The organism is Enterococcus sp. 6D12_DIV0197 (genome assembly GCF_002174385.1).
Classification (GTDB): Bacteria; Bacillota; Bacilli; order Lactobacillales; family Enterococcaceae; genus Enterococcus_D; species Enterococcus_D casseliflavus.
Genome location: NZ_NIBN01000001.1, coordinates 3,420,711 through 3,513,125 on the forward strand (window position 1 = coordinate 3,420,711; position 92,415 = coordinate 3,513,125).

Genomic DNA, 92,415 nt, shown 5'->3' on the forward strand with positions numbered 1-92,415 from the left:
AAAAGGCTGAGACAAGAAATTGTCCCAGCCTTTTCTTCGGCATTTCAAGTCAACTACTCGTGATTATTCGATTGATGTCCACTTGTAGTCGTATTGTGCGCCCGCTGCGTGAGCAACAACACCTTTGACTTTTGTTGCACGTAAGTGTGCTTCCGCTTTTTGATAAACTGGAATGACACCTTGTTCATTCATAATGATTTTTTCTGCATTGACTAGGTCTTCCCAACGTTTGTCAGGGTCATTGGCATTGGTTGTACCCGCTGCTTCAACGGCTGCATCGTATTCTTCGTTGCTCCATTGCCCACGGTTGTATGAGTTGCCTGTCGTAAACAAGTCAGTAAAGCTACTTGCATCGGCATAGTCAGCACCCCAACCGCCCATTACTGTATCAAAATCACCAGCGTTTGAACGATCCAAACGAACAGAGAATGGTACTGGACTTAACGTGACTTTCACACCGTCCAATGTTTTTTCGATCGTATCTTGCAAGTACTCAATGATTTTCTTCGTTGAGTCTGTATCAGAAGCTAAGATATCAAATTCTAATGAATCGATCCCTAATTCTTCTTTGGCTTTTTCCCAATGTTCTTTGGCTTGCTCTTCATTGTATTCAATGACGCTGCCAGCTGCTTCCGTGAAGTCCGTATGATCGCCAGGGCTGAAGGTCATACCTTCTGGTACCAACCCAGTTGAAGCAATCGAACCATCCCCTAAGATCGATGTCACTAAGGCATCACGATCAATCGCATAAGAGATCGCTTTACGTAAGTTTTCGTTACGGAAAGGTGAATCTTCATCACGTTGGTTCAATTCTAGGTAAGAAGTCGTTGCTTCTGGTTGAGAAACGAAGGCTTCATCGTTAGCCATTTGTTGCGCTAATTCACCTGTTAGGATGACATCATCTGCTTGACCATCTTGGAAAAGGTTCAAGGCAGTTGAGGATTCCTTCACGACGCTTACATTGATCGTTTGTAATTTAACAGTATCTTTGTCCCAATATTGGTCGTTCTTTTCATAAGCCCATTCCGTATCCGTTCCTGGTCCATCAAACCCAGTCAAGACAAACGGTCCATTATAGACAGCATTGTCACTGGTTGACGCATATTGATCGCCATTTTCTTCGACCACTTTTTGATTTTGTGGGAAGAAGGATGGGAATGCTAATAAGTAATCAAAGTAAGGTGTTGCTTTTGCTAGGGTGATTTCTAATTCATAATCCCCCACTGCTTTGATGCCTAGCTCTGATGGATCCGTATCGCCTGCTGTGATGGCATCTGCGTTCTTAACTGGTGAAAATAGATACGCGTATTCTGATGCTGTTTCAGGTTTGACTGTCCGTTGCCAACCATAGACGTAATCTGCTGCTGTAACAGGGTCACCATTTGACCATTTCGCATCTTCACGTAATTTGATCTTGTAAGTCAGTCCATCCTCGCTGACTTCAGCTGCTTCAGCTGCACCAGCAGGTTGTGGTGTACTGTCAGCATCCAAACGATAAAGTCCTTCATATACATTGTTCAATGCACTGAAGCTGATCGTATCGGTTGCTAATGAGAGATCCGCACTTGGCATTTCTTGTGAAACCACTACGTTAAACACTTGTTCTGCACTGCTGTCGCCGCTTGCTGCTGTGTCATTGCTTGAACTATTTGTTCCGCCCGTTGTACAACCGGCTAACGCCACGCCACACACAGCCACTAAACCATAGGCCCATTTATTCTTCATCCTGTCCTACCCCTTAATTGAATTAATTTTCAGAATAATCATGCGATTTCTGAAGTTAGATAAGATTTTAATTAATAATTATTAAAAAAGCAATCCTTTTTTCGATAAAAAACACCTCAGACAGAAAGTTTTCTTGGTATTTACTTACCTTACTCTCATCAAACATTCGTTAAATGCTATTTTTCCTTTCTTTATTTATAAGAAATAAAGCAAAAAAAATAATAAAAAAACATGGTTAAATGTAACTTACATTCATTTTCCGTCTTTCTTTTTCATTTGATCCGTCAAAATGAGAAATGTCTGATAGAAGGGTAAACATACAGAAATCGCCAATGATTTTTATCAAAATAGTCCAAAAAAAGACCTGATCGCATGCTTGCTGATCAGGTCTTCTCGCCTTAAAGACATTTGTTTCATCCCCGAAAGGATGTACTCTTTAATGATTAATGGATCGCGCCGCCAATTGCTTTTAGATCTTCTTTGTCGGCATAATCAACGATGGCTTCCACCGCTGCAGTCAATCCTTTGGCAATGTCTTCGATGCTCATTGCAGGCTGTCCTGCTTTATCGACGACTTGCTGAGGAATAAACGGCACGTGGATAAAACCGCCCTTCATTTCAGGGTATTTTGTATCGATCATGTATTGTACTTGATACATGATGTGGTTGCAGACGAAGGTTCCAGCAGTATTAGAAACGGCTGCAGGTATTCCTGCTTTTTTCATGTTTTCTACCATTGCTTTGATCGGCAGTTGTGTGAAGTAAGCAGGCTTCCCTTCTGTTTGGATCGCTTCATCGACGGGTTGATTGCCTTCGTTATCAGGAATCCGGGCATCATCCACATTGATCGCCACTCGTTCTGGTGAGATGGCAAACCGTCCACCCGCTTGGCCAATGTTTAAAACGACATCTGGGTGGATCTCTTCAATTTTCTCTGCGACGATCGCTGCTGATTTCCCAAATACAGTGGGGATCTCTGCTTTCACGATCTGTGCACCATGAATTGTATCTGGCAACAATTTCACTGCTTCTAAGGCAGGATTGATTGCTTCTCCGCCAAATGGATCAAATCCGGTAATTAGTAGTTTCATTTCCATCATCCTTCCCTCTTTGTTTTACCACTAAAATGCCCAAAAGTACATTAAAGCGATGTGGATCACTAACAATAATAAAGCAATTGGGGCTTGTGCTTTAATGACGCCATTGGGGTCTTTCATCTCTAACAAGGCCACTGGCAATGCGTTGAAATTGGCTGCCATCGGAGTCAGCAATGTGCCACAAAAACCAGCGGTCATTGCCAACGCACCAGCAACGACTGGGTCGCCGCCTTGCGCCATCACAAAAGGTACACCGATGCCTGCGGTAATAACGGTAAATGCCGCAAAACCATTTCCCATGATCATAGTAAAGATCATCATTCCTAAACAGTAAGCCACGACACCGATAAAACGATTGCCTTCTGGCACGACACCAGAGATTCCTTGAGAAATCACATCACCGACACCAGCAGCGTTAAAAATGACACCTAGTGCTGCTAATAACTGCGGCAAGATACCGGCAGTTCCGACTTGACGAAGCATCCGATCGGAATCGTCCAGCACTGTTTTCGGTTTAGCGGAAGTCAACACGACTGCCAACAAGAGCGCTAAGATCGATGCGATCCCGATCCCCACTTGGCCCCCTAATGGTGTATAAGAAATCACCACAGCGATCAATGCTAAGCTGATACATGGCACGAAGATCGTACTACCGATCCGTTTAGCCGATGCTTCTGCTTTTTCATCATCCACGTCCACGATTTTACCAATCTGCACTTGTTTGAAGAAGGTCAAACAGCCCATCAAAACGATCAAAATCCCGTCCACAAGATACGGCAAGAAATTCCCGAAAGCAAAGACGATCCCTAGCAGTAACCAAAAAGCAGAGGTGCCTAATCGGGTGGGATGATCCGCTTCGCGAAAAACCCGTACAGCCGTCATGATCGACAGCAATCCGATCAAGATATAAAAGAATTCCAGTAATCCGTTAACGATTCCTTCCATCTATTTGTCCTCCTTCTTGCCATATTTTTTTGCTAATTTACGATCAAAGAGCAGGTTCGACAATGTAGCAATGACTAAGACGATCAATGCGATCGGCAATGAGGCTTGCGCGATCGAACTAGCTGCCACATCGTAGCCAAGAGATTGCAATGTTCCTACGATCAATAGCACACCAGAAGCAGCCACAAAGGTATTTTGGGCAAAGAAATTCCCGAAGTTTTCGTTAGCGGCAGCCCGAGCTTTGATTTTTTCCTGATCTTTTTCATCCAGTTCCCCAAATTTGTTTTCCCCAGCAGCTTGCGCCATCGGGTTAACGATCGGGCGGATAAATTGTGTATGTCCTTGGATCCGAATAGAGAAAAAGCCAGCAAGTTCTCGAATAAACAAGTACAAGCTCAAGAACTTCCCTGGTGTTAAGCCTTTGATCTTTTCAATCAATATGACTGCCTGCTGCTTCAAGCCAAAACGTTCTGACAAGCCGACCATCGGTAGTGTCAGTAAGAACAGTGTAACGAGTCGATTATTGACAAACGCTTCTCCTAACATTGTTAAAAAATCAACAACAGAAATCCCCGACACAAGCGCGGTGACAAAACCAGCAACGATTACGACAGCAATAGTATCTAGCTTCAGCAAAAAACCGACTAAAATAACTAGAATACCAATTAATTTAATCCATTCCATCAAATCATCCTTTCACGATAAGTTATTTTTAATGGATACCAGCTTTTAGTATAATCTATTTTTTTCTTGTAAAACAATGTTTTTTGAATTTTCTTTCGAGGAATACGCTTTCTTTAATGTGTTTTTTAATTACTTAGATAGTAAATAACAAAAAGAAGAACTGCGCTTGTGCAGTCCTTCTTTTGCTTTTTGCGTTTAAGAAGCGGAGGCTTCTTTTTTCATTTGTTTGCTTCGCAGCTGTCCGCAAGCTGCGTCGATATCTGTCCCGTGTTCTTTACGAATCACGCAATTGATACCGTTTTTCTTTAAAATGTCATAAAAGGCTAACACATCCGCTTTTTTACTTCGAGCGTATTGGTCATGCTCACTCACTGGGTTATATGGGATCAAGTTGACGTATGACAATTTCTTTTTATCCTTCAATAAAGCTGCCAACTGACGGGCATGTTCTGGCCGGTCATTGACATGATCCAGCATGATGTACTCAAATGTGATCCGACGATTGGTTTTTTCTAAATAATAGTCGACCGCTGCCATCAGCTTTTCAATCGGGAAACTCCGATTGATCCGCATCATGGAGGTTCTGACTTCGTTATTTGGGGCATGCAGCGAAATCGCTAGGTTCACTTGCAAGCCGTTCTCCGCAAACTCTCTAATTTTATGCGCTAAGCCGCTGGTTGACACAGTAATATGCCGCGCGCCGATCGCTAAGCCTTTCGGGTCATTGATGATCTGTAAGAAATGCATCACATTGTCATAGTTATCAAAGGGTTCGCCAATCCCCATGACCACCACGTGAGAGACTCGTTCCCCCTCATTGCGTTCATCAAAATAGTGTTGTACTAACATGATTTGAGCCACGATCTCGCCTGCCGTTAAGTCTCGTTGCTTCTTTAATAACCCACTGGCACAAAACGTACAGCCGATGTTGCAGCCGACTTGGGTCGTCACACAAACGGACATGCCATATTCTTGACGCATCAAGACCGTTTCAATCATGTGATTGTCTGGCAATTGGAATAAATACTTGACGGTTCCGTCACTGGCTTCTTGTACCACCATCTGTTTCAGGGGATTGATCACAAAGGCTGCCGACAGTTTCTCAATCAAAGGTTTCGGTAGATTGGTCATTTCTTCAAAGCTGGTTACTCGTTTTTCATAGAGCCACTCCCACACTTGGTTGGCACGGAATTTCTTTTCATTTTGTTCAGTTATCCACAAAGATAAATCTGATTTGGTAAGTCCATAAATCGATGGGTTCACTTTTTTCCCTCTTTTCAAACTAGTCGCTACATACTATAACTGAATTCTTTGTGAAAAGCAACCGTACATTGCCTGATCTTCAAAGCATTCTAGCCCCACGCTTTTGTGGTATTCCTCTTTTTTGAAGATGCTCTTTCTTCCATTCATTGAATCTTTGGCCATAGGAAACCTCTCACAAAGACCTGCATGAAAAAAACAAGCAGTGACAGAACCTGCTCCGATGTACGAAACAAAGCGGCTCTTTCCTGCTTGTTTTCATGAGGGGGCTGTTTCCTCGTGCGCGTTACTTTCATTACATGATCACATTTCAAAAGAAAGCACTCTGCCTTCTTTGGCGGTCAACATGCCCCGTTGCGGCGGCTGCAGTTGTAAATAAAGTTGTAGCGACATTTCTAGTATCAGCTCTTTGTCTCCCTGCTGAAAAACGCCGTAATAATGTGTCTGTTCCCGCTTTTCTTCATATGTATGACTCACAAGATAATATCCTTGTTCCATGGTTTCGTTGCGCTTTTTTGTTTCTGAAAGAAAACGGCGAATATGTTTATACGTAAAGAAACTCAATAAAATGACAACTGCTATTAATACTACATACCCCATTGACAGATTTACACCTCGATCGTTGATGTGGCAAAGGTCGGCTCAACACCAATACTGATCATCAAGGCAGCATCGACTTCACACATCACTTTATCGTCTAAGTGACAAACCTTTTCTTTCAAACGGCTTTTGTCGATCGTGCGAATCTGTTCCATCAAAATGACGGAGTCTTTGCCAATCCCTGTGCAAGAAGCGGAAATCCCAATATGCGTTGGTAATTTCGGCTTCGCCATTTTTGCCGTGATCGCCGCAATGATCACAGTGGGACTGAAGTGATTCCCCAAGTCATTTTGAATGATCAAGACTGGACGTATCCCGCCTTGCTCCGATCCAACCACTGGTGAAAGATCGGCAAAATAAATATCTCCCCTTTTTACCATAGGACCACCCTAACTTTTATATTCTCGCGGAACCCTTGCTGAAAGGGTACACGCTACTTCATAGTGAATCGTTTCTAACTGGTCTGCAACATCCTGCATCGTAATTTGTTCCCCATGATTCTCACCGATCAAGGTGACTGGTGTACCGACAGCAAATGCCCGCGGCAAACGAATCATCAATTGATCCATACACACTCGACCGACGATCTCACAACGCTCGCCTTCTACTAAGATCGAGAAGCCTTGCATTTTTCGTAACCAGCCGTCAGCATAACCGATAGGCACGGTGCCGATCCATTCCTGACGTGGAGTGATATATGTTTCACCATAGCCAATCCCCGCTCCTTTTTCAAGTAATTTCACTTGTATCAGTTCAGAAACGAGCGAAAGCGCAGGTTTTAAGGAAAATGGTTCGCTCAGCGCATGACCTGATGGGTTCAACCCATACATTGCGATCCCAAAACGGACCATATTTCCTACTGCTTCTTTGTGCCATAAAGAGGTTGCGCTATTGCCTGTATGTATATATGTCGGCAAATAGGGCAAAACAGTTAAGACTTCTTTAAAACGTTGGTGCTGGGTTTCCCAATAGCTCGTGTCTGCTTGATCCGCTGTGGAGAAATGGGTAAAGATCCCTTCCCACTCAAAAGAGGGGTGATCTTCTAACCAAAGAATGGCTTGGCGCACTTCTTCGACAGTCAAAAAGCCGATTCTCCCCATACCAGTATCCACCTTGATATGCACTTTAAGCGGCTTATTTAGAGGGTTCTCCTCTAAATAAGCGCCTGCTTCTATCAGCCAGTCCATCGAAGCGACTGGAAATGACAAATCATAGGTCGTCAGCAAGGTAATATCACACACATTCACGACACCTAAGATCAAAATCGGGTCAGTAATCCCTGCTTCTCTCAATTCGATCGCTTCATCGATCGTCGCAACGCAAAAACCATCTGCGCCGCCTTCTTTGGCTGCAAGAGCGGTTTGAACCGCTCCGTGTCCGTAACCATTCGCTTTGACCACCGCAAAAAGAAATGTCTCGCTTGGTAAGTGAGCAATCTCATGTTTGATATTTTCGGTAATCGCAGTTGTATCAATTATCGCTTTCGTTGGTCTATGGTAAGCAACCACCATTTCCAGTTCCTTCTTTCTACTAGTGCTTGATCAGACGAACAAATTAAGTTGGTTTTATGTAGTCGGCTGTTCGTCCATGAAGTATCAAAGTCTTCTTGACTGACAGACTACTTCAACTTGGTTTATTCACTATCTAGTACTTCTAAAATAATTTGTGCAAAAGCAGTATCATTTGTATGGGTGATACTGACAAACGTTTTTTCTAAAGGATGCGGTGCTTTAGTAACGATCGGGGCACCGAATTCATTGGTCAAGACTTCAATGTCATGAAAAGAAACTTTGCCGATCCCTGTCCCCCAAGCTTTCGAGAACGCTTCTTTGCAGGCATAGCGCCCGCCAAGGAACTCTACCTGACGTTTCAGCGGCAAGCGTGCAAATAATTTTGCTTCCCTCTCTGTTAAAATACGCGTTATAAACTGAGGTTTTTTTTCAATTAATTCTTTCATTCGAGGCAGCTCGACTGCATCGATCCCGATTCCTTTGATCATTCTTTTCTCTACCTTCACCTAAGATAGGGTTTTCCAAATTGGAAATACCCCTTGTTCAGCTAGTTACCATTCTACCAAAAAAATGGCGAATTACCATTCAAATCTGACGAGTTTATACGGAGATTAAGATTTTTAATCGTTCGTATTTGTTTTTTATATAAAAAAAGACCTTGCAAGTTTCCTTACAAGGTCCACAAACTTAATTAGTCTTGGTTGTTTCTGATTACGAAACCACGTTTTTTGTCGTTGCTGCGGCGATTGTTTTTACGGGCACCATCTTTTGAATAGTTGCCGCGGGCTTTATTGCCGTTGCCGCCGCCACGGTTCCCACCGTTTTCTTTGCGGTTACGATTGCCGTTGCTATTGTTGCTGCGACGACCATTTTTGTTGAATGATTTTTTCCCTTGAGGCAATGGACGCTCTGGTGTGATCTTCACTGGTGCTAAATCAGCAGGATCTTTTGCCATAGTTTTTAGAAGCAATGCTGCTAAATCTTGTGCAGAATAACGTTCTAATAGATCGTCGGCTGCTTGCAAGTATTTATCTAAGCCATTTTCATCCAATTTGGTTTCAACAGATTCGATTGCGGCACCTAATTGACCTTTGAACGCTTCTTTTTCGGTCGGTGGGCGCATTGGTGTCATCCGTTTTTTCGTTAAGTTTTCAATGACGTGCAGATAGCTCATTTCGTTTGGTGTAACGAAAGTCACAGACATTCCACCTTTTCCAGCACGGCCAGTACGTCCGATCCGGTGAACATAGCTTTCAGGGTCTTGAGGGATATCGTAGTTGTAAACGTGTGTAACACCAGAGATATCTAATCCACGAGCTGCAACGTCTGTGGCAACTAAGATATCTAGTTGACCACTCTTGAATGAACGCAAAACGCTCATTCGTTTTTGTTGAGAAAGGTCTCCATGAATGCCTTCTGCTTTATAGCCGCGGGCTTCTAAGCCGCGCGCCAATTCATCGACACGACGTTTCGTACGACCGAAAACGATGGTCAATTCTGGCGTTTGCACATCCAATAAACGAGTCATGATATCAAATTTTTCGTAGTCTTTTGAACGAACATAGTATTGATCGATCAAATCAGCGGTCATTTCTTTGGCTTTGATCTGTACATGTTCAGGCTCTTTCATGAATTTCACGCCGATGTTTTTGATTGCTGGCGGCATTGTTGCTGAAAATAGCAATGTTTGACGAACATCTGGTACTTGGCTGATGATTTTTTCAATATCTTCCAAGAAGCCCATGTTCAACATTTCATCCGCTTCATCTAATACAAGCGTTTCAACGGTGCCTAATTTCAAGGTGTGGCGGTTGATATGGTCTAACATACGACCTGGTGTACCAACTACGATGTGGGGACGATCTTTTAGTTGACGGATTTGACGGCCGATATCGGCTCCACCGTAAACTGCTTGTACACGAATTTTTTTGTCTTTACCAAGACGGTACAATTCTTCTTGGGTTTGGATCGCTAATTCACGGGTTGGGGCAATCACTAATCCTTGTAGTTGATGGTTCGTTGGGTCAATTTTTTCTAACATTGGCAAACCAAATGCGGCGGTTTTACCAGTACCGGTCTGTGCTTGACCGATCACGTCTTTGCCTGCTAAGGCTAATGGAATCGTTGCTTCTTGGATGGGTGTTGCTTCTTCAAAGCCGGCACGCTCAACAGAAGTCAATAATTCGTTGGATAATTCTAGATCTTTAAATTTCAAATGGATCCTCCTAGGCTGGTCATCTTTTCGATGCCTGTTTTTCTATCATCGAAGCGTAGGTTAGTTCTTCAGAAACACAAGAGTAGTCCCATTTACTCTTATCTTTCTCTCGGTACCGAAAAACCGCTTCACGAAGGCATTATAAAAGGCTAAAACAAGTGTTGTTTGTCTCAGCCATCATTTTATCTCAAAACGTCAATGTTTTTTACAGTAATCATTCTGTGCTTCATCTTTCGGCGTTAGATAAGTATAACACGCTTTGAAAGTTTCAGCAAGATTTCAACTCCCTTTTACATTCCTTTTAGTGCATCAACGACTTCACTCAGGCCCATGCCATTGCTGCCTTTGATCACTAGGCTATCGGAAGGTTCTAAAGTTTCTATTAAGGAGGCAATCAGCTGTGGTTTTTCATCAATCGCAAAATAGCGCACCTTGTCAGCAAGGGCAGTGTTCGCTAGTCGTTTTTGCAATGCCTGCATTTCTTTGCCATAAAGGAAAACTAGCTGGAACGAATCATCCAAGTGTGCGGCCATCTGCTCGTGCATTTGTGCAGAATCTGGTCCTAATTCAAGCATATCTGCCAATACGGCGATCCGTCGTCCTGCTAAAGGCAATTTGCGGAAGCTATCCAATACCAGACCCATGGCCGTCGGATTGGCATTGTAAATATCGCTCAAAATCGCTGCCCCATTACCAGCAGTCACCCATTGGGTCCGATTTTTCGTCAATTGAAAATGCGCCAAGCCTTCCTTGATCGCTTCATCTGCTACACCAAAATGACGTCCTATCCCAATCGCGATCAAGGCATTTTTGACATTATAGCCGCCTAAGACCGGTAAGGTAAAGGTCGTACCTGCTACCGTAAAAATCGTCTGATCTTGCGATTCCTCCACGATGTCTCCTTGTAGATCTCCCTCAGTTAAGCCAAAAGTTTCAATGGTCTGCGTTAAATTGGGAACAAAGGGCTCTAACAATGGTTCATCAGCTGGCATCATAAAGAAGCCGTCTTTTTTCAATCCTGCGGTGATCTCCATTTTGGCTTTGGCGATCCCTTCTCTGGACCCTAAGTTTTCAATGTGGGCTTCGCCTATCAACGTGATAGCAGCAGCGTCAGGTTCTGCTAAGCGCGAAAGGACTTCGATTTCACCTGCATGATCCATTCCCATTTCTAAAATCAACACTTGGGTATCTTCTGGCGCATGCAAGATAGTCAAAGGCACGCCTAGTTCATTGTTGTGGTTGCCTTGGGTTTTATAGGTCTGGTACTTTTGGGTCATGACCGCTTCCACCATATCTTTGGTGGTCGTTTTCCCGTTACTTCCAGTAATACCGATGATTTTCGGTGCAAGCTTTTCTTTATACGCTCGTGCCAATTGTTGAAACGCTTTGACGGTATCCGTGACAGGAATCACAAGGATGTCTTGCGGCGGTTCGATCGTAGGGTGGCTCCACAGTGTGGCGATCGCCCCATTGTCTTTGGCTTGTTGGGCAAATTCATGTCCGTCACGGGTCCCCGCTAAGGGAACAAAGAGACTGTTTTCTTTGATCAGACGGCTGTCGAATTCCACAGAGGCAAGTGGCGTTTCATTTTCAATTTGCTGACCAAATACGGCAGCGGCTTCTTTTACAGTAAAATTCATCAGGTTCGCTCCTTTTTCCTAAAAAAAGAAAGCACAAGATCGCTTCAAGTATTTTCCTTGAGTTGAGCTGGCTTTCTTCCTGCTATTTATTCTGCTTCGTTTTCTGTTGCTTCTACATTGGTCAAGAACGAACGTCTTTGATTGAAACGATTCATCCCTAATTGGATCAATTCTTCGATCAAATCCCCATAAGGCAAGCCGGTCTTCTCCCATAGCAGTGGGTACATGCTGAATTCAGTGAACCCTGGCATCGTGTTCAGCTCATTTAAAAAGAGCTCATTTTTATTGGTCAAAAAGAAATCACAACGGCTCAATCCGCTGCCGCCTAACATCGTATAGGCTTTTTTCGCAAACTCTTGAGCTTTGGCTTGTGTTTCTTCTGGAATTTGTGCAGGAATCTGCATCTCGATTCGGTTGTCAATGTATTTGGAATTGTAATCATAAAAGGCAACATCTTTTACGATTTCTCCCGGCATTGTGGTCCGAACGTCTTCGTTTCCAAGAACGGCTACTTCGATCTCACGGGCTTCGATTCCTTGTTCAACGATCGCTCGGGTATCGTAGCGATACGCTTCTTGTAGCGCATTTTGCAGTTCTTCACGGTTCTCGGCTTTCGAGATACCGACACTTGAGCCCATGTTGGCAGGTTTGACAAACATTGGATAAAGCAGACTGCCTTCACATTGATCGAAAATCTTTTTCGGATTTTCTTTCCACGCATTTTTCAAGACTGGTACATAGGGAACTTGCGGAATCCCCGCAGCTTGCAAGATATACTTGGTCATGATTTTGTCCATCCCACAGGCACTAGTCAAGACACCGGCTCCGACATAAGGCATTCCGATGGTTTCTAAAAACCCTTGGATCGTGCCGTCTTCGCCGTTTGGTCCGTGAAGTAAAGGAAAGACGATCGCGTCTTCTTCGTAGATTGCCCCAGGTGTAATTTCTTCCCCTTTGGTTTCTTCATTGGTCAATGCCAAAGTATCTGGAGACGTTGGCGCCTCAGTCAATAATGGGCCTTTTAACCAGCGTCCTTCTTTGGTGATCATTACTAATTGAACTTGGTAGTAATTATAATATACAGCATTAACAACTGAAAAAGCGGATAACAGTGATACCTCATGTTCTGCACTGCGTCCCCCGTATAATAAAATGATTTTCAAAAGAATTTCCTCCTGTATTCATTGATTCTACCAAACTAAGTCTTCCACATTTTAGCACAAAATCGACCAACCGGCATTAAATCTTGCAGAAATTTCTTTAAGCTTACACAGTCGTTAGTTGAATGTTTTTCATTTTGTCAGTACTATGAATATATCACGGCACGTTTAAAGAGGTGGGACCTATGACAGAACAAACCGCTCCTTCTAGAAAAGGACGATTAAAACAAATCGTTCAAGTCTTTTTGAAATATAAAGTCGTTCAAAATATCAGCAAACAGCAGCACCCCGAAATGGTGCGTCAAGCGTTTGAAGAATTAGGACCAACATTTATCAAAATCGGGCAGATGCTTTCGGTCCGCAATGATCTACTTTCCAGCACCTTTGTCGATGAATTCAAGCAGCTGCAGGACAATGTCAAAAGTGATCCATTTCCCAAGGTCAAAGCACTGCTGGAAGCAGAACTGCAGCAACCGCTAACGGAAGTTTTTTCCGCTTTTGATGAAATTCCAGTCGCCTCAGCTTCCATCGGACAAGCCCATCGAGCAAACTTGCTCAGCGGCAAAGAAGTGATCGTCAAAGTACAGCATCCAGGGATCATTGCGGCAATTCAAGTGGATCTCGATCTTTTTGAAAAAGCCCTGCCGTTGGTTCGCGCAATTCCAGAAGCCAATGTGGTGGATTTAAAAAGCGTGCTAAGCGAAGTCCGACGATCACTTGCCAATGAAACGAATTTTTTGCAAGAGATGAAAAACGCACAGGAATTCTACCGCAACAATCACCAAGATCCGCAGTTGGCATTGCCAAAAGTTTATCCCGAATGGTGTACCCAAAAAGTATTAGTCATGGATTACATGGCAGGTGAAAGCTTGAATTGCTTACTGACCCGCAAAAATCAAGACATCGTATATGACAATCAGTCCGTGAAAGCCGTGAAAAAACAAGTGGGGACGCTATTAGTCGAAAACTTTATGAAACAAGTCTTTGAAGATGGCTTCTTTCACGCTGATCCGCATCCTGGCAATCTTTTCTTGCATGTCTTCACGGATCAAGCCAACCGCCCACAACCATTTCAAGTCAAGCAGCGCGTCGGTGTCCTCGGCGGGGTCGATTATTCGTTGAAATGGCAAGAAGAAGCTGTCATGCCGCCTTACCAAGTGATTTTCTTGGACTTTGGGATGATGGGTCATTTGGATCAGTCTTTACGCAGCCGTTTAGCCGATGCGTTGATTGCTCTTTATACCCAAGACACCCAAGAAGTCGGTAAAGCCGTCTTGCGGTTGTGCAACAGCAGCGGCAGTTCCTTTGACGAAGTCGCCTTCTACCAAGACCTGCAAAAATTTGTTGAAAACTACTATAATATGCCGCTAAAGGATATCGACTTGCAAAAAGTGATGGCGGAAGTCATCACGATCTGCCATGATAACCAACTGCAGATGCATCGAGACATCACCTTGCTGATCAAGGCTTTTGGTACCTTGGAAGGTGTGATCAAAGCCTTAGATCCCGAATTATCAATGATGGAAGTCACTCAGCCTTTTGCACAAAAATATTTCCTGCAGCAGCTGAGTATTGAAGACGAGGTGAAAAAAAGCGCCTTGGCAACCGCAAAAAGCTTGCGGGCACTTAGCCATCTTCCCGATCGGACCTTGGCTGTCTTAGACACTTTTGCGACTGGTAAACACCGATTGAATCTAGAGATCCGCGAACAAAAACAGCTATTGGACCGCTTTGATCAGATGGTCAATCGACTGGTGATCGGTATTATTCTAGCTGCGGTCATCCTTGGCTCTTCCTTATTGGTGGTCGCCAGCCCGCAACAAGGAGCCTTCGTCCATCAGATGGGGATCTTCGGATATACCTTAGCATTTTTCGCGATCGTGGCTTTAGTCAGCAAATACTTCTATGATCGTTTTCGCAAGAAATAAATAAGCACCTTCAATTCCCGTGGTTCATGCAGAAGCTGGGTCTTGAGGGTGCTTATTTTGCAAGGGTCTGTCGCAATTCGTTTTCAAAGATTCGTTTGAAGGCTTCCCGATCCTCTTTCGTAAAGGGCTTCGGTCCTTTTGTACGCTTGCCTGCTTTACGCATCTGCGCACCTAAGTAGCGTTGTCCAAGTAAAAAATCGATCGTTTCTGGCAAATACTCTGTGCCATTATGGTGAAAAACCCGCGCTTTTTTCGGCAAGACCAAAGAGGCTAACCCATAATCTTGGGTAACGAGAAAATCACCGGGCTCTATTTCCTTCACGATTTCATAATCCGCACGATCCGAGCCTTTGTCGACATAGACAAAGTGAACATGGGCAGGATAATCTTTGGTCGTGTAATGATCGACACTGGTGACGATCACCACCGGCAGCTGATATTGCTGAGCCAGCTCAATCACTTCGTTTTTCACTGGCGATCCATCGCCGTCAATAAAAAGTCGCATCTCCACACTCCCCTCACAAGTTTCTTCGTTTACAATTACTTCTATTGTAAGAGGAGCAAGGCGAAGATGCAAGCAGACTTTACAGCCGTTTCCTTGAGGATGTATTTAAAGCCTCAGGAAGAGCAACTGCCTCCGCCCTAATAACTAGCAGCTACCCTAAGCAAAGCTTATCCTTCAACTTCAGAAAATGCTCGCTCTTTTAGCTCATAAACGACATCGCAAGCCTTGGCTACTTCTTGTTCATGGGTCACTAAGATAATACATTTTTTTTGCTCATGAGCAATTTCTTGAAATAGTTTGACGATCTCTTTGGACGTCGTTTCATCCAAGTTTCCAGTCGGTTCATCGGCTACGATCAGCTCATGCTCACAGCACAATGCGCGAACGATCGCCACCCGCTGCTGCTGCCCACCCGATAATTGGGTCACTTTTTTCAGTGCCAGCTCTTCCGTGATGCCAACTTTGGCTAAGTTTGCTAAAGCGTAGGCCTTTTTATCGGCTTGCTGCGACTTCGCGATCGCCATCGCTGTCACCACATTGTCCAATGCCGACAGATAAGGCAATAGATTATAGGCTTGGAACACGATGGACACATCTTTGCGGCGGTACTCCCGCAGCCCGATTTTTGCTAACGTTTCTTCGTTGTAGAAAATCTTTCCTTCTTTCGGGGTATCTAGGCCTGTGATCAGCGACAGGAAGGTCGTTTTCCCCGATCCGCTGGAACCTAAGATCGCATACATCTTGCCAGGCTCGAAGGTCAAGTCAACGCCACGAAACAGGGCTTCTGCTTCGCTTTGATACCAATAGCCTAATTGTTCTGTTCGTAATGTCATGTCGTTCCTCCTAAGAAACCAAGATTTTTTTCGGGTTCAGCCGCAAAATGCCCGCCGACGAGAGTAAGATCGAGCCAAAGCTGATCCCTAGACCGAGTAATGCCAATAGACCAATTTGTTGAGGGGAAACGGTAATTTCTAAGGACTCCACTTCTGCTGATTGGGTGAAGGATGGGAAAGAACCGCCACGGTTGCCGCCCATTTGCGGCATTTCTCCGCCTCCAGGTCCAGCGTTTTCAGCAGCTGCCTGATCCGTCGTCGTTTCGGTTTGCTGTGCCAATAATTGCTCTCCGACGGCATTACCGACTAGATTACCGCTAGCGGCCGCGATCCCTAAAGCAAATACCATGCAGACAAAAATTTCTGTGAAAAACTGTAGGATCACTTTGGCTCGTGATTCGCCTAAAGAGAGCAATACGCCAATCTCATAGCGACGTTCCCGAATCGACATCATCACGATCAACGTCAAAATAATGATACCGGCAGCAGCAACTAAGACAATAATATTTTTGGCAAAGCTCGCGACATTATTCAACGGTGTCAGCATCGATTGATACATCTGATCATTGGTTTGGATGCTGTAGGTTTCTGTATCGATCAATCCTTCTGCTTCTTCCACGAATGCCGTCATTTCAGACGGATCACTCAAGGTATAGGTTGCTGAATCAATGGTGTCCTCATTGCCGCTCAACGTATTGGCAAGGGTATAAGAGGCAATGATCGTGTTGGCCGGGTTGAGAAAGTTAAACATTTGGCTCATGCTGTTGCCAACTTCACTCGTTTCATAGATTCCTTTGACCGTCACTTCTACTTCATTGTCCTCTGCATCAGTGATTGAAAACGTATCTCCGACCGCTAAATCATTCGCTTCAGCTAGTGAGGATTCAATCAAGACTTGGTTTGTGCCTTCGTCCTCAGAAGTAATTCCTTCTCCATCCGTGATCGTCGCTGTTCCTTCCGAAAAAGTCGTATACGCCGCACTGGTTGATACACCAGTGATTTGGAAATCGCCTGTACTCATACTCCCACCAGGCATACCTCCTGGCATACCGCCCATTTGCCCCGACTCGCTGCTATCGGTTGCTTCTGACTCTGTCGAGGAGTCACTGCTAGAGATCGGTTCGATCCCGCTGACGGCATCAGCCGAGGTACTGACTTCAAAACTATATGAAGCAACCCCGTCTAAATCAGCGATTGCTTGGGCATCTGTGATCGCTACGGGTGTCGATTGAAAACTCCCTGGATCTGGACGTGTGCTCTGGTCATCGCTGTCAGATGAAGAACTTCTTTGCTGAAAAGCCTGCTCACGGTTGGCTTGCAACGTCACGGTTGCGCCGACACTTTTCTGAGCATTTTCAGTCGCTACTAGCGCTGCACTGCGAATCGTCAAACCCGCCAATACAAAAATCAAGATTGCAGAAAATACGGCGATCAGCAGCAGACTCCGGCCTTTTTTCGCCCATAAACTTTGGAGCCCTCGTTTCAAAAAATTCATCTTTGTTCCTCCTGAATGGCAAATTATTGTATTTCGACTATAAGAACCTTAGCTTAAATTGAACTTAAATCTTCCCCTAATTTTTCAAAACGTTGGAACAGACCGCAGCTGTCTTCTGCGATCTGCACGTTTTATTGATGACCCCAAGGGAATGATCGAGGAATCTTCAACTAACGGCCAAAGCCGCCGCCCATTTGATTGGTTGTCGCTGTCGCTCCTGATTGGGTCAAGTTGGCGATCGTTTCCGTGACGGGCAACGTTCCTAATTCCGTCCCATCACTAAGGGTCCCACCAGCATAATAACCAGAAACAGCTTGCGCATCATTCGTTCCCCCACTGACCAATGTATAGCTGCTATCCGTCAAATTTGGGCTAGAAAGAACCACATGTTGGTAGCTTTTACTTGGTGCATAGGACAAGATCGTCTGTCCTTGACTATCCTTTAAGGTCACAAGGGTCTCTGCTGCTTGGGTTTGATCGAAACTGATCCCGATCGACTGTTGACTTCCCCCACTGACATTCATGGCCATATCGGTCGTACCAGCAGCTAACAAGACACCGCCAGTGATTTCAAACGTCCCGTTATAATCCAAAGCGCCATTGCCACCGGTCGTTGGACCATTTACGATGACGACCCCATCACTCATAGTGACATTGCCGTTACTGTCCAGGCCATCCCCTTCGGCATCGACCACCAACGTCCCACCAGTGATTGTGATTTGTTTGCTGTCATCTGCGGTATCGCCACCGCCAGGACCGCCACCAAAGCTGTCTTGCCCAAATTGGCCAGTGGTTTCCTCTGTATCACTGCCGCCACCGGCATTGATCCCGTCATCGCTAGCCACGACGTGTGTCGTACCACCTGCAATCGTGATCACACTTGCTTCTAGTCCTTCATAGGATTCTTCGATAGCAATCGTCCCATCGGAGATCGTCAATTCATTGTCCGCATGTATGCCGTCGTCACCACTGTTGGCAGTGATCGTACCACCTGTGATGTTGATGGTATCGTTGGCATGCAGGCTATCATCTGCACTATCGATCGCAAAGGTACCGCTGCTGATGGTCATCACACCGCCAGCTTTCAATCCTTTGTAGCTTTCATCCGTCACTAGCGACTGACTTTGTGCCCCGTCAGCCGTTTTGATCGTGAGATCGGCTGATTGGATGCTTAAATTTGTTTCTGCTTGGATGCCATCACGCCCACTTTGGATCGTAAAGGTACCGCCATCGATCGCAACGTAGCCTTTTTCCGCATCTTCCGAATTATTCGCTTGGATGCCATCTCCTTCAGTGGTGTTCAGTGTGTAGTTCCCTGCCAAGATCGACACGGAATCTTTTCCTTTGATGGCATTGTTTTTCGCTGTGATCTCAATCGTGCCACCAGCTAAAACCAAATCATCTTTGCTGCGCAGCCCGTTGCTGTAATTTCCTGTGATCACCAACGTTCCATCACCGTTGATGGACAAATCTTCTTTACTATAAAAAGCGGCATCTGGTTCCGTCTCACCTTCCGCCAAGGTGTAGCTGCTGCCATCTATCAGAGTATTTGTCGTATCACTGGCTAAGGTCGTGATGACTTTTTCTGCTTGTTCGATGACGACTGCCGCCCCGTCTTCATTGGTGATCGTGACACCCGCAAAGATCAGATGGACTTTTTCTTCTTTATTGACGTTGACAACCAGTTGACCATTACTTAAGGAACCGCTGACGACATAGGTACCAGCTTGCGTGATCGTCACCGTTTGGTCTTCCACTGCAACGCCATCAACAGCCGTCGTATCGCCGTCATTCAATTCAAGTTGCGTGGCGGTCGCCTCATCGTAGGAGGCATCCACGTCTTCTTCTTCGTAACTGCCATAATAGTCCGTAGCATCATCAAGAGTCGTTGCAACGTTGGTCACTGCGGCAGAACCTGAAACAGCCGCTGCAGAACTGGAGCTGCTGCTCGTGCTACTACTATCGGTTTGCCCACAAGCGCCTAGGAGCAGCGATGAGAGTAAGAGCGGATAAATGAGTTTTTTCATAAGAGGTTCCTCCTTCTACAGCTCATCGCGGTTAGCGGTGAGCTTGCCTAAAACAACGGGTAAATTGCCATTACGAACCCGAACTTCATCAATGATTTGTTTTTCTTGCGCTTGGTCTTTTAACAGTAACTGATAACGCAACTCATATAAGCTCCCCATCGTGGTCGTTCGAACCGATGTCAGTTTGGCAGAATGCGTATATTTTTCAAAGAGATCATCGAATAGTTGCGGATAATCCAAATCTTCTGGAATCGTGACTTTCAGTTCTCGTTCACTCGTGGCTTGTCGATCGCCAAAGGGCACCGTGTATAAAAGGGTCAAGAAAAGCGCCACGATGATGGAAAAAATCACGACATAGCCGACATAGCCCATCCCAGTTGCTAGACCGATCCCCATCGACCAAAAGACGCTGGTGATCTCTCTAGACCCTCCTGGAACCGAGCGGAAACGAATCAAACTGAAGGCGCCTAAGATCGCCACACCTGTGCCAAGATTGCCGTTGACTAGCATGATCACGGATTGAACGAGGATCGGTAAAACAGCCAAGGTAATGACGAAGTTTTTTGTGTAGACATTGCGGATCATATGGATCGCAGCTACCAATATTCCTAAAAGCAATGAGGCGGCGATACAGATCAATAAGCTACGCCATTCAAGGGTGCTCGTATCGCCAGAAAACAGACTAGATAACATGTAACCATTCCTCCTTCTTGAACAAATGCCGTTGATACGTTTGGGCATATTTTGAAAAGCTACCTTTGCGCACGCTGTATTTGTTCAACAGCACCACAAACCATAACGGATAAGCACCGAGGGCTTTCACTTCCATCAACACCCCGATTTCAGGTGCTACCAGCGCCCCCTCACTGCCAGAACCGAACATAAGATCATAGGTGCGAAAGCGAATGTTTTGGTCGAATGTCACGCGAAATTCACTATCATCATCAATAAACAGCGACAAGCGATCATAGGCAATCAACACTTTCGGCAGCAAGTCTGGGTTTTGCTTAAATAGCCAGTGGATCTCTGCAGCGATTTGCGGTGCTTCTGCCATTGACGGCAAGACCCCTGTTTGCAACCAGCGACAATAGTCAGCATAGGGCAGCGGGATTCGGCGTTTGTAGACCACGCCATTGACTTTCTTTTTGATCTCTAAAAAAATCAACTGCTGCTCTGTCGGTATGCCATAGCTGCGGACCCGAAATTTTTCTTTGTATTTCGGTTTGTCCATCGAATGACGAATAAAGCGGTAATCGTGGGTATCGTAATACAAGGACATAATCGTGTGCTGCCCATATTCATCGATCGCCATTCTTTGCTGCAGCTCAGCAAGAAATGCAGGAAATTGCTCCTTGGCTATTAAATATTTTGTCTCTTTTCTTTGAAAGACTTTTTTCAATTTCATAAAAATGTTCCTCCCTTGAAATCCATGCACTGAATTTACGGCAGCTATCTTAAATGCAGCTTAAGGCAAAACAGTTTTTTTAAGCATTTTTTATGCTATTCGTGCTATTCTTATCCTTAAAGAGGTGGGAACATGATTAAACTATTAGTGATCGAAGATGACAAAACATTATCTGATAATATGAAAGAAATCGTCAGCGAGATCGGTGACGTCACACAAGCCTATGATGGCAGTGAAGGCTTATACGAGGCAGAAACGGGGATCTATGATTTGATTATTCTCGACTTAATGATGCCAGAGATGAACGGTTATGAGGTACTTTCTGCCCTAAGAAAAAAAGGACTCCAAACACCCGTCCTGATTTTAACAGCCAAAGACGGCTTAGAAGACAAAGTGACCGGTTTTCAAAAAGGGGCAGATGATTATTTGACCAAGCCTTTTTATCGGGAAGAATTATTGATGCGGATCAAAGCGTTGCTAAAACGCTCCTTAGGTTTGTTCAATGAAAATACCCTGGAATATAACGGATTGCTGTGCAACCTTGGCACCAATGAGGTCAGTTACCAAGGGCAGCTTTTGCCGATCCAAGGGAAAGAATTTGAGCTGCTGCTTTATTTTCTACAAAATAGAAACATTATTTTGACTAAGGAACAGATTTTTGATCGCATCTGGGGATTTGATTCAGAAACGACCTTGACTGTCGTCGAAGTCTATATGAGCAATCTGCGGAAACACTTGCGCCAGACAGGGATCGACAAAGAGATCCGTACGTTGCGAAATGTCGGCTATATTATGCAAGGAGCCTAGTCTATGAATAAAGAACGCTCTAAGAGACAACGGCTGCACTCCTTTCTCCTAAATGTCAGTGCCTTTGCGTTGGTTTTCTTACTTTTAGGAACCATCGTCCTCCAATTGTTCAACCAATCGGCTTATCGGCAAACCGACATTTCTTTGGAACAAGCAGTCAAAGATACCCGCTTGATCCAAGCAGAGATCAGCGCTTCGCAATCCAATCTAGAGGTATTGCCACCAGATAGTGCCATGCCAAAGATCCCTGGGACCAATCGCTTCAATACCCAGTTGATTCTCTGGTCTGAAGACGGTGAGATATTAAACAAGCAGACCTTGGGCGGCCGCTTTTCACAACTGGCAAGTTTATCTTTAGATACAAGCCACTTAGACAGTATCACATCTTTTTCAGTGGTGGATCAGTCCTTGTCAGAGGAAGAAGAGACCCTTTTGTTTCGTTCGATCACCACCAAAGCACCAACAAATGATGCTGGTGTCGGCTATATCCAAGTCTTGGCGAACACTAACCAAATCAAAAATGCGATGAACAATTTCCAAACGATTTTGATTTTATCGATGATCTTTTTCTGGATTCTTTCGATCGGGATCAGCTATTTGCTTTCCAGCTTGAACATGCGCCCCATTTTAGCCTCCTGGAAAAAACAGCAGGAATTTGTCGAAAATGCATCCCATGAGCTGCGCACACCATTGACGATCATTCAAAACAGTCTGGAACGCCTGTTTACCAAGCCCAATCATACGATCATTGAAGAATCTGAAAGCATCGCCCAAGCGTTAGCGGAAACTCGGCGGCTGACTGGATTAACGGCGGATTTGCTGACGATCGCCCGCAGTGATTCCAATCAATTGCTTTTGACAAAAGAAACCATCGAGCTAGCTCCTTTTATCGATGACTTAGTCAAACCTTTCAAAGAAATTGCCGAATTGGATCAAAAACACTTTGTTGTCGAAAACTTTGCCAAAACGACCGCTTGCTTTGACCAAAAGAAAATCCATCAAGTCCTCGTGATCCTCCTAGATAATGCCTTAAAATATACCAGCAGTGGTGATAAAATCACCCTCTTATCGGAGATTTCTAACAAGCAATGGCTGATCGAGGTCAAAAACACAGGACCAGCCATTTCCGATGAAGAAAAAGCCCGTATCTTTGACCGCTTCTACCGCGAGGATCGTTCCCGCTCCAAAGAGACCGGCGGCTATGGTTTAGGCTTAGCGATCGCCAAGCAAATCGTTGAAGAGCACAAGGGACAAATCCAGGTCAAAGATTTGCAGCCACGAGGGGTTATTTTTCAGATTCGTTTACCTAAAGAAGGATAAAGGAGAAAAACAAATGCAGGTCATCACCCTTAAAGAACACCCTGACTACTTAGCAGAAGCCATTCGTTACTTCCAAAAACAGTGGGCTGGTCCCGACTCCCTCATGGTTTATGAGGATAGCCTGACCCATAGTTTTTCAGCAAATCCTTTGCCGCAATGGCTGCTGCTGGTCAACGAAGAAATCGCAGCAGACGGACGTTATCAAATCATCGGCTGCGGTGGCTTGATCCCCAACGACTTCATCAGTCGGATGGATTTAACCCCTTGGCTTTGCGCCTTGTATGTGGACCCTTTGTGGCGTGGCCAAGGCGGTGCCCGCCTTTTGATCGAAACAGCCAAGCAACGTGCTGCTGGAGCTGGTTTTGATTCTCTGTATCTATGTACGGATCTTTCTACTTTTTATGAGAAATTTGCTTTTGAACCGATCGGAACGGGCTACCATCCTTGGGGAGAGTCTTCCACCATCTATCGCTGTTCTCTCACCTAAATGAACAAAAAAAAGCTGTGAACAAAAATGTTCACAGCTTTCTTTACTCACAGTACTATTGCTAGTAGAATACCCTATCTCCACAAAAGGAATATTCCGACACCCTACAAATCCGGTAGGTTGCTTACGCGGTGTGCCTCTGCTATCAATCTGGTCAGCTAATGCTAGACCTTCTCGACTCGTCGCATGAGGATTACTTTACCATAAATTTAGTCGGAATACTACTGTTTTTTATAAAATTAAAACTGCTGATAAGCATTTCTCAAGAAAGAGTGCCTATCAGCAGTTTTTCATGAATCAATTGTTACTTTTCAAATAGAAACATTCCAATTGATGGATAAAAAAACTTAGGATAAGAAGGTCGCTACTTTGGTCGTAATCAAATCGATGGCTACGTGGTTTTCGCCGCCTTCTGGTACGATGACATCGGCATACCGTTTGGTCGGTTCGATGAATTGATGATACATCGGTTTTACCACCGTCAAGTATTGTTCGATCACAGAATCCAATGTCCGGCCACGTTCTTCCATGTCACGTTTGATTCGGCGAATGATTCGAATATCATCGTCTGTATCAACATAAAGTTTAATATCCATTAAATTACGCAATCGCTCATCTTCTAGAATCAAGATCCCTTCCAAGATAATGACTTCTTTGGGTTCTTGAATGATCGTTGCTTCGCTGCGGGTATGCGCGACATAATCATAGACGGGTTTTTCGATCGTTTGATATGCAAGCAGCTGTTGCAAGTGATCGATCAACAAATCAGTATCAAATGCAAAAGGATGGTCATAGTTGGTGTTCAACCGTTCTTCAAAGCTCAGATCACTTTGGTCTTTATAGTAGGAGTCTTGCTCAAGCATCATAATAGAATGATTGGGGAAATGATTAAAGATCGCCCGACTCACGCTTGTTTTTCCACTACCTGATCCACCTGTCACACCAATAATAATGGGCTTGCCATTCGTCATTCAATTAACCTCTTTCATCTTAAAAAATTCACACTGGTTCTATTATAGCGAAAATTCGGCAAATTACTACTGTTTCTGTAGAATCAGTGCTGCAATAAAGGAAGTAATTGCTGCAAACGTTCGATCTCATAAGTAGGCTGAATCTCACCACTGTTTTTTTTCTTTGGATTGAACCAAATCGTATCGATCCCTGCCAGTTGTCCGCCTAAGATATCTGAAGTCAGTGAATCGCCAATGATGACTGTTTCTTGTTTTTTAACGTTTGGTATGCGAGCAAACACATAGTCAAAATATTCTTTCATTGGTTTTTGATACCCTGTATCTTCTGAAACAAAAATATCACGGAAATACGGCTTTAATTTGGCATCTTCCAAGCGGCGATATTGGGTTTCAGAAACCCCGTTCGTCACCACGTATAGGTCAAAATGCTGCGCCAACTCCGCTAAGATCTCATCACTGTTGTCTAACAGTTTATGTCCTTCATTTAGAAATTCCCGATAGGCCAATTCAACTGCTGGACTATCGACCTGAATGCCTTGCGTTTCAAAAAACAAACCGAAACGCTCATTGATGACTTGGTCTCTCGTGATTTTCCCTTGCTCAAACTGCTGCCACAAATCATGATTGATCGTTTGATAGCTTTGTTTGCGCTCTGGGGTCATTTCCAAGCCATGAGCTTCAAATAGTGCTTTTAAGGCTTGATCTTCGGTATCTTGAAAGTCGAGGATCGTGTCATCGACATCAAATAATAATGTTTTATACTTCATTTTCTCCCTCTTTCTCAGCGGAAATGCGCCGCCAGTCCTCTTAATTCTTCTTGCGTCAGCGAGCGATAACTGCCCACTGCTAAATCATCTGGTAGAACCAGCGAACCCATCGCTGTTCGTTTCAGCTGAATGACTTTTTTCCCTCGGGCTAAAAACATCTTTTTCACTTGATGAAACTTGCCTTCAGCAATTTCTAACGAAACAAAGGAACGATCCGCTCGGGCATCGATGATCGTTAGGGCAGCTGGTTTGCAAGTAACACCACCATGAAAGGTGATCCCTGTGGCAAATGCCGCCACATCTTCAGAAGTCACCAAGTCATTGACCACCACTTCATATCGCTTGGTCACCTTTTTCGTGGGATGCAGCAAGTCATAGCCTAACTGACCATTCGTCGTAACTAATACCAACCCTTCCGTGTCCCGATCCAATCGACCGACGGCATAAAGATCTGGGTGCTGGTCCTTTGGTGCAATCAAATCGATCACTGTCTGATGCTGTTGATCAACATTCGCTGTAACAACACCATTGGGCTTGTTGACGATATAATAGCGTTCCTGCGTCTCCAACTGACGTCCCGCAACCATGATTTGATGGATGGCGCTATCGACATTGCGCTCAGGTCGCCCTTCAATCCTTTGGTCCACGAGGACTTTTCCTTGCTGAAACAACCGTTTCATCTCTTTACGAGAAGTATTCAATTGTTGCTCGATCACTTTATCTAAACGCATAAATTTTTCTCCATAGTGGCTATTATAGCTCAGGATCTAGCGAAAGGAAACTGCCAGGATTTCAAATGATTTGACTTTCTTTGTCTTTTTGCGTAAGGTTAAAGAGTAAAGTAAATATAGTTTCTCATACACAGCGTTATGACCTGGTGGAGAAAAGTTGAACCAAAACTTTCTGGGGCAGTTGTGTACACAACTGCCCTTTTGCGTGTTTTCACTCACGTACCACTTAATGTGCAGAGTTAACAAAATTTGCTTAAAAAATCTCGTTATTAACGAGAAAATTTTAGGAGGAATTGAGTTATGTCAGTATCATTAGAAGTTACGAAAAGAGAAGTTCGCCCACGTTCTTTACGGAACAAGTTGCGCCACGAAGGAAAAGTACCTGCAATTGTCAATGGGTACAAAGTAGAAAGCACACCGATTGCTGTCAATGCAGCAGAATTAGAAAAAATCTTGCGTGAAAATGGATTGAATACCGTAATCACGATCAGTTTAGAAGGCAAAAAAGTCAATACACTGATCAAAGAGTATCAATCAGATACCTTCACACGCAATTTAACCCACGTTGAATTCCTATCTGTCGATATGAATGAAGAAACAGAAGTAGAAGCAGAAGTAACCTTAATTGGCGAATCTGCTGGTGTCAAAGCTGGTGGTGTTCTAGCACAAAACTTGTATACAGTCGTTGTATCAGCAACACCAGACAAATTGCCTGAACGTGTTGAGATCGATGTAACGTCATTAGAGATCGGCGATTCATTAACAGTGGCTGATCTGCCTAAGAACGACGAGTACACGATCGTGACCGATCCAGAAGAACAAATCGTTGCGGTCACTGAACCACAAGAAATCTCTGAAGATGAAGAAGCTGGCGAAGCTGCTGAACCAGCAGTTATCGGTGAAGACGAAGAATAATCATAGAACATCGTTCTTAAGATCGCGTCTTCAATCAACAGACACTTCTAAGAAATGCAAGACTCTTGAAGGGCTTTTCCTTTAAGAGTCTTTTTCATTCTTACGAAGAGCTGATGAGCTGCAACTGACTATTTTCCACTGAAAGACGTCATGGGAAAGCTTGATCCAGCCAACCCATCAAATTTTTAAGAAAATAGTTAAAATGCGTCGCTGGCCAAAAAGAAAAGCAGAAGTAGTTGCATTTTTGACGGTTCTTCATTATGATAAATAGACAAATTTGATGTTATTGGCAAGCCTACTTGAAGGAGGGTTTTTTATGTTTGAAACATTTGATGATCACCGCAGCCGCTACGCTTCTGGCGGGATTGTTCAAACACTGCCTGGCGAACTGATCGATAGTATTTGGTTAATCATCGATCTCGATTTAAAAGGGTTTATTCCGTTGACAAATCTGCTCACCTTTGAAGTCCAAAACAATCACGGTCGTGTCACACTGCTTTTTTCTCAAGCACAAAGTCAAATCGAACTCGGCGTTGATCTGCCTTACCGTTATTCCGACCTCTATCCCCAAAAAGTCTATGTGTATGACGATGGGCAGCGGCAAACGATTTTATTACCTAGCGAGACTCGTTAACAGCGCTTCGTGTTTCTCTTTTTATAACGTTACTTACATAAAAAACCACCCTTTTTATTTTAAAAGGTGGTTTTTTTTGATTCCTTCCTCTCATTTAATTCTATAATATACAGGATTCGAGGAAGCAACCAATGAATCCCCCGTTTTTTATTACGTTTTATTGACTATTTTTTGAGTGTTAAAATAACGTGTGAAGTTCCCTTATAATAAGGACAGTTGCAAAATTCAGCTGAAAGAGGTGCCTAGTTTTGAAAAATATCCTTGAAAAAGATATTATGCAAATGCTGCGTCTGTCCACGATGCTCTTGAGCGAAAATCCCCTTCCTTTGAATAAAGCTGCTGCCGACCAAAATCTTTCCGTCAAAACGATCCGTCGGCTACTGTCCAGTTGTTTAAACGAGGACCCTTCCTTCCATTATGATGTGCAGCAAGGACACATTCGTGCCTTTCATGATTTGCAGCAGCCCCTAAACTTCTCCCATACAGAAATGCTTGCTGCATTGTTTAATAAAAGTACAAACTATCAGTTGCTCTTGTTACTGTTAAAAATGCCGACCATTTCCTTTTCAGACCTCCACAAGCGGTATTACCTGAGCCCCTCCAGTTTGCATCGGCGCTTTTTGTCCTTTTCCTTTTTTTTGGCACCTTATCATCTAAGGATCGACCGTCGCAGTTTTCCTTTGATTACTGGCAATGAACGGCAACTGCGCTATGTGATTTTTCGACTCACCCTCTTAGCAAGCCCGACGCTTTCTTCTAATCAAGCGTTTCAAGAACTGAAGCAGATTCATCAGTTGCGGGCAAACGCTTTTTATCCCAACACCCCCGCCACGTTTACTCAGCAAGTTTATCCAACATGTTTTGTGCCGCGTTTTTATTTAGTTGGTGAACGCAGCTATTTATTTTTGTGGCAACAGCTGCTAACACTGGAGCCTTTTTATGTGCCAACAGAAGAAGCCTTCCTTTTGCGACGAATCATCACGCCGATTTTGTCGGAGCATCCGCTCCAGCAGCCATTAGAAGTGCTTTTGTCGAAAATTTTCCAAGCCCATCTTTTGGGCGCCTTACTGGAAGGCAATTTATTTGTCTATCCGCCACTAAATCCTTGCCTATCTGAACGTTCCCAACGCTTGGTCCAGGCTTTTTTGACTCAGCTTCCCCATTACGAAAAACTCTTAAAAAAGCATCCCGAGTTGCCCTTACTCTATGAATGCATTTGGCAAGAGCTCTCTTTTTTCCAACCGATCATTGCCTTTTCGCAAAAAAAAGAGCGTCCGCTTAAGTAGCGACACGCTCTTTTGAGGTTCATTTAGTTGGCAGTGAATTATTTTGCGTCAGCATCAACGATTTTCACTGAACCTTGCCATTGTTCTTCCACAAAGTCTTTGATTTCGTCTGAATGCAGCACTTCGATCAATTTCTTGATTTTGTCGCTATCTTCGTCACCACTGCGGACAGCGATCACGTTGACATAAGGCGAATTATCCGCTTCTAATAAAACAGAATCATCCGCTGGGTTCAAATCGATCCCGAATGCGAAGTTCGCATTGATGGCAATTAGGTCTGCTTCGTCGTTTTGATAAGCAGTCGCCAAAAGAGATGGATCGACGTCATGTTTAAATTCTAAGTTTTTCGGATTTTCAGCAATATCATCAAAGGTTGCCGTTTCTGTATCAACGCCGTCTTTTAAAGTGATCAAGTCAGCATCTTGTAAGATCGTTAGGATACGACCCCAGTCAGATTCAGAAGTGGAAGTAAGAACCGTTGCACCATCTTCTAGTTCTGAAATATCAGAGATTCGTTTTGAGTAAAGACCCATTGGCTCGATATGGATCGCACCAGCATTGACAAAATCATAGCCATTGTCTGCGATTTGTTTGTTCAAGTAAGGAATGTGTTGGAAGTAATTGGCATCGATATCGCCATTTTCCAATGCTTTGTTTGGCAACACATAATCATCGAAGGTTTTGATTTCAAGATCAATGCCTTCTTCTGCTAGTAAAGGTTTGGCTTGTTCTAAAATTTCCGCATGAGGCGTAACTGATGCACCGATCACTAATTTTGTTGATTCTCCCTCAGCCGCAGATGAGTCAGAGCTTCCTGAATTTGAGCCTGTGCCACAAGCTGCTAAAGCGGCAGTTAACAATAAGGTTGTTGCAATACCAAAAATCTTTTTCATATCCATTTCCTCCCATATTTTCCACTTTTTGTTCTTCGTTTCATTTACCGTTTATCGGTGGCTTTCGCAAGGAAATCGCCGATTCCTTGGATAATGAAAACGATAATTAAAATAATCACTGTTGCAACAAGCGTAACAGTGTAATTTCCACGTTGAAATCCTTCTTGCCAAGCCAAAGCGCCTAGCCCGCCGGCACCGATCGCGCCTGCCATGGCAGTATAACCAATCATTGAGATCGTTGTGACTGTCAGTCCTGAAATCAATGCTGGAACACTTTCGGGAATCACGATCTTGTAGATGATCTCCCAGTAACTAGCACCCATCGCTTCCGCTGCTTCAATCACACCAGGATTGACTTCACGAAAAGCAATTTCCACCATCCGAGCATAAAACGGTGCCGCCGATAAAACTAATGCTGGGATCGCTGCTTTTGCCCCTAGGAATGAACCGACTAATAATGTTGTAAACGGAATGATCAAGACCATCAAAATCATGAATGGCGTTGAACGAAAGGCGTTACTGATGATGGAAACCACGTTATAGAAAATGTTGGCTCCCGCTGTTTGTTTACGCCCTAGTGAATAAAGCGCCAATCCTAGAAGTAAACCGATCACAACCACTAAAACCATGGAGAAGAAAGTCATAAACAAGGTGTCTAGGGTTGCTTGCTGCATATTGGCCCAGTCGACCTTTTCAAAATTAAAATAGGTTTCTACAAATGACTTATCCACGTTCAATCACCTCCACGCCTACTTGCTGCTCTTTGAAAAAGGCGATCGCTTTTTCGATCTCACTTGCTTCACCTGTCAATAAAACCGTCAAGCCGCCAAAGGATCCCTCATTGGTTTGTTGGATCTTTCCGTAAACGACATTGACATCGATCTGGAAGCGACGGATCGCTTGTGAAATCACTGGTTCATTGGCGTTGTCTTGTGTGAATGTTAAAGTCACTAAATGCCCTTGCGGATTTTCTCGTAAGAAGGCTTGCCGTAATTCTTCAGCATCTTCTTCTGGCTCCAAATCTTGCTGAACAAAACGTTTGGTCACTTCCTGCTGTGGGTTACGGAAAACCGATTGCACTGACCCTTCTTCCACGATCTGCCCATGCTCCATCACCGCGACCTTATTGCAGATTTTGCGAATGACGTTCATTTCATGGGTAATCAGGACGATCGTCAAATGCAATTTTTTATTGATGGAAAGCAAGAGATCCAACACTTCTTCTGTTGTTTGTGGATCTAACGCACTCGTTGCTTCATCACACAGCAAAATTTCTGGTTCATTCGCTAGTGCACGAGCAATCCCGACTCTTTGCTTTTGTCCGCCAGACAATTGTGCCGGATAGGCATTCTCCCGTCCTTCCAACCCAACTAATTTAATCAGCTCTTGCGCTCGTTGACGGCGTTTTGCTTTTTCAACGCCAGCCAACTCCAATGGCAATTCAATGTTTTCCGCCACCGTTCGAGACCATAAAAGATTAAAGTGCTGAAAAATCATGCCGATTTTTTTGCGGAAGTTTCTCAATTCTTTGTTTTTCAATGCCAAAATGTTTTGACCGTTAATGACTACATCTCCTGCTGTCGGCAATTCTAAGCCGTTCAACAAACGTACTAATGTACTTTTCCCAGCACCAGAGTAACCGACGATTCCGTAGATATCGCCTTTTTCCACTTGCAGTGAAACATCATTGACGGCGTGGACAGCCGTTTGCTTTTTGCCGAATGACTTTTTTACATGCGACAATTCGATTAATGCCATGTTATTCCCATCTTTCCTCTTTGGTTGGTTAAACACAAAAAAAGCTTTCATCCTCTGTACATTATACTGTTACAAAGGACGAAAGCACAACTTCCGCGTTACCACCTTGATTTACTGTCGATTCGCATCAACAGCCTCGCTCAGTACTTGAATTGCTTCGCATACTGCTGCACTGTAACGGGTGCCTCCCGTGATAGGCTTGTTTCCACTCACCTATCATGCTCAAAGACCATCTTCCATCCTCTCTCCGTTGCCCATTTGCACCAAACAGGGCTCTCTGTGTACGTTAAGAACATGTACTCTTCTTTTCAAAGCATTCATTTATTGAGCAAATTATAGCAACGTCTTATCCGACTGTCAATTCTTTTTGAAAAAATAGTCGTTTTTACAGCTTTGACTTACAAGGCTTCAAATTGACTTGGGTCAACCTCTTTGAAGCTGACCAGCCAAGCGTTCATTTCGTCTTCATCATTTAAGGTATCAATCGATTGATCGATTTTTTCATTTACGGAAGAAATCACGCCCGTCAATGGACTTGGAAATTCACTGACTGCTTTTTCCGCTTCCAGCTCAACAAGGGTCTCTCCTTGTTTTAAAGCAGTTCCTGCTTTTTGAATCGAAGCAAACGTGACCGCACCAAGTTCTTCTTGCGCTTCTTTTGTTAAACCGACACAATATTCTTTCCCGTTAAACAAAACCCACAAATTATCTTTTTTTCTTAAGCATTTCTTTTCCATGATTCTAGTAAGACTCCTTCATATTCATTTTCTTTAAATCCATTAATCAAAAAGCGGTCGCCGCTAACCAGCAGTGGGCGCTTGATCAACATACCATCGGTTGCCAGCACATCGGCTGCGTCTTGGGCAGTCATGGTCGGCACTTTTTCTTTTAATTGCAATTCACGGTATTTCATGCCGCTTGTGTTAAAGAAACGGGTTAACGGTGCTTCGCTTGATTGGATCCAAGCCAGCAATTGTTCCGGTTGAGGCGGTGTAGCTACCATATCGATCGCTTCAAAGGGAATCTCGTGCTCTTCTAACCAACGCTTCGCATTTCGGCATGTACTGCATTTTGGGTACCAATAAAATGTAATCATGTGAACTCCTTAAAGTGTTTTTGGTGCGGTCTCAGCTTGATAGCGCATCGATAAAATCAAACCGATCCCAATCATATTGCTTAATAGGGCAGATCCTCCTTGGCTGATAAACGGCAGCGGAATCCCCGTCAACGGTAAGAGACCGATGTTTGCGCCAATGTTTTCAAACACATGGAAGAGAATCATCATAATGATCCCAGTTGCCAAGTAGGCATAAAATTCATTGTTGGTATCGAAACATACGCGGATCATTCGATAGATCAAAATAAAATACAATAAAATGACAAACGCGCTGCCAATAAACCCAAAATTCTCACCGATCACCGAAAAAATCATATCGGATTCTCGGACTGGTACATACACATCGCTGACATTAAATCCTTTCCCGAACATCCCGCCAGAGGCGATCGCCATCAGAGCATACGCCAATTGGAAGGATTGCCCTTGGGTATCATGAAAAGGATCTAGCCACGAATCGATACGGGCGAATTGGTATTCTTTAAAGATTCCTGTATTGTACAGAAACTCGCGACCAACATCGGTGGTCACTAAGAAAATCGTTCCACCGCCGAGAATCACAAATGCCGCAATCACTGGCACGATGATTCGCCATGAGATTCCTGACATCAAGAAGACCCCACCGAAAATCGCTAGAAAGACCAACATCGTACCAAAGTCATTTTGTAAGGTGATCAGGATCAGGACTGGGATCGTGACGGCTAACATTTTTGCAATCAGTAACCCATCTGTTTTCAGATCCCGTTCCCGATGCTTGACATTGTGCTGCGTGACGACCAACGCCAACATCATGATATAGGCGATCTTCATCAATTCTGAAGGTTGCAAGGTAAAGGGACCAAAACTAAACCAGTTTTTCGACCCTGTCGAGGCAGCCATCGTCCGGTTGTAAAATTTCAGCAGCGCCAACATAACGGCTAGCCCAGCTCCATAAATATAGGGCGTCAATTTCCAGAGCCATTTTGATTTGATCTGCATGATAATGATCACGGCAACAACGCCTAACACATACCATAAAGCTTGAAACCCTAACATTCGCAGCATATTCGGGTTATTCGGATCGTGTGTCAGCGCCACATACAGGGACGCCAAACCAATCAGACATAATAAAAATACGGGTAGAATCACACCGTAGTCAATTCGATTATCGTTCGTTTTTATTCGTGAATTTTCCATGTCCACACTCTCTTCTGTAGAATCTTTATCCATTATAGTGATAATTGAGGAGAAAAGAAAGGATTGTCCATGAGCATTCACAAAAAATTTAGAAACTTTAATGATTTTCGGGAAAAGAGGGTTAAAAATGAAGTGACCCAAGTATCTTTTTGAACTCTACGAATAAAGAAGCGGTCCTCGTTTCCTTTAATGAACCGCCCATTTTCACCAAAAACCGACGCCCAGAAGGTTAGATTGAAAACTAACCTTTTGGACGTCGGTTCAACATCCATCATTTGAATCAACTGAAGCTGATTGCTGAAAATAATACGTGCTCCTTGAATCCGCGCTTTGTTCCCCCTTACTCTCCTTCAAAGAAAAATGTCAGTTCATAATGATATTCTTCGAGCTTTAACTGATAGTTGTCCAATACATCGGGACCACAGCTTCTTGAGCCTACGCCATGCTGTTTATGATCCGTATAAAACCAGATACACTCTGAATCGACGAGTTCATGAATATGTTGTGCCGTATCGATCGTTGCTAACGCTTGTTGATGTTGACTAAAATGAAACGGTAGGTGACTTGCCCATCGAAGCTTTAACTGATTCTCAGCACTCACTTCTACCCAACTTGTCTGCATATGATTGCCGCTCTCTTGAGGAAAATGATAGAGGAAACTCATTTTATCACTTGCTTGTTCAAACACATCAACATAGGTGCCATTCTCAGCATCTGGATATGACTCGATCGGTCCTCTTCCTAACCATCGGGTTCTTACGAACTCCTTTGATAGCGCCCATTCTAACCCAATCCTCGGCAATGTTTCTGGATATTGGTGCTTCGGTAAACCACTAACTCGATACTCGATCCGACCGTCAGAATAAAACACCAATTCTTTTTTCTCGTGAATGTGCCAGTAATTCCCAGCAGAACCATGCTTCTCCTCGATCAAAAGCTTAAAATGATTTGAACTTTCTAAGAACCATTCTATAGCGACGAGGTTTGTTTGTATCCGATCGACACCGAATTTGCGCCAGTTTTTTGCGGATACAAAATCGTTGTCTGTCACCGGACGCCAAAACACACTTTTAGGACTTTTCACGAGTAATTTTCCTGCATGGTTTAGTGTCCATTGACCATTTATTCTATTCACTCGCAACGTATAGGCACCGAAGTTTACCAGGATCCTTTCGTCGTTTTCTTCAAAGTGATCAAATGGCAACGAATGATCAGCTTCGCTCACGACTGCTAAAGGTCTTTCTACCGATTGCACGAACAAGGGCAATGAATCCCCTTCATTTAAAGCATCGTCCGTGATCGTTGCTTTAAATAAATTGGCTTTTTGGCAAGCTGTGCGGTCAAAGGTTACACGGCTCACCACTGTTTCATTAGCGGGAACGGAAAGCACAAGTGTTCCTTTTTCTAAAACAGTCTCCATCACCTTATACGCCCATTCGATTGTAACCTTTTGATATGAGAGAAAACGATTCGTATTCGTGACTTTTATTTCTCCAGTAGTAAAGTCCAACGCCAACTGCAACGGTGCTTGCCATCGTTGAATATCAAAATAACTCGGGGATGGGGTTAAATCGGCTTGAACTAACCCATCTAAAACGAAATTATAGTCATTCGGTTGATCGCCAAAGTCCCCTCCATATAAATACGTCTCTCGTCCATCACGCTCTGCTTTGATCCCTTGGTCCTTCCATTCCCACAAAAATCCCCCTTGCAGCTTAGGGTATTTCTCAAAAAGTTCCCAATATTCTTTTAAAGAACCTGGACCATTCCCCATAGCATGCCCATACTCGCAAAGAATATATGGTTTCTTTATTTCCCTATTTGTTGCGACGTCGATCAATTCATCTAATGGTGCATACATACGTGAATTAAAATCAGCATAGACAACATCTTTTTCATAAGAACTTGCATCGGCGGATAAGCAATCTCTGGACTCCCCTTCATGGTGGATCAGACGGGTTTGATCTGCTTGGCGACACCATCGGATCATCGCTTGATGATTCAAGCCGTTCCCTGACTCGTTGCCGACAGACCAAAATAAGATTGAACAATGGTTTTTATTGCGGCTGACCATTTGCTCCATACGATCTAGATAGGCTTGCTGCCATTCTTTTGAATCACTTATATGATTTTTATTTTTTGCCTGTAGCATACCATGGCATTCCAAATCAGCTTCATCCATAACATACAAGCCATACGTATCACACAATTGATAGAACTCTGGGATATGCGGATAGTGGGCGGCTCGTATCGCATTAAAGTGCGCGTCCTTAATCATGCGTATTTCTGTTTCAAGGAATTCTGGTGTCACCGCACGTCCTTTTTCGGTATGAAACTCATGATGGTTGATTCCTTTAAGAAGGATCTGCGTACCATTCACACAAATCTCGCCGTTGATCACTTCAATTTCACGAAAGCCGACTGATTGATAAATCACTTCTTCAGCAGTTTTGATCGTTAACCTATAAAGATTCGGCGTCTCAGCAGTCCAATGATCCGGGTGAACGATCGTTTTCTTAAATACATCCCCTGATGTAAAACAGCCATGCTCTTCAAAAATTTTCATTCCATTGCGTTCTAAATGAATCTCACATGGTAAATCTTCCCCTTGAATAGCAAGAAAAGAAAGTTTTAGTTGTGCATCTTGATAATGCGAGTCAAAGTGCGTTTCAACTTTAAAATCCCAGATAGCTTTGTGCGGTCTATAAAGCAAGCTCACCTCGCGAAAAATACCACTCAACCACCACATATCCTGATCTTCGATATAAGAGCTATCCGACCATTGAAATACTTGCACGACTACTGTATTTTTTCCAACAAGTACCTGTTTTGTAATATCAAATTCAGAAGCATTCCGACTCCCTTTACTAAAACCGATGTATTCCCCATTAAGATAGACGACAAAACAATTGTCTACACCCTCAAAGCGCAAAAACTTACGCATGTTTATGGCATCTACCTCAAACGTCTTTTGGTAAACCGCAGACGGGATCTCAGAGAACGTATACGGAGGATCACAAATAAACGGATATTGGATATTCGTGTACCAAGGTCTTCCATACCCCTCCATCTGCCAGTTGCTTGGTACAGTTATCGTTTGCTGAAAATCCTTTGAGGAAAGCGCCGCCACTTCTTCCTTCGTAAACACATGTAATTTTTCGTTATAACGGAAGCCCCAAGAACCATTCAAGGAGATTTTACGGGATGAGGCGTTCAATTGATCGTCTAGTCCATAAGGGACATAATAAGCTCTGGCTGAGGCCTTCCCTTCAGAAAGCGCTTGAGGATTCCTTAAGAATTCTGCGTTAAACATGATTTTCTCCTTTACATTCTATTGCTCCCTTAGCCGGTACACGGATTCGCGCAAGCAAATCTCTGGTTGAAATTGATAAGGTGATTCTTTTAAAAGCATTTCTTTGTCGGTTCCATTCATCAAATCCAATAATAACTCAGCGCTTAACTCACCAATTTGACTAGCTGGTTGTTTGATGGTGGTAATCATTGGGTTGTGAAAAATCGCAAATGTTGCATCGTCGATTGAAACGATGGAGAGCTCTTCTGGAATCCTGGTCCCTTCTTTTTTAGCGAAGATCAAAAACGCTTCCAAGAGGACGTCACTCGTTAAAACTAACCCGGTAATTGATGGCTCCATCAGTATTTGTTTAAATGCTGACTCACTTTGATACTCCTCAATCTCAAATACATTCACTTGCGATTCATCGATCCCATTTTCTTTAAGCGTCTCGAGATAGCCGATTACCCGACCTTTTCGGTTTGATACCCCACTTTTGCTATAGGGATAAGTGACTAAAGCGATTGCTTGATGACCATTATCTATGAGATGTTGCGTGGCAAGACGAGTTGCACATTCATTATCTAAAGTTACAGATAAAACCTCTAGGTCTGGGATCGTTCGATCGACAAAAACTAAAGGAAAATCCGATTCGTTGAGTGCTTGGTAGTAACTCCTATTTTCGGAATTGGGAAATAAAATGACCCCGTCGACTTGGCGAGCGCTTAGTGAAGACAGATATTGCTGCTCTCGCTCAGGGTTATTATCCGTATTGCACAGAAGCAATTGAATATTCTCCTGTGCAAACTTCCTTTCAATTGCTCTTACAAGATCAATTGTAAATTGAGACGCAATATTCGAAACAATAACCCCTACTGTATTACTCTTTTTAAACGTAAGACTTCTAGCAATCTCATTTGGAATGTAATTGAGCTCCTCTATTGCCGCCTGGATTTTCTTTTGTGTCGCCTTACTCATAAAAGAGTAACGTCCATTTAAATATTGAGAAACAGTACTTTTAGACACTCCAGCAGATTTCGCCACGTCCATAATGGTCACTTTTCCCATCTTATGATCACCTACCGTTTTCTTTATTCATTTTGATATTTCATAGCCCAACCCGCATTTTGTGCAATTCTTTCCGCAACTCTATTCAATGCTTCTTCTGCCGAAAGTTCTCCACTAACAGCCTGTGACATCGCTTGACGATAGTCATCTTCCAAATACAAGCCCCATTGATTGGCTTCATCAACTAAGAACTCTTCTGGAATATTCGCTAACTCTTGTACGTACAATTGATAATCATCCGCTTGGAAAGTTGAAGTTGGCTCATACGTATAATTTTCCATAAACGGCAAGCCAAAATCTAAGTCTAAGAACTCCTGATACGTGGACTCAGAGTTATAAAACCACTTAACAAATTCGGTTGCTAATGCTGCATTTGGGCTATTTTTCGGAACGCCCCAGCCACGTCCACCATTTAATGCCGATTGTTGTTTGGTTCCAATTGGAGAAGGCATAACACCAAATTCGATTTTGGCATCTCTAGCAATATTCGCATAATTAAAGCTACCTGATAAATAGATCCCTACATCCCCATTTTCGAAATAATTCATTGGATTATCCGGCGAGCCCCCAGCCCAAATATTTTTAGGAGCAATCCCCTCATCGTTTGCTTCGATAAACTTTTGAAGCGTGGCGATATTTTCAGGTGAATTGACAGCAACTACAGGTTGACCATCAATTGTTTCAGTAATACTTCCACCATTAGAATACATTAAGTTATCGTATCTTGCACGAGAATAATCAACTGCTAATCCAAAGTTTACCGCGCCAGACTCAACAAGTTTTTCTGCGTTTTCATATAGTTCCTCAAGCGTCCATAGATTGTCTGGTGTCGGAGGTGTGATCCCTGCTTCTTCAAAAGCTTCCTTATTGTAAAAATAATTAGTGACCGTAATTTGCGTAGGTAAAATTTGGATACCTTCGTTGTAATTTCCTAATGCGACTCTCAAGAGATCTGGGTCAAAATAATCCATATCGACTTCTTGTGATAAATCAACAAAGTCTTCAGGATACTCTTTATGCAGCCGCGTCGTAATTAGTAAATCTGGCAGATCATCATTTTTGATCATTAGCGGAAATTTCGTTAATTGATCATCATATCCCACGACTAAAATTTCATAATCATTTCCTGTTTCTTGTTTCCACTTCTCCATTGTATGAACGACAGGATCGTCTTGACCAGGTTCTGAATCTAACATGACCGTAATCGTTCCCTCATTTGCCGAATCATCTGATTGGCTCCCACAAGCGGCGAGTCCTAATAAAGCACTAGTCAACATCAACATTGAAACAATTTTCTTCATCTTCATTCTCCTTTTGTCAAATAATCTTCCCTGATTGGGCTAAACGCATCGATCAAATGTCCTTTTCCTGAGATACACCGCGCACCATGTCTCGCATGAGGGCGCACATAAATACTTTCACCTGCATGAAGTATCTGGGTCGTTTCTTCAATCACATACTCAAAGCTCCCCTCCTGTACATAGGTGATCTGCTCATGAGGATGATCATGTAGTTCCAGTGTTTCAGGTGAACCGTTAAACGCAATAGCAACGACCATCAACTGTTCGCCGTAGGCAAGAACCTTTCTTGCTGTGTGTTCATCAATTTTTTCATAATCTTTGTCTGTCATAATCTCTTCCTTTTCTATTTATTACCTGATGAAACATTCGTTCCAACAATATATTTTTGTAAAAAAATGTATAAGATCGCTACAGGAATAATCGAAATCACTGAAGCGGCTAAAATGGATTGCCAATCCGTATTCCAAGCACCAATATAATTTCTGATAGCAATCTGGATCGTGTAGCGATTTTGCCGTGACAAAACGAGCAATGGCAAGATATAGTCATTCCAACGCCACATAAAGCTAAAAATAATCAAGGTGATCGTCGTAGGCTTAGCAAGTGGAATCATGATACTCATGAAAATGCGAAATTCAGATGCCCCGTCCATTCGTGCTGCCTCTAAAAAGGAATCTGGGATACCAATGAAGAATTGACGATACATAAAAATACCAGTTGTTGTGGTGACGACAGGTAAAATAACCCCTAACAAGCTATTGTATAGACCCAAAAAGGAAATAACGGTAAATTGAGAAATAATCAAAGCTTCGCTTGGAATTAAGGTTCCTAGTAAAAAAACACCAAATACGATTCCGGTATATCCCAACTGCTTACGATAGATCGCTAAGGCATACCCGCACATTGAATTAATCACAACAGTGATCAAGGTGCCGACTACCGCTATGAAGAAACTATTGTAGATATATTGAAAAAAACCATTTTCAATCACATTTTGGTAATTTTCTAACGAGAATTGTTCTGGGAAAAAGCTTAACGGATACGAAAACAATTCACCGGAAGACTTAAATGAGCTCATGATTAACCATAGTACTGGGAAAAAGATCAAGATCCCTGCAGCTAAACTGACAGTGGTCTGAAGGAAAGACCATTTTTGATGCTTCACTTGTTTATCCATTCACTTCTCCTCCTCGACTAAATCGAAATTGAACAAAGGCGATAGCTGCGAAAATAATCATGACGATCACAGAGGCAGCACTCGCATACCCATATCTTGCCTTGTCGAATCCTTCAGACAAAATGTACTGAACGATATACGTAGTCGAAGTCCCTGGTCCCCCTTGGGTGATCCCTTGAATTAGCGCATATTCCTTCAATAAACTAATGATACTTAAGAGTGAAACCAAAAATGTAGTAGGCTTAATCAATGGAACGGTGATATGGAAAAATTTCTTCCAGCCAGTCGCTCCATCCAACAAAGCTGCCTCATCGATTTCTTCATCGATCCCCGATAAAGCACCAATGTAAATCAGCATATAAAAACCGGTAGACGCCCAAGTACTGGCGATAATGATCAGCATTTTTGTAAAAAAAGGATTGGTCGCCCACTGTACACGAGCAAACCCCAATTGCTCCAATAAAAAGTTTACGAGTCCATATTGCTCGCCAAACATCCAATTCATTGTTAAACCGACAACGAGAGAAGATAGAAGTACAGGAAGATAAATCAATCCACGCGTCAATGTCTTGAAGCGGACTACCTTAGATACCATCAGTACCGCTAAACCAAGTGGTAAAATAACCTTAAAGGGTAATGAAATGAAGGTATAGATGAAGGTGCGTCTAAGTGTTTGATAAAACTCTCGGTCTTGAAACAGTTCTTGATAATTTGCAAAGCCAATCTGATTCATTTGCCGAAACCCATCATAGTCCGTAAATGAATAGAAGAAGTTTAAAGCCAATGGAACAATAAAAAACAATAGAAACAACAAGGCACAGGGGAGAATGAATAACCAAAACGAGTAATGAAATTTTTTACTTTGCTTGCGCTTCTTTTTGTTGACTTGCTTTTCTTGCACTTCTTTCACCTCTTTAATGTTATTGTTTGATTAAAAGTTTTTCATTGATCAAAGAGAATGCTACTTCTGCATCCTGTACCTGAAAACCATTCTCTTTGGTTATCTTGAGCTCCTTTAGTTGTTGATCGATATCAATCGGGTCATTGGGTTTACGTGCCATGCATTTTACAAAAACAAAATGATCTGTTCCAGAAACGATATATTCCCGATAAGCATTTGCTCCTTCTTTGGTTAACTTCGGTACCTCTGAAAAATAGATCAGACAAGCACTTGTTTGGTTCCCGAAGTACAGCCAATGGTCCTTTTGGATAGAAAAAGTAAACTCCCAATAAGGATAGTACAAGTGGATGAAGGGGATCTCTTCTTCTGGAATAGAATAGCGCATGACCATTCTATTCTTTTCTTGATAAATTCTAGGGAGGGACCCATTTCCTACCCAATAGCTCGGGCGATTTTCACCACTATACTTGTATTCTCCAGGATGATTGATCCAGATAGCGGATTGACAGGTATCTAATGTGATGTTCATCATATGTTGCTGATACCCCTGCTTTTGAAAATGATAATCTTGGCAACTCACCATCGAATACTGGGGGGTTTTGTATAAATAGGTTTCAGCTTCGTTAATGCCTTGTCTATATCTTGCGATCAAATGATTTTGGGGTGCGAAGTTTTCTTGTAAATTGGCAGGTGGCACATAGTCAGATAAGGAAAATAATGCTGCTGCTCGTAATGCATCACTAAAGTGGCCGATTCCATAAGCAATTTTTGTTAAAGCACCGATCTCATTCATCGCAATGGATTTTAGATTGTGTTCATAAACGCGCCCGTACGTTGAAGCATAAATTTGTTGGAAACTATTGATTGAAACCAATTCAAAGGTTGAATCTAATGCTTGTTTCGCTAAAGCTTTGATTTCTACATCAGGCGCCCCAATATATAATGCGAAAAAGCCAATGAAATCAATGGGGATATACGTTACAGAATTCCATTCCGCTAATCCATAACGAAAGAAGTGCTCAAACCATTGTTCGATCCGTTTTTTTCCTAATTCGGCTTGCTCTTCTCCTGTCCTACCGCTCACGACAAAAATGTCATTTGGAAACAAATTTCCAGCGAGATATTGAGCGATATGGAAAAGTAAGGCATGATTTTCACTGAAATACCACATTACGTCATTACCTGGCTCATCGATCCAATAACGAAAATTTAAGCTGAGTTCCTTGATTTTTTGTGCTAACAAGTCAGGAACCTTCTCTGGAAACCGTTGATAAAACATCAGTAGCGGGACAAAAACGAAGTCTGCACAATCCCCTTTATGTTCAATCAAACTAAGTCCGCTAGTAAATCCTGGTTGATCAAACAATTCATCCGCTGGCGAAATCTCGTCTAGAAGCAAGCGGCACAATCCAACATTGATATCATCTAACGACAATCCTGCATAATAAGTGAGCGCTTCCTTTTTTCGACCATCCAATGTATTTGAGGTGATCGTATTTTCATATTTTTCTTGATGATAGATAGCGATTGGAATGATTCTTGTCAAATATTGACCGTCAGATAACCTAACCCCAAATTCTACTTTTGTAGTACTAGCAAATTGATAATCAGATACATTTCCTATACTGTATTGTTCGTTTGTTGCTTGAATCTCGATGTATCTGTCTTGATTAGTAAATTCTGTGATATTGCCATCTTGCATCTTTGTTTTGGGCCGATTTACTAAAGGATTGAAGCGGACCCGTAATTGACTATCTCTCTGAGCTTTTGCATAAAACGCAATCTCACCCTCTGTGTAATAATCTTTGGCAAAGTATATGGAGTTCAACAATTGTTTGGCTTTTTGTGCTTCATCGCTCGGGAAAGGCAAAATACAAAAGCCATTGATCATTTGCTCGCTCGTGTTTTTCATTGAAAAACCGAAATTAACATCTCGTTCACCTAAATCATCCAACAAAACAACGATCTCATTTTCTCCTTCACCAAACGTTAGCTCTACCTCTTGCTTAATAGGCGTATTACGAAGATATGAAAGAAATGAAACTTGTTCATTGCCGTTTACCCAAATCTTCAAGCCTCCATACGTCTCTAATAAAAACGGAAGTGTAACTGCTGATCCTACAGTTACAAATACCCTCATCACAACTTTCATATACGTGGGATTCGTCATAAATGAGGAAAATGTCACTCTCGTATCTTCAAAAGTCTCCACTAATTGATCTGTGATTACATCTGGATAATCAGCCTCTCGAATCGGCTGCTCCTGAATAAATTTTTCCCGACATGGATAAGAAATATGATATTCATGCTCGTAGGGACTTGCTCTTAGCTTGTTAGAAAAAGTTTTTTTATCACTGCTGTACTCTTCAAATTGAATTTCCGAGCGCATGAATTCTGTGAAAAACTCAGTTGGAGCAACGCTAAATTCTTTTTTGTACACTACCGTACCTCCTATTTACTAAACCGGTTTATCAATTAATAAAAAAATTTAGGAAGGACTTCACCTTCAACTAAACCGGTTTATTCTTGATGGGTAAACTTTAACATCCTCTTGTAAGCGTTGTCAACGCATTTTTGAATTTTTGATCAATAAAAAACATGTCGCAAGATATTAATCATTCTTAAAGACAAAAATAAGCGTTATTGATTTGTTGCATCAAATATCCTAAAGGTGTAGACCTACTCGATCCTGATAAAACTTGATTGCATTTGTTATTTTAAGCTTCTTTACATAAGTTGCTGCTTTAGCAAATAAATAAAAGAACGTCTCTTTCTAGCCGACGAAACTAGAGTGAAACGTTCTTAAGGTTATAAGAAAAGATTTGTTGTCAAACACATACAATCTTATATTCTTTTGATCAGAAGCACCTATCACTACTATCTAATCAAGCAGGCTGTTTTTTAGACCCAGCATTCCCCATCACGCTATTTAATTACAAAATTTATATAACATAACTTTTTCCTAGAAAAAAATCTAAAATGCTAGTTCTTATCACTGACTGAATAATTCTTCGATCGCTTCTTGATAGTAGACATTCGCTTTCTCTGTTAATTCAGGCGCTACATCATGAGCATTGACAGTTCCCTCGATCACAGCTTGCTCTACATTTCCGAATTCACCATCAAAGTATACCTCGGAAATCCATGTTTCAAACCCTGGCAATACACGACCGCCTAACGGGATCGGTTCCCTAGCATGCTGCAAGAAGTCACTGTAATATTGATTTTGTGGCAGCAGGGCATAGATTGCATCCCAATATTTTTGCTCATTAGTCAGTGGAAGAATCGGTGGTAAATAGTTAGGGTTAGCTTCTGCTTCTTGATTATAGAATTCCATTCGAGCATCCCAGCCTTCACTTCCCCAACTCATGAATTTCAATAGCTCAAATGCTTCTCTCGGATATTCAGTTGCGGATGAAATTCCTCCAAAATCGACGTAGGCTGGCTTATGTTCCTTGTCGCCATCTCCTTTTGGAATCGTATAAGGAACATAGTTGATTCCTTTATCTTTATACTCTGCAGTTTCAAAAGAGTCCTTATCCCACCATGCGCCTAATTTAACAGCAACTTGTCCTGATAGTGGTGGCCACAACTCACGGTCTCCATATGCGGCTTCTGCTCGGTCGTCTCCAGCAGGCGCTTTGACTCCTGTTCGCTCGAATTCAGCCATTAGTTGTAATGCATCTGCCCAATCTTTCGTCAAGTCATATTCTGTCCCATCCCAGCCAAATTCTCCAATGGAGTCTTGATGAATAATTGGTGCCATTGTTAACCATTGGCTGCCACCTTCATAACCAAATAAATTTTTCTCAGGGACAGTCATACGTCTCACTAGTTCTACTAAATCGTTATACGTGTAATCCCCTGGCGGCATCTCAACGTTTTCTTTTTCTAATAAGTTTTCATCAATAAATACTGCATAAGGATAATAATTGATAGGTGAAGCCATCATCCGTTCTCCATCAAATCTTCCTTGATCTTTCAGTGTTTCTAACATAATGTCTTTATCTGGATCAGCTTCCCAATAATCAGTATAATCGTAAAACCAACCATTCATGATTGGCATATCAACATTTGAATTGTAACCAAATACGTCAGGCAACTGTCCATCTGCTGCTAAATTGTTTAAGCCATCATTATAATCTGTTTCCCGCAAATCAATAATATCTACTTTGATATTCGGATATAGCTCTGTAAATTTTTGAGCCATATGCTCCATCCACTCATACTCAAACCAAGCCGAAAAAGTCAACGTAATATCTTCGTCGGTTAATTCTTCAACGATATTTCCGCCGCCTCCACCTTCAGCTTCATCAACGTTGGGCTCTTCTGAATCTCCACACGCAGCCAGTAGCATCGTTGAAAGGGCAACTATTCCTACTTTGAAACATAACTTTTCAAACTTCATTCTATTCCCTCCATATTCCTTTATAGTTAATTTCTCTAACCCTTGATTTAAAAGATCGTTATTACTCACCGGTAATACCTGATCGATCAACACTTTCTACAAAATACTTTTGTAATACGAAATAGGTGATCAACAAAGGTACCAGTGTAATCATTGTTGCTGCCATCGTAATCCCTTCATTTAGCTTGTCAACAACACCTACACTAGCCGCCGAGCTGCTACTTGCCATTGAACTGTAACTATCTTTAAACCCTTGTAACTGGGTTAGTAACGTAATCCATCGTGTATTTCCCGGCTGACTTTGCAAATACAAATTCACTAAGTATGTTTCATTCCAGTACCAAACAAATGAGAATAAAAACACGATAATAATTGCAGGAATCGCCATTGGAATCCCAATTCGTGTAAAGCAGGTCCATTCGCTTGCGCCATCTACTTCTGCTGCTTCATACAAGGAATTTGGGGTTTGCTTAAAAAACGAATAGTAAATCAATATAAACAAGGTACTTTTTAAGCCATTTCCTAAAGCGGCTGGTACGATAAATACCGTTAATTTTCCTAAAAAATTCAATTCACTATATAAAACGTATGTCGGCATCATCAAGATTTGTGGTGGCACAATAAAACTAAATACCAGTAAAAAGAAAAGCGTTCGTTTAAAAGGAAAGTCAAAACGAGCAAAGCCATAGCCTACTAAGCCGCACACAGCTACCTGAAAGACGGTAGGAATCATAGAGATCAAAAGACTGCCTAATAAGGACTGTCGGATGTCCAACACATTGAAGGCTTGAATATAGTTTTGCCAATAAATCTGTGTTGGAAGCCACTTAACAGAAGTATTCAATAAATCTTCCAAAGACTTAAAGCTTGTAGCCAGCATATAGATAAGTGGATAAATGTAAACAAAGCCTAAAATGATCAATAATCCGTACTTGATCGTTTGCTGTATCCATCCAGGTTTGTCATTACGTCCAAGTAAACGCTTATGGATTTTCAATAAAAACCCTCTTACATCGATTTGCTTAGATTTCATTCTTGTTTCCATCATCATTCCCTCGCTTTCTTTGAAAGTTTCAGTCTACGGAAACTTTTTTTTGGCTTTCGCTTTTTCGTTCCCGAGGACCCTTCTTTAAACATCGAGAAAACAATGCCTACAATTATCAGCACAATGAGCGCATACATCCATGCTTGTGCAGAAGCAAAACCGTACCCTCGATTGGCTGAAAACATATTTCGATAAATCAAATTAATGATATTGTTTTGACTATTGTTGGATAACAATACGATCGTATAGATTGCATTTAATAAAATCATTGGCTTTAGCATTGGCAATGTAATCTTCCAAAAGCATTCCCAGCTGGAGCCCCCGTCAATTCTTGCAGCTTCATATAAGCTTTTATCGATCTTTTGAAGACCGGCAATAAAAATCAATATCTGGACGCCGGAATACCATAGTATGATAATCAGTTGCCCGAAAAGATCAACGATTGGTGATGCTAGCCATACAGGTAAGAAAGAGTTTAAAATGCCACTAATAGACCCTTGATCAAGAACTGGAACAGTCGCTGCTCCTTGATTGATCAATTCATTCATTACTGGCCCACTTGCGATGATCACTGGTAAGAAAAAGATCGTTCGAAAAAAACTCTTAAATTTCATACGACCATTCAAAAGCATGGCGATGATCATTGAAAAAATAATGATGATTGGCACTCTTAATAATGTACTAATCAAAAAAGCCCCTAGCTCTTGTACAAAAAGCATATCTTTAAAAAATATATCTTGATAGTTGGTTACACCAGCAAAGCGAAACGCTCTTCCAGTTGGCCTGACTCGGACAGTGTTTAAGCTATACCAGAAAGATTGTGCCATCGGCCAACATACAAATACCGCAAAGCCAATTAGCCAAGGAAAAATAAAGCTTATACCTGCCAATGTTTTACGATGCTTCGTACGCCCGGCTCTTTTTGTCGTTAGCCTCATTCCCTCACCACCTTATATGCGTATGCCTCCAAAGAATGTCCGTCATAAGAACTAGCGGCTTCTCCTTTGTTCAATAATAGCCTGATGCCATTCTCATACCTGATATCAACCACTGTTCCTTGAGTTGTATGTTGGCTAATCGAAGCTCCTGCGATTTGCTCTTGCACCTCAGCAAGCTTGGTATACATTTCTAGTATCTCACGCTCAAATACTGTATATTTCGACGAATAAATCTCCGCAGAACTCGTGTATTGTAAAGCTCTTGAATCTTCTTCTGTGATAAGAAATGATGGGCGAATACCAGATTCCAGTAGCTTTAAGAAATAAGCATCTCTATTTTCTTCAAAATTAAAATAAGGTGCATACAACGGAATGAGATTATTTAAAGCCAAACCAAAAAACGGGATCTCCTGACTTTCAAAAATATAATTGTTGGAACGAATCGGGAAATCTATCAGCGCCTCTGCATATTTCCAATATGCTTGAAAAGGATTATCCAAAAAGAGTCTACTTGTCTGCGACGCTTCTTCAAATATTTCTTCATACAAAGACAATGCATGGTGACGGTCAAAGTTTTCCCCCTTATATGAGTAAGAGAACAGTTTATTGGATATACCAGTAATCACCACGCCAGCAGGATGATTTTTTTCATCTTGGTTCGAAAAATCTCTTAGCATTTTTTGACTTTGTTCAGGTATCACATAATTCAACTCAGGGAAAACTGGACTGGCTATACTTTCCCGATACAGTTGCTTATTTAGTCTAGTAAATAAGTCATACCTCACCGAGTTTCTAGTACTGGGATTGAATAAGAGTAAATCGTTATATAAAAAGAGATCGAAGTGTTCTTGGCTTTTTTCTAGTAATTCATTTAACCCACGATTCCCCCCTAATTTATTTTCTGCTCGAAAACGATTCAACCCTAAGCTGCCATATTCGCCACCTGCTTGCCAGCCTCTGATCCCAACATCGATTCGTGTCACATCATTTTGATATAACCTTTCTAAAATCTCCCCCATTTCAGCAAAACTCGTCATTTCAACGATTTTATTTGAAACTAATGATTTTTCACTATCTGCACCAAATAAATCGATACGCATCAGGCGATCAGATGATGTCTCATTTATAAAGTGATTGTCTATTAAATACTGACGATACGTTTGGGAAAGTCCAAAATAATCTGCTTGATCCCCGCTTACAAATCGATAAGAAATTTTTGCATTCACTTCATTCCGATTTTGCTGCAAAATCATTACAGAACCTTCTGAACGACTCGTTGCCTGAGAATATACACTACGGTAACGGAATTTAGTGGTTATCCAATTGTATGGCAAGATGGCGCCATTCGGATAAGCTTGTAAAGTCCCATTCTCATCTCCACTTTCAATGGTCGCCAAGTAACCGATCTCATTTTCCGTATGGACCATTCCCCAGATAGGTGCATACATCGGTTTTGCGTTGTTGAGCATTGCCATGTCATTTACCATACTTTGGCTTTTGGGAATATCCACCCCCAAGTCAATATCATAAAATGGTTGCGAAAAAGGTTGACTATATTGTTCATTATTATCTTCCAAATAAATCAGCGAACCACTACCGTCGGGAATAAACATGTAACCAGCTTCATTGTCCATGAAGGTGTACCCCATAAACGGATACAAGAAAACTTCTCCGATCGTAAATCGACTGCTTTCTTCCCTAATAGTATGATCTGGCAATTCAACAACCACCCCATCGTTTGTCAAATCGACTTTTACCAGCATTCCGATTTCTTGCTCTGGAAAAAAGAGCTCTGCTTCAAACCCTGTCAGCGTTTCATTAACAGCTATTTCGGGATTTCCTGAATAGAGATCCAATTGATTAAACCCGGTGTTGTTTTCGGTGATATAATTGATCACGATCGGCGACCGCATAAAGTTTGACCAGCTTGCATTTCCACCTTGTGGTGTTTGAACCGTTGAGTACATGACCTTCCCATTCTTTTTTTCACGTATAATCATCGACAGTGTCTCTCTTTGGAAAAAGAGCTGTAAATCCTCATTTTCGGTCAACAACCGATGCCCGTCTATTTCTGTTGTTTCGTCTGGAAAATACGATAGTCGCTTCTCTGGTTCAAAATCATCCATATCAATCTGGGGGATTTCTTCAAGTTCTTCATTTTCCTCTACTTGTGTCTCTTCTTCCACTTCCTCCTCTTCGTCGCTTGGTTCTGTTACTGGATTTGGCTGAGAGATTGTCTTTTGTTCTTCTATTTGTGTTGTTGCAAGTAAAAAAATCGTGAGAACAAGCATGCCACCAAAGAAAGCAACTAAACGAAAATTTGTCTTCAAAAAATTAAAAATTTTCAATGCGTGCGACCACCTCTCCATAAAACGATACAATGAATGAGCCCACTTGAGCAGCTAGAGAATAGATAACAAATAACGTCAACCAACTTATAAAAATGGTAAACAAAGTTAAGAATAATAATTTGATCGTTACTCTAACGGTATAACTATTTAATTCCTTGATCATCACAACGATCAGCACAAAAACCCATAAATAGATGATCAAATTAGTGAATTGTAAAATGAACGCTTCATTCAATGTCAAAACATGACTAATTACGATCAAAAATGGTTTGATCAAAAGATACGGTCCCAAACAGTAAATAAAGCCCTGATACATTTGAAGGGAATTAATCTCCGCATCATTGATCGTTACAACCAAATACGTACAGATGATGACCGAACTAAAAAGTGCAAAGAACAGCATCAAATCCTGAGCAACCATAAATCGCCCATCTGCTACACGTTTAAAAATGAAGCCACTGAAGTACTTTTCACTTATATAAACAAGCAATGTCATGAATAGCAGAATAAGCGCAGCGAAGCCACTTGTTTTGTTTTCTTTTTTTAATCCATAAGCCCCATCGATGGGATGCTTCATAAAGTAAAAAATATAGACAACTTGTTTAACAAGCGTTAAACGCAAAACTTTTTCTTTTCCTTTTTTTATTGGCAAAAAGATAGCGCTCTTTTTATCCAGCCACTTGATACTTAATAGCACCAGACCAAAAATACCTACTCCGATCACCATTGTCACTATATTGTCTTTGATCCACAAATTTCGTACTTCCCAGTATGCATCGGAAAATCCTTCAATATTTTGCGCCTGCCTAAACGCTATCTGTGAATTTTGATAGTCTTCTTCCTCGTAAAAGGCATACCCTAGTCCTTTATTTGCAAGATCAAGCTGGGAATTCATGTCCAGAATCTCTTCCCATACGGGCTTACTTTCTACATACAATCCGTTTTGATACAAACTTAATGCATGGTGTACTTTATTGGCGAAGGCAGTCGGTTGGAAAATCTGAATTTCATTTTTTTGTGAATCCAAGGTATAAATGTGATTGTTTTCGTCAACATCAATCGCTACGCCTTGTCCCAGAAGACCATTTCGCTGGTATCCTTCATCAATACCAGCAAACATGAATAGTAATTCTCCTTCTTCAGTGTATTCAAAAATAAATCCTAATTCGCTTAACACATAGATGTTCCCTTGTTCTCCTACAGCAACACTTCTAGGTAGGAAAGCGAAGTTTGGCGGTAACAAATTAGTTCCTCCGAGATTTAGCTTCTTAAGTGGTTCTTTTTCATTTTCAGTCGTTGTGACCGTGTATATTAGTCCTCGGTCATCAATTGCTAAATTTTCCGCACTATTAGGGATCGCACGGATCATCTTATCCAACTGCTCTTCAGAAAAAATTGCCCTTCTGAAACGAGTCAATAAGCTTAGCTGAGAAACATTTGGGGCGAAATAGCCTAGAAATTCCCCCGGTGTATTGGCATTGAGCATAATAATGCCATTATTGTTTCCACGAGATAAGGCATAGACATTTTCTCGCTCATCTACAACTACCTTTGTTGGTTGAAAGGTGTTTCTCTGCCCAAAAGAAAGGGCAGTAGGTTTTTCAAAAGTGTGTTCTAATGCTCCATCTTCAGTAAAAACAAAAATTTTTCCAGCAGCATCATCTGCTACAAAAATTTTTCCTGAAGTATGCGGAAAAATCCCCACTGGTGATATCAACTCTTCGTGAGTGAATTCATTCAAATAGTCCCCTTCTTTCGTCGCGACTAAAACTCGACGATTTCCAGTATCGGCTATATAGAGATTACCATCCTTGCCAAACCTCATATCAGACGGACTACTCAAGCGTGTATCTCCAATCCGATTAATGGCTTTCACTGCTGAATAGCCAGTCTGTGACTCAACAAAGTATTGATTCCCATCAACTGTAAATGTTTTGTATGCTTCATTTGCAAAAACTTTTTGACGTGGAAACAAACAAGTCATTGCAACTATAGCTATCAAAAAAAGATATCGCTTTTTTTTCACTTGCCTTGCCTCCTACTTCAATCCAGAATGAGCCATCGTATTGATCACTTTGCTTTGCATAAAGACAAATAATAATAAATTGGGAATAAAAATAATCAGTGATGCCGCAGCTGCTATCCCTTGTCCCACCACTGTATTTGTTTGTGAAGCAAAAGTACTTAAATAAAATGCCAGTGTTCGTAAAGAATCATTCGTAATAAATAGTTGGGAAGTTTCGAGATTGTTCCAGACACCCTGGAAAACCAGTAATGCAGATGTTGCCAATGCAGGACGAATCAATGGCAAAATCACTGACCAGTAAATTTGAAATTCACTAGCTCCATCTATAACTGATGCCTCGATCAATGAATCAGGAACTTGATCAATAAATTGTTTTAATAAAAAGACAGATACTGGTAAAGCTAACAAAGGCAAAATATGTGCCCAATAAGAGTTTTCAATATTCATCCCATTAATAATCAAATATCTAGGAATAGTTACTGCTGTTGCTACAAACATTAACGCAGCATTGTTGAGCTCCATTCCAAACGTCTTTCCACGAAAATTCTTTTTAGATAAAGCATAGGCAGCCATCGAAGAAAACAATGTAGAAAAAATAATAACAATGATCGTCACAATAAGACTATTAAAAATATAACGACTGATTGGTATGGTGGAGTTTTGAGTTAATTTCACTAAATTATGGAAGTTTTCAAAAGTCGGTTGCTCTACAAAGAAGCGAGGTGGAAAGGCAAATAGTTCGTGCATCGGTTTAAACGCATGATTAATAATAAAAATTAACGGCAAAATCATGAATGCTGCAAAGGGCACTAAGAGAATATATAGTTTGATCTGACTTTTATCGAATTTTTTAGGATCAATACTAGTTTTACGGATAGCCATACACCTACTCCTTTCATTCAGATAACAGTTTCTTCGCAAAATAACTAAAAACGTAAATCATCAACAATAAGATAACTGATACAGCAGCTGCGTACCCCATCTCATATCTTAAAAAACCATAATCGTCGATATGATTTGCGACTAATTGCCCGGCATAGGAACCTGTTACCGGATTTGATCCTGTCAGCTGAACACCTATCGCGCCATTTGAAAACGCACCGACGATCGCCATCACAGCTCCGAATAACATTTGGGGTTTCATGGAGGGAATAGTAATATAAATCAATTCTTGCACTCGATTCGAGACACCATCGATCGTTGCGGCTTCATAAATTTCTTTATCCCCACCTAATACCCCCGCCATCATCGCTAAAAATCCTACACCCATACTGCCCCATAAACCAATCATTATCATAATCGGTAAGATGAATCGTTCATCTAAAGTCCAAACGACCGGATTATTTATTAGTCCTAAATTCATCAATAATCCATTGATATAGCCATTTTGATTCCCTGAAAATAAGATTCGCCAAACAACGGTCATTGCTACTCCGCCAGTCATTGAAGGTAAATAAAAAATCAGGGAAAAAATTGTTCTCGGTACTTTTGGTAACTGAGCCAAAATCCATGCCAATAGAAACCCTAAGACATATCCTCCTGGCCCAACGATCAACGAGTAAATAATCGTGTTTGGCAATACTTTTTGCATGAATACATCGTCTTGAGTCAACAAATTAATATAGTTCATAAAGCCAACTAGGTTCGGACGTTCAATCGTATTGAAATTGGTGAATGATAAACTGATAGCAATGATTACTGGCAGAATAATGAATGAAAGAAAAAGTAAACTATACGGGAGCAGAAAAATATATGCTGCCTTGCTGTGCTTTTTTTTCGGTTGTTTAATCCTCTGCATCATGGGTCACCTCCGCTATCGAAGGATAAGGTTTTTGCATTTCGTTATTTGAGTAAAACCCAAATTCTTCTAATTTCCTCATTGTTTCTCGGTCAATTATCTTAGCAGAACGATCCGTCAGACGACGAAGATTTTTCCCATCAATCACTACTCCGTTATAAATTGCATTTACCTCCCGTTCAATCATGTAACTACTTACACTTCGTGGTACTTCTGCATTCCATTTTGTTTGTTCTAAAATAACTTGCTTATGCTTGGTGATAAATGGGAGTTGTTCAAACGCCTCAATATTTGCCGTATTCCAGATATATTCTTTTCCATTTGTGGTCTGAAGTTCGATACCAAACGCAACTTGTGTTTCCGCCGAATGCCACCACTGTAGAAATTCCCAGGAATCTTCTTTCCTGTCACTCGATTTAAAAACAACACTTGTTTCTGCTGCCCCTGAAGAATAACGACGTACAGTTCCTTCTTCGTCTGGGATTCCTGGAATCAAAGCTATATCCCATAGGTTACTGATTTCTGGAGCCGCATTTAAAATCATGTTATAGGTATTGTAATCAGACACCCCAATCGGGATCGAGCCGTCTCTAAATTGCTGATAGAAGCTAGGTACTTCTTTGGGCAGATTGTAGATTGTAAAAAGATCTGTTAAATACCGCAGGCTTTGAATTGTTTGCTCTTGATTGATCCCTGTCCTTCTTATATCGTCAGTATAAAAACTACCGCCATATTGATAAACGATTGGCATTGTGACCGGGAAGCCTTTGTACCCATTAATAGCTGTAGGGTAAAAAGCACTCATTCCTTGCTGACTTAACGCTGGCAACATATTCACTAATTCTTCTAATGTATCAGGGACAGCTAGTCCTAACGCATCTAAAATATCTCTTCGATAAAACATGACATAAAAATTCATCGTTTCAGGTAAAGCATAGACACTATCTCCAATTGTATAAGGTGTTGCAATATTATCTGGAAATGATTCCATCAATAAATCAAAATCATCCATAGCTGAAAGATCGACTAAAGCATTTCGAATGCCCATATCAAAAGGCAAAGAGGAGTTAACACTTAACGCTACATCTGGAGAAGTTCCCGATGCATTTGCTAAAATCAATTTATTTTCATCTGGCATAATTGAAATGTCGACTTGAATCCCTGTAGTAGGGGTGAATTGTTGGTCGATCATCTGTTGCAGAACCTCAACGTATTGCCTTGGTCTGTTTACCCAAACTTGCAAATTCGCTGAATCCCTTCTAACCTCATAGTCATCATTAGTAAAAGAATGGAAGAAACGGGTAAAAAAATTTCTTATTGCAAGGATCACACTATTTCTTTGCTTTCCTAACGCTTCTTGATGGAAAGTGATTTCATCAATAGACAATCCAGTTCTTACTGATTCTTGTAGGAGAGTCGACAGATTAGCAGTAACTATTGAAGTAAGCTCATCATATCGATTCGCAAAATATCGATAGTCTTTTTCCAACTCCAACAATTGCCTTTCAGCAATAGCCAATTGAGAGTACGCTCCTGGTAGTCTATTGCCTCCAGCCAAGTCAGTCGCATACTCTCCCAATTCGGCAAGTTCATTGGCCCAGTTCACTAATTGATCTTTCGTTCCAGGTAAATATTCTTCGATATTGACATCTCGGTTTCGATCCACTGTCCCACCTAACAAATCAGTGATTTGCAACGATAGCTCTTGGATTTCTGAGATAATTGTTGTGACACCACGAAAAATAGCTGCAGAGGGCTCACCTGAAATTTCAAAAGTCACTTGGCGTGCCCCTGACTCTAAGTAAATCGGGATCATCTGCTCTTCTTTATTTGAGATAGTTTTGTGGGCAAACTTTGTCGTATAAGGCATTGGTTGACGAAAGAAACTTTCTGAGGGAATCTTTCCATCTATATAGATGTTTAGAAAAACCGGAAAATCAATCCGTGAATCTTGGCGATAATGAAGAGAGAGATAGTAGTACCCATCTTCAGGAATCACTAACTCATAAGTAACCGAATCACCGTTAGAATAGAAGGAAGCGCTATCTAAAATGTTTAAGACTCTTTTTTTCGGATCATAAGGTGTTACTGAACTATCAAAAATCGCTCCAGGTCTAATAGAGGAGGCATTTTGTTCCACAGGAAACTCACCTTGAGCGGAAACTTTGTTAGTGCCAACAACCTCTCCCACTTGATCTTTTTCAATATTAAGAATATTCAAACTTTTCTCCGAGTGTAATTGTAGTTCACTGATAGTCAGCTCTCCTTCAAGACTAGTGAAATGGAGTTTGTTTTCGCCTTTTTTCAAGTAAATTGCCAACGGACGATCATAAAGACCCGTACTATCATAAAGATAACTATGGATAGCTTCTTTTAGCTTAGTAATTTCTCCAACTATTTCATTGCCATATCGATCAGTTACAGTTTCCGATGATCGCTGCCACTTGCTTCTAAAAATCACATTGTTTAATTCTTTAAACTGCAGGGAATCATTCACTTGAAGGTGCATTTGGGTAGGTAGAACACTCTCACTCTCGATGAGATAGGTAAAGAACGGGTAATACATCCCCTCCTCTTCCACAACTACGGAAATAGTGACTGATTCTTGATTTTCTACATAGATAGCACTTTCTAAAGAGACCACTATCTCATCTCCTTGGTAAAGAAGCGCACTTTGTTCCTGATAAAAATGGTGATAATCACTTTCTTCCGTCGCACTTACCACAGGAATAAAAAATAAAATCAAAAAGCCGATCAATAAACGAGCACTTGCATTAATAACTGTTTTTTTCATTGACCCCATGCCTTTCTTCACATGTGACTTATTCATTAGAGAACGAAATTTTTAAGATATTTGATAGAATCATTCAGCTGATCCCCACTTGTGCTTTGATTGAGCCTATAAAGTTGCTTTCATTGTTAAAACAGCTCTCCCTTCAAAGCTGATTTCATTGTCTACCCACGATATAGGTGCCAAAGACTTATCGTCAGTAGTGACGACTGCTTCTTTGATTTTGTAACAATTTGGTAAATATAGTTTTTTATCTGTCAAACTGTTATTTATGACTACTAAGATCAATTCGTTTTGAGGATTAATGCATGCAACGACTTCTATGTCTTCGTCATCAACTTGCGCATCGATCCTCCGACAACCTGGTCGTAAATACTTACTAAAATTTCCAAAAACCCACAAACGTTTTGTCAATTGAATCTTTTTACTATCGTTATCAACGTAGATTAAGCCATCACGGTAATCATAAGCACTCACGGCGATCCAGTACTGCCAATCTGTTACATTTAACAAAGTCAAGTCTTGAAGGATCACATTAGCCAGTATCAGAGCAGAGTCCATTGTCAAATCTCGACCGTGGCGCATTTCCGTCCATTCGCTCATTTTTACGCGGACATCTAGCTGGTTTTCTTTTAAAATCATCAGGAATGCTTTTTTATCCTTAGTACTAGACCAATAGGAGTGAATATCCCATGTTGAATAGTAGCTCATAAATTCAGGGTCCTTTATCATCGCCTCTAAATAACGTACGCTAGAATTTGACCATTCTCCTAATTCTGGTAGAGAAATTTCAACACCAGCTAACTTTTTCCGTTTCTTTTTCTCACGATAGATTTGCTTCGAAAAAGCAACCATTTCTTCAGGTTCATAATGGGCTCCTTCTTGCCCCTCAGACCAATCCCATTGAGGCTCATTGATCGGGGATAGAAATCTTACAGGTATTCCTATTTCTAAAAAATGCTCCGTCACATCAAACAAATAATCGATAAATGGCTGAAACTGACTTGTGTGTAAATTACTAAAAGAGTCTCCTTGTATCTGACCGTATGCAGCTTTGTTTTTCGTTAGCCTAGCTAAAGGGCTATTGGCAAAAAGATAAATTTGATCGATGCCATAAGATACGGCTTTTTTTAAAATATATTGCGCGTTTTCATCTCTATCCCAATCATAAATTTTAGGCGCGATCTCAAAATTATGTGCTCTACGCCACGGATCTTTTATCTTCGGGCTGTGTTTATCATCCGCACTTCCAGCGCCTAAATTATACCGATAGGAAGATAATCCGATCCCTTTCTTTGAATCAAATAATAATTCCGCTATGAAGTCTCGCTTCGATAGTCCGTGAGCTTCTTCTTCAGTCCATCCGCCAATAACCTGTGCCCACCAGGCACCACTTGCGCCAAAACTATCAATGGTTTGATATTCTTTGTTTGGATCGAGGACTATCTCGATACGGTTTTCACCAGTAATGACACTATTTCTTAAATTGCTCAATTTTTTCCTCTTTCTTTTTATAAATAATAATTGACCGAATAATTGCTTTGGTGTTAGCATTCTTGGTGCTCATCTAGTAAAATGAAATGTGATGATAAATGAAAAGAATCGGGAAGCAGACATCTTATTCTAAAGAATCGATTCCTTCAATGAAAAATTTTTGGAAACAAGTAGGATAGGATAAATAAAAAAACTGATGGACAGACGGATTTGTAAAACAGAAAAGAAAATTAAAACAAAGCCTAGAATTTAAACAAAACGAACAAATAATGATAAAAACGTTTTTTTGGTCATTAAAACTATAATAAAAACATTAAGATAGTTTTAAGGATTAAGTAAGCGTTTTCTATAAGGTTAAAATAATTGTAAGTTTAAAATTATTTGCAAGCTATAAGATTCCGAAACAATAATTATAAGATAACGAAACAAATGTAACGAATAGAGACTCTTTTTTCAGAAAATACTGCAAATAAAATGCTAAAAACAGTTTTTTATTAGTTATTTTATAGTCCGTTGTATTGGAAAAAATATTCAATGCAGCTGAATTTCTCTTTGAACAGATTTATTCACCTTGTAATCAATCAGCTAAACGTGCTCAACAAAAACCATCCTCCCATAGGTTGTTTATGAGAGGATGGTTTTTGTTGAGCCAGTTGCAGGCAAATCGGAACTTGATATGTTGGAATAGGTTAGGAAAACGGATTTCATTCTCTTTAAGTTTAAGTTATCAAGTTTTATTAAAACCTGCATGGTATTTCTTGTCATATATAATTTGAAGAACCAAGTACTTTAAGACGATGTTCACTTAAAAAAAGAACAAAAGTTCGTAAATTTAAACGAAGAGGAGTGAAAATCATGCCTATAATGAAGCCATACGCGGATCGTAATAGTTTAAAACCGATAGACTTTTTTTGTCTGTACATAATGCATATCTAGTGAAAATGGGAAGTAATCTAAACTATCTCTATCCCCTAGAACGAGAAATAGACGAAAAAGATTTCTCACAAGCAGCGATAAATCATCAAACCCCCACTCCCCCATTGAACTATGCCGTAACTGAATTGTTTCAATCTGGTGTTGTGGGTTTGTTAAAGGGTCATGACAAAATCCGTGTGTATCTAGCGGACTCCTTAGCATATTACGATAAGATGATGAACGTATTCTTTTTCACTGAACAAAAATGGTTTGAATTATGAATATTATTACTATGTATGAACAAAAAATATATAGACTTCGAAACGTTTATCAAGGAGTTTCCAGATACGATATCTGAATCACAAGAATGCATTTTTGGCATTACTTGTATTAATTTCTATTTTGAGCTGGTTCTAGGAAAAACCAATACTTGCTATTTTATTCAAAAATATGAGTCTTGATTTTGTAATATCAGAGCAAAATGCAGCTTATTTCTGTTAAAATATATGTAGCTGCTACATAATAAAGACGAAAAAGGAACATTATAGTACCTGCTTTACTTTAAGAACATACTCAGATCGAGAGCTCGATAGAATAATCAACGATCAGTCCAAACCGATGGAGATACAAGCTCACTAGAAACCAAAATCACTATTTTGAGAAGAAACTCTCGCATATCCATTTGCCGATATTTCATCTGAATTTCAAGCGAATATTTGCACCTCTGCAAATTTACTTGCTATTTCGGTTCTGATATATGAATTGAAAATGGAACTTCACCTTGTTACCTAAAAAAGTATGCCAAATCGAAGAATGAAGAAAAATAGCGAAAGGAAAATGTTGGCTACAGTTTGGAATTTGAAGAACGAAATTATACATGCCACCCCTTACTATGATGCTCTATCAATATAATTTTGTGTATTTATTAACAAATAGGATTATTTTTTTGTGCTACAAAAGAATTTTTTGTCAATAAATTTAATTTAAAATAATCATACATATATATATTAACAAATATAACAAATTATAAAAGAAAGACCTTTAAAGGAGGAATTTATGGAAATACTAAAATCAATAATAAAATTTTTCGAATCATCAGCTATTGGAGTCTTCGGACTGTTTTTTATTGCTCTTTCTATAGCGACCTTTACTGTTGGTGATTTTGGAATAGCGATAATTGTTTTAATCGTAGGTATTATTCTGTTATACATCCCACTGTCAAAGCTCGATATTGATGAGATAACCATTACCAAACTCTTAAAATACTTCCCCACAAAAAGACGAAAATCAGAAAATAGATATGTTCAGCGAAAGATTCAAGAAATTGAAACAATTGGAATCTTCTTGACTATCAAAATACACATTGCTTCTGGACAAACAGCAATCTCTTCAAAAAACCAAACCAAAATATTCCAATTAAATAATGACAAGATTTTCTTCAACAAAAAAAATCCTGAGTTTTATTACTTACTTGATCGCCAATTCGATGGTCCTGTTTTCCAACAACTTATCACAAATCATTCGAGCAGTAACTCTGTCACAAAATCAAAAGGAAAAGATGTCAAAAAGGGAAATATGGGCAAAACAGCTGTTGGAGCACTCATTGGTAATGCTATAGCTCCTGGGATTGGTGGAGCCGTTGGAGCTTTTGTAGGGTCGCGAGGTAAGAAAAAACAAAAAAGTAAGAGTAGAGAAGTCGTTAATCAAAGACAATCCCATCAGCAAACAATGGTAGATGTCGAAGTGAAATCGTTGGCGACCCTTACCCTGCTGCGTTTGTCAGATAAGAAAAAAATTATTTTAACACTTAAAGCTGATACGAAGGATTATAATGAACTTCTTTCCTTACAAACCCATCCCCTTCGAAAAAAGAAAGAGCAAAATAATAAGAAAAAACTGACAAAGAAAAAACATCGTCCTTCCAGAGAACAAGCAATAGAAAAACTTAAGGAATACAAAGAATTACAGAATTTAAATATTATTTCTGATTCAGAATACGCAAAAAAGAAAAACTATTATATGAAATTTCTTTGATCATTTTTATTAAAGCATAAAAAATCACGACTCACCGACAAAACTGAGTGCGTGCAGCAGAAATAAACAACAGGCTTATTTAGTCGTCACTATTGTACCAAATCTAAGAAGTTGTAAAAATAATCTATCTATTGAGAAAGATACTGAAGAAAATTACCAAGCAGCACATTTAGGCTTAGAGTAACTATTGGCTATAAAATAAATTCTCTGCCCACGTTTCTGCCCACGAACGAAAAGAAGAGCATAAAAAAGTCGTCAACATCTCGGATAAACCTTGATGTGACGACCTTTTCTAATTATGCCAGCTGCAGGATTCGAACCTGTGACCTACGCGTTACGAGTGCGTTGCTCTACCAACTGAGCTAAGCTGGCGTTGTATGGCACAAAGAAAATTATATGCAAAAACGGTTGTTTTGTAAAGAGGTCTGCTGAAAAAAATCTACTTACTGAAATTTTCCGAAAATTGTGATATAATAGAAGTATCAAGGAGGTTTTTACATGGCAACATTTGGTAAATTCGAAACAACAATTGTCCCGTCACAAGAAGGTTCAACGTTTGAGGTCGCTACTCCTGTCATGTTCACGTTCCATGGGAAGAAACAAACTGGTACCATCACAAAGCAGTTGAAAAACTCTGCGGTGGTCGAGCTGAACGAAACCCCAGAAAACCAGAAATTAGTTTCGCAAAGTAATGGTGTATTGATCATCAATTACAAACAATTAACCAAACTATAACCCGTTTAATGCAAGGAGAAAATCAGTTGATTTTCTCCTTTTTTCATGGTCTGATTTTTTAAAAAGCACAAAAAAGCCATGGAAGAAGATCGAACCGTTTTGGCTGTCGATCTTCTTCCAAGGCATCATTGACGAGGCAAAACTTCAGTTGCCTTTGTCTTATTTGTATTGATTTATTTTGTACCGAATAGACGGTCACCGGCATCGCCCAAACCAGGAACGATATAGCCGTGTTCATTTAGGCGTTCATCAAGATTTGCAGTATAGATGTCAACATCTGGATGGGCATCTTGCAATGCTTTCACGCCTTCTGGTGCAGCAACTAAGCAGACGAATTTCATGTTTGAAGCGCCGCGTTTTTTCAGTGCGTCGATCGCCATGATCGCTGAACCGCCCGTAGCTAACATTGGGTCAACGATAAATAATTGACGTTCATCGATGTCTTCAGGTAATTTTACGAAGTATTCGTGTGGTTCTAGCGTTTCTTCATCACGGTACATCCCGATATGACCAACTTTTGCGGCTGGGATCAATTCAAGGATACCATCAACCATGCCTAGACCTGCGCGCAGGATCGGAATGATCGCTACCTTTTTACCAGATAGTGTTTTTTGTGTTGATTCTTCAATTGGTGTTTCAATCACTAGATCTTCAAGCGGCATGTCGCGAGACACTTCATACGCCATCAACATTGCGATTTCATTAACAACTTCACGGAAAACCTTTGTTCCACAGTTCTTGTCGCGGATCATTGTTAATTTGTGTTGGATCAGCGGGTGATCGATTACTTGAAATTTACCCATTTAAAAAAATCTCCTTTGGTTTTTCTCTTATTTTAAAGCAAATCGGCTCTTGTTACAACCATCTGCCACAGGCAACACTGCTTTTCCTCAAAAAAAGGATTGTGATAGAAGGAAGGAGACAAGACGGCATGAAAAGCGCCTCTGCGTTCATTCTAGCCCCTTTTTCACTTTCGGTGATCAAAGAGCTATAGCGCAGGAAAAACGCGTGAGACGTCTTGTCTGACCTTAACTTCTGTCACAGTCCCCTTTTATTTATTTTTATAAAGTGGATAGTTGTCCGTCAATTCTTTGACTTGCGCCGTGACTTCTGCCAAAACGGCTTCATCATTTGGTTTTTCTAAAACTTTGACGATCAATTTCGCCACTTCGACACAATCATCTTCTTTAAAGCCGCGACTAGTGATCGCTGGTGTCCCCACGCGAATTCCACTCGTTTTGAAAGGACTTAATGATTCGAAAGGAATCGAGTTTTTATTGACGGTGATATTGACTTGATCCAGCAAAGCTTCTGCTTCTTTGCCGTTCAAATCAAAGCCGCGCACATCGATCAATAATAGGTGATTGTCTGTTGCACCAGAGACCAAGCGGGCTTGTGGTGCTTGGTTGAAGACTTTCGCCATTGCTTGTGCATTGCGGATGACTTGCTCAGAGTACTCTTTGAACGACTCATCTTGTGCTTCTTTAAAAGCAACAGCTTTCGCTGCGATCACGTGCTCTAATGGGCCGCCTTGGATACCAGGGAAAACGGCACTATTGATTTTTTTCGCTAAGTCTTCATCATTTGTTAAAATCAAGCCGCCTCGAGGGCCGCGTAATGTTTTATGGGTCGTAGAAGTCGTGATGTCCGCATAAGGAACTGGGTTTGGATGAAGACCAGCCGCTACTAAACCAGCGATATGCGCCATATCCACCATCAATTTTGCGCCAACTTCATCAGCGATTTCACGGAACTTCGCAAAATCGATCGTACGTGAGTAAGCACTGGCACCAGCAACGATCAGTTTCGGTTGATGCTTACGCGCCAAAATACGAACGACATTGTAGTCGATGACTTCTGTTGCAGGATCAACACCATAACTAACAAAATTATAGGTCTTGCCGCTGAAATTCACTGGTGAGCCATGAGTCAAATGACCGCCTGCGGAAAGATCCATCCCTAATACTGTATCGCCTGTTTCGATCAACGCTAAATAAGCTGCTGTGTTGGCTTGAGAACCAGAATGCGGTTGAACATTGGCATATGCCGCACCGAAAATACTTTTCGCCCGTTCAATTGCTAAGTTTTCTACCACATCAACAAATTCACAACCGCCATAGTAACGACGACCTGGATAACCCTCAGCGTATTTATTTGTCAAAATACTACCTTGCGCAGCCATTACACCTTCTGAAACGATATTTTCAGACGCAATCAATTCCAAATTGTTTTGTTGACGATTCGTTTCTTTTTCGATCGCTTGCCACAATTCGGGATCAAACGTTTGATAATCCATGCTTACAACACCCCTTTACCTTAATGGTAGCATTGTATCACATTTCTTCATAAGCTACCTATAATGAATTCTGGTTTTTTGCTAATTTTCTTGAAAGAAACTTTGATTTGCAGCTTTTTTCAACCGATTCATATAAGCAGCCCCTAAGCCGCTTTCTGGAAACGTGGGTGCAAATAAGACATCTAACTCAGCAATCGATTCATCTAACGCCCGTAAACCAGCAAACAGCCCTTTTGTCGCGGCTTCCACACTGTCATCAAAAAATAAATAGATGGCTGCAGCTTCAAAGCGGACTTGCTCGGCGATCGTTGGTCCAGCTAAAACCCCTACCTTAAACTGCTGTTCTTTTGCCCAAGCCATGGCTGCCGGCCAATCTTGGTCATTGACCATCAGGACGTTGGTATTCGGTGCATAGTGCTTGTATTTCATGCCCGGCGCTTTGGGTGCTTCACTTTCTGTTACTAAGTGCTGATCGACGAGGACTTTTGTTTGTAAAACTGCTTCAAGCTGTTCTTTAGAGATCGCACCAGGACGTAAGATGATCGGCGGCGCCGTTGGGTCACTCAAATCTAAGACCGTTGATTCGACACCGATCTGCGTCACCCCATCATCCAAGATGCCAGCGATTTTGTCTGCCAGATCATGCTGAACATGCGCAGCTGATGTTGGGCTTGGTTTACCAGAAGTATTCGCGCTAGGGCCAACCAATGGTTGTTGGGCTTGTTTGATCAACGCTAACGTCTTGGTGTTGTTTGGCATCCGAAACGCCGCTGTGGATAAGCCGCCAGTAACAATGCTAGGTAAACTGTCTTTTTTGATCGAAAAGATCAAGGTTAAGGGCCCAGGCCAGAAAGTTTCCATCAATTTATCAGCAAAAGGATGCTTGTTATCCACAAACGGTTCCAACTGCTCTGGTTCGGCAATATGAACGATCAAAGGGTTGTCACTAGGTCGCCCTTTGACTTGATATACTTGCGCAACAGCCGTGGGCAAAAGCGCGCTAGCCCCTAGTCCATAGACGGTTTCCGTCGGGAACGCCACCAATCCCCCCTCAGCTAAAATAGCTGCTGCTTCGTTTAACTGTGTTTGATCAAAAATTTTTGTTTCCACAATTTATCCACATCCTTTTTTGAGAAGTTTCCACACTTATCAACATTTTCTCGTTTCTTTTCCACATTTTGTGGATAAGTCGTTTGTCAAGTGTGGATAACCCTGTTTATAACTCGGTTTATTTAGAAGTCGTTCATTTCATAAGGTTTTTGCAATTTTTCTGTAGCAAAAAAAATTTATTTATCCACATCTTGTGGATGACTGACGAACACCATCCGGTCTTGACCCGCAAGATCTTTTACTACGGTGACTTCTTTGTTGGGAAAAGCGGCTGCAAAAAGCTGTTGAACAGCTAACCCTTGCTGAAAGCCGATTTCTAGCGCCATTTGCCCGTTAGGCGCCAAACAATTCGGTGCTTGCTGTGCCAATTGCTTATAGATCGCCAATCCTTGTTCTTGAGCAAAAAGCGCCATTTTAGGCTCTTTTTCTCTTACGCTGATATCCATCAGCGGCCACTCTTCAGCGCTGATATACGGCGGGTTGGAAACGATCAGATCCCATTGCTGATCTGCCACGGGTTCTAAGGTATCTCCTTGGAAAAAGCGGATCTCTGCGTCTAAGGCTGCCGCATTTTCTTTAGCAACGGCTAATGCCTCTGCTGAAAGATCCACGGCACTTACGGCCCACTGCGGACGTGCCAATTTTAAGGCAATGGCGATCGCTCCAGTACCTGTGCCGATGTCTACGACTCGCAGCGGCTGATCTGCTGGTAATTTTGCCAAACACTTTTCCACCAGCTCTTCGGTTTCTGGACGCGGGATCAAGGTTGCAGGGGTCACTTTTAAGCGATGCCCATAAAATTCTTCATACCCTAATAAATATTGCGGTGGTTCATGCTGCAACAGCTGTTCAAGATCTGCTGCGATCTGTGCCTCATCTTCCCTTAAGATGGGTTGGTCCATCTGCAGCAGCCAATCGAGTTGCTGCCAGTTTTTTCGCTCTAAAAACAGGTATTGGATCGCATACCCGTCCAGCCCTTTCGTTTCTAAAAAAGAAGAAGCCCGTGAAAGGACTTCTCGATAGGTTTTAGCCATTTTGCATCTCATCTAATTTTGATGTTTGATCGTAAACGATCAGTGCATCAACAATTTCATCGAGTTTTCCAGCTAAAATTTGATCCAATTTTTGAATAGTCAACCCGATACGGTGATCTGTTACGCGGTTTTGCGGGAAGTTATAGGTGCGAATCCGTTCAGAACGATCGCCGGTACCCACTGCTGATTTACGGTTTGCGTCGTATTCACTTTGTGCTTCTTGCTGCATTTGGTCATAGACCCGTGCCCGCAAGACTTTCATCGCTTTCTCACGGTTTTTCAGCTGTGAACGCTCATCTTGCATCGCAACAGCGATCCCTGTTGGCAAGTGCGTCAGACGAACAGCAGAAGCTGTTTTGTTGACGTGCTGACCACCAGCACCAGAGGCATGGTAAATATCGGTCCGAATATCTTTGTCTGCGATATCGATTTCGACTTCTTCAGCTTCGGGCATAACCACGACCGTTGCCGTAGACGTATGGATTCGGCCTTGTGATTCGGTAGATGGTACCCGCTGCACTCGGTGGGCGCCGCTCTCATATTTCAATTTTGAAAAGACGTTGTCGCCGGTGATCATCATGATGACTTCTTTGTAGCCGCCGATCCCAGTGACGTTGGCATCCATGACTTCGACTTTCCAGCCTTGGTTTTCCGCATATTTTTGATACATATTGAAAAGATCGCCAGCAAATAAGGCTGCTTCATCGCCGCCTGCTGCACCACGGATCTCCATGATGATGTTTTTGTCATCATTCGGATCTTTTGGCAATAACAAGATTTTGATGCGTTCTTCTAAAACATCTTTTTCTTTTTTCAAGTCAGAGAGTTCTTCTTTGGCCATCTCTGCCATTTCCGCATCAAGGTTTTCCCCAAGCATTTCTTCGGTATCCTTGATTCCCTCAACAACTTCTTTATAACGACGGTAGACTTCCACCGTTTCCCGTGTATTGGCTTCTTCTTTTGAAAGCTGCATGAAGCGTTTGGTGTCAGAGATCACGGCTGGATCACTAAGTAATTCGCCTAATTCTTCGTAACGGTCTTCGATTGCTTGTAACTGATCGTACATTGATTATTCTCCTTCTTTTTTCATTCCCGGGTGAAAGTAATGTTTGCGGCAAACAGGATAATACGCTTCGTTACCGCCGATTTGTACTTGGTCGCCCTCGTAAACGGGTTTTCCGTCGATATAGTGCAAGTTCATGGTTGCTTTTTTATGACAGAACCAGCAGATGGTTTTCATCTCTTCGATTTTATCTGCGTAAAGCAACAAGTATTTTGAGCCTTCAAATAATTCATTGCGGAAATCATTTTTCAAACCAAAGGCCATCACAGGGATACCTAACTCGTCCACGATTTTGGTGAAAGCCAGCACGTGATGCTTCTTTAGGAACTGTGCTTCGTCGATCAAAATACAATAAGGTTTGTAACCGAGGTCTTTGATCAAATGGAACAGATCCGTTTCATCAAAAATCGGGATCGCGTCTCGTTCTAAGCCGATGCGGCTTGAAACATTTCCCACACCGCTTCTGGTGTCCAATCCACTTGTCATGATCACGACTGGTTTGTCTTGTTCTTCATAGTTGTGAGCAACTTTCAATATCTCGATCGTTTTCCCACTATTCATTGCGCCATATTTAAAAAAAAGCTGTGCCATCTCGCCCATCCTTCCTCATACTCCTTTGGTATTATACTTGAAAAAGGAGAATTTTTACAGACTTAAATTCGACACCTGCCGCCTTTTACGCAAGAGTTTTACGAAAAATTAACGGATTTTTTGCCGCCGCCATCTCTTACTCGTTTCTGGCTTTTTGAGCAACTTCTGCCAATACTTGACAAGCCAGCGGATATTCTGGATTTTCATTCCCATTGATATCCGTTGCAATGATCACAAATCCGAGCTGCTGATACAGCGTGATTGCTGCGTGGCTCCAGGTTTGCGTATGAAGATACATCGGTTCGTTGGCTGCCTCCAAGACAGAAACGACTTGCGTGACCAAGCCGCGAGCGATCCCTTGACGTTGAGCTTGCGGCATTACTGCTACCCAATGGACTAGTGGAACCGGTGTGCCGTCTTGCTTGGCTTTTTTCCAAGCGGTAGCCGTACCGACCGGTGTACCTGATTGATCAAGGGCAAAAAACATTCGTTGTCCTAGCTGTGCTTGCTCGGGCATAAATTCCTTTTCAAAATACGCCAATGCCTCGGCCTCATTGTCAAACTCTCCGACGGATGTTTCAATCCGTGCCCAGTGCCTTTCGTCTCCTATTTGGTAGCTGCGTAGCGAATAGTTATCGGATTGAATGGGCTGGATCGGTGTGCTTTTGTACGCTCGTTTCATCCAGATTTCTGCATATGGAATTGATTTATCTAACATTGGTTGTGCCTCTCTTTCATTGTTTTTTTCCTTGTTCAAAGGTTTATTTGAGAATCAATTTGGAATCAATCATGTAATTTCTTTACTATAAAAATTTCTGTTAGCTGATTTTGCGTATGGGCGATTCTCCCAATTTCATCATAGCCCAATCGCTGATAAAAATCAGGCGCTTGAAAATCAAAGGTCGCCGTCTGACAATTTTCACAGCCAAATGCTTTCAACTGCTGTTCAAGAGCAGTAAGAATCTGCTTACCATACCCTTTCCCCCGCTCGGATGCTTTGACCCACAGGGTGTCAAGATAACCGATGTGATACATCGAGGCATAGGCAATGCCACCAGCAATCACCATCCCCTCTTTTTTGATTACACAACTGAAGCTCTGATAGGTTTCTGTTTGCGTAAATGGTTTTTGGTGCTTTGTATACGCTGTTAACGCTGATTCTAAAGCAGCCAATTCTTGCTCGTTTCCTTGTTCAATGACTAGCGCCACAGTCAATCCCTCCTTCTTATTTCTTCATAGTCAGCCATGATCTGATTGACCGTTTCTGCTATCGTTTGCCCTTCTTTAATCAGCCTTTCCTTTAAGGACTCCTGTGGGAAAAGCAAATCACGCGCAAGCCACCATTCGCGCATGTTCTCCTCGGAAAAATGGTCTCGCTGCATTCGGGTCTGATGCCTTTTGACCGTTTCCTCAAAAGAAAGATCAAAATAATAAACGAGATTACTTTCGGGAAAGAGTTGAATCAGAAAGTCGAGAAAGTCTTGGTATTTTTCACGAGAATAAATTCCTTCAACAAGTACCAATGGCACTTTCCCCTTCGCATACAAGACGGCTTCTTTCATCAAACCGATTGCTAAATTATTGGGGCTATCTTTGACACAAAAAATTTCTCTGCGAAAAACATCTTGTGAAATCTACACTGCTTTCTCACCGAAAATGTGTTGAACAGCTCTGGCAATAGTGGTTTTGCCGCTGCCAGAATTACCTCGAAGTAAAATCAAAATACTTTCCATGCAAACTTCCTTTCTTCATTGCCCTGTTTTCTAAGCATATCTCTTGTTTTTCTCTACTAGAAGCATACCATAGAAGCAAAGGAGGAATACCTATGAAAGATACGGCAATTTTTGCTGGCGGTTGTTTTTGGTGCATGGTGAAACCTTTTGACTCGCAGCCAGGCATCCTCAAAGTGGTTTCTGGCTTTACTGGCGGCCATGTGCCTAACCCAACCTACCAACAAGTAACGACAGGAACCACTGGTCACACCGAAGCAGTTGAGATCACCTTTGATCCTGAGGTCATCTCTTATGAAGAATTGGTTGCCATCTATTGGCAGCAGACAGACCCCACGGATGCGTTTGGTCAGTTTGCCGACCGTGGTGATTCCTATCGTCCAGTGATTTTTTACAATAGTGAAGAACAAAAAGCGGTTGCGGAAAAATCAAAGGCGCAGTTGCAAGCTAGCGGCCGCTTTGACCGTCCGATCGTAACGAAGATCGAACCAGCAGAACCTTTTTATCCTGCAGAAGACTACCATCAAGATTTTTACAAAAAAAATGCAGCCCATTACAATGCTTATAGCGAAGGCTCAGGACGAGCTGGCTTTATTCGCCAAAACTGGGCCTAACATTTTTGGAGCATACCTCCCGATTCATCATTAACAGCCGATTTGCTCCCAAGGCAGATCGGCTGTTTTCTGTTTCTTTTGCCAAAAGGAAATTGACAGTCAGGGCATTTTCGCGATACACTGATTAGAAAATTCTGACGATTATAAAGGAGTGTTTGTTTGATGTTAGCCAATGAAGTCCGTCCAGGTCCTAATCGGTATATTACTGGCGATGGGGTCTTAGCTGATTTGCCAGAGTATTTAAGTGAGTTCCAAGAAGTTGCCGTGATCACTGGGGAGCAGTCATTCGATGTGTTTTCAGCCTATTACCCCCATTCATTTGACTACCCGATCTACCGCTACGATGGATCATCGAGTTATGAAAATGCGCAAGCCTTAGCTGAAGCGATCCAGCAAACGGATGCCGTGGTGGCAATCGGCGGCGGCAAGGTCGCTGATACAGCAAAAATCACCGCCCAAACCCTTGGCGCAGAATTGATCGTGATCCCTACATTGGTTTCTAACTGTGCACCCTTTACCCCTGTGATCGTCGCCTATTACCCTGATCATACGATTTGTAAAATCGACTATGCCAAAAAAGGTGCCTACATGACGATCGTCGACACCCGTTTTTTACTAGCCACACCCGTTGATTACTTTATCGCTGGGATCGCTGATACGTTAGCCAAATATTATGAAATGGAAGCCATCGTCCGCAACATGGCAGAAGACGACAAGACTGCCTTAGTACGGCTAGGTTTCCAAAGCGCTCTTTTGATCAAAAACTTGCTGATTGCCGATGCGATCCAAGCCGTCAAAGACTTAGAAGTCGGGCAGCTGACCCCCGCCTTTGCCCGCATCACCGATGCGATCATTGCTTTGGCAGGCGACGTTGGCGGTTTTGCAGTCGAATTTGGCCGCACATCTGGTGCGCATGCGCTGCACGACGGCTTGTCTTATTTGAGTGAGACCCATAGCGTCTTGCACGGCAACAAAGTCGCCTACTGCATTTGGGTCCAGCTTGCCTATACCAATGATTTTGATGTGATTGAAGAATTACGGCCATTTTACGAAGCTTTGCACTTGCCAATGAAGCTGAAGGATCTCCACGTGACACGCCTTGATCGGGATTACTTCGCCTCGGTTCTGACCTATGCTGTCAAAGAAGAAGAAACCTTTATTTTGATCGATCCTGCGATCACACCCGAAAAAGTCTATCAGGCGATCGAAGCGGTGGAGGCGCTGTAAACCGTACACATTGCTAAACAGCTTTATATCAAAAAAACTGTTTCCCTAATACATTTCGGAAACAGTTTTTTTATTTGATCAAACAGACACGCAGTAGCGATCCTGGCTGCGCATATTCTTAGCGGGCGACAGCAACTGGCGCATTGCCCATCACTGCACGACTTCACCCAGCAACCCGTTTTCTAAGCAGTAATGATAAATGCCTTCCTCGGCTACGTGACCGATCACTTCATCGGCGATTGCTTTTAACTCATCCGAAGCATTATTCATTGCGAGACCCCAGCCGACTGCCTCCAGCATCTCAATGTCATTGTTGCCATCGCCAAAGGCAATGGCTTCAGATTTATCCAAGCCATAGTAAGCCAGCATTTTGGCAATGCCGCTTCCTTTCCCACTGCTGGCTGGAATAATATCGACTGCGCGATCCCACCAGGCGGTGATTTTCGCCTCCGTGGTATTTGCCATCACTTTGGCGTAGTCTTCTTTCCCTGAGCCTAGCATCACTTGAAAAATGTCTTGCTGTTGGATCACCTCATCAAAATCTTCTGCCACGATCACTTCTTGGTGGGCAAAGGAAAAATACTCAACTAAATCAGCATCTTTGCCATTGGCAACCGTTCGGTCCTTCGTAGCGATCGCTACTGGACGCTTGAGGGCCGTCGCATTTTCAATGATTTGCTGAACATCTTTTTTAGGAATGGGGTTTTGGTGGATCCCCTCGGCTTGATTAAAACAATACGATCCGTTAAAGGTCAAAAACGCATCGAAGGTCACGCCTTCAAATTGCGGCAACGCGATGGGACTTCTGCCAGTCGCAATGCACAACAGGATCCCTTGCTTCTTCAAGGCTTTTAATGTGGCTAACATTCTTTCAGAGATTTGCTTTTTGCTCATATCGATCAGTGTGCCATCAACATCGAAAAAAATAATTTTTACGTCTTTCATGATACTCCCCATTTCCGTCTCGATTTTCAAAAAATTTGATGCGCTTTTTTGTCCGCTTTCTCGCTATTGTTCCATGCGGATCGTCGCTGCTATCTTTTTCTTCTTTTATCTTCTCATAAATTGCCAGCGTTTTCTTCTGAAATCGTGAAATCCTTACTGATTTGCTTCGAGTTTTTAAGTTTCTTAAGCAATCAAGCTGCCGCAAGAACCACAGCCTGATCGTGTCCTCTAACCCAACGATACTTTCCAAAAGCTTTTCCTTGCACAATTTCTGCTGCTCATGAATTCTATCCTGCTTTCTTTCAAATCTACTTGGTTCTTTGGTATACTGGGGATAGTTTATTTAGTGAGGGGTTTTTTGTAATGAATTTTACCCGCTTTGCCCGCTTGACGCAGCGCAGGAGCAAGACGTTTATTTCCCAGAATGTGTCTTCAATCCAAGTGATTGTTTTTTATTATATCGTGATGACGGTGGTCTCTTTGGGGCTTTTTTCACTCCCCTTCTTTCGAGAACCCGGCTCTCATGTCGCGTTTATCGATCTGTTCTTTATGGCGGTCAGCACGGTCAGTGTCACTGGGCTGACTACTTTTCCGATCAATGACGTGTTTAACGACCACGGGGTCATCTTATTGGAAGTCCTCTTTCAAGTCGGCGGTTTAGGGATCATGATGATCTCGACCTTTTTTGCGATCGTCTCACGGCGCAAAATCAGTTTAAAGCAGCGCCAGTTGATCATGACGGATATGAATCAGCCAAAGCTTAGTGGGATCGTTCGGATGATTCGAACGACGTTTACAATCATCTTGCTTTGTCAGGTGGTAGCAGGCACGATCTTTGCTGTTTATTTTCATCTTTACGGCTATTATGACAATTGGCGAGATGCGATCTTTTATGGGTTTTATCAAGCGATCTCTGCCGTGACCAACTCAGGGTTTGATGTGACGGGCAATTCCATCTTGCCGTTTTCCCATGATTATTTCTTCCTGACGTGTATCATGATTTTGATTTTTATCGGGGGGATTGGATTTCCAGTGATCATGGACTTTCGGGAATGGGTCCTTTTTAAAATGAAAAAACAACGCCGCCGCTTGCCGTTTCGCTTTTCATTATTCACAAAAATTGCTGTTTTGGCTTTCGTGATCCTCTTTGTCGGCGGTACATTAGCGATCTTTTTCCTTGAGAAAGATTATTTGTTCAAAGATTACAGCTTTAGCGGTATGTGGATGAACAGCATGTTTTATTCCATGACAACGCGGAATGCTGGCCTGCAGATCCATGACTTAGGCAACTTTCAAACCACGACGTTGATCGTTTTCTCCTTGCTGATGTTTATTGGTTGTAGTCCCAGCTCTGTTGGTGGGGGGATTCGGACGACGACCATTGCCATCATTGGGCTGTACCTCTATGCCTTCTTAAAAAGTGAGGACAATATCAATATCTTCGGTCGCCGCATCGATCAAGATGACGTCCGTAAATCAGTGGTGGTCTTCATGCTTTCGATGGGCATGTGCTTCTTTTGTGTCTTATTCTTGACCGCCATCGAGGATATCCCTTTGATCGCCATTATTGTTGAAGTTTCCTCGGCATTTGGAACCACAGGGCTTTCTTTAGGAATCACGGGCGATTTATCAACTATCGGCAAACTCGTGATTGCTCTTTTGATGTTTATCGGCCGTGTCGGTATGCTGTACACCTTGATGTTATTCGTACCAAAAGAAACACGTGACTTAGGCTACGAGTACCCAACGGAAAAAATCATTATCGGTTAAAGCAGCAGCAAACCTGGCAGAAGGTTTGCTGTTTTGCTTTTCAAGCCTTTGATCATCGCAAGTAAAAGAGCCATTTATCAGAATGGTCTTTGCAGAAATTTAAAGAATCGCAAAAGCAATTTAACCTTTTTCTTGGTATATGGTATGATAAATTGAATTTGCACAATGAAAGCATTCGCTCTAATGGAGGGTTACATTATGGGAATACGAAGTCATCTGGCTGTTTCAGTCGGTAAGACCTCTCAATGGGTATTAAAGAACTTTTTCAAAGGCGGCTCAAGCCTGCCTGGTAAATTAGCATTAAAAGTTGATCCACATATATTAGATCATTTGGCGAAAGATTACCAAGTCGTCGTGATCACAGGCACCAACGGCAAAACATTGACGACTGCCTTGACTGTCAATATTTTGCGCCAAGAATTTGATGAAGTATTGACGAACCCCACCGGCGCCAATATGGTCCAAGGGATCGTTTCAACCTTTCTATCGGCACGCCCTAAAAAAGGCAAAAAATTCGCGGTTTTAGAAATCGATGAAGCCAGTCTCAGCAAAGTAACGAAGTACATCAAACCGGAATTGTTCGTTTTCACCAATATTTTCCGCGATCAAATGGACCGTTATGGCGAGATCTATACGACCTATAAAATGATCGTTGAAGGTGCCGCAAACTCACCAGAAGCTACGATCCTCTGCAATGGGGATTCGCCACTGTTCAATTCGGTAGCAACTGTCAATCCACGGAAATACTATGGATTTGATCATTTGCCAGATGAAGAGCAGATGGCCCATTACAATACGGATGGCGTGTTGTGTCCTGAGTGTCATCACATTTTACACTATAAAATGATCACCTATGCCAATCTTGGAAAATACTACTGTCCAAATTGCGGCTTCCATCGACCAGAATTGGATTATAAACTGACGGAAATGACCGCAATGGACAACACCTCTGCTGACTTTGTGATCGATGGCAACGACTATCGCATCGAAGTTGGTGGGATGTACAATGTCTACAATGCGCTGGCGGCAACTGCGGTTGCGGAATATTATGGCGTAGCACCTGCAAAAATCAAATCTGGTTTGGCCTATGACGAAAAAGTCTTTGGTCGCCAAGAAGTGATCCGCATTGGGGACAAAGAATGTACGTTAGTCTTAGTTAAAAACCCTGTTGGTTTGAACCAAGTCATCGATATGATCGGCCTGTCGCCCTATCCTTTCTCGCTAGTCAGCTTGTTGAATGCCAACTACGCAGATGGGATCGACGTCAGCTGGATTTGGGATGGCGACCATGAAGCGTTTGCCGATATGGGGATTCCTCAAGTGATCGCTGGTGGTGATCGTCACAAAGATATGGCGTTGCGGCTAAAAGTTGCGGGGATCCCTGAAGAAAAAATCATTGAAACCCCTGAACTTGATGACGTCATCAAGCAAATCGCAGACTTACCAACAGAAAAAGTCTATATTTTAGCGACTTACACTGCAGTCTTGCAGCTACGCAAAAAGCTTGCGGAAAAAGGCTATATCAAAGGAGGAATGAGTCGTGACTAAGTATCAACTGAATGTTGCCCACTTGTATGGAAATCTTTTGAATACTTATGGCGACAACGGCAATCTCTTGATGCTGCGCTACGTGGCCGAAAAACTAGGCGTGACCTTCAACGCAGAAGTCGTCAGCATTCACGAGCCCTTCGATCCTGAAAAATATGATCTCGTCTTCTTCGGTGGCGGACAAGATTTTGAACAAGTGATCGTTTCACAAGATATCCAATCAAAAAAAGAAGCCCTGACCAGCTATATCGAAAATGATGGCGTCATGCTGGCGATCTGCGGCGGCTATCAATTGCTGGGTCATTACTACATCGGTGCCAACGGCGAGAAAATCAATGGGATCGGCGCCTTGGATCATTACACCTTAAGCCAAGAAAACAATCGGTTCATCGGTGACATCGTGATCCACAATGAAGAATTCGATGAGACCTATTATGGCTTTGAAAACCATAATGGCCGTACTTTCTTAGGTAAAGGGGAAAAACCATTGGGGAAAGTCATCCAAGGACAAGGAAACAATGGCGAAGACCAAACCGAAGGCGTGGTTTACCGCAATGTGTTCGGCTCTTACTTCCACGGACCGCTCCTTGCAAGAAATGAGCATTTGGCAGAGCGCTTGATCCGCACCGCCCTTGCCAATCGTTATGGCAACGTCGAAATTTAAATACACGTACGTAGCAAACAAACCTGTGTTTCACAGGTTTGTTTTTTTATGGGAAATTTCCCCGCAGTTGCCACTTTTTCTCTTTGTTTGCTTCTACGTTCCTATGCTTCCTCGCTTTATTGTAACCGCTATCTTTCTTTTCTATACTGAGGTTGTAGTAAAAATTGAAAGGAGATGTTAAGAAATTATGATGGAAAAAGTTCAGCGGTTTGGCGGTGCGATGTTTACCCCGGTCCTCTTGTTTTCCTTTTCAGGAATCATGGTCGCGCTGTGTATTATCTTTAAAAATCCGATGCTTGTGGGGAGCATCGCCACTGAAGGCTCTACGTGGTACAACATTTGGACGATCATTGAAAACGGAGCGTGGACGGTCTTCAACCAAATGGAATTATTATTTGTCATTGGATTACCGATCGGTCTCGCAAAAAAAGCCAATGCGCGAGCGGCAATGGAAGCCTTTGTCGTCTATATTACTTGTAATTATTTTATTTCTGGCATGATCGAGTACTTTGGTAACTTCTTCGGTGTCAACTTTGCAGCTGATCCCGGCGGTGAGAGTGGTTTGAAAATGATCGCTGGCATCAAAACATTAGATACTGGTATTATCGGAGCAATTTTTATTTCGGCGATCGTCGTCTATCTTCACAACAAGTTTTTCGATACGAAGCTGCCTGATTTTCTCGGAATCTTCCAAGGCTCTTCCTTTGTCGTGATCCTCGGTTTCTTTTTAATGCTGCCAGTTGCTTTTTTGATCGCATTGATTTGGCCGAAAGTCCAAGCTGGCATTGGGTCCATGCAAGGGTTTCTAGCAAGTGCTGGGGTCTTTGGGGTCTGGCTCTATACTTTCTTAGAGCGAATATTGATTCCCACAGGTCTCCATCATTTCGTGTATACCCCCTTTGTTTTTGGTCCCGCTGTCGTCGAAGAAGGAATCTCCAAATACTGGATGGCACATTTACAAGAATTTGCCCAATCCACCAGACCATTGAAAGAGCTTTTCCCTGAAGGGGGCTTTGCTTTACATGGCAATTCTAAGATCTTTGCTGCACCAGGGATCGCTGCTGCTTTTTATTTCACAGCCAAGCCTGAGAACAAAAAGAAGGTCTTAGCGATTTTGATCCCTGCCACTTTAACTGCCGTTTTAGCTGGTATCACTGAGCCATTGGAATTCACCTTCCTCTTTATCTCACCACCCCTCTTTGCGGTGCACGCTGTTTTAGCAGCGACCATGGCGGCAACGATGTTTGCCTTCGGGGTCGTTGGTGATATGGGGGGCGGCTTGATTGATCTGTTGGCGAAGGTCTGGATTCCGCTATTTCAAAATCATCGCAGTATGATCTTCACGCAGCTGGTGATCGGGTTAGCCTTTACTGCCCTTTATTTCCTTGTTTTCCGCTTCTTGATCCTCAAATTTAAGTTAGCCACACCAGGACGGGAAGAAAACAATAGCGAAGTCAAACTGTACACCAAAAAAGATTACAAAGAAAAACAAGCCAACACTGGTACGCCAGTGATTGCTGGTGCCAATCGCTACACCGAACAAGCCGCAGTCTACTTAGAAGGGTTTGGCGGTCGCGATAATATCGATAAAGTCACTAATTGTGCCACTCGCCTAAGAATCACCGTCAAAGATCAAGACCAAGTGCTGCCAGATGACATCTTTAAAGGCGCTGGTGCCCATGGTGTTGTTCGCAACGGCAACGCCTTCCAAGTGATCGTTGGTCTGGATGTGCCACAAGTGAGAGAACAATTCGAAAAATTATTAGCTGTATCAGACTAAGGAGGAAACAAAAATGAAAAAATTTTCAATCGTGATCGCCGGAGGCGGCAGTACCTTTACCCCAGGAATCGTCTTGATGCTTTTGGAACACTTGGATCGTTTCCCGATTCGCCAAATCAAGTTTTACGACAATTTGGAAGAACGACAAGAAAAAGTTGCACAAGCTTGCGAGATTTTATTGAAAGAACGCGCACCAGAAATCAGCTTTTTAGCAACCACTGATCCCGAAACCGCATTTCAGGATGTCGATTTTGTGATGGCGCATATCCGAGTTGGCTTGTATGCGATGCGCGAAAAGGATGAAAAAATCCCTTTGAAATATGGTGTGGTCGGCCAAGAAACTTGTGGTCCTGGCGGGATCGCTTATGGGATGCGTTCTATCGGCGGTGTATTGGAGTTAGTCGATTACATGGAAAAATATTCCCCTGATGCATGGATGTTGAATTATTCCAATCCTGCAGCGATCGTCGCAGAAGCGACTCGTAAATTGCGCCCTGATGCCAAGATCATTAATATTTGTGATATGCCAGTGGGAATCGAAGAACGGATGGCGCAAGCGATCGGTTTAGCTTCTCGCAAAGAGTTGGTGGTTCGCTATTATGGCTTGAATCACTTTGGCTGGTGGACAGATATACGAGACAAAGCTGGCAATGATTTGCTGCCGCAGATCCAGGCGCATGTGGCAAAATACGGCTATTCATTGCCAGAAGAAATCGAAGCGAGCCAACATGCTGATGCCAGCTGGATGCACACCTTTGCCAAAGCAAAAGAAGTGTACGAAGTTGATCCATCCACTTTGCCAAATACCTACTTGAAATATTACTTTTTCCCTCAAGATGAAGTGGCGCACACCAACCCATCTTTTACACGGGCAAATGAAGTCATGGCTGGCCGCGAAAAACACGTCTTTGGTGAATGCCAACGCATCGTAGAAAACCAGACAGCTACTGACACCACGCTTGAAGTGGATGAACACGCCAGCTACATCGTGGACCTTGCACGAGCGATCGCTTATAACACGCAAGAACGGATGCTGTTGATCGTGCCTAACGAAGGAGCGATCGTCAACTTTGATGAGCAGGCAATGGTGGAAGTGCCTTGTATCGTCGGCAGTAACGGGGCAGAACCAATCACACAAGGCAAGATCCCTCGCTTCCAAAAAGGATTGATGGAGCAACAAGTCGCCGTAGAAAAATTAGTCGTGGAGGCTTGGGCAGAGGGTTCTTACCAGAAATTATGGCAAGCACTGATTCTTTCAAAAGTGGTTCCAAATGCCCGTGTAGCCAAAGAATTACTCGATGAATTGATTGAAGCAAATCAAGCCTTTTGGCCAGAATTACACTAGCCAGCGTTCTTCGCCTCCCCTCCTGGCTTTTCAGCTATACTTAATCAATAAGGAGGGGTTTTTGTGAAATTACAGTATTTGATTCAACAGCACCAATCAGAGTTAAGTGAACTTGATCGTGGCATTCTAAACTACATTCTTTCCAACGGCGACACCGTTCTATCTATGGGGATCGTCGAGCTATCCGAGCAGGTTCACGTCTCCAAGTCTTCTATTTTACGGTTGACGAAAAAACTTGGTTTTTCTGGCTATTCCGAGTTCAAATATTTTCTACGGCATCAGCAAGAACAGACAACAACGATTTCGCAGCAAAAAACGATTTTTGAAAAGCAACAAGAGGATATTTTCGCCACCCTCAACTATTTAAAAACGGTAGACTTAGCTGCCCTCAACCGCTTGTTTGACCGCAGCAAAACCATCTACTGCTACCCAACTGGGTTTTCCCAAAAGAAAGCACTGGAGGAGTTTTCCAAAATGATGCTTTCTATGGAAAAACGAGTGATCGTATTGCCGAACAAAACGGAATTTGATATGGTCATGCCGATGATCACTGCCGAAGATTGTGTGATCATCGCCTCACTGAGCGGCGAAACAGAAAACGTCAAAGAGAATCTGACGACTTTTGCGATTCGTCAGATTCCCGTTTTGACATTGAGTGCGCCAGGAGATAATTATTTTGCTCGCCATTCAACGTTTCACCTGACCTATTATTGCGATTTTTTTCAAATCGGTCGCAAGAAAATCCCTAGCCAGTCTTTGATTGGACTAAGCTGCTTGATTGATTATTTGATCCGTTCCTACGGACTATTCACTTTACAGGAGGGCAACCATGACTAAACGAAAATGGGCGTTTCCATTGATTTTACTGAGTTATTGGCTTTTGATCGCCGGTGCTTACTATCTTTATCTTTCCTTGACTGCCTTCAACCATGGGATGACCTTTGCCCAGTACCTCAACTCGCAACCGTTAGCCGCTTTAGGGGTCTTGTTAAGTAGTCTCCTTTTGCTGCAAGGGGCTTGCCTGTACTTTATTCAACGGTTTTCCATGAGTAAAAAAGGCCTTTTGGGTCAGTATTTATTCCTGATCTTCTTCCAGCAGTTGCTGACAGCGAATGTCATCGGCGCAGGACTCGTCTTTTTTACAAGAAGAAGTCTTTCAAGTCAGGAGGAAAACGCAACTTGGGGCGAAAAGAGTTTTACCTATGGGGCATTAGCATTCATTCTTTTATTGAGTTTATTCTTTTTCCTCCTTGTTCGATCAGCGATTTAACTTCCCCAAAAAGAAAAGCAGTGCCGATTGGCACTGCTTTTTTGCTGTCGCTTCTGCTAGTTTGGCTCTGTTTTTGAAGCAAAAACCACTTTGATTCCAAAGTGATCGCTGACGATCGGAGTACGCGTTCCGTCAAAAACCACTTCATATTCCGTTGCTTGCAGGTCATTGGATGCAAAAACATAATCGATCCGCAATGCTTCTCGATTGTCTTGCCAACCATCAATGGCTTTAACGACAGAGGCTTCACCGATCGTTTCGGTAGCCGTTAAAAAGCTGTCTTGCAGCTGTAAGGAGCTGTCAAGGACCAGTTGATGACCAGAACTGGCCGCATCGTTGTTGAAATCTCCTAGGATCAATAAGGTATCTGCCCGTTCTGCTAAAAATGCTTCTGTCTGTTGCCACTCGTAGGCAAATTTACCGTCTTGCCACCAAGAAAAATGACAGCTAACGACTTGTACGATCTGTCCATCGGCTTCAGTCACGCCGCTCAGGTTTTTGCGTGTGGTATGATCCCAGACATCCGTGGCTTGTGAAGCAAGGTATTCTTTGGCAATGATGGGCTGTTTGGACAATAAGGCATTGCCTTCGTGGTAAATGTCATAGCCTACGTGACTGTAGGTCCATGACCAGTAGTAATCACAGTCTAACAGTTGTAGTTCTTCCACTAGACGCAAAGCAAAATTGTCCTCCTTGATTTCCACCAGCGTATCTGTGGGGCAATACAGCCCATCAGGAACGATGGTTTGAGCAGCGATCGTTTGGTTAACTTCTTGCAAGGCGATGATGTCATAGTCGCCTGTTGCAATCTCTTGTGCGATCATCTTGCATTTTTCGAGCTGATTTTCTTCTAACCAGCTATGGGTGTTCAATGTTAATACCTTCATGAATAAGGCTCCTTCTCTCGGTTTGCTTGTACGATTCCTTTAAAAAATAAAAGAGAGCGGGTCAACAAAAGAGTCGACCCGCTTGTCATTTTATTATAGTTTTACGATTCCAACAACTGCGGCTGCTTGTTGCTTACCGATTTGGGTCAATTCAAAGGAATCGATTTGATCGCTGTTGGTCAACAATACAACGATGGTGGTGTCTTTGCCAGCAGCACTTACTGCAGCGAGATCCATCTCCGCTAACTTGTCACCCACCGCCACTTGTTGTCCTTCAGTGACAGCTACCGTAAAGGGGGCACCGTTTAAGTCAACGGTATCTAAGCCCATGTGAACCAATACTTCGATGCCTTCATCAGAAAGCAAGCCAATCGCATGTTTCGTTGGGAAGATGTTGGTGACTTTCCCGCTGATTGGTGCGACAACTATCGTCTGCTCTGGGCGCACGCCATAACCGTCACCCATCATTTTTTCCGCAAACACTTGGTCTTTGACAGAGGTGATCGGCATCACTTCTCCAGTGGCAACGGCAGCTAGTTCAGCTGTCACGCCTTGGCTTTGGTGGGTAGTGGTTTCTACTGGTGCTTGACTAGCCGTCGGTTCGGGAATCGTGACACCAGAATCTAAGATATCTTGAATGTCTGATTTTAAAACATCTGCTTTCGGTCCATAGACTGCTTGCACACCGTTGTCTTTTACGATCAAGCCTAAAGCCCCTGCGGCTTTCCATGCTTTTTCATCGCCGACCGCTTCTCGATTTTTCACAGAGACCCGTAAACGGGTCATACATGCATCAACGTCGGCGATATTTTCACGTCCGCCTAATAAATGAATGATTTTCACGACTTGCGAATCTGGGTTCAAATTGCCATCCGCCGAAGCTGTTGCTGGCGCATCGCTGGCTCCTTCTGTTTCGTAGTTGCCGTTTCTACCTGGTGTTGCAAAGTTGAATTTTTTGATCAAGAAGTTGGCCAAGAAATACATCCCAACACCAAAGACGATGGTCACTAACACAAAGTTGATCAAATCTTGTCCTAAACCGGCATTGATCGCCATTGGGGTACGGGTCAACAACTCGATATTCCCAAAAGAGTGGACCCGTAAGTTGACGATATCCGCCATCGCAAACGCAGCCCCTTGTACGACTGCATAAACGATGTAAAGCGGTACGGCAGCAAACATAAACATGAACTCCAACGGTTCCGTTACCCCTGTCAAGAAGACAGCGATAGCAGCTGATAAATACATAGAGGTATATTTGTGCCGTTTGTCCGCATCGACATTGCGATACATGGCATAAGACAAGCCCATCAAGATCCCAGATGAACCAATCATTTGTCCAACCTTAAAGCGGGCAGGAACAAAGTTTTCCAATAAAAATTGATATTGTGACGTATCGCCAGCATTGCGCATGTTCACTAGATCTGTTGCCCAAGCAAGCCATAATGGGTCTTGTCCAAAGACTTGGGTGCCGGCTTGTGCGCCAGAAAGAATCGTGTAAGTTCCACCTAATTCGGTGTAATTGATCGGGATCGTCAACATGTGATGCAGCCCGAATGGTAAGAGCAGCCGCTCCAAGGTTCCAAACAAGAACGGTGCTAAAACGGGCGCACTTTCTTGTGATTGCGCGATCCATAAACCGAAGTTGTTGATGCCTGCCTGAATGTAGGGCCAAACGATCGATAACACTAATGCGACGACTACTGAACGGGCGATCACTACGAAAGGTACGAAGCGTTTGCCGTTAAAGAAGGAAAGCGCATCCGGTAATTTGCGGAAATTATAGTATTTGTTGTAAGCTGTTGCTCCCACAAAACCGGCGATGATCCCAACAAAGACACCCATGTTCAAAGCAGGTGCTTCTAATACACTAGTAAAGAAGCCGTCGATCATGATCTTCGTCCCAAATAACGTATGGGTAAAGGCGCCTTCTTCGGTTAACATCGCGCTCGTCACGCCAAAGATCGAACCAGTGATCCGATTGATCAAAATAAAGGCGATCCCAGCAGCAAATGCCCCACCAGCTCGCTCTTTAGCCCAACTACCACCAATAGCTAATGCAAATAATAAATGCAGGTTCCCAATAATTGCCCAACCAATGTTTTCAATGACGCCTCCTGTAGTGATCAAAAATGCCCAGTCGGCATTGATCATTGGGATCGTTTTCCCAATACTGATCATCAAACCAGCGGCTGGCATAACAGCGACAACCACCATTAGCGCTTTTCCGAATTTTTGCCAAAATTCGAAGCTCAATAATTTTTTCATCTTCCTTCTTCCTTCCCTGAATCGATTTACGCAATCGGTTTCTTAATGATTTCATTCTAACGGAGAAAAAAGATTTTGTAAACCCAGAAATATCAAAAGGGATTCTATTCGCTTTTTCACCTTTATATAACTGAATCTCTCTTTCTCGATGTTTCCTTACAGGAAATTCTTTAAACGCAACAACTTTCACTTGACGATGCAATCGTTTGCGCTTATGATAGAGATATCAAAAAGATTCTGGAGGGACTTTCATGAAAAAAATCCAACGATTGTTCGAGATCGATCCATGGAAAATCGCGACATCTACCTTAGATAAAGAAAATCGTCGACTGCAAGAGTCGCTAACAAGTATCGGGAATGGCTACATGGGAATGCGCGGCAACTTTGAAGAACAATACAGCGGCGATCATCACTTAGGTACTTATATCGCTGGTGTCTGGTACCCAGACAAAACCCGTGTCGGCTGGTGGAAAAACGGCTACCCTGACTATTTTGGCAAAGTGATCAACGCGGTCAACTTTATTGCAATGGACCTATTTGTCAATGACCAATTAGTCGACTTAGCAAAAATCAGCCCAAGTGATTTCCGTTTAGAACTAGACATGGAAACCGGGATTTTACGCCGCAACTTTACCGTCACTTTGGCAGGCGCCACCGTAAAATTCTCTTTTGAACGCTTCTTGAGCATCGTAAAACGTGAACTTGCCCTCATTAAGATGGACGCTGAGATCATTGAAGGCGACGCTGAGATCAAAGTCGTTTCTAAACTAGATAACAATGTCCATAACGAAGATAGCAACTACGACGAACGTTTCTGGGAAGAATTGGCTCATGGTCAAACCGAAACCTTCCATTACTTGACCACTCGGACCGTAGAAAATAATTTTGACATTGAACGCTTTACTGTCACTTCTGCTATGCGTCATAGCCAAACACCGATCGATTCCGTGAAAAGCGAGCTTTGCGTTGCTGATACCTTTGCCTTTTCTGGAACAGCCGGTGACACCTTCTCATTGATCAAAGAAGTCTTGATCGTTACGAGTCGTGATGTTCCCGCTCATGATCATCCAGCAAAAGTCACCGAATTAGGTACTTTATACAAAGCAGATTACGATGCATTGCGTGCAGAACAAGTCGCTGCTTGGAAAGCCCGCTGGGATTTAGCCGATGTGATCATTGAAGGCGATGCTGCGGCGCAACAAGGGATTCGCTTCAACCTGTTCCAATTGTTTTCAACCTATTATGGCGAAGACGAGCGCTTGAACATTGGACCGAAAGGCTTTACTGGTGAAAAATATGGCGGTGCGACTTACTGGGATACCGAAGCCTATGCAGTTCCATTGTATTTGGCATTAGCAAAACCAGAAGTGACCCGTAACTTGTTGAAATACCGTCACAACCAATTGCCGCAAGCCCATATCAATGCGCAAAAACAAGGCTTAGCAGGTGCCCTTTACCCAATGGTGACCTTCACTGGGATCGAATGCCACAATGAGTGGGAGATCACTTTCGAAGAAATCCACCGAAACGGTGCCATCGCTTATGCCATCTACAACTATACGAATTATACTGGCGATACAAGTTACCTGAAAAAAGAAGGATTAGAAGTGTTAAGCGCGATTTCACGTTTCTGGGCAGATCGTGTCCACTATTCAAAACGCCAGCAAAAATACATGATCCATGGCGTTACAGGACCAAACGAATACGAAAACAATATCAATAACAACTGGTACACCAATAAAATGGCTACTTGGGTCTTAGCTTATACCTTAGCCAGCTATGAAGCCTTCAAAGACGAAGCGACTGTCACGATCTCTGACGAAGAACAAGCCAAATGGCAAGACATCATCGACAATATGTACTTCCCAGAAGACCAAGAGCTTGGTGTGTTCGTCCAGCATGATACCTTCTTAGACAAAGACTTGATGCCCGTTTCCGATCTTGATCCAAAACATTTGCCGTTAAACCAAAATTGGTCGTGGGATCATATCTTGCGCTCTTGCTTTATCAAACAAGCCGATGTTTTGCAAGGAATCTACTTCTTCGGCGATCAATTCAGCAAAGAAGAAAAACAACGGAACTTTGATTTCTATGAGCCGATGACAGTGCATGAATCTTCCCTTTCTCCAAGTATCCATGCGATTTTAGCAGCGGAATTAGGCATGGAAGAAAAAGCGTTGGAAATGTATGAGCGGACTGCTCGTCTTGATTTGGACAATTACAACAATGATACCGATGATGGCTTGCACATCACTTCTATGACCGGCAGCTGGTTAGCGATCGTTCAAGGTTTTGCTCAAATGAAAACCGATCACGATCACTTAGGGTTTGCGCCATTCTTACCTAAAACTTGGAGCCGCTACGCCTTCCACATCAACTATCGTGGACGTCTGCTCTTTGTTTCCGTCAATGAGTCAACGGTGACTTTGAAGAAAATCAGCGGTGAGGCATTGCCAATCAAGTTGTATGGCAAAGACTATGTTTTAGAAGACGAAATCCGTACAGCGATCAACTAAACAAGCCTTCTGAAAGAAGAAATGTCTGCATTTCTTCTTTCTTTTGATTGGCTCTACCCTTGTGCCGACACTTTGTGATACTATAAGCTAAAAAAGGAGGGAAATCAGTGAGCATTACGGTCAAAGATGTCGCCAAAAAGGCTGGCGTCGCTACATCCACGGTTTCTCGTGTCGTAAACGATCATCCCAGCATTTCTGAAGATACCAAGAAGAAAGTGCGCAAAGTAATGGCAGAAATGGGCTATGTCCCCAATCTTGCGGCTCGAAATCTCGGCAAACAGATATCCAGTGCCATCGGCGTGATCTTGCCGCCTCTTGATTCGAAAGAACGACTAGGAAACCCCTTTTATTTAGAAACGATCGAAGCCATCAATGAAGAGGCCCGCCATCATCAAATGACGGTTGCCGTTGCCTCCGCCCGTGACTTTGCTACATTACTAAAAAACGTGGAACGGATGCACCTGCAAAAACAAGTAGATGGCTTTATCTTGGTCTATTCCGATGAAAAAGACCCCATCATCGACTATCTGGTCGAAAAAGAAGTCCCTTTTACCTTGATTGGTCAACCATACAGCAATGAAGACAAAATCGTTTTTGTCGATAATGACAACCAGTTGTTAGGCAAGCAAGCAACTGAGCATCTGATCGCCCAAGGGCATACGAAGATATTATTTGCTACCAATACGACCCATGAAAACCTGTATTTCGAGCGTTTCTTCGGCTACCAAAAAGCCATGATGCTGGCAAATCTCCCCTTTTATCCAGCATTGACCTTTGAAAAAGCGGAAGATTACGTCACGTTTGAAGAAACGATCAAAGAATCCCAAGCAACAGCCATCGTCGTGATCGATGATCTGTTCGCTGTGCGGATCATTCAATTAGCAACGATGTATGGCTACAAAGTCCCCGACGACTTATCCATCATCAGTTTCAACAATTCGATCTTTGCTACTTTGACCCATCCGTATTTGACTAGTATCGATATCAACGTGTTGTCCTTAGGAAAAATCGCTACCGAACGGCTGATGGCGCAATTGAATCACGAAGATTCAAACGGCGTACAGCTGGTCGTACCACATAAGCTGATCAAACGAGAAACGGTCTTAAACCGCAACCAGTTGAACTGATTCGCTGGGTCTGATCCACTTCCCCTTACATGCAAAAGCACCCGCTGTCCCTAAGGATAGCGGGTGCTTTTCATATTATTATTTATACTCTTTGCTTTCCAGGCGGAACAATGGACTCATTGGTGTATTTTCATGAATGCGGCGAACGGCTTCCCCCATCAATTCAGCACAAGAAATGTAGTGCAGTTTTTTTGGATGGCGTTCTTCGCTAGTCCAGCAAGAATCGGTGACACAAATACTTTCAATCGCTGATTGATCCAAAATTTCTTTAGCTGGCGGTGAAAGCAAGGCGTGAGAGACACAAGCATACACTTCGCTGGCACCAGCTTCCTTCAACAAGTCTGCCGCTTTTGCCAATGTATGGCCGGTATTTAAAATGTCATCAACCAAAATACATTTTTTCCCAACGACATCACCAATCACATAGCCGCCATCGGCTTCATCTTGATCGACGATCGCGATCGCTGTATCTAAGTATTCTGCCAAACTACGGGTCCGTTGGACACCGCTGTTTTTTGGTGAAACCACGACATAGTCGTCACCCGTCATTTTTTGTTCGCGATAGTAATGGGCAAACAATGGGATCGTAAAGAGATTATCCACTGGGATGTCGAAAAATCCTTGAACTTGGACGGCATGCAAATCAAGCGTCAAGATTCGAGAAGCCCCTGCTTCCACCAGCATATTGGCAATCAATTTTGCAGTGATCGGCTCATGCGGGTTGGCGGTTCGGTCTTGCCGTGCATATGCGTAATAAGGCAAAACGACATTGATGGTCTTCGCACTAGCCCGTTTCATCGCATCGATCATGATCAATAGCTCTAAATAGTGATCATTGACGGGTTCATTCGTCGATTGAATGATATAAATATGGTCGCCCCGCACACTTTCTTCGATATTGATGGCAATCTCTCCATCACTAAACTGTGTCACTTTTGACTTCCCTAGTTCTGTACCGAAAACTTTCGCAATGTTTTCTGCTAATGGTAAATTTCCATTTAAACTAAAAATTTTCAACGAACTATCTTTATAACTTTCGCCCATGATTGCCTCCAATGAATGTGGTTGTTTTCTTCTATTCTAGCACAAAGTGACTGTTTTTTTAACCGTCTCGTTCAAGGAAGTGTGACGGTACCGTTTACCCAACTGGCGGGAATCACTTTTTTGTAGTTGCCCCAGTTGTCATGAACTTTAAAATAGCGTTCTCCGCTGGCGGTTTCAGCGTAGGCGTAAGCCACGACCCAATGATTGCCATACGTGCTGCCTAAAGGCTTCAAAATACCGATGATCACCGGTTTGCCTTCATCGATTCGTTTGCACGCTCGATGCCAGCCGCCAACAACAGTCGCACGTCCGCGGTAAGGCAATTGGAATTGATCGAAAAACCGAGTCAATCCATGACTGACCTGCCAAGCGATCGTCGGCAACCCATGAGGCTGAATCAGCACCCGCAGCATTTCCGTCACTACTGTCAGATCCCGCTGTTTTTTTCTACGAAACGCTTTCGGGATGATCGTTTCATCGATGTAATCTTGATAGTAGGCCAAAAAGACGGCTGCCGCATAGGTGCCGCATAAATACCCTGAAGGAGTGACCCACTGCTTATACGGACGAAACCGCTCTTCGGCGATCCCTTTCCACTCTACTTGTTCCATCTCGTTCACCTGCCTTTTTTCTTATTATACCTTAGATTCTCCTCCTACTTGGATCAAAACCCTTTTTCGTCTAGAAAACTTTTCTTTGCGTCCTTACAGATTTTGTTTCATAATAGTAGAAAGCGAGAGGAGCGAAAGACATGACAACCTTGTTAAAAGATGATTTTTATGACTATGTAAATGGCGAGTGGCTGGAGACCGCTGTTATTCCAGCAGATAAACCCGCTACGGGTGGATTCCAAGATCTCGTTGACGGAATCGATTCCTTAATGATCGCAGAATTTGAAAATATGGCACACGATCCCCATGCTACGCCAAAAGGCCGCATGAAGGATGCTGTGGCTTTTTACCGCTTAGCCAGCGATTTTGCCCAACGAGAGGCAGCGGGCGCTACTGAAGCAAATGCACTATTAGCAAAAATCGAAGCGTTGCGTTCTTATGAGGAATTGAATCAGCAACTGGCAAGTTTCGTTTTAGAGGGCATTGCCTTGCCTTTCCAACTAGATGTCGATGCAGACATGAAAAATGCGCAAATGAATACTTTGTCGGTCTATCCGCCTGCTACTATTTTGCCGGATAAAACTTATTACACAGAAAATCCCCAAGCAAGCGAAATGCTGCAAGTCTACTTTGAGATGGCCGTCAACGTTTTAGTTGCTTATGGAAAAGACCAAGCAGAAGCGGAATCGTTGGTAGAGCAAGCGATCGCTTTTGATAAATTGATCGCCCCTCACGTCCGCAGTGCGGAAGAAAGTGCGGATTATAGCAAAAATTACAATCCTCGCTCCTTGGAAGAATTTGCAAAGCAAGCCAGCAAGATCGATTTTAGACAACTCTTGACGGCCCTTTTACCAGGGACACCCGAAGAGCTGATCGTAACGGAACCCGCTTACTTTGAAGCCTTTGACATTATTGTTTCTGATAGCCATTTTGAACTCTTGAAAGGCTGGATGATCGTCAACCAAAGCTTGCGCTATACTAGCTATCTGAGTGAAGAATTGCGTCAGTTAGGCGGAACCTACAGCCGCTACTTATCAGGGATCGATGAAGCGGCTCCCCAACAAAAAGCGGCTTATTACTTAACGATGGGTCATTTTAATCAAGTGATCGGTGATTATTATGGACGCAAATACTTTGGGGAAACGGCGAAAAAAGACGTCAAACACATGGTGGAAACAATGATTGCTGTCTACCAAGAGCGTTTGCGCAACAACACGTGGTTAAGTGAAGAAACCCGCCAAAAAGCGATCATCAAATTGAATCGTTTAGGCATCCATGTCGGGTACCCTGATCAAGTTCCTGCCATTTATGACCAATTGCATACCGATGAAGAGAAAAGTCTGCTGGCAAATGCCCTGCATTTCAATCGTTTGTTCCGAGAAGATGCCTTCAAAAAATGGCAGCAGCCCGTGGATCGCGAGGAATGGGAAATGTCCGCCGCTACCGTGAATGCCTACTATCACCCATTTAAAAACGTGATCGTTTTCCCAGCGGCAATCTTACAAGCACCTTTTTATAGTTTGGAACAATCCACCAGCGCAAATTATGGGGGGATCGGTGCGGTCATTGCTCATGAGATCTCCCACGCCTTTGACAACAACGGGGCAAAATTTGATGAATATGGTAATTTAAACAATTGGTGGACAGAGGAAGATTTGGCCCACTTTGAACGCTTAGCTCAAGCGATGATCGACGAGTTTGATGGACTGCCCTTTGCCGGCGGTACCGTAAATGGAACGTTGACTGTTTCTGAAAACATCGCCGATGCAGGCGGACTAAGCTGTGCGCTAGAAGCAGCGCAAAAAGAAAGCGATGTTTCTTTAGCAGACTTCTTCACCAATTGGGCGAAGATCTGGCGTACAAAAGCCAAAGAACAATACCAACAGCTCTTACTATCGATCGATGTCCACGGACCAGCGAAACTACGTGCCAATATCCAAGTTCAAAATATCGATGAATTCTATACAACCTTTGATATCAAACCTGGTGACCCTATGTACCGTGCACCAGAAGATCGTGTGCAGATCTGGTAAACAATAGCGTAAGAAAAAGACAAACCATAGATAGCTAGGGTTTGTCTTTTTGCTATGGATTTTTTAGAAGTGATAGATGAACGAGACAACTAACGAAAGAACCCCCAGAAGAATATGAATGATACCTATGCCTACGAAAAAACAAAGCAAGATATGGTACATCCTGCATTTTCTATCTTCATAATAAAAGGCTTTATAATAGTCGAATGCCAATACACACCGCAGTAAAACATAGAACATCATAAAAAAATGAAGAAAGTAGAGCCGTTCCAGATGGTAGGTGATTTTCTCTACCGGTATCGTTCGCGATAGTAAACCAATCAAGGGATCGGCAGTGAAAATCAAGATAAAAAAACCAGCCAAGAAGAAGAAAAAGTGCTCAATTCCAGCGAGATGCTTTTTGTATTCAGGAACAAGCTCATGACGGTTTAAACTTGAAGTTGTATTCCAGGCTAGTATCATAATCATTGCACTCACAGCCGTTAACCCAATCTCTCGAATATCTGAAGTTCCAAGAGTTCCAATACGTCTGATTGGGGGTCTATAAGGCCTGAGTGGGAATCTATGATATTTCTCAAAAATTATTGCGCTCCCAAAGATTACATAATCAATGATGGAATAGATCTTCCCTTTTCGCTGATAACTATCAAGGGGTTGATATCTTTTTTTCAACACATTAAAAACCTCCTCACAATTTAAATAAAGCAATCCTGTAACAAACTTATTCGATTGAAAGACAATCTTTTAATCAGCTGAGTCTTGTCTTTTGCTAATGGATT

Annotated in this window: 80 protein-coding genes, 1 tRNA gene and 1 other annotated feature; of the genes, 21 read left to right on the forward strand and 60 right to left on the reverse strand. The window is 42.4% G+C overall.

Features of this window, described 5'->3' with window-relative positions:
* Nucleotides 1–63: 63 nt before the first annotated feature.
* From A5867_RS16080 to A5867_RS16135, 12 genes are all read right to left on the reverse strand, one after another.
* Entirely contained in the window at nt 64–1,725 is a 1,662-nt protein-coding gene (locus A5867_RS16080) for a peptide ABC transporter substrate-binding protein (RefSeq protein ID WP_005227982.1), read from the reverse strand.
* 443 nt (nt 1,726–2,168) lie between these two features.
* A complete protein-coding gene (gene pcp / locus A5867_RS16085; protein ID WP_005227979.1) occupies nt 2,169–2,816 on the reverse strand; it encodes a pyroglutamyl-peptidase I in 648 nt (215 codons plus the stop codon).
* Nucleotides 2,817–2,846: 30 nt separating this feature from the next.
* Entirely contained in the window at nt 2,847–3,767 is a 921-nt protein-coding gene (locus A5867_RS16090) for a DUF979 domain-containing protein (RefSeq protein ID WP_005227977.1), read from the reverse strand.
* Nucleotides 3,768–4,451 (reverse strand): DUF969 domain-containing protein, encoded by a 684-nt coding sequence (locus A5867_RS16095; RefSeq protein ID WP_010749105.1) that lies wholly within the window; start codon nt 4,449–4,451, stop codon nt 3,768–3,770.
* 195 nt (nt 4,452–4,646) lie between these two features.
* Nucleotides 4,647–5,714 (reverse strand): 23S rRNA (adenine(2503)-C(2))-methyltransferase RlmN, encoded by a 1,068-nt coding sequence (gene rlmN, locus A5867_RS16100; RefSeq protein WP_015510422.1) that lies wholly within the window; start codon nt 5,712–5,714, stop codon nt 4,647–4,649.
* Nucleotides 5,715–6,014: 300 nt separating this feature from the next.
* Nucleotides 6,015–6,311 (reverse strand): hypothetical protein, encoded by a 297-nt coding sequence (locus A5867_RS16105; RefSeq protein ID WP_005227970.1) that lies wholly within the window; start codon nt 6,309–6,311, stop codon nt 6,015–6,017.
* A gap of 8 nt (nt 6,312–6,319) precedes the next feature.
* Nucleotides 6,320–6,691: a type II toxin-antitoxin system PemK/MazF family toxin gene (locus A5867_RS16110; protein WP_005227961.1), complete on the reverse strand. Its 372-nt coding sequence runs from the start codon at nt 6,689–6,691 to the stop codon at nt 6,320–6,322.
* 9 nt (nt 6,692–6,700) lie between these two features.
* Nucleotides 6,701–7,822, reverse strand: a complete 1,122-nt coding sequence (gene alr / locus A5867_RS16115) for an alanine racemase (protein WP_087628031.1) — start codon at nt 7,820–7,822, stop codon at nt 6,701–6,703.
* A 122-nt stretch (nt 7,823–7,944) separates the two neighbouring features.
* On the reverse strand, nt 7,945–8,310 hold the full coding sequence (acpS, locus tag A5867_RS16120) for a holo-ACP synthase (RefSeq protein WP_005227957.1): 366 nt from the start codon (nt 8,308–8,310) through the stop codon (nt 7,945–7,947).
* A 203-nt stretch (nt 8,311–8,513) separates the two neighbouring features.
* Nucleotides 8,514–10,037 (reverse strand): DEAD/DEAH box helicase, encoded by a 1,524-nt coding sequence (locus tag A5867_RS16125; RefSeq protein WP_005227956.1) that lies wholly within the window; start codon nt 10,035–10,037, stop codon nt 8,514–8,516.
* Between the two features lie 290 nt (nt 10,038–10,327).
* A complete protein-coding gene (murF, locus tag A5867_RS16130; RefSeq protein ID WP_087628032.1) occupies nt 10,328–11,677 on the reverse strand; it encodes a UDP-N-acetylmuramoyl-tripeptide--D-alanyl-D-alanine ligase in 1,350 nt (449 codons plus the stop codon).
* A gap of 86 nt (nt 11,678–11,763) precedes the next feature.
* Complete coding sequence (locus A5867_RS16135; RefSeq protein ID WP_005227954.1) at nt 11,764–12,840, reverse strand: D-alanine--D-alanine ligase; 1,077 nt, start codon at nt 12,838–12,840, stop codon at nt 11,764–11,766.
* 182 nt (nt 12,841–13,022) lie between these two features.
* Between A5867_RS16135 and A5867_RS16140 the strand changes: the two genes are divergently transcribed.
* Nucleotides 13,023–14,765, forward strand: a complete 1,743-nt coding sequence (locus tag A5867_RS16140) for an AarF/UbiB family protein (protein WP_015510427.1) — start codon at nt 13,023–13,025, stop codon at nt 14,763–14,765.
* A gap of 52 nt (nt 14,766–14,817) precedes the next feature.
* Here A5867_RS16140 and A5867_RS16145 read toward each other — a convergent pair whose 3' ends face one another.
* From A5867_RS16145 to A5867_RS16170, 6 genes are all read right to left on the reverse strand, one after another.
* Nucleotides 14,818–15,270, reverse strand: a complete 453-nt coding sequence (locus A5867_RS16145; RefSeq protein ID WP_015510428.1) for a YaiI/YqxD family protein — start codon at nt 15,268–15,270, stop codon at nt 14,818–14,820.
* Nucleotides 15,271–15,437: 167 nt separating this feature from the next.
* Complete coding sequence (locus tag A5867_RS16150) at nt 15,438–16,103, reverse strand: ABC transporter ATP-binding protein (RefSeq protein WP_087628033.1); 666 nt, start codon at nt 16,101–16,103, stop codon at nt 15,438–15,440.
* Between the two features lie 10 nt (nt 16,104–16,113).
* Nucleotides 16,114–17,598 (reverse strand): ABC transporter permease, encoded by a 1,485-nt coding sequence (locus tag A5867_RS16155; protein ID WP_005231794.1) that lies wholly within the window; start codon nt 17,596–17,598, stop codon nt 16,114–16,116.
* 170 nt (nt 17,599–17,768) lie between these two features.
* The gene (locus A5867_RS16160) at nt 17,769–19,625 is read right to left on the reverse strand and encodes a carbohydrate-binding domain-containing protein (protein ID WP_087628034.1); all 1,857 of its coding nucleotides are present in this window, start codon (nt 19,623–19,625) and stop codon (nt 17,769–17,771) included.
* Nucleotides 19,626–19,640: 15 nt separating this feature from the next.
* Nucleotides 19,641–20,318 carry a DUF4956 domain-containing protein gene (locus tag A5867_RS16165; RefSeq protein WP_005227945.1) on the reverse strand — a complete coding sequence of 226 codons (678 nt, stop codon included), beginning with the start codon at nt 20,316–20,318 and terminating at the stop codon, nt 19,641–19,643.
* Complete coding sequence (locus tag A5867_RS16170) at nt 20,308–21,030, reverse strand: polyphosphate polymerase domain-containing protein (RefSeq protein WP_087628035.1); 723 nt, start codon at nt 21,028–21,030, stop codon at nt 20,308–20,310. The genes A5867_RS16165 and A5867_RS16170 overlap by 11 nt, the downstream gene beginning before the upstream one ends.
* Before the next feature lie 132 nt (nt 21,031–21,162).
* Here A5867_RS16170 and A5867_RS16175 point away from each other — a divergent pair, with 132 nt between their 5' ends.
* Genes A5867_RS16175 through A5867_RS16185 form a run of 3 tightly spaced genes read left to right on the forward strand, consistent with a single transcriptional unit; the run spans nt 21,163 to nt 23,644 of the window.
* Nucleotides 21,163–21,837, forward strand: coding sequence for a response regulator transcription factor (locus tag A5867_RS16175; protein ID WP_005227933.1), 675 nt, complete (start codon nt 21,163–21,165; stop codon nt 21,835–21,837).
* Between the two features lie 3 nt (nt 21,838–21,840).
* Nucleotides 21,841–23,157, forward strand: a complete 1,317-nt coding sequence (locus A5867_RS16180) for a HAMP domain-containing sensor histidine kinase (RefSeq protein ID WP_005227932.1) — start codon at nt 21,841–21,843, stop codon at nt 23,155–23,157.
* A gap of 13 nt (nt 23,158–23,170) precedes the next feature.
* Entirely contained in the window at nt 23,171–23,644 is a 474-nt protein-coding gene (locus A5867_RS16185) for a GNAT family N-acetyltransferase (protein WP_005227930.1), read from the forward strand.
* A 347-nt stretch (nt 23,645–23,991) separates the two neighbouring features.
* Here the strand turns inward: A5867_RS16185 and udk are convergent, their stop codons facing one another.
* The 3 genes from udk to A5867_RS16200 form a co-directional block, all read right to left on the reverse strand.
* The gene (gene udk, locus A5867_RS16190; RefSeq protein WP_005227927.1) at nt 23,992–24,615 is read right to left on the reverse strand and encodes a uridine kinase; all 624 of its coding nucleotides are present in this window, start codon (nt 24,613–24,615) and stop codon (nt 23,992–23,994) included.
* Nucleotides 24,616–24,698: 83 nt separating this feature from the next.
* The gene (locus A5867_RS16195) at nt 24,699–25,382 is read right to left on the reverse strand and encodes a YjjG family noncanonical pyrimidine nucleotidase (RefSeq protein ID WP_016609901.1); all 684 of its coding nucleotides are present in this window, start codon (nt 25,380–25,382) and stop codon (nt 24,699–24,701) included.
* 14 nt (nt 25,383–25,396) lie between these two features.
* The gene (locus A5867_RS16200) at nt 25,397–26,113 is read right to left on the reverse strand and encodes a 16S rRNA pseudouridine(516) synthase (protein ID WP_087628036.1); all 717 of its coding nucleotides are present in this window, start codon (nt 26,111–26,113) and stop codon (nt 25,397–25,399) included.
* A 300-nt stretch (nt 26,114–26,413) separates the two neighbouring features.
* Here A5867_RS16200 and A5867_RS16205 point away from each other — a divergent pair, with 300 nt between their 5' ends.
* From A5867_RS16205 to A5867_RS16215, 3 genes are all read left to right on the forward strand, one after another.
* Complete coding sequence (locus A5867_RS16205) at nt 26,414–27,028, forward strand: 50S ribosomal protein L25/general stress protein Ctc (RefSeq protein WP_005227923.1); 615 nt, start codon at nt 26,414–26,416, stop codon at nt 27,026–27,028.
* A gap of 316 nt (nt 27,029–27,344) precedes the next feature.
* A complete protein-coding gene (locus A5867_RS16210) occupies nt 27,345–27,662 on the forward strand; it encodes a DUF960 domain-containing protein (RefSeq protein WP_005227922.1) in 318 nt (105 codons plus the stop codon).
* A gap of 248 nt (nt 27,663–27,910) precedes the next feature.
* The gene (locus A5867_RS16215; protein ID WP_087628037.1) at nt 27,911–28,948 is read left to right on the forward strand and encodes a helix-turn-helix domain-containing protein; all 1,038 of its coding nucleotides are present in this window, start codon (nt 27,911–27,913) and stop codon (nt 28,946–28,948) included.
* 38 nt (nt 28,949–28,986) lie between these two features.
* Here the strand turns inward: A5867_RS16215 and A5867_RS16220 are convergent, their stop codons facing one another.
* From A5867_RS16220 to A5867_RS16325, 22 genes are all read right to left on the reverse strand, one after another.
* Nucleotides 28,987–29,841 carry a MetQ/NlpA family ABC transporter substrate-binding protein gene (locus tag A5867_RS16220; RefSeq protein WP_010749087.1) on the reverse strand — a complete coding sequence of 285 codons (855 nt, stop codon included), beginning with the start codon at nt 29,839–29,841 and terminating at the stop codon, nt 28,987–28,989.
* A 44-nt stretch (nt 29,842–29,885) separates the two neighbouring features.
* Nucleotides 29,886–30,572, reverse strand: coding sequence for a methionine ABC transporter permease (locus A5867_RS16225; protein ID WP_005227919.1), 687 nt, complete (start codon nt 30,570–30,572; stop codon nt 29,886–29,888).
* Nucleotides 30,565–31,599 (reverse strand): methionine ABC transporter ATP-binding protein, encoded by a 1,035-nt coding sequence (locus A5867_RS16230; protein ID WP_005227918.1) that lies wholly within the window; start codon nt 31,597–31,599, stop codon nt 30,565–30,567. Before A5867_RS16230 ends, A5867_RS16225 begins: the two co-directional genes overlap by 8 nt.
* A gap of 71 nt (nt 31,600–31,670) precedes the next feature.
* Nucleotides 31,671–31,920, reverse strand: a binding site (T-box leader).
* Nucleotides 31,921–31,997: 77 nt separating this feature from the next.
* Complete coding sequence (locus A5867_RS16235; RefSeq protein ID WP_010749086.1) at nt 31,998–32,336, reverse strand: glycine cleavage system protein H; 339 nt, start codon at nt 32,334–32,336, stop codon at nt 31,998–32,000.
* Nucleotides 32,318–32,695 (reverse strand): arsenate reductase family protein, encoded by a 378-nt coding sequence (locus A5867_RS16240; protein WP_010749085.1) that lies wholly within the window; start codon nt 32,693–32,695, stop codon nt 32,318–32,320. The genes A5867_RS16235 and A5867_RS16240 overlap by 19 nt, the downstream gene beginning before the upstream one ends.
* Before the next feature lie 9 nt (nt 32,696–32,704).
* Nucleotides 32,705–33,889, reverse strand: coding sequence for an FtsW/RodA/SpoVE family cell cycle protein (locus tag A5867_RS16245; protein WP_010749084.1), 1,185 nt, complete (start codon nt 33,887–33,889; stop codon nt 32,705–32,707).
* A gap of 340 nt (nt 33,890–34,229) precedes the next feature.
* A complete protein-coding gene (locus tag A5867_RS16250) occupies nt 34,230–37,202 on the reverse strand; it encodes a glycoside hydrolase family 2 TIM barrel-domain containing protein (protein WP_087628038.1) in 2,973 nt (990 codons plus the stop codon).
* A gap of 18 nt (nt 37,203–37,220) precedes the next feature.
* Nucleotides 37,221–38,249, reverse strand: coding sequence for a LacI family DNA-binding transcriptional regulator (locus A5867_RS16255; protein WP_087628039.1), 1,029 nt, complete (start codon nt 38,247–38,249; stop codon nt 37,221–37,223).
* A 23-nt stretch (nt 38,250–38,272) separates the two neighbouring features.
* A complete protein-coding gene (locus A5867_RS16260) occupies nt 38,273–39,550 on the reverse strand; it encodes an extracellular solute-binding protein (protein ID WP_087628040.1) in 1,278 nt (425 codons plus the stop codon).
* 2 nt (nt 39,551–39,552) lie between these two features.
* Entirely contained in the window at nt 39,553–39,879 is a 327-nt protein-coding gene (locus tag A5867_RS16265) for a cupin domain-containing protein (protein WP_087628041.1), read from the reverse strand.
* Between the two features lie 14 nt (nt 39,880–39,893).
* Nucleotides 39,894–40,727: a carbohydrate ABC transporter permease gene (locus A5867_RS16270; RefSeq protein WP_087628042.1), complete on the reverse strand. Its 834-nt coding sequence runs from the start codon at nt 40,725–40,727 to the stop codon at nt 39,894–39,896.
* Nucleotides 40,720–41,628, reverse strand: coding sequence for a sugar ABC transporter permease (locus A5867_RS16275; protein WP_087628043.1), 909 nt, complete (start codon nt 41,626–41,628; stop codon nt 40,720–40,722). The genes A5867_RS16270 and A5867_RS16275 overlap by 8 nt, the downstream gene beginning before the upstream one ends.
* 19 nt (nt 41,629–41,647) lie before the next feature.
* Nucleotides 41,648–44,068, reverse strand: a complete 2,421-nt coding sequence (locus A5867_RS16280) for a hypothetical protein (RefSeq protein ID WP_087628044.1) — start codon at nt 44,066–44,068, stop codon at nt 41,648–41,650.
* Nucleotides 44,069–44,620: 552 nt separating this feature from the next.
* A complete protein-coding gene (locus A5867_RS16285; RefSeq protein WP_087628045.1) occupies nt 44,621–46,036 on the reverse strand; it encodes an extracellular solute-binding protein in 1,416 nt (471 codons plus the stop codon).
* Nucleotides 46,037–46,097: 61 nt separating this feature from the next.
* On the reverse strand, nt 46,098–47,069 hold the full coding sequence (locus tag A5867_RS16290; protein ID WP_087628192.1) for a carbohydrate ABC transporter permease: 972 nt from the start codon (nt 47,067–47,069) through the stop codon (nt 46,098–46,100).
* Between the two features lie 14 nt (nt 47,070–47,083).
* Complete coding sequence (locus tag A5867_RS16295) at nt 47,084–48,019, reverse strand: sugar ABC transporter permease (RefSeq protein WP_087628046.1); 936 nt, start codon at nt 48,017–48,019, stop codon at nt 47,084–47,086.
* On the reverse strand, nt 48,016–50,367 hold the full coding sequence (locus A5867_RS16300; protein WP_087628047.1) for a DUF5696 domain-containing protein: 2,352 nt from the start codon (nt 50,365–50,367) through the stop codon (nt 48,016–48,018). The genes A5867_RS16295 and A5867_RS16300 overlap by 4 nt, the downstream gene beginning before the upstream one ends.
* Nucleotides 50,354–52,396 carry a hypothetical protein gene (locus A5867_RS16305; protein WP_087628048.1) on the reverse strand — a complete coding sequence of 681 codons (2,043 nt, stop codon included), beginning with the start codon at nt 52,394–52,396 and terminating at the stop codon, nt 50,354–50,356. Before A5867_RS16305 ends, A5867_RS16300 begins: the two co-directional genes overlap by 14 nt.
* Nucleotides 52,397–52,408: 12 nt before the next feature.
* Nucleotides 52,409–53,278, reverse strand: coding sequence for a carbohydrate ABC transporter permease (locus A5867_RS16310; RefSeq protein ID WP_087628049.1), 870 nt, complete (start codon nt 53,276–53,278; stop codon nt 52,409–52,411).
* A 13-nt stretch (nt 53,279–53,291) separates the two neighbouring features.
* The gene (locus A5867_RS16315) at nt 53,292–54,197 is read right to left on the reverse strand and encodes a sugar ABC transporter permease (protein WP_212648500.1); all 906 of its coding nucleotides are present in this window, start codon (nt 54,195–54,197) and stop codon (nt 53,292–53,294) included.
* Nucleotides 54,181–56,988: an extracellular solute-binding protein gene (locus A5867_RS16320; RefSeq protein ID WP_170927551.1), complete on the reverse strand. Its 2,808-nt coding sequence runs from the start codon at nt 56,986–56,988 to the stop codon at nt 54,181–54,183. Before A5867_RS16320 ends, A5867_RS16315 begins: the two co-directional genes overlap by 17 nt.
* 105 nt (nt 56,989–57,093) lie before the next feature.
* Nucleotides 57,094–58,539, reverse strand: coding sequence for a glycoside hydrolase (locus A5867_RS16325; RefSeq protein ID WP_087628051.1), 1,446 nt, complete (start codon nt 58,537–58,539; stop codon nt 57,094–57,096).
* Between the two features lie 1,911 nt (nt 58,540–60,450).
* Here A5867_RS16325 and A5867_RS16340 point away from each other — a divergent pair.
* The gene (locus tag A5867_RS16340) at nt 60,451–61,428 is read left to right on the forward strand and encodes a glycine zipper family protein (RefSeq protein WP_087628053.1); all 978 of its coding nucleotides are present in this window, start codon (nt 60,451–60,453) and stop codon (nt 61,426–61,428) included.
* A 299-nt stretch (nt 61,429–61,727) separates the two neighbouring features.
* Here A5867_RS16340 and A5867_RS16345 read toward each other — a convergent pair.
* Nucleotides 61,728–61,800: transfer RNA gene (locus A5867_RS16345), tRNA-Thr, on the reverse strand.
* Nucleotides 61,801–61,926: 126 nt separating this feature from the next.
* Here A5867_RS16345 and A5867_RS16350 point away from each other — a divergent pair.
* A complete protein-coding gene (locus A5867_RS16350) occupies nt 61,927–62,163 on the forward strand; it encodes a hypothetical protein (RefSeq protein ID WP_005227896.1) in 237 nt (78 codons plus the stop codon).
* Nucleotides 62,164–62,336: 173 nt separating this feature from the next.
* Here A5867_RS16350 and upp read toward each other — a convergent pair whose 3' ends face one another.
* From upp to A5867_RS18250, 10 genes are all read right to left on the reverse strand, one after another.
* Entirely contained in the window at nt 62,337–62,966 is a 630-nt protein-coding gene (gene upp, locus A5867_RS16355; protein WP_005227894.1) for a uracil phosphoribosyltransferase, read from the reverse strand.
* 248 nt (nt 62,967–63,214) lie between these two features.
* Entirely contained in the window at nt 63,215–64,459 is a 1,245-nt protein-coding gene (glyA, locus tag A5867_RS16365) for a serine hydroxymethyltransferase (RefSeq protein ID WP_087628054.1), read from the reverse strand.
* Nucleotides 64,460–64,540: 81 nt separating this feature from the next.
* Nucleotides 64,541–65,569: an L-threonylcarbamoyladenylate synthase gene (locus A5867_RS16370; RefSeq protein ID WP_087628055.1), complete on the reverse strand. Its 1,029-nt coding sequence runs from the start codon at nt 65,567–65,569 to the stop codon at nt 64,541–64,543.
* A 176-nt stretch (nt 65,570–65,745) separates the two neighbouring features.
* Complete coding sequence (prmC, locus tag A5867_RS16375) at nt 65,746–66,603, reverse strand: peptide chain release factor N(5)-glutamine methyltransferase (protein WP_087628056.1); 858 nt, start codon at nt 66,601–66,603, stop codon at nt 65,746–65,748.
* A complete protein-coding gene (prfA, locus tag A5867_RS16380; RefSeq protein WP_005227884.1) occupies nt 66,596–67,669 on the reverse strand; it encodes a peptide chain release factor 1 in 1,074 nt (357 codons plus the stop codon). Before prfA ends, prmC begins: the two co-directional genes overlap by 8 nt.
* Nucleotides 67,670–67,672: 3 nt before the next feature.
* Complete coding sequence (locus A5867_RS16385) at nt 67,673–68,257, reverse strand: thymidine kinase (protein WP_005227882.1); 585 nt, start codon at nt 68,255–68,257, stop codon at nt 67,673–67,675.
* Between the two features lie 136 nt (nt 68,258–68,393).
* The gene (locus A5867_RS16390; protein ID WP_087628057.1) at nt 68,394–68,975 is read right to left on the reverse strand and encodes a GNAT family N-acetyltransferase; all 582 of its coding nucleotides are present in this window, start codon (nt 68,973–68,975) and stop codon (nt 68,394–68,396) included.
* A gap of 65 nt (nt 68,976–69,040) precedes the next feature.
* Nucleotides 69,041–69,466 carry a GNAT family N-acetyltransferase gene (locus A5867_RS16395; protein WP_087628058.1) on the reverse strand — a complete coding sequence of 142 codons (426 nt, stop codon included), beginning with the start codon at nt 69,464–69,466 and terminating at the stop codon, nt 69,041–69,043.
* Nucleotides 69,467–69,468: 2 nt separating this feature from the next.
* Nucleotides 69,469–69,819, reverse strand: coding sequence for a hypothetical protein (locus A5867_RS16400; protein WP_249270063.1), 351 nt, complete (start codon nt 69,817–69,819; stop codon nt 69,469–69,471).
* A 72-nt stretch (nt 69,820–69,891) separates the two neighbouring features.
* Complete coding sequence (locus A5867_RS18250; protein WP_249270064.1) at nt 69,892–69,990, reverse strand: hypothetical protein; 99 nt, start codon at nt 69,988–69,990, stop codon at nt 69,892–69,894.
* 92 nt (nt 69,991–70,082) lie between these two features.
* Between A5867_RS18250 and msrA the strand changes: the two genes are divergently transcribed.
* Together msrA and A5867_RS16410 are read left to right on the forward strand one after the other, a co-directional pair.
* Nucleotides 70,083–70,601: a peptide-methionine (S)-S-oxide reductase MsrA gene (msrA, locus tag A5867_RS16405; protein ID WP_005227878.1), complete on the forward strand. Its 519-nt coding sequence runs from the start codon at nt 70,083–70,085 to the stop codon at nt 70,599–70,601.
* Between the two features lie 162 nt (nt 70,602–70,763).
* On the forward strand, nt 70,764–71,828 hold the full coding sequence (locus tag A5867_RS16410; protein ID WP_087628059.1) for an iron-containing alcohol dehydrogenase family protein: 1,065 nt from the start codon (nt 70,764–70,766) through the stop codon (nt 71,826–71,828).
* Nucleotides 71,829–71,978: 150 nt separating this feature from the next.
* Here the strand turns inward: A5867_RS16410 and A5867_RS16415 are convergent, their stop codons facing one another.
* Nucleotides 71,979–72,773, reverse strand: a complete 795-nt coding sequence (locus tag A5867_RS16415; RefSeq protein WP_005227867.1) for a Cof-type HAD-IIB family hydrolase — start codon at nt 72,771–72,773, stop codon at nt 71,979–71,981.
* Between the two features lie 312 nt (nt 72,774–73,085).
* On the opposite strand from A5867_RS16415, the gene A5867_RS16420 reads away from it, so the two are divergent.
* The 7 genes from A5867_RS16420 (at nt 73,086) to A5867_RS16450 (ending at nt 81,150) form a co-directional block, all read left to right on the forward strand.
* Nucleotides 73,086–74,543, forward strand: a complete 1,458-nt coding sequence (locus A5867_RS16420; protein ID WP_223597487.1) for a TrkH family potassium uptake protein — start codon at nt 73,086–73,088, stop codon at nt 74,541–74,543.
* Between the two features lie 198 nt (nt 74,544–74,741).
* Entirely contained in the window at nt 74,742–76,091 is a 1,350-nt protein-coding gene (locus tag A5867_RS16425; RefSeq protein ID WP_005227862.1) for a Mur ligase family protein, read from the forward strand.
* Nucleotides 76,084–76,755 (forward strand): type 1 glutamine amidotransferase, encoded by a 672-nt coding sequence (locus A5867_RS16430; protein WP_005227859.1) that lies wholly within the window; start codon nt 76,084–76,086, stop codon nt 76,753–76,755. Before A5867_RS16425 ends, A5867_RS16430 begins: the two co-directional genes overlap by 8 nt.
* A gap of 187 nt (nt 76,756–76,942) precedes the next feature.
* Nucleotides 76,943–78,535, forward strand: a complete 1,593-nt coding sequence (locus A5867_RS16435; protein ID WP_016609922.1) for an alpha-glucoside-specific PTS transporter subunit IIBC — start codon at nt 76,943–76,945, stop codon at nt 78,533–78,535.
* Between the two features lie 13 nt (nt 78,536–78,548).
* The gene (locus tag A5867_RS16440; protein WP_008379332.1) at nt 78,549–79,880 is read left to right on the forward strand and encodes a 6-phospho-alpha-glucosidase; all 1,332 of its coding nucleotides are present in this window, start codon (nt 78,549–78,551) and stop codon (nt 79,878–79,880) included.
* Between the two features lie 63 nt (nt 79,881–79,943).
* Entirely contained in the window at nt 79,944–80,717 is a 774-nt protein-coding gene (locus A5867_RS16445) for a MurR/RpiR family transcriptional regulator (RefSeq protein WP_087628060.1), read from the forward strand.
* Complete coding sequence (locus A5867_RS16450) at nt 80,710–81,150, forward strand: hypothetical protein (protein ID WP_005233546.1); 441 nt, start codon at nt 80,710–80,712, stop codon at nt 81,148–81,150. The genes A5867_RS16445 and A5867_RS16450 overlap by 8 nt, the downstream gene beginning before the upstream one ends.
* A 56-nt stretch (nt 81,151–81,206) precedes the next feature.
* Here the strand turns inward: A5867_RS16450 and A5867_RS16455 are convergent, their stop codons facing one another.
* Both A5867_RS16455 and A5867_RS16460 read right to left on the reverse strand, forming a co-directional pair.
* On the reverse strand, nt 81,207–82,037 hold the full coding sequence (locus A5867_RS16455; RefSeq protein ID WP_074934055.1) for an endonuclease/exonuclease/phosphatase family protein: 831 nt from the start codon (nt 82,035–82,037) through the stop codon (nt 81,207–81,209).
* A 93-nt stretch (nt 82,038–82,130) separates the two neighbouring features.
* On the reverse strand, nt 82,131–84,305 hold the full coding sequence (locus A5867_RS16460; protein ID WP_087628061.1) for a PTS transporter subunit IIBC: 2,175 nt from the start codon (nt 84,303–84,305) through the stop codon (nt 82,131–82,133).
* Nucleotides 84,306–84,556: 251 nt separating this feature from the next.
* Between A5867_RS16460 and A5867_RS16465 the strand changes: the two genes are divergently transcribed.
* On the forward strand, nt 84,557–86,821 hold the full coding sequence (locus A5867_RS16465; protein ID WP_087628062.1) for a glycoside hydrolase family 65 protein: 2,265 nt from the start codon (nt 84,557–84,559) through the stop codon (nt 86,819–86,821).
* Between the two features lie 107 nt (nt 86,822–86,928).
* Nucleotides 86,929–87,948: a LacI family DNA-binding transcriptional regulator gene (locus tag A5867_RS16470; protein ID WP_005227844.1), complete on the forward strand. Its 1,020-nt coding sequence runs from the start codon at nt 86,929–86,931 to the stop codon at nt 87,946–87,948.
* A gap of 78 nt (nt 87,949–88,026) precedes the next feature.
* On the opposite strand, the gene A5867_RS16475 is transcribed toward A5867_RS16470, so the two are convergent.
* On the reverse strand, nt 88,027–88,992 hold the full coding sequence (locus tag A5867_RS16475) for a ribose-phosphate diphosphokinase (protein WP_087628063.1): 966 nt from the start codon (nt 88,990–88,992) through the stop codon (nt 88,027–88,029).
* A 71-nt stretch (nt 88,993–89,063) separates the two neighbouring features.
* A complete protein-coding gene (locus tag A5867_RS16480) occupies nt 89,064–89,603 on the reverse strand; it encodes a C39 family peptidase (RefSeq protein ID WP_005233534.1) in 540 nt (179 codons plus the stop codon).
* Nucleotides 89,604–89,743: 140 nt separating this feature from the next.
* Here A5867_RS16480 and A5867_RS16490 point away from each other — a divergent pair, with 140 nt between their 5' ends.
* Nucleotides 89,744–91,636, forward strand: a complete 1,893-nt coding sequence (locus A5867_RS16490; protein ID WP_087628064.1) for a M13-type metalloendopeptidase — start codon at nt 89,744–89,746, stop codon at nt 91,634–91,636.
* A 63-nt stretch (nt 91,637–91,699) separates the two neighbouring features.
* Here A5867_RS16490 and A5867_RS16495 read toward each other — a convergent pair whose 3' ends face one another.
* Nucleotides 91,700–92,311 (reverse strand): hypothetical protein, encoded by a 612-nt coding sequence (locus A5867_RS16495; protein WP_249270065.1) that lies wholly within the window; start codon nt 92,309–92,311, stop codon nt 91,700–91,702.
* Nucleotides 92,312–92,415 lie beyond the last annotated feature (104 nt).

Coding starts and splice junctions, on each gene's coding strand:
- A5867_RS16475 (WP_087628063.1), bottom strand. CDS start 88,992: ATGGGCGAAAGTTATAAAGATAGTTCGTTGAAAATTTTTAGTTTAAAT.
- A5867_RS16235 (WP_010749086.1), bottom strand. CDS start 32,336: ATGGAAAAGAAATGCTTAAGAAAAAAAGATAATTTGTGGGTTTTGTTT.
- A5867_RS16490 (WP_087628064.1), top strand. CDS start 89,744: ATGACAACCTTGTTAAAAGATGATTTTTATGACTATGTAAATGGCGAG.
- prmC (WP_087628056.1), bottom strand. CDS start 66,603: ATGGCTAAAACCTATCGAGAAGTCCTTTCACGGGCTTCTTCTTTTTTA.
- A5867_RS16180 (WP_005227932.1), top strand. CDS start 21,841: ATGAATAAAGAACGCTCTAAGAGACAACGGCTGCACTCCTTTCTCCTA.
- A5867_RS16250 (WP_087628038.1), bottom strand. CDS start 37,202: ATGTTTAACGCAGAATTCTTAAGGAATCCTCAAGCGCTTTCTGAAGGG.
- udk (WP_005227927.1), bottom strand. CDS start 24,615: ATGACGAATGGCAAGCCCATTATTATTGGTGTGACAGGTGGATCAGGT.
- A5867_RS16295 (WP_087628046.1), bottom strand. CDS start 48,019: ATGAGGCTAACGACAAAAAGAGCCGGGCGTACGAAGCATCGTAAAACA.
- A5867_RS16310 (WP_087628049.1), bottom strand. CDS start 53,278: ATGGCTATCCGTAAAACTAGTATTGATCCTAAAAAATTCGATAAAAGT.
- A5867_RS16460 (WP_087628061.1), bottom strand. CDS start 84,305: ATGAAAAAATTATTGAGCTTCGAATTTTGGCAAAAATTCGGAAAAGCG.
- A5867_RS16270 (WP_087628042.1), bottom strand. CDS start 40,727: ATGGATAAACAAGTGAAGCATCAAAAATGGTCTTTCCTTCAGACCACT.
- A5867_RS16450 (WP_005233546.1), top strand. CDS start 80,710: ATGACTAAACGAAAATGGGCGTTTCCATTGATTTTACTGAGTTATTGG.
- A5867_RS16150 (WP_087628033.1), bottom strand. CDS start 16,103: ATGACATTACGAACAGAACAATTAGGCTATTGGTATCAAAGCGAAGCA.
- A5867_RS16480 (WP_005233534.1), bottom strand. CDS start 89,603: ATGGAACAAGTAGAGTGGAAAGGGATCGCCGAAGAGCGGTTTCGTCCG.
- A5867_RS16160 (WP_087628034.1), bottom strand. CDS start 19,625: ATGAAAAAACTCATTTATCCGCTCTTACTCTCATCGCTGCTCCTAGGC.
- A5867_RS16255 (WP_087628039.1), bottom strand. CDS start 38,249: ATGGGAAAAGTGACCATTATGGACGTGGCGAAATCTGCTGGAGTGTCT.
- A5867_RS16260 (WP_087628040.1), bottom strand. CDS start 39,550: ATGAAGAAAATTGTTTCAATGTTGATGTTGACTAGTGCTTTATTAGGA.
- A5867_RS16410 (WP_087628059.1), top strand. CDS start 70,764: ATGTTAGCCAATGAAGTCCGTCCAGGTCCTAATCGGTATATTACTGGC.
- glyA (WP_087628054.1), bottom strand. CDS start 64,459: ATGGATTATCAAACGTTTGATCCCGAATTGTGGCAAGCGATCGAAAAA.
- upp (WP_005227894.1), bottom strand. CDS start 62,966: ATGGGTAAATTTCAAGTAATCGATCACCCGCTGATCCAACACAAATTA.
- A5867_RS16285 (WP_087628045.1), bottom strand. CDS start 46,036: ATGAAGTTTGAAAAGTTATGTTTCAAAGTAGGAATAGTTGCCCTTTCA.
- A5867_RS16325 (WP_087628051.1), bottom strand. CDS start 58,539: ATGCTAACACCAAAGCAATTATTCGGTCAATTATTATTTATAAAAAGA.
- A5867_RS16315 (WP_212648500.1), bottom strand. CDS start 54,197: ATGATGCAGAGGATTAAACAACCGAAAAAAAAGCACAGCAAGGCAGCA.
- A5867_RS16455 (WP_074934055.1), bottom strand. CDS start 82,037: ATGAAGGTATTAACATTGAACACCCATAGCTGGTTAGAAGAAAATCAG.
- A5867_RS16240 (WP_010749085.1), bottom strand. CDS start 32,695: ATGATTACATTTTATTGGTACCCAAAATGCAGTACATGCCGAAATGCG.
- A5867_RS16095 (WP_010749105.1), bottom strand. CDS start 4,451: ATGGAATGGATTAAATTAATTGGTATTCTAGTTATTTTAGTCGGTTTT.
- A5867_RS16230 (WP_005227918.1), bottom strand. CDS start 31,599: ATGGCATTAATCGAATTGTCGCATGTAAAAAAGTCATTCGGCAAAAAG.
- A5867_RS18250 (WP_249270064.1), bottom strand. CDS start 69,990: ATGGAAAGTATTTTGATTTTACTTCGAGGTAATTCTGGCAGCGGCAAA.
- A5867_RS16205 (WP_005227923.1), top strand. CDS start 26,414: ATGTCAGTATCATTAGAAGTTACGAAAAGAGAAGTTCGCCCACGTTCT.
- A5867_RS16415 (WP_005227867.1), bottom strand. CDS start 72,773: ATGAAAGACGTAAAAATTATTTTTTTCGATGTTGATGGCACACTGATC.
- alr (WP_087628031.1), bottom strand. CDS start 7,822: ATGGTGGTTGCTTACCATAGACCAACGAAAGCGATAATTGATACAACT.
- A5867_RS16195 (WP_016609901.1), bottom strand. CDS start 25,382: ATGAAGTATAAAACATTATTATTTGATGTCGATGACACGATCCTCGAC.
- A5867_RS16155 (WP_005231794.1), bottom strand. CDS start 17,598: ATGAATTTTTTGAAACGAGGGCTCCAAAGTTTATGGGCGAAAAAAGGC.
- A5867_RS16105 (WP_005227970.1), bottom strand. CDS start 6,311: ATGGGGTATGTAGTATTAATAGCAGTTGTCATTTTATTGAGTTTCTTT.
- A5867_RS16435 (WP_016609922.1), top strand. CDS start 76,943: ATGATGGAAAAAGTTCAGCGGTTTGGCGGTGCGATGTTTACCCCGGTC.
- pcp (WP_005227979.1), bottom strand. CDS start 2,816: ATGAAACTACTAATTACCGGATTTGATCCATTTGGCGGAGAAGCAATC.
- A5867_RS16145 (WP_015510428.1), bottom strand. CDS start 15,270: ATGCGACTTTTTATTGACGGCGATGGATCGCCAGTGAAAAACGAAGTG.
- A5867_RS16165 (WP_005227945.1), bottom strand. CDS start 20,318: ATGTTATCTAGTCTGTTTTCTGGCGATACGAGCACCCTTGAATGGCGT.
- A5867_RS16390 (WP_087628057.1), bottom strand. CDS start 68,975: ATGTTAGATAAATCAATTCCATATGCAGAAATCTGGATGAAACGAGCG.
- A5867_RS16200 (WP_087628036.1), bottom strand. CDS start 26,113: ATGCGTTTAGATAAAGTGATCGAGCAACAATTGAATACTTCTCGTAAA.
- murF (WP_087628032.1), bottom strand. CDS start 11,677: ATGAATTTTACTGTAAAAGAAGCCGCTGCCGTATTTGGTCAGCAAATT.
- A5867_RS16080 (WP_005227982.1), bottom strand. CDS start 1,725: ATGAAGAATAAATGGGCCTATGGTTTAGTGGCTGTGTGTGGCGTGGCG.
- A5867_RS16320 (WP_170927551.1), bottom strand. CDS start 56,988: ATGAAAAAAACAGTTATTAATGCAAGTGCTCGTTTATTGATCGGCTTT.
- A5867_RS16340 (WP_087628053.1), top strand. CDS start 60,451: ATGGAAATACTAAAATCAATAATAAAATTTTTCGAATCATCAGCTATT.
- A5867_RS16210 (WP_005227922.1), top strand. CDS start 27,345: ATGTTTGAAACATTTGATGATCACCGCAGCCGCTACGCTTCTGGCGGG.
- A5867_RS16140 (WP_015510427.1), top strand. CDS start 13,023: ATGACAGAACAAACCGCTCCTTCTAGAAAAGGACGATTAAAACAAATC.
- A5867_RS16175 (WP_005227933.1), top strand. CDS start 21,163: ATGATTAAACTATTAGTGATCGAAGATGACAAAACATTATCTGATAAT.
- A5867_RS16440 (WP_008379332.1), top strand. CDS start 78,549: ATGAAAAAATTTTCAATCGTGATCGCCGGAGGCGGCAGTACCTTTACC.
- A5867_RS16110 (WP_005227961.1), bottom strand. CDS start 6,691: ATGGTAAAAAGGGGAGATATTTATTTTGCCGATCTTTCACCAGTGGTT.
- A5867_RS16385 (WP_005227882.1), bottom strand. CDS start 68,257: ATGGCACAGCTTTTTTTTAAATATGGCGCAATGAATAGTGGGAAAACG.
- A5867_RS16170 (WP_087628035.1), bottom strand. CDS start 21,030: ATGAAATTGAAAAAAGTCTTTCAAAGAAAAGAGACAAAATATTTAATA.
- A5867_RS16185 (WP_005227930.1), top strand. CDS start 23,171: ATGCAGGTCATCACCCTTAAAGAACACCCTGACTACTTAGCAGAAGCC.
- A5867_RS16220 (WP_010749087.1), bottom strand. CDS start 29,841: ATGAAAAAGATTTTTGGTATTGCAACAACCTTATTGTTAACTGCCGCT.
- prfA (WP_005227884.1), bottom strand. CDS start 67,669: ATGTACGATCAGTTACAAGCAATCGAAGACCGTTACGAAGAATTAGGC.
- A5867_RS16090 (WP_005227977.1), bottom strand. CDS start 3,767: ATGGAAGGAATCGTTAACGGATTACTGGAATTCTTTTATATCTTGATC.
- A5867_RS16265 (WP_087628041.1), bottom strand. CDS start 39,879: ATGACAGACAAAGATTATGAAAAAATTGATGAACACACAGCAAGAAAG.
- A5867_RS16245 (WP_010749084.1), bottom strand. CDS start 33,889: ATGGAAAATTCACGAATAAAAACGAACGATAATCGAATTGACTACGGT.
- A5867_RS16290 (WP_087628192.1), bottom strand. CDS start 47,069: ATGAAATCTAAGCAAATCGATGTAAGAGGGTTTTTATTGAAAATCCAT.
- A5867_RS16400 (WP_249270063.1), bottom strand. CDS start 69,819: ATGAAAGAAGCCGTCTTGTATGCGAAGGGGAAAGTGCCATTGGTACTT.
- A5867_RS16350 (WP_005227896.1), top strand. CDS start 61,927: ATGGCAACATTTGGTAAATTCGAAACAACAATTGTCCCGTCACAAGAA.
- acpS (WP_005227957.1), bottom strand. CDS start 8,310: ATGATCAAAGGAATCGGGATCGATGCAGTCGAGCTGCCTCGAATGAAA.
- A5867_RS16425 (WP_005227862.1), top strand. CDS start 74,742: ATGGGAATACGAAGTCATCTGGCTGTTTCAGTCGGTAAGACCTCTCAA.
- msrA (WP_005227878.1), top strand. CDS start 70,083: ATGAAAGATACGGCAATTTTTGCTGGCGGTTGTTTTTGGTGCATGGTG.
- A5867_RS16465 (WP_087628062.1), top strand. CDS start 84,557: ATGAAAAAAATCCAACGATTGTTCGAGATCGATCCATGGAAAATCGCG.